The 115,343-nt window shown below is 42.7% G+C and carries 121 protein-coding genes, 4 tRNA genes, 1 other RNA gene and 5 pseudogenes (2 of these 131 cut by a window edge); 87 read left to right on the top strand and 44 right to left on the bottom strand.

Going from position 1 to position 115,343, the window contains the following annotated elements; translation table 11 throughout:
- The 35 genes and pseudogenes from mfd to E4N66_RS01610 all read left to right on the top strand — a co-directional run.
- Positions 1 to 2,218 carry the 3' portion of a transcription-repair coupling factor gene (mfd, locus tag E4N66_RS01455; RefSeq protein WP_253728686.1) on the top strand. Its footprint begins 1,274 nt before the window's first position, so the window shows 2,218 of its 3,492 coding nt (coding positions 1,275-3,492); its start codon lies off the left edge, out of view; its stop codon occupies positions 2,216 to 2,218.
- A gap of 135 nt (positions 2,219 to 2,353) precedes the next feature.
- The gene (locus tag E4N66_RS01460) at positions 2,354 to 3,118 is read left to right on the top strand and encodes a hypothetical protein (RefSeq protein ID WP_253728687.1); all 765 of its coding nucleotides are present in this window, start codon (positions 2,354 to 2,356) and stop codon (positions 3,116 to 3,118) included.
- Between the two features lie 16 nt (positions 3,119 to 3,134).
- Complete coding sequence (locus E4N66_RS01465; RefSeq protein ID WP_253728688.1) at positions 3,135 to 4,133, top strand: hypothetical protein; 999 nt, start codon at positions 3,135 to 3,137, stop codon at positions 4,131 to 4,133.
- Between the two features lie 339 nt (positions 4,134 to 4,472).
- On the top strand, positions 4,473 to 4,595 hold the full coding sequence (locus E4N66_RS12975; RefSeq protein ID WP_256478203.1) for a hypothetical protein: 123 nt from the start codon (positions 4,473 to 4,475) through the stop codon (positions 4,593 to 4,595).
- Positions 4,596 to 4,656: 61 nt separating this feature from the next.
- Positions 4,657 to 4,947, top strand: coding sequence for a DUF4474 domain-containing protein (locus E4N66_RS01470; RefSeq protein WP_253728689.1), 291 nt, complete (start codon positions 4,657 to 4,659; stop codon positions 4,945 to 4,947).
- 9 nt (positions 4,948 to 4,956) lie between these two features.
- Entirely contained in the window at positions 4,957 to 5,469 is a 513-nt protein-coding gene (locus E4N66_RS01475) for a DUF5104 domain-containing protein (protein ID WP_253728690.1), read from the top strand.
- A 208-nt stretch (positions 5,470 to 5,677) separates the two neighbouring features.
- A complete protein-coding gene (locus E4N66_RS01480) occupies positions 5,678 to 6,262 on the top strand; it encodes a hypothetical protein (protein ID WP_253728691.1) in 585 nt (194 codons plus the stop codon).
- A gap of 2 nt (positions 6,263 to 6,264) precedes the next feature.
- Positions 6,265 to 6,552: a hypothetical protein gene (locus tag E4N66_RS01485; RefSeq protein ID WP_253728692.1), complete on the top strand. Its 288-nt coding sequence runs from the start codon at positions 6,265 to 6,267 to the stop codon at positions 6,550 to 6,552.
- Positions 6,553 to 6,554: 2 nt separating this feature from the next.
- The gene (locus E4N66_RS01490; RefSeq protein WP_253728693.1) at positions 6,555 to 6,956 is read left to right on the top strand and encodes a hypothetical protein; all 402 of its coding nucleotides are present in this window, start codon (positions 6,555 to 6,557) and stop codon (positions 6,954 to 6,956) included.
- 80 nt (positions 6,957 to 7,036) lie between these two features.
- Positions 7,037 to 7,603, top strand: coding sequence for a hypothetical protein (locus E4N66_RS01495; protein WP_253728694.1), 567 nt, complete (start codon positions 7,037 to 7,039; stop codon positions 7,601 to 7,603).
- An 88-nt stretch (positions 7,604 to 7,691) separates the two neighbouring features.
- Positions 7,692 to 8,876 (top strand): SEL1-like repeat protein, encoded by a 1,185-nt coding sequence (locus E4N66_RS01500; RefSeq protein WP_253728695.1) that lies wholly within the window; start codon positions 7,692 to 7,694, stop codon positions 8,874 to 8,876.
- Positions 8,877 to 10,019: 1,143 nt separating this feature from the next.
- A pseudogene (locus E4N66_RS13035) lies at positions 10,020 to 10,286 on the top strand (hypothetical protein); the annotation flags it as partial.
- 39 nt (positions 10,287 to 10,325) lie between these two features.
- Entirely contained in the window at positions 10,326 to 10,850 is a 525-nt protein-coding gene (locus tag E4N66_RS13040; protein ID WP_371922453.1) for a toxin C-terminal domain-containing protein, read from the top strand.
- A gap of 6 nt (positions 10,851 to 10,856) precedes the next feature.
- The gene (locus E4N66_RS01510; protein WP_253728697.1) at positions 10,857 to 11,417 is read left to right on the top strand and encodes a hypothetical protein; all 561 of its coding nucleotides are present in this window, start codon (positions 10,857 to 10,859) and stop codon (positions 11,415 to 11,417) included.
- A gap of 169 nt (positions 11,418 to 11,586) precedes the next feature.
- Positions 11,587 to 12,045, top strand: a complete 459-nt coding sequence (locus E4N66_RS01515) for a hypothetical protein (RefSeq protein WP_253728698.1) — start codon at positions 11,587 to 11,589, stop codon at positions 12,043 to 12,045.
- Positions 12,046 to 12,292: 247 nt separating this feature from the next.
- Positions 12,293 to 12,625 (top strand): hypothetical protein, encoded by a 333-nt coding sequence (locus tag E4N66_RS01520; protein ID WP_253728699.1) that lies wholly within the window; start codon positions 12,293 to 12,295, stop codon positions 12,623 to 12,625.
- Positions 12,626 to 12,864: 239 nt separating this feature from the next.
- Positions 12,865 to 13,095: pseudogene (locus tag E4N66_RS13045) on the top strand (RHS repeat-associated core domain-containing protein); the annotation flags it as partial.
- A 493-nt stretch (positions 13,096 to 13,588) separates the two neighbouring features.
- A complete protein-coding gene (locus tag E4N66_RS01530; RefSeq protein ID WP_253728701.1) occupies positions 13,589 to 14,038 on the top strand; it encodes a hypothetical protein in 450 nt (149 codons plus the stop codon).
- A 117-nt stretch (positions 14,039 to 14,155) separates the two neighbouring features.
- The gene (locus tag E4N66_RS01535) at positions 14,156 to 14,551 is read left to right on the top strand and encodes a hypothetical protein (RefSeq protein WP_253728702.1); all 396 of its coding nucleotides are present in this window, start codon (positions 14,156 to 14,158) and stop codon (positions 14,549 to 14,551) included.
- The gene (locus tag E4N66_RS01540) at positions 14,529 to 14,783 is read left to right on the top strand and encodes a hypothetical protein (protein ID WP_253728703.1); all 255 of its coding nucleotides are present in this window, start codon (positions 14,529 to 14,531) and stop codon (positions 14,781 to 14,783) included. The genes E4N66_RS01535 and E4N66_RS01540 overlap by 23 nt, the downstream gene beginning before the upstream one ends.
- A 207-nt stretch (positions 14,784 to 14,990) precedes the next feature.
- Positions 14,991 to 15,293, top strand: coding sequence for a hypothetical protein (locus E4N66_RS01545; RefSeq protein ID WP_253728704.1), 303 nt, complete (start codon positions 14,991 to 14,993; stop codon positions 15,291 to 15,293).
- Positions 15,294 to 15,728: 435 nt separating this feature from the next.
- Entirely contained in the window at positions 15,729 to 16,175 is a 447-nt protein-coding gene (locus tag E4N66_RS01550) for a hypothetical protein (protein WP_253728705.1), read from the top strand.
- Positions 16,172 to 16,519: an NADase-type glycan-binding domain-containing protein gene (locus E4N66_RS01555; RefSeq protein WP_253728706.1), complete on the top strand. Its 348-nt coding sequence runs from the start codon at positions 16,172 to 16,174 to the stop codon at positions 16,517 to 16,519. The genes E4N66_RS01550 and E4N66_RS01555 overlap by 4 nt, the downstream gene beginning before the upstream one ends.
- Positions 16,520 to 16,754: 235 nt before the next feature.
- The gene (locus E4N66_RS01560; protein WP_253728707.1) at positions 16,755 to 17,264 is read left to right on the top strand and encodes a hypothetical protein; all 510 of its coding nucleotides are present in this window, start codon (positions 16,755 to 16,757) and stop codon (positions 17,262 to 17,264) included.
- Between the two features lie 146 nt (positions 17,265 to 17,410).
- Positions 17,411 to 17,878 carry a hypothetical protein gene (locus tag E4N66_RS01565; RefSeq protein ID WP_253728708.1) on the top strand — a complete coding sequence of 156 codons (468 nt, stop codon included), beginning with the start codon at positions 17,411 to 17,413 and terminating at the stop codon, positions 17,876 to 17,878.
- 290 nt (positions 17,879 to 18,168) lie between these two features.
- Positions 18,169 to 18,546: a hypothetical protein gene (locus E4N66_RS01570; RefSeq protein WP_253728709.1), complete on the top strand. Its 378-nt coding sequence runs from the start codon at positions 18,169 to 18,171 to the stop codon at positions 18,544 to 18,546.
- 106 nt (positions 18,547 to 18,652) lie between these two features.
- Positions 18,653 to 19,099, top strand: a complete 447-nt coding sequence (locus tag E4N66_RS01575) for a hypothetical protein (protein WP_253728710.1) — start codon at positions 18,653 to 18,655, stop codon at positions 19,097 to 19,099.
- Entirely contained in the window at positions 19,038 to 19,244 is a 207-nt protein-coding gene (locus E4N66_RS13050; protein WP_371922442.1) for an HNH endonuclease, read from the top strand. The genes E4N66_RS01575 and E4N66_RS13050 overlap by 62 nt, the downstream gene beginning before the upstream one ends.
- 8 nt (positions 19,245 to 19,252) lie before the next feature.
- Positions 19,253 to 19,531, top strand: a complete 279-nt coding sequence (locus E4N66_RS01580; RefSeq protein ID WP_253728711.1) for a hypothetical protein — start codon at positions 19,253 to 19,255, stop codon at positions 19,529 to 19,531.
- 158 nt (positions 19,532 to 19,689) lie between these two features.
- The gene (locus tag E4N66_RS01585) at positions 19,690 to 19,998 is read left to right on the top strand and encodes a hypothetical protein (RefSeq protein ID WP_253673175.1); all 309 of its coding nucleotides are present in this window, start codon (positions 19,690 to 19,692) and stop codon (positions 19,996 to 19,998) included.
- A 241-nt stretch (positions 19,999 to 20,239) separates the two neighbouring features.
- Positions 20,240 to 20,641, top strand: a complete 402-nt coding sequence (locus E4N66_RS01590; protein ID WP_253673174.1) for a hypothetical protein — start codon at positions 20,240 to 20,242, stop codon at positions 20,639 to 20,641.
- 497 nt (positions 20,642 to 21,138) lie between these two features.
- Positions 21,139 to 21,432: pseudogene (locus tag E4N66_RS13055) on the top strand (hypothetical protein); the annotation flags it as partial.
- Positions 21,433 to 22,786: 1,354 nt separating this feature from the next.
- On the top strand, positions 22,787 to 23,104 hold the full coding sequence (locus E4N66_RS01600; RefSeq protein WP_044014864.1) for a hypothetical protein: 318 nt from the start codon (positions 22,787 to 22,789) through the stop codon (positions 23,102 to 23,104).
- Between the two features lie 350 nt (positions 23,105 to 23,454).
- Positions 23,455 to 23,742: a hypothetical protein gene (locus tag E4N66_RS01605; RefSeq protein WP_253728713.1), complete on the top strand. Its 288-nt coding sequence runs from the start codon at positions 23,455 to 23,457 to the stop codon at positions 23,740 to 23,742.
- Positions 23,743 to 24,283: 541 nt separating this feature from the next.
- On the top strand, positions 24,284 to 24,982 hold the full coding sequence (locus E4N66_RS01610) for a hypothetical protein (RefSeq protein WP_253728714.1): 699 nt from the start codon (positions 24,284 to 24,286) through the stop codon (positions 24,980 to 24,982).
- A gap of 116 nt (positions 24,983 to 25,098) precedes the next feature.
- Here the strand turns inward: E4N66_RS01610 and E4N66_RS01615 are convergent, their stop codons facing one another.
- The 5 genes from E4N66_RS01615 to fabV form a co-directional block, all read right to left on the bottom strand.
- Positions 25,099 to 26,031, bottom strand: coding sequence for an acetyl-CoA carboxylase carboxyltransferase subunit alpha (locus E4N66_RS01615; RefSeq protein WP_253673164.1), 933 nt, complete (start codon positions 26,029 to 26,031; stop codon positions 25,099 to 25,101).
- 1 nt (position 26,032) lies between these two features.
- Positions 26,033 to 26,815, bottom strand: coding sequence for an acetyl-CoA carboxylase, carboxyltransferase subunit beta (gene accD, locus E4N66_RS01620; RefSeq protein WP_253728715.1), 783 nt, complete (start codon positions 26,813 to 26,815; stop codon positions 26,033 to 26,035).
- Complete coding sequence (locus E4N66_RS01625; RefSeq protein WP_253728716.1) at positions 26,815 to 28,137, bottom strand: acetyl-CoA carboxylase biotin carboxylase subunit; 1,323 nt, start codon at positions 28,135 to 28,137, stop codon at positions 26,815 to 26,817. Before E4N66_RS01625 ends, accD begins: the two co-directional genes overlap by 1 nt.
- 2 nt (positions 28,138 to 28,139) lie before the next feature.
- Positions 28,140 to 28,718 (bottom strand): acetyl-CoA carboxylase biotin carboxyl carrier protein, encoded by a 579-nt coding sequence (gene accB, locus E4N66_RS01630; RefSeq protein WP_253728717.1) that lies wholly within the window; start codon positions 28,716 to 28,718, stop codon positions 28,140 to 28,142.
- A gap of 102 nt (positions 28,719 to 28,820) precedes the next feature.
- The gene (gene fabV / locus E4N66_RS01635) at positions 28,821 to 30,017 is read right to left on the bottom strand and encodes an enoyl-ACP reductase FabV (RefSeq protein WP_253728718.1); all 1,197 of its coding nucleotides are present in this window, start codon (positions 30,015 to 30,017) and stop codon (positions 28,821 to 28,823) included.
- A 234-nt stretch (positions 30,018 to 30,251) separates the two neighbouring features.
- On the opposite strand from fabV, the gene rsxC reads away from it, so the two are divergent.
- The 7 genes and pseudogenes from rsxC (at position 30,252) to era (ending at position 36,443) form a co-directional block, all read left to right on the top strand.
- Positions 30,252 to 31,628 (top strand): electron transport complex subunit RsxC, encoded by a 1,377-nt coding sequence (gene rsxC, locus E4N66_RS01640; RefSeq protein ID WP_253728719.1) that lies wholly within the window; start codon positions 30,252 to 30,254, stop codon positions 31,626 to 31,628.
- Positions 31,629 to 31,631: 3 nt separating this feature from the next.
- Positions 31,632 to 32,645 carry an RnfABCDGE type electron transport complex subunit D gene (locus tag E4N66_RS01645; RefSeq protein WP_253673156.1) on the top strand — a complete coding sequence of 338 codons (1,014 nt, stop codon included), beginning with the start codon at positions 31,632 to 31,634 and terminating at the stop codon, positions 32,643 to 32,645.
- Positions 32,642 to 33,220, top strand: coding sequence for an RnfABCDGE type electron transport complex subunit G (locus tag E4N66_RS01650; protein WP_253728720.1), 579 nt, complete (start codon positions 32,642 to 32,644; stop codon positions 33,218 to 33,220). The genes E4N66_RS01645 and E4N66_RS01650 overlap by 4 nt, the downstream gene beginning before the upstream one ends.
- Positions 33,221 to 33,231: 11 nt before the next feature.
- Positions 33,232 to 33,849: pseudogene (gene rsxE / locus E4N66_RS01655) on the top strand (electron transport complex subunit RsxE); the annotation flags it as partial.
- A gap of 182 nt (positions 33,850 to 34,031) precedes the next feature.
- The gene (locus E4N66_RS01660) at positions 34,032 to 34,604 is read left to right on the top strand and encodes an electron transport complex protein RnfA (protein WP_016522455.1); all 573 of its coding nucleotides are present in this window, start codon (positions 34,032 to 34,034) and stop codon (positions 34,602 to 34,604) included.
- Positions 34,605 to 34,619: 15 nt separating this feature from the next.
- The gene (locus E4N66_RS01665) at positions 34,620 to 35,462 is read left to right on the top strand and encodes an RnfABCDGE type electron transport complex subunit B (protein ID WP_253673150.1); all 843 of its coding nucleotides are present in this window, start codon (positions 34,620 to 34,622) and stop codon (positions 35,460 to 35,462) included.
- A gap of 93 nt (positions 35,463 to 35,555) precedes the next feature.
- Positions 35,556 to 36,443 (top strand): GTPase Era, encoded by an 888-nt coding sequence (gene era, locus E4N66_RS01670; RefSeq protein WP_253674835.1) that lies wholly within the window; start codon positions 35,556 to 35,558, stop codon positions 36,441 to 36,443.
- Positions 36,444 to 36,599: 156 nt separating this feature from the next.
- On the opposite strand, the gene E4N66_RS01675 is transcribed toward era, so the two are convergent.
- The 10 genes from E4N66_RS01675 to E4N66_RS01720 all read right to left on the bottom strand — a co-directional run bounded on the left by E4N66_RS01675 (position 36,600) and on the right by E4N66_RS01720 (position 43,303).
- Positions 36,600 to 37,397 (bottom strand): metal ABC transporter permease, encoded by a 798-nt coding sequence (locus E4N66_RS01675; protein WP_044014888.1) that lies wholly within the window; start codon positions 37,395 to 37,397, stop codon positions 36,600 to 36,602.
- A gap of 110 nt (positions 37,398 to 37,507) precedes the next feature.
- Entirely contained in the window at positions 37,508 to 38,707 is a 1,200-nt protein-coding gene (gene ygeW / locus E4N66_RS01680) for a knotted carbamoyltransferase YgeW (RefSeq protein ID WP_044014890.1), read from the bottom strand.
- 50 nt (positions 38,708 to 38,757) lie between these two features.
- Complete coding sequence (locus E4N66_RS01685) at positions 38,758 to 40,104, bottom strand: YgeY family selenium metabolism-linked hydrolase (protein WP_253673146.1); 1,347 nt, start codon at positions 40,102 to 40,104, stop codon at positions 38,758 to 38,760.
- A 391-nt stretch (positions 40,105 to 40,495) separates the two neighbouring features.
- A tRNA-Val gene (locus E4N66_RS01690) sits at positions 40,496 to 40,569 on the bottom strand.
- A 76-nt stretch (positions 40,570 to 40,645) separates the two neighbouring features.
- On the bottom strand, positions 40,646 to 41,404 hold the full coding sequence (locus E4N66_RS01695) for a TPM domain-containing protein (RefSeq protein ID WP_253728722.1): 759 nt from the start codon (positions 41,402 to 41,404) through the stop codon (positions 40,646 to 40,648).
- A gap of 16 nt (positions 41,405 to 41,420) precedes the next feature.
- Complete coding sequence (locus E4N66_RS01700) at positions 41,421 to 42,083, bottom strand: regulatory protein RecX (RefSeq protein ID WP_253728723.1); 663 nt, start codon at positions 42,081 to 42,083, stop codon at positions 41,421 to 41,423.
- On the bottom strand, positions 42,037 to 42,426 hold the full coding sequence (gene rpsI / locus E4N66_RS01705) for a 30S ribosomal protein S9 (protein WP_044017141.1): 390 nt from the start codon (positions 42,424 to 42,426) through the stop codon (positions 42,037 to 42,039). Before rpsI ends, E4N66_RS01700 begins: the two co-directional genes overlap by 47 nt.
- A 17-nt stretch (positions 42,427 to 42,443) precedes the next feature.
- Positions 42,444 to 42,872 carry a 50S ribosomal protein L13 gene (rplM, locus tag E4N66_RS01710; RefSeq protein WP_044014908.1) on the bottom strand — a complete coding sequence of 143 codons (429 nt, stop codon included), beginning with the start codon at positions 42,870 to 42,872 and terminating at the stop codon, positions 42,444 to 42,446.
- Positions 42,873 to 42,960: 88 nt separating this feature from the next.
- Complete coding sequence (locus E4N66_RS01715) at positions 42,961 to 43,209, bottom strand: hypothetical protein (protein WP_044014910.1); 249 nt, start codon at positions 43,207 to 43,209, stop codon at positions 42,961 to 42,963.
- Between the two features lie 20 nt (positions 43,210 to 43,229).
- Positions 43,230 to 43,303: transfer RNA gene (locus tag E4N66_RS01720), tRNA-Arg, on the bottom strand.
- A 220-nt stretch (positions 43,304 to 43,523) separates the two neighbouring features.
- Between E4N66_RS01720 and secA the strand changes: the two genes are divergently transcribed.
- The 13 genes from secA (at position 43,524) to rpiB (ending at position 54,614) form a co-directional block, all read left to right on the top strand.
- On the top strand, positions 43,524 to 46,268 hold the full coding sequence (secA, locus tag E4N66_RS01725) for a preprotein translocase subunit SecA (RefSeq protein ID WP_371922454.1): 2,745 nt from the start codon (positions 43,524 to 43,526) through the stop codon (positions 46,266 to 46,268).
- Between the two features lie 443 nt (positions 46,269 to 46,711).
- Positions 46,712 to 47,509, top strand: coding sequence for a hypothetical protein (locus tag E4N66_RS01730; RefSeq protein WP_253728725.1), 798 nt, complete (start codon positions 46,712 to 46,714; stop codon positions 47,507 to 47,509).
- Between the two features lie 62 nt (positions 47,510 to 47,571).
- Entirely contained in the window at positions 47,572 to 48,405 is an 834-nt protein-coding gene (locus E4N66_RS01735) for a hypothetical protein (protein WP_253728726.1), read from the top strand.
- Positions 48,406 to 48,499: 94 nt separating this feature from the next.
- Positions 48,500 to 49,348: a cytochrome c oxidase assembly factor Coa1 family protein gene (locus E4N66_RS01740; RefSeq protein WP_253728727.1), complete on the top strand. Its 849-nt coding sequence runs from the start codon at positions 48,500 to 48,502 to the stop codon at positions 49,346 to 49,348.
- Positions 49,349 to 49,865: 517 nt separating this feature from the next.
- A complete protein-coding gene (locus E4N66_RS01745) occupies positions 49,866 to 50,114 on the top strand; it encodes an AbrB/MazE/SpoVT family DNA-binding domain-containing protein (RefSeq protein ID WP_253673130.1) in 249 nt (82 codons plus the stop codon).
- Positions 50,111 to 50,521, top strand: coding sequence for a putative toxin-antitoxin system toxin component, PIN family (locus E4N66_RS01750; RefSeq protein ID WP_253728728.1), 411 nt, complete (start codon positions 50,111 to 50,113; stop codon positions 50,519 to 50,521). Before E4N66_RS01745 ends, E4N66_RS01750 begins: the two co-directional genes overlap by 4 nt.
- A 429-nt stretch (positions 50,522 to 50,950) precedes the next feature.
- Positions 50,951 to 51,406: a hypothetical protein gene (locus tag E4N66_RS01755; RefSeq protein WP_253728729.1), complete on the top strand. Its 456-nt coding sequence runs from the start codon at positions 50,951 to 50,953 to the stop codon at positions 51,404 to 51,406.
- On the top strand, positions 51,396 to 51,620 hold the full coding sequence (locus tag E4N66_RS01760; RefSeq protein WP_371922443.1) for a hypothetical protein: 225 nt from the start codon (positions 51,396 to 51,398) through the stop codon (positions 51,618 to 51,620). The genes E4N66_RS01755 and E4N66_RS01760 overlap by 11 nt, the downstream gene beginning before the upstream one ends.
- A gap of 186 nt (positions 51,621 to 51,806) precedes the next feature.
- Entirely contained in the window at positions 51,807 to 52,511 is a 705-nt protein-coding gene (locus E4N66_RS01765) for a hypothetical protein (RefSeq protein WP_253728731.1), read from the top strand.
- Positions 52,512 to 53,179: 668 nt separating this feature from the next.
- Positions 53,180 to 53,425, top strand: a complete 246-nt coding sequence (locus tag E4N66_RS01770; RefSeq protein ID WP_253728732.1) for a type II toxin-antitoxin system prevent-host-death family antitoxin — start codon at positions 53,180 to 53,182, stop codon at positions 53,423 to 53,425.
- On the top strand, positions 53,425 to 53,745 hold the full coding sequence (locus tag E4N66_RS01775) for a type II toxin-antitoxin system RelE/ParE family toxin (protein WP_253728733.1): 321 nt from the start codon (positions 53,425 to 53,427) through the stop codon (positions 53,743 to 53,745). The genes E4N66_RS01770 and E4N66_RS01775 overlap by 1 nt, the downstream gene beginning before the upstream one ends.
- Before the next feature lie 154 nt (positions 53,746 to 53,899).
- Positions 53,900 to 54,031, top strand: coding sequence for a hypothetical protein (locus E4N66_RS12980; RefSeq protein ID WP_256478211.1), 132 nt, complete (start codon positions 53,900 to 53,902; stop codon positions 54,029 to 54,031).
- A gap of 130 nt (positions 54,032 to 54,161) precedes the next feature.
- Positions 54,162 to 54,614: a ribose 5-phosphate isomerase B gene (rpiB, locus tag E4N66_RS01780; protein ID WP_253728734.1), complete on the top strand. Its 453-nt coding sequence runs from the start codon at positions 54,162 to 54,164 to the stop codon at positions 54,612 to 54,614.
- A gap of 32 nt (positions 54,615 to 54,646) precedes the next feature.
- Here the strand turns inward: rpiB and E4N66_RS13060 are convergent, their stop codons facing one another.
- From E4N66_RS13060 to E4N66_RS01790, 3 genes and pseudogenes are all read right to left on the bottom strand, one after another.
- Complete coding sequence (locus tag E4N66_RS13060) at positions 54,647 to 55,345, bottom strand: SGNH/GDSL hydrolase family protein (RefSeq protein WP_371922455.1); 699 nt, start codon at positions 55,343 to 55,345, stop codon at positions 54,647 to 54,649.
- A gap of 15 nt (positions 55,346 to 55,360) precedes the next feature.
- Positions 55,361 to 56,242 (bottom strand): annotated as a pseudogene (locus tag E4N66_RS13065) (ketopantoate reductase family protein); the annotation flags it as partial.
- Between the two features lie 81 nt (positions 56,243 to 56,323).
- On the bottom strand, positions 56,324 to 56,665 hold the full coding sequence (locus E4N66_RS01790; RefSeq protein WP_253728736.1) for a winged helix-turn-helix transcriptional regulator: 342 nt from the start codon (positions 56,663 to 56,665) through the stop codon (positions 56,324 to 56,326).
- Between the two features lie 131 nt (positions 56,666 to 56,796).
- Here E4N66_RS01790 and E4N66_RS01795 point away from each other — a divergent pair, with 131 nt between their 5' ends.
- From E4N66_RS01795 to mutL, 9 genes are all read left to right on the top strand, one after another.
- The gene (locus E4N66_RS01795; protein WP_253728737.1) at positions 56,797 to 57,192 is read left to right on the top strand and encodes a nuclear transport factor 2 family protein; all 396 of its coding nucleotides are present in this window, start codon (positions 56,797 to 56,799) and stop codon (positions 57,190 to 57,192) included.
- A 142-nt stretch (positions 57,193 to 57,334) separates the two neighbouring features.
- On the top strand, positions 57,335 to 58,270 hold the full coding sequence (locus E4N66_RS01800) for a DUF1444 domain-containing protein (RefSeq protein WP_253728738.1): 936 nt from the start codon (positions 57,335 to 57,337) through the stop codon (positions 58,268 to 58,270).
- 99 nt (positions 58,271 to 58,369) lie between these two features.
- Positions 58,370 to 59,161 (top strand): hypothetical protein, encoded by a 792-nt coding sequence (locus E4N66_RS01805; RefSeq protein ID WP_253728739.1) that lies wholly within the window; start codon positions 58,370 to 58,372, stop codon positions 59,159 to 59,161.
- A gap of 6 nt (positions 59,162 to 59,167) precedes the next feature.
- A complete protein-coding gene (locus E4N66_RS01810; RefSeq protein ID WP_253728740.1) occupies positions 59,168 to 59,380 on the top strand; it encodes a hypothetical protein in 213 nt (70 codons plus the stop codon).
- A gap of 254 nt (positions 59,381 to 59,634) precedes the next feature.
- Entirely contained in the window at positions 59,635 to 60,666 is a 1,032-nt protein-coding gene (locus tag E4N66_RS01815) for a hypothetical protein (RefSeq protein ID WP_253728741.1), read from the top strand.
- A gap of 286 nt (positions 60,667 to 60,952) precedes the next feature.
- The gene (locus tag E4N66_RS01820) at positions 60,953 to 61,636 is read left to right on the top strand and encodes a hypothetical protein (protein WP_253728742.1); all 684 of its coding nucleotides are present in this window, start codon (positions 60,953 to 60,955) and stop codon (positions 61,634 to 61,636) included.
- A 301-nt stretch (positions 61,637 to 61,937) separates the two neighbouring features.
- On the top strand, positions 61,938 to 62,492 hold the full coding sequence (locus tag E4N66_RS01825; RefSeq protein ID WP_253728743.1) for a hypothetical protein: 555 nt from the start codon (positions 61,938 to 61,940) through the stop codon (positions 62,490 to 62,492).
- 508 nt (positions 62,493 to 63,000) lie between these two features.
- Positions 63,001 to 63,234, top strand: a complete 234-nt coding sequence (xseB, locus tag E4N66_RS01830) for an exodeoxyribonuclease VII small subunit (protein ID WP_162664362.1) — start codon at positions 63,001 to 63,003, stop codon at positions 63,232 to 63,234.
- Positions 63,235 to 63,236: 2 nt separating this feature from the next.
- Complete coding sequence (mutL, locus tag E4N66_RS01835) at positions 63,237 to 65,240, top strand: DNA mismatch repair endonuclease MutL (RefSeq protein ID WP_253728744.1); 2,004 nt, start codon at positions 63,237 to 63,239, stop codon at positions 65,238 to 65,240.
- Between the two features lie 68 nt (positions 65,241 to 65,308).
- Here the strand turns inward: mutL and E4N66_RS01840 are convergent, their stop codons facing one another.
- Positions 65,309 to 65,728 (bottom strand): hypothetical protein, encoded by a 420-nt coding sequence (locus tag E4N66_RS01840; RefSeq protein ID WP_253673105.1) that lies wholly within the window; start codon positions 65,726 to 65,728, stop codon positions 65,309 to 65,311.
- 270 nt (positions 65,729 to 65,998) lie between these two features.
- Between E4N66_RS01840 and E4N66_RS01845 the strand changes: the two genes are divergently transcribed.
- Complete coding sequence (locus tag E4N66_RS01845; RefSeq protein WP_253728745.1) at positions 65,999 to 67,549, top strand: helicase HerA-like domain-containing protein; 1,551 nt, start codon at positions 65,999 to 66,001, stop codon at positions 67,547 to 67,549.
- 35 nt (positions 67,550 to 67,584) lie between these two features.
- On the opposite strand, the gene E4N66_RS01850 is transcribed toward E4N66_RS01845, so the two are convergent.
- Positions 67,585 to 68,433 carry a hypothetical protein gene (locus tag E4N66_RS01850; RefSeq protein WP_253728746.1) on the bottom strand — a complete coding sequence of 283 codons (849 nt, stop codon included), beginning with the start codon at positions 68,431 to 68,433 and terminating at the stop codon, positions 67,585 to 67,587.
- 79 nt (positions 68,434 to 68,512) lie between these two features.
- Here E4N66_RS01850 and E4N66_RS01855 point away from each other — a divergent pair, with 79 nt between their 5' ends.
- A complete protein-coding gene (locus E4N66_RS01855) occupies positions 68,513 to 69,685 on the top strand; it encodes an HD-GYP domain-containing protein (protein WP_253728747.1) in 1,173 nt (390 codons plus the stop codon).
- Positions 69,686 to 69,756: 71 nt separating this feature from the next.
- Here the strand turns inward: E4N66_RS01855 and E4N66_RS01860 are convergent, their stop codons facing one another.
- Positions 69,757 to 72,189: an endonuclease MutS2 gene (locus tag E4N66_RS01860; RefSeq protein WP_253728748.1), complete on the bottom strand. Its 2,433-nt coding sequence runs from the start codon at positions 72,187 to 72,189 to the stop codon at positions 69,757 to 69,759.
- A gap of 344 nt (positions 72,190 to 72,533) precedes the next feature.
- Between E4N66_RS01860 and E4N66_RS01865 the strand changes: the two genes are divergently transcribed.
- The 5 genes from E4N66_RS01865 to E4N66_RS01885 all read left to right on the top strand — a co-directional run bounded on the left by E4N66_RS01865 (position 72,534) and on the right by E4N66_RS01885 (position 77,942).
- Positions 72,534 to 73,394, top strand: a complete 861-nt coding sequence (locus tag E4N66_RS01865) for a flagellin N-terminal helical domain-containing protein (protein WP_044014958.1) — start codon at positions 72,534 to 72,536, stop codon at positions 73,392 to 73,394.
- An 80-nt stretch (positions 73,395 to 73,474) separates the two neighbouring features.
- Positions 73,475 to 75,112: a hypothetical protein gene (locus E4N66_RS01870; RefSeq protein ID WP_253728749.1), complete on the top strand. Its 1,638-nt coding sequence runs from the start codon at positions 73,475 to 73,477 to the stop codon at positions 75,110 to 75,112.
- Between the two features lie 526 nt (positions 75,113 to 75,638).
- Entirely contained in the window at positions 75,639 to 76,433 is a 795-nt protein-coding gene (locus E4N66_RS01875) for a PHP domain-containing protein (protein WP_253728750.1), read from the top strand.
- Between the two features lie 49 nt (positions 76,434 to 76,482).
- Complete coding sequence (locus tag E4N66_RS01880; RefSeq protein ID WP_253728751.1) at positions 76,483 to 76,782, top strand: acylphosphatase; 300 nt, start codon at positions 76,483 to 76,485, stop codon at positions 76,780 to 76,782.
- Positions 76,783 to 77,066: 284 nt separating this feature from the next.
- Positions 77,067 to 77,942 carry an AEC family transporter gene (locus E4N66_RS01885; protein WP_253728752.1) on the top strand — a complete coding sequence of 292 codons (876 nt, stop codon included), beginning with the start codon at positions 77,067 to 77,069 and terminating at the stop codon, positions 77,940 to 77,942.
- 48 nt (positions 77,943 to 77,990) lie between these two features.
- Here the strand turns inward: E4N66_RS01885 and E4N66_RS01890 are convergent, their stop codons facing one another.
- From E4N66_RS01890 to E4N66_RS01900, 3 genes are read right to left on the bottom strand one after another with little or no spacing between them, the layout of a single operon-like run.
- Entirely contained in the window at positions 77,991 to 78,314 is a 324-nt protein-coding gene (locus E4N66_RS01890) for an HMA2 domain-containing protein (protein ID WP_253728753.1), read from the bottom strand.
- Entirely contained in the window at positions 78,311 to 80,407 is a 2,097-nt protein-coding gene (locus E4N66_RS01895) for a heavy metal translocating P-type ATPase (RefSeq protein ID WP_253728754.1), read from the bottom strand. Before E4N66_RS01895 ends, E4N66_RS01890 begins: the two co-directional genes overlap by 4 nt.
- Before the next feature lie 21 nt (positions 80,408 to 80,428).
- Positions 80,429 to 80,647 (bottom strand): hypothetical protein, encoded by a 219-nt coding sequence (locus E4N66_RS01900; RefSeq protein ID WP_044014971.1) that lies wholly within the window; start codon positions 80,645 to 80,647, stop codon positions 80,429 to 80,431.
- A 187-nt stretch (positions 80,648 to 80,834) separates the two neighbouring features.
- On the opposite strand from E4N66_RS01900, the gene E4N66_RS01905 reads away from it, so the two are divergent.
- From E4N66_RS01905 to ptsP, 3 genes are all read left to right on the top strand, one after another.
- A tRNA-Gln gene (locus E4N66_RS01905) sits at positions 80,835 to 80,905 on the top strand.
- 70 nt (positions 80,906 to 80,975) lie between these two features.
- Positions 80,976 to 81,047, top strand: a tRNA-Glu gene (locus E4N66_RS01910).
- Positions 81,048 to 81,113: 66 nt separating this feature from the next.
- Entirely contained in the window at positions 81,114 to 82,871 is a 1,758-nt protein-coding gene (gene ptsP / locus E4N66_RS01915; RefSeq protein WP_253728755.1) for a phosphoenolpyruvate--protein phosphotransferase, read from the top strand.
- A gap of 11 nt (positions 82,872 to 82,882) precedes the next feature.
- Here ptsP and E4N66_RS01920 read toward each other — a convergent pair whose 3' ends face one another.
- From E4N66_RS01920 to citD, 6 genes are all read right to left on the bottom strand, one after another.
- Positions 82,883 to 83,587 (bottom strand): citrate lyase holo-[acyl-carrier protein] synthase, encoded by a 705-nt coding sequence (locus E4N66_RS01920; RefSeq protein ID WP_253728756.1) that lies wholly within the window; start codon positions 83,585 to 83,587, stop codon positions 82,883 to 82,885.
- A 10-nt stretch (positions 83,588 to 83,597) separates the two neighbouring features.
- Complete coding sequence (locus E4N66_RS01925) at positions 83,598 to 84,893, bottom strand: 2-hydroxycarboxylate transporter family protein (protein ID WP_253728757.1); 1,296 nt, start codon at positions 84,891 to 84,893, stop codon at positions 83,598 to 83,600.
- A gap of 129 nt (positions 84,894 to 85,022) precedes the next feature.
- Positions 85,023 to 86,009 (bottom strand): triphosphoribosyl-dephospho-CoA synthase, encoded by a 987-nt coding sequence (locus E4N66_RS01930; RefSeq protein ID WP_253728758.1) that lies wholly within the window; start codon positions 86,007 to 86,009, stop codon positions 85,023 to 85,025.
- Entirely contained in the window at positions 85,993 to 87,555 is a 1,563-nt protein-coding gene (gene citF / locus E4N66_RS01935; RefSeq protein WP_044014981.1) for a citrate lyase subunit alpha, read from the bottom strand. The genes E4N66_RS01930 and citF overlap by 17 nt, the downstream gene beginning before the upstream one ends.
- Positions 87,556 to 87,557: 2 nt before the next feature.
- A complete protein-coding gene (locus tag E4N66_RS01940; RefSeq protein ID WP_253728759.1) occupies positions 87,558 to 88,466 on the bottom strand; it encodes an aldolase/citrate lyase family protein in 909 nt (302 codons plus the stop codon).
- A 27-nt stretch (positions 88,467 to 88,493) separates the two neighbouring features.
- Entirely contained in the window at positions 88,494 to 88,781 is a 288-nt protein-coding gene (citD, locus tag E4N66_RS01945; protein WP_253673082.1) for a citrate lyase acyl carrier protein, read from the bottom strand.
- Positions 88,782 to 89,063: 282 nt separating this feature from the next.
- Here citD and citC point away from each other — a divergent pair, with 282 nt between their 5' ends.
- A complete protein-coding gene (gene citC, locus E4N66_RS01950; RefSeq protein WP_253728760.1) occupies positions 89,064 to 90,107 on the top strand; it encodes a [citrate (pro-3S)-lyase] ligase in 1,044 nt (347 codons plus the stop codon).
- 306 nt (positions 90,108 to 90,413) lie between these two features.
- Here the strand turns inward: citC and E4N66_RS01955 are convergent, their stop codons facing one another.
- The 4 genes from E4N66_RS01955 to E4N66_RS01970 all read right to left on the bottom strand — a co-directional run bounded on the left by E4N66_RS01955 (position 90,414) and on the right by E4N66_RS01970 (position 91,685).
- Positions 90,414 to 90,683, bottom strand: a complete 270-nt coding sequence (locus tag E4N66_RS01955) for a type II toxin-antitoxin system RelE family toxin (protein WP_371922444.1) — start codon at positions 90,681 to 90,683, stop codon at positions 90,414 to 90,416.
- Positions 90,680 to 90,901, bottom strand: coding sequence for a type II toxin-antitoxin system RelB family antitoxin (gene relB, locus E4N66_RS01960; RefSeq protein ID WP_253728761.1), 222 nt, complete (start codon positions 90,899 to 90,901; stop codon positions 90,680 to 90,682). Before relB ends, E4N66_RS01955 begins: the two co-directional genes overlap by 4 nt.
- A gap of 132 nt (positions 90,902 to 91,033) precedes the next feature.
- Positions 91,034 to 91,453: a PIN domain-containing protein gene (locus E4N66_RS01965; RefSeq protein WP_253728762.1), complete on the bottom strand. Its 420-nt coding sequence runs from the start codon at positions 91,451 to 91,453 to the stop codon at positions 91,034 to 91,036.
- Complete coding sequence (locus tag E4N66_RS01970; RefSeq protein ID WP_253728763.1) at positions 91,446 to 91,685, bottom strand: DUF6364 family protein; 240 nt, start codon at positions 91,683 to 91,685, stop codon at positions 91,446 to 91,448. Before E4N66_RS01970 ends, E4N66_RS01965 begins: the two co-directional genes overlap by 8 nt.
- Positions 91,686 to 91,962: 277 nt before the next feature.
- Here E4N66_RS01970 and der point away from each other — a divergent pair, with 277 nt between their 5' ends.
- The 8 genes from der to E4N66_RS02010 all read left to right on the top strand — a co-directional run bounded on the left by der (position 91,963) and on the right by E4N66_RS02010 (position 99,536).
- The gene (gene der / locus E4N66_RS01975; protein WP_253729420.1) at positions 91,963 to 93,357 is read left to right on the top strand and encodes a ribosome biogenesis GTPase Der; all 1,395 of its coding nucleotides are present in this window, start codon (positions 91,963 to 91,965) and stop codon (positions 93,355 to 93,357) included.
- Complete coding sequence (locus E4N66_RS01980; protein WP_253728764.1) at positions 93,333 to 93,713, top strand: MerR family transcriptional regulator; 381 nt, start codon at positions 93,333 to 93,335, stop codon at positions 93,711 to 93,713. Before der ends, E4N66_RS01980 begins: the two co-directional genes overlap by 25 nt.
- A gap of 99 nt (positions 93,714 to 93,812) precedes the next feature.
- On the top strand, positions 93,813 to 94,415 hold the full coding sequence (locus E4N66_RS01985) for a hypothetical protein (protein ID WP_253728765.1): 603 nt from the start codon (positions 93,813 to 93,815) through the stop codon (positions 94,413 to 94,415).
- 20 nt (positions 94,416 to 94,435) lie between these two features.
- The gene (gene whiG, locus E4N66_RS01990; protein ID WP_044014995.1) at positions 94,436 to 95,224 is read left to right on the top strand and encodes an RNA polymerase sigma factor WhiG; all 789 of its coding nucleotides are present in this window, start codon (positions 94,436 to 94,438) and stop codon (positions 95,222 to 95,224) included.
- 10 nt (positions 95,225 to 95,234) lie between these two features.
- Positions 95,235 to 97,208: a FapA family protein gene (locus tag E4N66_RS01995; protein ID WP_253728766.1), complete on the top strand. Its 1,974-nt coding sequence runs from the start codon at positions 95,235 to 95,237 to the stop codon at positions 97,206 to 97,208.
- The gene (locus E4N66_RS02000) at positions 97,189 to 97,524 is read left to right on the top strand and encodes a hypothetical protein (RefSeq protein ID WP_044015000.1); all 336 of its coding nucleotides are present in this window, start codon (positions 97,189 to 97,191) and stop codon (positions 97,522 to 97,524) included. Before E4N66_RS01995 ends, E4N66_RS02000 begins: the two co-directional genes overlap by 20 nt.
- Positions 97,525 to 97,529: 5 nt before the next feature.
- On the top strand, positions 97,530 to 98,051 hold the full coding sequence (locus E4N66_RS02005) for a hypothetical protein (RefSeq protein ID WP_253728767.1): 522 nt from the start codon (positions 97,530 to 97,532) through the stop codon (positions 98,049 to 98,051).
- A gap of 57 nt (positions 98,052 to 98,108) precedes the next feature.
- Positions 98,109 to 99,536: a nicotinate phosphoribosyltransferase gene (locus E4N66_RS02010; RefSeq protein WP_253729421.1), complete on the top strand. Its 1,428-nt coding sequence runs from the start codon at positions 98,109 to 98,111 to the stop codon at positions 99,534 to 99,536.
- 197 nt (positions 99,537 to 99,733) lie between these two features.
- Here E4N66_RS02010 and E4N66_RS02015 read toward each other — a convergent pair whose 3' ends face one another.
- From E4N66_RS02015 to E4N66_RS02025, 3 genes are all read right to left on the bottom strand, one after another.
- Positions 99,734 to 101,050 (bottom strand): PQQ-binding-like beta-propeller repeat protein, encoded by a 1,317-nt coding sequence (locus tag E4N66_RS02015; RefSeq protein ID WP_253728768.1) that lies wholly within the window; start codon positions 101,048 to 101,050, stop codon positions 99,734 to 99,736.
- Positions 101,051 to 101,352: 302 nt separating this feature from the next.
- Positions 101,353 to 102,189 carry a helix-turn-helix transcriptional regulator gene (locus E4N66_RS02020; RefSeq protein ID WP_253728769.1) on the bottom strand — a complete coding sequence of 279 codons (837 nt, stop codon included), beginning with the start codon at positions 102,187 to 102,189 and terminating at the stop codon, positions 101,353 to 101,355.
- A 76-nt stretch (positions 102,190 to 102,265) separates the two neighbouring features.
- Positions 102,266 to 103,315: an endonuclease/exonuclease/phosphatase family protein gene (locus tag E4N66_RS02025; RefSeq protein WP_253728770.1), complete on the bottom strand. Its 1,050-nt coding sequence runs from the start codon at positions 103,313 to 103,315 to the stop codon at positions 102,266 to 102,268.
- A 214-nt stretch (positions 103,316 to 103,529) separates the two neighbouring features.
- On the opposite strand from E4N66_RS02025, the gene E4N66_RS02030 reads away from it, so the two are divergent.
- On the top strand, positions 103,530 to 105,611 hold the full coding sequence (locus tag E4N66_RS02030) for a sodium-translocating pyrophosphatase (RefSeq protein ID WP_044017155.1): 2,082 nt from the start codon (positions 103,530 to 103,532) through the stop codon (positions 105,609 to 105,611).
- A gap of 125 nt (positions 105,612 to 105,736) precedes the next feature.
- On the opposite strand, the gene trpS is transcribed toward E4N66_RS02030, so the two are convergent.
- The 3 genes from trpS to E4N66_RS02045 all read right to left on the bottom strand — a co-directional run bounded on the left by trpS (position 105,737) and on the right by E4N66_RS02045 (position 108,753).
- The gene (gene trpS / locus E4N66_RS02035) at positions 105,737 to 106,786 is read right to left on the bottom strand and encodes a tryptophan--tRNA ligase (protein WP_253728771.1); all 1,050 of its coding nucleotides are present in this window, start codon (positions 106,784 to 106,786) and stop codon (positions 105,737 to 105,739) included.
- 62 nt (positions 106,787 to 106,848) lie between these two features.
- A complete protein-coding gene (locus E4N66_RS02040) occupies positions 106,849 to 107,763 on the bottom strand; it encodes a hypothetical protein (RefSeq protein ID WP_253673050.1) in 915 nt (304 codons plus the stop codon).
- Between the two features lie 288 nt (positions 107,764 to 108,051).
- A complete protein-coding gene (locus E4N66_RS02045; RefSeq protein ID WP_253728772.1) occupies positions 108,052 to 108,753 on the bottom strand; it encodes a Bax inhibitor-1/YccA family protein in 702 nt (233 codons plus the stop codon).
- Between the two features lie 91 nt (positions 108,754 to 108,844).
- On the opposite strand from E4N66_RS02045, the gene ssrA reads away from it, so the two are divergent.
- Positions 108,845 to 109,193: a transfer-messenger RNA gene (gene ssrA / locus E4N66_RS02050) on the top strand.
- A gap of 66 nt (positions 109,194 to 109,259) precedes the next feature.
- Here ssrA and E4N66_RS02055 read toward each other — a convergent pair.
- Positions 109,260 to 110,303, bottom strand: a complete 1,044-nt coding sequence (locus E4N66_RS02055) for a hypothetical protein (protein WP_253728773.1) — start codon at positions 110,301 to 110,303, stop codon at positions 109,260 to 109,262.
- A 31-nt stretch (positions 110,304 to 110,334) separates the two neighbouring features.
- On the opposite strand from E4N66_RS02055, the gene E4N66_RS02060 reads away from it, so the two are divergent.
- Entirely contained in the window at positions 110,335 to 110,475 is a 141-nt protein-coding gene (locus E4N66_RS02060) for a hypothetical protein (protein WP_253728774.1), read from the top strand.
- A 307-nt stretch (positions 110,476 to 110,782) separates the two neighbouring features.
- Here E4N66_RS02060 and E4N66_RS02065 read toward each other — a convergent pair whose 3' ends face one another.
- Genes E4N66_RS02065 through lepB form a run of 3 tightly spaced genes read right to left on the bottom strand, consistent with a single transcriptional unit; the run spans position 110,783 to position 115,195 of the window.
- Positions 110,783 to 112,819, bottom strand: a complete 2,037-nt coding sequence (locus tag E4N66_RS02065) for a motility associated factor glycosyltransferase family protein (protein ID WP_253728775.1) — start codon at positions 112,817 to 112,819, stop codon at positions 110,783 to 110,785.
- Positions 112,800 to 114,677, bottom strand: a complete 1,878-nt coding sequence (locus E4N66_RS02070; RefSeq protein WP_253728776.1) for a penicillin-binding protein — start codon at positions 114,675 to 114,677, stop codon at positions 112,800 to 112,802. Before E4N66_RS02070 ends, E4N66_RS02065 begins: the two co-directional genes overlap by 20 nt.
- A complete protein-coding gene (gene lepB / locus E4N66_RS02075; RefSeq protein WP_253728777.1) occupies positions 114,668 to 115,195 on the bottom strand; it encodes a signal peptidase I in 528 nt (175 codons plus the stop codon). The genes E4N66_RS02070 and lepB overlap by 10 nt, the downstream gene beginning before the upstream one ends.
- A 132-nt stretch (positions 115,196 to 115,327) precedes the next feature.
- On the opposite strand from lepB, the gene E4N66_RS02080 reads away from it, so the two are divergent.
- On the top strand, positions 115,328 to 115,343 hold the beginning of the coding sequence (locus E4N66_RS02080; RefSeq protein WP_253673044.1) for a tetratricopeptide repeat protein. Its footprint extends 581 nt past the window's final position; 16 of the gene's 597 nt are visible here — the first part of the coding sequence; the start codon lies at positions 115,328 to 115,330; the stop codon falls past the right edge of the window.

Here is a 115,343-nt window from a genome sequence, read left to right on the forward strand (position 1 = left end):
GCGTATTTTTGTATTTGCGGAAAGCGATGCGCAGGCGCTCCGTATCGGCGAATTGCTCAAGGATATTAAAGCCACCGTGCTGCCGCTCACGCTTTCTTCCGGCTTCGGCATCCCCGAGCTGAAAATACTCGTTATTCAGGAAAACGAAATTTTCGGCAGGCGGCGGCGTATCCCGAAATCGGTTAAACAGGTTAAAAGCTCGGTTATCGATACCTTTGTGGAACTTAATCCCGGCGACTATGTTGTCCACGTCAACTACGGTATCGGGCAGTTTAAGGGGATTGAGCGGGTCAAAACACTGGGGCATGAACGCGACTATATCAACCTGCTATACGCGCAGGACGAAACGGTGTTTATCCCGATCGAGCAGGCGAACCTCGTGCAGCGATATATCGGCAATGAAGGCGAAGCGCCGCGGCTGGATATCATCGGGTCTAAGGCGTGGGAAAACCGGAAAAACAAGGTTAAAAAGTCGGTTGAAGATATCGCCGATAAACTCATCGACCTTTATTCCCGCCGCAAAGCCGCCGCCGGTTTTGCCTTTGCGAAAGACAACGAATGGCAAACCGCTTTTGAAGCCGCTTTCCCGTATGAGGAAACGGAAGATCAGCTGACCTGTATTGCCGATGTAAAGGCCGATATGGAAAAACCGATACCGATGGATCGGCTCATCTGCGGCGACGTCGGCTACGGTAAGACGGAAATTGCGATGCGGGCGGCATTTAAGGCGGTGATGAGCGGAAAGCAGGCAGCCTTTTTAGCCCCGACTACCATCCTTGCGGAGCAGCACTTTGATACCTTCCAAGAACGCTTTCAAAAATTTCCGGTAAAACTTGCACGGCTGTCTCGTTTCGTTTCAAAGGCTGAACAGAAAAAAGTTTTAACCCAGCTGAAAAACGGCGAGCTTGATATCGTTATCGGTACGCACCGCGTGATTCAGAAAGACGTGCAGTTTAAAGATTTAGGCCTGATGATTGTTGACGAGGAACAGCGGTTCGGGGTTAAAGACAAGGAACGGCTCAAGCAGATGAAGACGAATATCGACTGCCTCTCTTTGAGTGCGACCCCCATCCCGCGTACCCTGCATATCAGTCTGTTAAAAATCCGCGACATGAGCCTTTTAACCACGCCGCCGCAAAACCGCCGTCCGGTAGAAACCGTTATTTCTCCGTTTGACCCTGAAAAAATTGCGCAGGCGATCCGTTTTGAAGTTGACCGCGGCGGGCAGGTGTTCTATCTGCATAACCGCGTGGAGAGCCTCGAAGAAACACGGTATAAGATCCAGCAGCTCATCCCCGAAGTGCTTATCGACATTGCCCACGGGCAGATGAGCGCAACCGAACTTGAAGATATTTTCCGCCGCTTCAACATGGGCGGTTTTCATGTCCTCATTGCTACTACTATCATCGAAAACGGTATCGACATCCCCAATGCGAATACCATCATCATCGACCGTGCCGATATGTACGGCGTTTCACAACTGTACCAACTGCGCGGCCGCGTCGGACGTTCCGACAGAAAGGCCTATGCGTACCTCCTCTATCCCGAAAACAAGGCGTTGTCGGAGGTTGCGATGAAGCGGCTGCAGGTTATCTCCGATTTTACGGAACTCGGCTCCGGCTTTAAAATTGCGATGAAGGATATGGAAATCCGCGGCGCAGGGAATCTGTTGGGAAAAGAACAGTCAGGCGATATTTATTCCGTCGGCTTTGACCTTTATCTTCGCCTGCTGGAAGAGGCGGTGGAACGGCTGCAAAACGCCGGTTACGAGCCTGAAACGGAGCCGGTCATAGAGCTTGAGTACACGGGCTTTATCCCCGACAGCTATATCCGCGTGCCGGAAACAAAGATGGAAATATACAAAAAAATCGCCGCCGTCCGTACCGCGGAAGAACTGGATAGGCTCTACGCGGAACTGTCCGACCGGTTCGGCCCCGTTCCGGAAGAAGCGGAAAGCCTGCTTGCCCTTGCCGAAATCAAAATTATCTGTGCAAAACTCGCAATCGCCTCGCTTAAAGAGCGGAACGGAACCGTGCGCATTACCTTTGCGAAGGTCTCAAAGATTTCCATCGATAAATTGCTCCGCATGATAAAAGAGTCGGCAGGGCGGGTTAAACTCGATGCAAAGCAGCCGAATGTCATCATGCTCGAAACCGGCTCCATCGGCTTAAAAGAAAAGAGCGAATTTATCAGCGAAAAACTCAATCAGCTAAGCTGAGATGTGAATAAGCTAAACTACGCTATACCGTATCGGTAGTGCCGGTGGTATACAATTTGTTATGAAGGTATATTTAACTCGTTTGCGGAAGGTGTGTTGTCGTATTAAATAATCATTGAGAATGGGTAATTTATTTTGACAGCGGTATTATGGTGTGGTATGCTTTTAGAGTATATGATGCTGAATCGAAATAAATGGCTTTTAGTTTTGACGGCTGCCGTAGTTGCAGCTGCGGTACTGCCCTGCACGAGCGTGTGCCTCTACGCAGGCATTGGGCAGCGAAGCGATAGCGAACTTCAAGCCAATAATCCGGTGAAGTATATGAATCCGGATGGGAAAGTTTCAACTGAGACTGAGGTTACCCTAAGGATTGATGGTACTTTAGGCAAGACCAATGCACGTGATATGGCGGTAGCTATATATCAATATTCTAAAAATCCTAATGAAGGAGCTCTTTCAAATATTGCAACATCAGCGGTAGGTCTTTTGGATAGTAAACCGGGAATTGCATCCGCTCTTGTCAGTTTAGTACTCGCATCGTCTAATGATGAGAAAAATAAAATAAATGATTTTGCTTTTAGTATTATGAATGCACTTTCTGGCTATGGGGTGCTTTTTGATTCTGGAGACTGTAGTATTCATGTAATCGGGGATATAACAACAAATAATACTATAGAATTTTTTAGAAGAAAAGATGAAGTGCTTTCAAAAAGTACTATCCTTTCTAGCAATTTGAATTTTGCATTGGTGGATAAAAATGGAAAAGAGATAAAACATTTGGGTAAGTATACTGCTGATCCAAGTGTAATTCAGAAACTATTAGATAATTATAGTGAAAAGCCTATAAAAGTGATAGAATTTTATAATGGCGCACCAATAAAAATAAAGCGTTTTGAATAATATGATTGAGGAAAATATGAGAAATTTAAAGGGGAAAAAATATACCGCTTTCTTTATTGTAATTTATATTTTACTTAATATTGCTATTATATTTATTGTGTATTTACGTATTTTACCCGGACATTCAGATAAGTTATATATTCCTGTAAATGATAGTGATATATCCATATCACAAATACATTCTGTTCTTCAAATGCTTGGAAAATATGATGAAAATTATACTTTAAATATTAATGGTTCAGAATTTGAATTCGGTTTAAATATGAAGAAAGTAAGACAAATTCTTGTGCTAAGTTTAATAGTGTTTTTTATCCCGAATTTTATTTTTTTTATTTTTTTACTCTATGGTTATATAAATAGAATAAAAGATTTTACTCAAAAGCATAAATTAAAAATAATTATTTTTATAAGTATTGAGATTGTCATGAATGTTTTACTGTTTTTGTGGATAGATCCATATTTTAACAAGTCTAAAAATACGACGAGTTTTGTACCACTAAAGAGAGAAGCTGTCGTTATAGATTCAGCACATACTGAGATTACTGAAAAAGGTTGGTACAATTCACAATCGGCACAAACAATTTCAGGAGCTGAATATGATATTGCAGTGGATTTAATGCGTGTAAAAGAAGTGGTTTTAATATTTTTAAAACGCTTTTATATATATAATTACATATATATGATTTTTTTGATTGTATATATGAGATATGCTATTAACTTAGAAAACGAGAAGAAATACAGGAATATGAGAATAACCGATATTCTTTTTTATATTGGATGTATTGCCGTAAGTGCCTCTCCTATAATTATAAAAATAGGGAAAGAAGATGTTTTTTTATATACTCTTTTTATGGGCGTTTTTGGTATAGGCTGTATGCTTCCAAAACTTTACTTAGATTGGATATATGGTGACTATTCAAGGAAAAGGCCGTTTTTGAGTTTTGTAAGATTATTTATTTTATCTTTTATATTTATTATAGCTTTAAAAATGTTTGTTGAACTTCTATCAGGTTGATTATACATGACTCTAAAAACTCTTAAAAAGATAGAGAAAAAGGATACTGTAAGACGGTGTTTGATAGATTTTGAAAAGAATTAGGAACAAGGAAGCATACAATGAAATGTCTAAAAAACACTCGCTTTCTCACAGAACGAGTTACGGCCGTATGTGAGGAATAAATAGAAATAGGGAAGGGAGTATCCCGGACAGCGATTGAAGCAGAAATCCACTTTCAAGCGTTGTACATCCGTGTACAACGCTTGAACACAAGTTTGGCGAAATGTCAAACTTGTCTACTGACAGGATGTCAATGGCATAACTTATGATCCCAATGATTTCAAGGAGTTAAAATAAATGAAAAAGATTGCATTGATAATGATATTTATTTATATATTTATAGGAGATGTGGTTGCTTTGAAAATTAGGGATATTACAAATATTACACCTACAATTGCTGCATGGATAGGTAAAAAATAATAACAAGAGTTTGCCGCAGAAAATTATGACTCCAAACGCTTAAACTTTTTCAAAAGCAGGCTTGGCAGGACTAGCAGGACATTTTAAGGTTGATAAATCTTTAGCAATGGAGATGCAAGCAAGTTTAACCTTAAATGGAAAAGAAGTTGGCAGTTTTAAGGGGATACATTGGTGGACGACCAGCTTTAATCCGAGGGTACAAGGGGTAAAGGCAAGCGACTTAAAAGCCCAGTTTACCGTTAATTTTGGTAACAATAAACAAATGTATCAAGATTTCAAAGCAGAATGGGATAAAAAAGATTCAAGGTGGACATTTAATGATAATAATTGTTCTGCAAAACTTAATTTCTAAGGAGTTGATATGAAAAAACTATTTTATGTTGTTGTATATGGAATGATATTATTTACTGAGGGGTGGGGATGGCCTCTGATTTTTCAAGATATGAAGCACATAGAGAAGAAAAGAACAGAAGCGCTTTTACTGGCAATAAAAAACAAAGATAAAATTAGTTTTAAAAAGCACTTTATTCCTCACATAGAACACTTTTCCTCTCACTATGATGAAGATGTTGATCATTTATTTGAGAGATTTCAAATTCAAACGTATGAGGTTATTGATGTAATGGTGTATGAATCGGCTTTATACAAGGATGGAGAAGGTATCGTTCAGTGGAATGTTTCTATGTTAATTGCTACGGATATTGGAGAATTACGATTAATGTTTGTTGATGTCCGAAAAGACTATAGACATAAGGAAAATGTGGGAATACGCGGTTTATTTTTATTAGAAGAGAGGAAGGCCGATGAAATTGATTTTGATGATTTTAATCTTAGAACGCTTCCATATGGAGTCTATGTTGAATCTATTAAGTGAAATAAAAACAATATAAACCTATTGCTAAAATTATGAAAACAAAATTTTGTTTTTATTCGCAGCTTAATTATTCTCGGACAGCGATTGAAGCAGAAATCCTTTTTGCCGCGCGTGTAATACAAGTGCGGTTTTTGAAGCGATTAATTGGAGAGGCAACATTTATTAAATACAATCCAGCAAACCCTTCGTATGGGATGAGAGTTTTGCCATGAAAAAATATGCTATTATTATATTAGTCTTCCATATCTTTGTAAAACTATCATCTCAAGAACTTCTTCCTGATACAAAATATTATTCTGATGATGGAAGTTCATATTTTAAATTTACAGAGCATGGCGGTGTAACTAAAGGATTTATATGGAATAAGAAAACTCAAAATGAGCTTATGATTTTTTCACTTAAATTGCGTTATAAACTTAGAAAAGATGCTATTAAATGGTTTAAGAATAAAATTTTCGAAATTAAAATTCATACGGGCAGTCCGGGAGTTTATTCTATTTTTGTGTCAGTGAATGACGGAATAATATCTAATCCGGTTAATTTTGTGATGGCAGTAGATATTACCGGAAGCTATGCACTTGTAGGAGAAGAGGATGTTTATGTGTTAGATATATTCAAAGGAAAAAAGATATTTTATATAAATCGTAATTATGATAACACTGCAATTAAGTATTTAATTTTTGATTTAAAAGAAACTAAGTTTCTTGATAATGGAGATCTAATGATTACATATTATAATTTGTCTATGGAAAAAGTATATGAATTAATAAATAAGAATGATTTTATGAGATGAAAATGACTATAGGAGGAGAAGTTGGCTATAATCCAACAGCTAAGAGTTTTTCTGAAAAAATTAGAAGTATAACAGTAGCAAGTTCTTACTCTTTTGTCTCTCTTGGCACTGAAGCTGAGGGGCACTCATGGATGGCTTATACAGAAAAAACTTCTGAACTAAATATTAGTAAAACATGCAGAGAAATAAAACAGATTTACAAAGATGTTCAAAAATTTTTAGAAAATGAGAATATTGATGGATTATTAAATTATCTTAAAGATAAAAGCTTATTACCTCTGGAGATGTAAAAGTGGAAGAAATAAAAATTATCGAAGCAATTGTAATTATGATGTTTATATTTCCGGGACTCGCCTTTATGGTGATGATGTTTCTTGCCGTTTTTATTCATATATCTTTTAATCGCACAGGGCTTACTTCTTTATTCTATGAAGATGCTACAAGAGAAGATGTGTTTTTTCCCAAAAATGCAGTCTCCAATGGCGGACTCATATCATCTTCATGGGATAGAACCAGATTTATGATAAGATGGTGCTTAAAAGAAGAATATGCAAAAGAGGATTCAATACAAACGAAAGCGATAAAGCGAAAATTTTTTATTTTAAATATGATACAGCTGTTATGTTTTCCATTATCCTTATTATGGATTTTATTATGTTTAGTTACAATAGTTTTAACTTTTTTTCTTGTTTAGAAAGATATATAAGTATTGTGAAGTCTATAGTTACAGTTAAAACATAGAAGTATGTGGATCCGGATGGGAGAACTACCAAAGTGACCATAACTAATAAGAGGGTAGCTAGTCTTTCTGAAAAATTTATAGCTGATCATAATTTAATTGGTTTTGGTACTATGTATATAATTTACACAAACAGTAAGTCCGCACAAGCTTCTACGTATTTGGTTACCGTTACAGATGATAAAACTAATACTACTTCCTACTATGAAGTTACGCGGAATGCGCCAAAAGCTAGTGATTTGAGCAATTTGGCTTTTAATCCTAAAGAAGCTGTTGGAAAATACTATGGCTTTTTACGTGATGGCGGAAAGGGTGTAGGCGAAGTGTTGGAGCTTTGGAATGATAAATCTGGAACAGACAGAAACATAGGTGCAGATATTACCGGAGATGGGGAGCCTGATTATATACAGATTCATGTCGGTGGTGAATATATAAATACCAAGAACAATGAACCACATATCGGCGGTTCGCTAGGGTGCTTTGGATTAAATGGTAGAGATAGCGGTAATGCCGGACGCGATAAATTTATGAAAGATATTCGCCAACGGCTGAATAATAGCGGAGGTAGAATTGAAATATATGTTCAGAGATTGGATAACTAAAACGATAAAGTTTGTAATACCATTATTAATTTTAACTTGTTGTACAAAGACCGTCAACTACGAAAACATATTGCAAAAGCAGACTAAAATGTTATCTACTGATGTTATAGCGCAATTGGAAAAAGAAAAAGTAATAATAAACGATTCTGATTTTATTTTTGTTGATACGACAGTGATTGAGGGCGTGCATGTTTCTAATGTTATTATTTCTGATTCAATTGTTAGTAATGCAGAAAAAAGATTTATTATTGCACACTTAATAAGAAATCTTCTGATAGATGGCGCTATAATTTATAATTACGATGAAAGTGGGAATAATTTTACTATGAAACCCTATATTGAAGTAAGTTCTGATTTTATATATGAAAATAGAAATGCTATTTGTGATGTTATTTATTATCTTGTTCATAAAGATTATTTTAATCTTTATGGAAAGACGAACGGAGAGTGTGATAAATTCTTTTTATCGCCTTTATTAGAAGTGATTTCAGATGATTTAAAACATCTGAAATTAACTCTAAAAAAAGAGGATGCCTTTAGTGCACTTCCTTTTGCTAAAATAGACATTAAACAAGTTATAGCTAGCCTAAATAGTAAAGATAAAGAAATGTATCTGAGATATTTTAATTTAAATAAAGAGAATATATCAGTATCTAAATTGGAAGCTTTAAATGGTAGTGGTGTATATGCTTATAAGATTTCAGCATATTATGCATTCGCGCAAATTGATACTATTAATGAATGCATCTGGGATGAAATAGCTGCCGAAAACAATGATGATATTGCGCAGAATGATTATGCCCGTATACTCGAAGCTACAACAACGAAGCAAGGAAAGATTCGTAGTTTATACTGGCTTTTTAAAGCTTTAAAGAATGGAAATTATGATGCATGGGAAAAGATAGAAAACCAACATCTCAATCTTGAAAGTTCTTATCCTGCATTACAAGAAGATATTTACAAAAAAAAAGATACTGAGATTTCTGAATATGAGATAGAAGTTTTAATCGATTATGCCTTGCGAGGTGGAAAAAAAGAAGCCTGTAAACTTTATGAGTATTATCGGGATTATGAACATGATGAGCAAGAAGCGCTATATTGGTTAAGGATAGGTGCCCAAAATGAAAATAGTGAATGTCAATATGAATACGGTAAGTTACTTTTTAACAAAAATGAAGACGAGAGCAAGATTCGAGGAAAATTTTGGATAAGAAAAGCTGCAAAGAATGAAAATGATGCAGCAAAAAAATTAGAAAAAGAATTGGAAAACTGATATGTGTGAATATGATATCACTCCATATTGGTTTGCGTAAGGTTTTTATTAAAAGAGGAAGAAGTGTGCTTGAAATAGGTTTCCCAAATGTTTCAACTAGTATGGTTTGTCATAATATTTTTTTAATATATGATAGGCAAGCAGAGATATTGATAATGTGTAAAATTGATACGCATACATCGATAATAATTGATGACGCTCGAATGGGAGAAGACTATTTATTTATAAAATACGAGAATGCTTGGAAGAGAATTTATTAGTATTATGCTAAAAGAGCCGCTGTCTAAGGAGAACGATAATGATCCCATAGGTCATTGGCATTATTATCGTATTATAGATTGATATCCTAAAGGTTTGAAAATTATAAAAGAGGATTTCTGAAAGGATGATTTAGATTTTTAGATGGAGCAAGCATTAAACTAAAACCTTAAGAATAGTGAGATTATAAAGGGCTTGTTATAAGAGTTTATTTTCTCTTCCCACAGAGCGAGTTACGGCCGTATGTGGGAAGCAAACAGAACTAGGGACGGTAATCCTTCGGACAGCGATTGAAGTGGTATGGTGCAGCGGAGCCGACAGGCATAGCTTCGAAGCAAGCGCAGTGCCGATACTTATGTACCTTTGCATTGTATTGATAGTACACAAGTATCGGCAGTCCGCCAAAGAAAGTTGCTTATTAAAAAGAAGCGCTATATCGGAGGTTTTTCCGCTTACGGCAGGGATTGCCGGAAGCGGAAAAACGAAGCCTTTTGAAAAGAGCCTGTTCCCCAGTGTACATCCTTGTACACTGGGGAACGACGAGATTTGTGGTATCCACAAATCTCGCTTCTGTTTAGTTTCACGGACATCCGTGTCCGTTGTGAAACTACAAGGAGACAGCCGAAAATAAAGCGGAGGCACGGTAAAATGTACATCCTTGTACATTTTTACCTACGTGTTTGCAGAGCAAACACGCTACTGACGTGAACCACCGCCGTCCGTGGCGGTTCTGATACGGTGAGGATTTTCAGAAGCGGCATGGATGCCGCTGGTTTAAACAGAAGTGATGTTTCGTGCGTACACGAAACTCGTCGTCAAAAGCGTACACGGAAGTACGCTTTTGACAGTGCGACGCCGTAGATGCCCGCATATTTTCAAAAGCTGGAAGAGACGGGCGTTAATTACTACGGGGCACGCTACCTTGACCCGAAGTATTCACGGTGGTTGAGTGGAGACCCGGCATTAAGTGAGTACATCCCCAAAACCCCGATAGATGATGAGACAAAGAAGCACAACGAAAACCTTCCCGGCATGGGTGGGGTGTATAATGTGGTGAATTTGCACCTATACTACTACGCGGGCATCGGGCAGCGAAGCGATAGCGAGCTTCAAGCCAATAATCCGGTTAAATATACTGATCCGGATGGGAAGAGTGAAGAACTGGGTAGTGATGCAAGTGATCATCTATTGGTGAGAAAAACTGATGATGGCAAGCATGTTATTATAGATGGAGGCAATCGATATAACTATGTTGAACAAGCCCTTATAAACTATATAAATACAGGAGACGAGATATATCTCAATCAAGTACCTAAAACTTCTGATCCGTTGGCGGTTGCTGGAATATCGGCTTTTATAGCAGATTATCTTGATAATAATGATACTAACAGTAACTCTATAGGAAGCAAAAGCGAAACGATTTTTGCAATTGCAATAGCTGTTGCCGGTTCATCAGGTGGAAATAGAGATGCGCACAACCGTCCATTTGCATCAACAAAAGAAGCAACAGCTGTAGCCGCAAAATTAGGCTTTTCAAAGACAAACTATTTTTCTGAAAGAGAGCCTGTATATAAAAAAGGACATTTATATATAACCCCTGATAGAACATCACATAATGGAGGTGTATGGAAGATGGCTGATTCTGTAGCGAGTTTAAAACAACGAAGTACGCGTATGGGTACTTATGATGCGAATTTAAATAGGATAGGAGACTAGTGATCAATGAATTATCGAGTAACAAAATATAATCCTGCATATCGAAACGAGAAAGGTTGGTATATGAGGGATGAGTGGACAGATTATAGTGTAGCTGTAAAAACGGGAATGAAGAGTGAATATGATGAATATAAAAGGGTGGAGGATCTCTATATCCGTTATTTGCATATAGGTTTACAAAGCGCCGCGGATAAAACTTTTACTATTAATTGGCTGGAACGTTATAAAAATGGAATAAAAAAACATATCAACCATTTGCAAGATTGTAATAAAGAGCTTTTATTTAAAATAAGGGATAATTATAAATGCTCTATTGCTGAAGTAGAGGATATTGCAAGGTTTATATTAAGAATGCTGGTATGGTGTACATTTGATAGCATGTCATCATATGTTGATTTTGGCTATGACTATTATATGTTTGTTGGAGGAGTGTATTATGATGATAAAACTATTAAAGATGCAGCGTTAGAAGGGATATATATTGAACAAATGGATTCACCCATGTTATATCGATGTGATATCGAATATCGGAATGAATTGATGCAAGCGTCGAAAAAACGGTGTTAGATTCTTCTTGTTTGGATAGGTTTAAATGATAACGATTTTTTTTTCTATATTGTTGTACCAACAAATGGACACCTACTGAAACAAAAAGTTTTAATGGTTGGGGTCTGTGGGGAAAGCAAATATATACTCTAAGAAGGTATATGAGAAAAACATTATGAGGGGTGAGTAAATGAAAAAGAAGTGTTTACAGGCTCTTTATGCCTTTTCTTTTATGCTTTGCATTGGTTCGTTGTATATACTCATAAATGTTATAAATAATAGGTCGCCTAAAATGGATAAGCAATTAAAATTTACTGGAGTATTAAAAATGCATTTAATACTGAATAATCACTTATCCAGCGATATTATTTTTTATGATGGAGATGCAGAACAATTTTCCGATCTATTAAATGAAATAAAGAATGGAAAAGAGATAGCAGTAGGAAATGTGCCTAAGTGCGCGATGTTTGAAGGAATTTATTACATTGAATTAACTACAACAGACGGTGAACAATATTCTTATGAGATGCAGACAGAGAATATTGTTTACGATATCACGAATAATGTATTTATAAGAGTCAGTATGGTAGATAGATTAAGAGAATTAACATTACTCTATTTATTACAAAATCATTATTCATTGAAATAACAATTAATGGAATATTATTTCAAGGACTGAAAAGTAATAAAGCAGCTCCACTCTCTTCCCACAGAACGAGTTACGGCCGTATGTGGGAAGCTATATCAAATCTGTACGTTCTTGTACAGATTTGATATCATGTTTTGCTGATGACAAAACATGATACTGTTTAGAACCACCTCCATCCATGGCGGTATTGAAAGGAAAACTATTTTTTAAAACAAAATTTTGCTTTTATTTACAGCCTAACTATCTCATGCCCCGGACAGCGATTGAAGCAGAAATCCTTTTTGCCGCACATATAATGCAAACGCGGTTTTTGGAGCAATTAAGCGGAAAAACACCGCGGGAACAAAACAGCAGCGGCAAAAAGATTGAAGCGGAAAGCGCGGTGCCGATACTTGTGCACCTTTATATTGTAATAATGGTACACAAGTATCGGCAGTCCGCCAAAGAAAACTACTTATTAAAAAGAAACACTGCGCCGGAGGTTTTTCCGCTTACGATAGGAAGCGGAAAAACGATACCTTTTGAAAAGAGGCGGAGCAGATACAAGGAGACAGCCGAAAATAAAGCGGAGGCACGGTAAAAATGTACATCCTTGTACATTTTTACCTACGTGTTTGCAGAGCAAACACGCTACTGACGTGAACCACCGCCGTCCGTGGCGGTTCTGATACGGTGAGGATTTTCAGAAGCGGCATGGATGCCGCTGGTTTAAACAGAAGTGATGTTTCGGCTCCGACCGAAACTCGTCATCAAAAGCGTACACGGAAGTACGCTTTTGACAGTGCGACGCCGTAGATGCCCGCATATTTTCAAAAGGTGGAGGAGACGGGCGTTAATTACTACGGCGCGCGCTACCTTGACCCGAAGTATAGTAGGTGGTTGAGTGGTGACCCGGCGCTGGGAGAGTATATACCATCTGCAGGAGCAGATACGTCAAAGCTTGCAGGAATGGGCGGGGTATATAATACGGTCAATTTACATCTCTATCATTATGCTGGGAACAATCCGGTGAAGTATGTGGATCCAGATGGGCGGGAATTAATGCCTATTAAAAATAACCGTGTAAAGTATGCTGTGCTAAAGTTATTTTTCAATAGCCCAACATTTAAAAAACATATGAACAATCTTTTAGCCTCGACAAATGCTCACGGGGATAAGTTACTAACAGTAATTACAGCGATGCAAGGTAAGTACGCCGGCAATACAGAAACACAAACGACTTCCCTTGATGCAGATGTTGCTACAATAAAACTTGATAGGAATGGTTCTATGATTAATGGAAAGATGAATAAAGGAGATACCGCTCAAGCTATTGTAATAAATATTGACCTTGATAGAATAGATAAGAATGGGCTAAATCTTCTTGAAGTTATAGCAGAAGAAGTAGTTCATGGCTCTGATGCTTCGAAAGCAGGAGCAGAAAAATGGGAGAAACGCGCAATTGAGGAAAACAAACTACCTTATAAAGAGCGGCCGCGTGAAATTAGTGCAAAAAATGTCGTTAAAGAAATTCTCAAAGAAATGAATTTTGCAGGTGAATGATATGAAAAAAGTTCTTTTAATTAGCGTATTCATTTTAGTGAATTTGTTATACATTTTTGCTGATTTTGTTGCTATGGAAAAAATAACAGAAAAGGAATTTAATGAGAAGTATCATATTTTAGATAGAGTTAAGACTATGCTGTTAGAAGAAATTTGTATTGATGACTTTATGAAACAAGAGGAAATAAAACTTGAAATAGAATTTTATGAATGTAATCTGTTTGGTGATTTTGATAATATTATTCATATCTATGCAAAAGAAGAATCGTTATTTGGGAATAGTTATTATTATATGATACTTTTTTTTGAAAAAGGAGAAAGCAGGAAACTTTTAACTTATTCTTTTTATGTGTTAAATGAAACCATCCCCGAAACGTTGCCGTTTAAACTAATAGAAAAGCCTGATATTGAGTTCATAGAAAAGGATAGCAAAGAGAGTGGTTTAAGATGATCCGATAATGCGGATGATAGGAGATATGAATATGAAGATAGACCTCCGGCAACACCAGAAAATCCCTATCCTAATTGGGAGGATATTCCAATAGATTAGACAATAAGGGAGGCGTCTATGTTTTTTATCAAATATGAAACTGAAGAAAATATAAATGGTGAACTGCCACCGATAATATACATAAAAGGAAATCGTAATAAATTCCACAATGCTTTATTGACATTATTGAAAAAATTACGGATGAAGGTGTTTACGATTAATATGCGTGAATTAGGAATAGTCATAGATGAGAGAGTAACCTATGTCGATATTATTCTTAAAATTCAAGATAAAACCGAATTGTTTTATAATACTGAGACACTTATCATTGGAATTGAATATGATAATTTCATTGATATATTATTTGAATTAGAGCAATTAGCATTTACTAATGCTACAGTATTTTTTGAATACGAATGGGTACAAAGTTTATATAATGGAGCAATAATTGTTGAGTCATGTGATAGTTGTTAAATTGCTTGGAAAAGTTGAATATAATCATAAGCGGAGAGGAAGTGGCTATAAAGTTACTGATATAGAGACAGGTAAATCACTTGTAGATTTGTACTATCGCATAGCATTAAAAGACAATAAAGAGGAAGTAGCATGGAATATGGGTAAATATGTTGTAAGTCTTGGGGGAGATGCATTTACGGTAGTAAGTGCTTTTGAAAAGCTGCTGAAAAAGGTGCACTATCAGTTTTAAAACAAATTGCAACACCGAGTAAAACAAGTATAGGTGCATGGGGTCTTACTGCAAAAGAACAATCATCTTTTTGGGAAGGGGTACAAGATTTTGCTAAAGGACTTATACCTTTTAAGGGAACATACGATGCGGCGAGAGAGACAATAGATTCATCTAGTCGAATTTATAATATAAAGAATGAAAAATTATTAAAGGAGATAAATTAATATGTATTTAGTTTTGCTTAAAATAGTATGTGTTTTTTTTCTCGTACTATCAGCTGTATTTTTTATAGCGATGTGGATTTTATATCTTAAAATGAGTCGAGGAGTGACAGATGCATTGGTAGAAAAAAGAATAAAATGGAAATGGTGGTGGACTATGCCGATGGTATATTGGCACGCATATCCTGAAGATAGAAAAATATATATTATGTATACTGCTTGTTTTTGGCTATTTATAATTTTTCTTTTTATAGGTGTGTTTATAAGCGGTAAGATCCGCGCCTTGGATTGGACATGGTGGTTATGAATATAATAAGAGCGTCTAAGTTGTTATAATATGCCGTATGTGGGAAGCCATATCAAATCTGTATGTCCTTGTATAGATTTGATATCATGTTTTGCTGACAGCAAAATATGATATTATTTAGAACCACCGCCATCCGTGGCGGTACTGAGAGAGGAAAAACTGTGCCTTTTGAAAAAAAGGGGCAACAACAGAATATGCAAATGGGACAAGACTCTATAGTGCCGGCTGTCAAATTTCTCATCTAGCTGATTTCAATGAGGTTACCAGTATATTAAAAGATATTGGTTTTAAGTATGGAGAAGGTGAAAAAGTTTGGGTGAAAGGAGACAATATTAAAATAGTAATTAAGGCTCCACCAATAGTTGAAAATTAATCAACACCCCGACACAGAGCGTCGGGGTATTACTCCCTCCATACAAATAAAAAGGAGACTATATGGAAAAAACAATTCTCAAGATAATTTTTTTGTTATGTATATGTTTTAGGACTTATACATTACCAATGAATGGGGTGAAAATAGCTGAACCGACTTACTATAAGGATATGAATAGTTTTAAAATGATAACTTTTTACGAAAACAATAAAATTAGATTTTCTGATGATGAAAATAACAATTCAGATGATTTTTTATGGAATCATGTATTTGAGTATTCAATCAATACTGATGGTAAATTTTATCAGCTTAAGATAAAAAATGAAAATTATTCAAAATCATTATTGATGTTATTATCTGAAAGGTTCTTAGTTTTGTATGGAGAATCTAATGAACCTATCTTTTTTGGTGCTTCAAAAATTAATACAGAACTCTTATATTTCCATCTTATTTTGAAGCTTCTTCGGAACTACATGAAAAAGATATTATATACTCTGGATCAAATTTGAAAACTCTTGATTTAAATAAACCATGGGTTGAAGGTGTGAAAGGATACGGAGAGGGTGAGTCTGTTCGATTTAGCATAAATGCTGAGGAATTAATTATTTTTAATGGATTTGTATCAAAAAATAGATCCTACCTATTTTCTCAGAATAGCAGGCTGAAAACAATAGACTTATATTTTACTTCTTCAGATTTGCATCAACGATATGAATTAAAAGACACACCGAATCCTCAGTCAATAATTTTTGAAAAAATCTTTAATGAAGATATTATATTAACAATTATTGATGTGTATAAGGGTGAAAAATATACCGATACGTGTTTAAATGCAATTATACTAAAATATTAATGTATACAGTTATGCTAAGTAAATTTTTTAAAGAAATGTATCACCACTTTTGAATGGGGACTTTGACAGTTAACGCAAATGGCGCAACTCAAAGAATTTTGGAATTAGCAATATCATCAGGATCTACACCGGGACGGATGGAAGCGATGCAATGAGCTTCAGATGGAAATTATAATCTCTGTGAACCAGGCGGTGAGTTTAATCAACTTAAAAAATATAGAGATAGAGGTTTTGAATGAAATATAATACAGAAATTGAATATTGTTTGGTAGAATTTAAGATGTCTAATCAAACATATTATTGTTTATGGTTTTCTGATAACCGTGATGCGTTTTTGATTGATGAAAATGGCAAATTAATTATATTTTATTGTGAAGCTGAAATGAGAGGTTTTTGTAAAATTCATAATTTAGATATTCAAGTAGATGCCGCTGTATTGTATGATATTGATACATTTATAGAAAAAATATGTCTGAACGACATAGATTGCAATCTTATTTTACGTTTTTGGAACATTGCATCTGATATGGCAGATACATTGAAAGAACCGTTTATAGGTGATGATAATGGTGTGGATTGTATAATCTTAGACGTATATAATAAACTGTTTTACGGAACGAATCCTCCTGCTTTGAAAAAAGACTCTCCTGAGGTATATAGTCCTGTATGGGGAGAAAGCGAAATAAATATTATACGGAATATTATGAACGATAGTATTAGAATATTTCGTAAGTTTCTAAAATAAATATGTCATTATTAGGACAAGCATCAGGATACAACAAAATGAGAAAAGAAGTCAAAGATAAAACTATAAATACCTTAGATAAAGAAAATAATACAAGTTGCTGATATGAATAAAGATATTTGGAAGTAAAGCGGGAGAAGAAGGAAATGGTTTATAAAAATAATATCATAGATGCATATACAAAATTAAAAAATGGAGCTAATCATTATGTGTCTATTCCAGAATTTTTATATTTAATGAGTAAATTAAAGTCTAATGGTCCGATACAAAAAAGTATTTCATTTAATCCATTTTATGAACATAAAGATTTTCTGTTGGAAATAGATGAAAGGATGCTTTATATAAAAAGCCGAGATAGTCTGAATGAAATTGATACAAAGAAATTTTATGAGAGTCAAAAGTGTGAAGAAGATTTTTATAATGTTGATATTGAAAAAAGATATTTCCTAATACAAAGAGATGATGTGACCGAGTATAAAAAAATTCTTGATAGGATAATTTCATATCTTGATGAGTTAATTCCTTATATACTGCAACGTTTAAAATCTGAATATAATATCAAAGAAGTTGACTTATTGTTTGGGAATGTATGTTTTGAGATTTATTATGAATAGAAAATAGTCTTCTGGAGATAGGGTTATGTGGATTTTTGATGATTATAAAGAAAGCTACAATCCGCATTTAATATCCTGATAAGAATTTCTACTCTCTTCCCATAGAACGAGTTACGGGCGTATGTGAGGAATAAACAGAAATAGGGAAGGTTGTATCCCGGACAGCGATTGAAGCAGAAATCCTCTATCAAGCGTTGTACGTCCATGTACAACGCTTGAACACGAGTTTGACGAAATGTCAAACTCGTTACTGTATGGAACCACGTCCATCCGTGGACGATTGTAAAGTCATGCGGTTTTTGGGAGCGGTTATCAAACCTGTACATCCTTGTACAGGTTTGATAGCACGTTTTGCTCAGCAAAACGCGCTTCTGCTCAGAACCACCGACATCCGTGTCGGTACTGAGAAAAAAAACACCGCGGGAACAAAGAAGTATACTAACCCGGATGGGAAGATCGTTATTGCGCCTACTATTGTATGGGGAATCAATGCTGCTTTATTCGGATACGGTGTAGTTGCTTCAAGAAACGATGAGATAGGGTTTGCTGCAAGACATCCGATAATTGCTGTACAATTGGGAATCTTACAGGATGGTGGAAGACATGGAATAAATAGTGCTGTGACAAATTTTGCTATAAATTCAGAATTATACTTCTGTATTTTCTGAAGGACAAGGATGGAAGCTATAGTGTAGGAATAACAAAAATAAATGATAGTGAATATAATACTGCATATTCAGAGATTTTAAAAAGAAATAATCAAGGATTATTAAAATGAGTGGAAAAAACAAATTATTTATGATATCTACAATTATTCTTATTTTATTTTCATTGATTTCGTGTTCATCGAAAGAAGAGAGGAGAATTATATTGCAAATACAAAAGAATGGTTTTGTTGATTTATCAATGTATTACAGTGAGTGTGATGAAATTATAATTTATAATGAAGGATATTATTGTGAGCATGATGATAATCAATGGCCTGGAACAAAAATCTATTATTTTAATAAAGGAAATATAAAGAAAATAATAAATCTACATTATTGCGCTGATATTCCAATTGGTACTGTAATTCACTTTTCTAATTATAATAATGGAAAAATTAAACGAAATAGAGAAAATGCTGTATTTTATCTTTCGCATATAGTTGAATATAAAAGTGGAAAAATATTGCAGCTTAATTCTCAAAAAACAAATATACAAACATGGTCATTTAAATGAGAATGAAGCACAAACAGATCGGACTCCTCGTCAAGATGAATGGCAAATAGATCATATTATTCCTAAAAGCAAAGGCAGAACAAATAGTTATTCGAATGCTCAAGTCCTATTAAGGCAAGAAAATAGGTTGAAATGGGATAGTTAGGAGGAAAGATGAACTGGCTTTTTGATGACAAAAAAACAACGATGGTCATTACAACAAAACGTATTATCAATAAACTTGCTCCGATATCTATCGTTACTCATGATCGTGATGATGGTATGTGGCAATTTCTTGATAAAGGAGAATTAACCGAAGAAATTGCTGCTATAGTTAGTTTAGAAGAAATAATTTTACTGGATGAATCGTTAATGACATTATACGATTTGCCTTTAGGATGGATTGCTGAAAAGCATTCTGATGGATCATGGGTTAGAATGGAACTTTTGTAGTTGCTTTGAATATCAAAATTCAGGGATACAATTTCAGTATAAAGGGAGACGTGCATATTGGAGGTGCTACTGCAGGCGGTTTATTGGGATTGACGACTGGAGTAAAGCTGGGGGCCGGCGTGTGGCTTGAAGTTAGGAAACTAGAGGAGTGATAGTATATGAAAAAAATCGGAATAATTATTATAATTTTAAGTATAGTATTTGTTGGTATTGTTAAATTTGATGTATATTTTTCAGGGGGTGAATTAAGTCTAAATTATATTGAAAAAAATAGATATTATGTGCGTGATAAAGCTGGAAATTTGACGGAAATATCTAAAGTGCATTGGTATTGCAGTTTTATCATTTCTATTACTGCATTTATATTATTGTGTTTAGATAGCTTACTTTATCTATATGTTATGTGTAAATATGTACTGCCTTACATTTGGTTTAAAAAATATGAGGATATTTTTAATGGAACTTGATTCTAAAAGTTACGGCCGTATGTGAGAATCCATATCAAATCTGTACAAGGACGTACAGATTTGATATCATGTTTTGCTGATGGTAAAACATGATACTGTTTAGAACCACCACCATCCATGTCGGTATTGAGAAAAAAACGCCGCGGGAACAAAGCCGCAGCGACAAAAAGATTGGAGCGGTATGGTGCAGCGGAGCCGATAGGCGTAGCTTCGAAGCAAGCGCGGTGCCGCTTATGCATTTGTGGCTAGTGGACTTACACAAGCTGCTATTGGAAGTTGTTCAACAAGTACGAGTAGGGTTCCCAATTTATTAACAGGGACTGTTGAAGATTTTAAAATTCACCAACCGAAATGGGCTGGAGTTGCTGGTGTGATTGGAGAATCTATAATTCCTACTGCTATAGATATGCATCGTTCGCTTACCCAAAAGTCAGAGTTGAGGTGGAGTATGCGTCCTGTTCGTAAATTTTTTATCACATTGCTGATTTACTTTGGTTCTGTATTTTTGACTGTTGCAGTAGGTCTTTTTATTAATAGTTATTTTCCATGGCTTGATAAATATGAGATTGTTTTAGGACTCGAATTTACTATTATTTGGAGTATTTTTGTTTCTATATTTATGATACTTGTTAAGATGGATTGATTATTTTGCGTGAAATAGATCGTAAAAAATGAAGCATACAATGCGATGTCTAAAAAACGCTCTCTTCCTCACAAAACGAGTTACGGCCGTATGTGGGAAAACGGTGCCTTTTGAAAAGAGCCTGTTCCCCAGTGTACATCCTTGTACACTGGGGAACGACGAGATTTGTGGTATCCACAAATCTCGCTTCTGTTTAGTTTCACGGACATCCGTGTCCGTCTTGAAACTACAAGGAGACAGGAGAAAAAATTAACCGCAGGCACGGTAAAAAATGTACCTCCTTGTACATTTTTTACCTACGTGTTTGCAGAACAAACACGCTACTGACGTGAACCACCGCCATCCGTGGCGGTTCTGATACGGTGAGGATTTTAGGAGCGGCATGGATGCCGCTGGTTTAAACAGAAGCGATGTTTCGGCTTCGACCGAAACTTGCCGTCAAAAGCGTACACGGAAGTACGCTTTTGACAGTGCGACGAAGTAGACGGCGTGTATATTTTCAAAAGGTGGAGATGGATGAAGAAACCGGGCCGTATTATTACGGCGCGCGCTACCTTGACCCGAAGTATTCAAGGTGGCTGAGTGGCGACCCGGTACTGAGAGATTACATACCCAAAGCTCCGATAGATGACGAGGCGAAGAAGCATAACGAAAACCTGCCGGGTATGGGTGGTATATACAACACAGTCAATTTGCACCTGTACCACTACGCGGGCATCGGGCAGCGAAGTGATAGCGAGCTTCAAGCCAATAATCCGGTGAAGTATACGGATCCGGATGGGAGAGAGACAACCGTAATGATTATTCATGCAAATACTGGATGGGAAAAGTTTGTCAGTGGTTCTCATGTTGCTGTCCATTTTAGCAACCCAGGTGTTGATAAATATAATTATCAAATTGGTCAAACATTATATGATCCCTCTGGTTCTTATCAAGCAAAAGATGAATTTGGATGTTTATATAGATCTTCCAGTGGTGTTTTCTCAGGAGAATCATCAGGAGATCTAAAAGCCTATATAGATTCTGTTTTAGATAGACAAAATGGTGAGTATATAGTTGCTTATACGATTAATACAACTCCTGAACAAGAAAAAGCGATGGTTGAATCTGCAATGGAGTTAGGTGATGGGGATGGCTTTTCTTGTGCAAGTCATACATCTGAGGTATTAGAAAAATTGGATTTTAAGGAAGTTATGACTCCAGGCGGTTTAGAGAAACAATTAAAGAACTCAAAGGTGGTTGAAAATATTAAAGTATTTTCTAAAGATGGTACTTCGATAATTTACTCAAAACCAAAAAAAATATTGTAGAGTAAATATAGAATAGGTATTGGATTTCAATCATTAGTATTTTTTTAAGGAGGAATGATAAAATAGGTCAACAAACAAACGGTACTGTGATAAGTTGAAGTAATTCAGCAGAGAGCAGGTAGAAGTTCGTCGTGTCTAGTAGAGGCAAAGACCTCTGGTAAGGAGGATATTATGATAAAAAGATCGATAAAAGTAAAAATTCTCTCTGGGTTTCTCATAATTTTGTATGTTGTATTATTTATGCTTTTAGTTTCATTGCTGCAATATACATATAATAATCGGTTTTGGAATATTATAGTTATTTCATTTGTGTTTAATGTCTTACTTATACTAAGCTTCTATAAAATGCGACATCATTTTATCTTATTGACTTTATTATTAAATATTCTATTCGGTTCTTTGTTCTTTGTTAGTGGAAATATTAATTTACTAAAAATTTCAACATTTATTGAACAATGTAACCTAGTTTTATTTTATATAGTACAATATTTGATTATACCTAATTGGATATTGCCTATTTTATTCTTTATAAATAAAAAAGGTAAAGAGGAATATGATTCTGTCTAAAAAATATAATGCACATGATAGTATGCTTTAAAAGAGGATAGAGTAAGATGTTAATATATACTGAAGCTTGTACTGTTTTTTTTATCAGATAAGAAAAATATGCTTTCCTATATTGCAAATTAAAGAGAAGATATTCTTTTAAACATGAATTGGAGGTCTAAAAGCTGATGCTTCTGTTGGACCAAAAATAGAGTTTAAGTTTGCTGCTGGAGTTGGTGGATCTATCGGGTTTGAATTTAGAAAAATTGAGGAGTAATAAAAGAAATATATGAAGAAAGTAGGAATATGTATTATTATACTAACTATAATATTTGTAATTATTGCTAATATGGATAAATATTATGCTAGTGAAAACTTGATTTTTGATACTACAGATATTATTAATGGTAATTATTATTTAACTGCTAAAGAAAATATGGAAAATATTCAGGTATCTGCTTTACAGTGGTATTATACTAATATTGTAGTTACTATTTTATTGGTGTTATGGATTCTGACAGGACTGCTATTTTTATATGTAATGGCACGCTATGTATTGCCTTATTTGTGGTATAAAAAGTATGATCATATTTTTGATGGATCTTAATTTTGTATGTATGCGTTATACTAAGAAAATAATTTCAGGCTATGAAAACAAAATTTTGTTTTTATTCACAGCTTAATTATTCTCACCCCCGGACAGCGATTGAAGCAAAAATCCTTTTTGCTGCGCGTGTAACGCAAACGCGGTTTTTGGAGCGAGAGCGGAAAAACACCGCTTAAATAAAACAGTAGCGGCAAAAAGATTGGAGCGGTATGGTGCAGCGGAGCCGCCAGGCGTAGCTTCGAAGCAAGCGCGGTGCCGATACTTGTGTATCTTTATATTGTAATAATAGTACACAAGTATCGGCAGTCCGCCAAAGAAAGATGCATATTAAAAGGTTTTTGGGTAAATCCATGAAAGTAGATAGCAAATTAAAAGAACAAATTAATGATATACTTTCAGAATGGAATCCTTTAGATGTACCTGCTTTTATAGCTAGTGAGGAATATATGAATTATGTTGACTCAATCATTGATATAGGTCGAAATATAAATGCGTTACGGAGATATTTCCTTAGCCTTATTATTGATCGATTAGGGTTAGAATATGACCCATCAAATTTAAAACAAATAAATAGCATAGAGAATGTAATAGAAAAGGTTATGAATGCTTTACCGGAACGAGGAGAAAAAACTTTATGATGAGACAGGTGAAGAGTTGTGAATTCATAAACCAGATAAGTATCATCCAAAAATGCATTAGTATAAGGCCTTTATATTTTTTTTCATATGAATGGCATGCATCTGAAGAACTCCCTTCTATTTTTTTACGAGGTTTTTGTTATTTTTATGTGATAAAGCTTATACCGTATAGGTAATGCTGATGGATTCTGTTTTTCCAAAGAGGTTTTATACAAAAAAGTTCACCGAATATAAAGGGGGTAAAGTTTCCTGAATTTAGAGTATACCATCAAGACAAGGTAAAATATGTAAAAATAAATGCAAATATTTATAGGAACTGTTGGGATATAATAGGCAAGCAATAATGATGACGTTAACGATGCGTGTATATCTGAAGTAAAAAGTGTTTTCAAGGTGATAGCTTATCATTTTTTTGTACTTTACTTTTAAAAGAAAATTCATTATGCTGTGCTTCGGTATCCTAAAGTTGCACAAAGCAAACAATTGTGCACGGCTAGAATATCCGAAATTTTCTTTTATTTTTTTTTAGGAGGATGGGATTATGAAAAAATCCGTTTTCGTATTATCGCTTCTTTTTTTGACAAGTGTTCTTTCGTTTGCCTCCGGTGCTGCCGATACTACGGCTACCAGTGTTGCAACTGATGTCAAAATTGACTTTAGAATGAACATTGCCAAGCAGGATTATGACTCCAATTATTTTAATTGGACGTTGGGAAAGCAAGAGACGGTGCAGGATAAATTCGATGCCGTTTCAGGAGCCAGTTTGAAGGGCTCTACAAAAGGATTTAATGTTGTCCGCTATGCAGGCAATGCCGCAGATAAGAAAGCTGCGATTCCGGCAGCGCTGCGCAGTTTGTTTTTGTTCCCGCTTTCCGATTGGAAATTCGTCGAAGGATACGGACTCCAAGTAACAAACACCGACGGTGCGTTTACAATACGTTTTGCCCGTAAAACAACCGCCTATGAATTGAAAACCGATAACAAAGGAAATTTTAACATCCTGACCGGTGCAAAAATTGCAAAAGATATTACGGAAAAGACCGATACCGGTTATGTCATCAAGTCCGAATACCTTAAAGCCGGCGGTGAGTCTACAAAGATGTCCGATTTGGATTGGGATAAACTGCCGTTGAAAGCCGACACTTTTGCTTCCGATGCGGCCTATCATTATGAAGGATCACTGAAATTTGCGTTAAAGGATAACGTGTTAACAGTTAACGGCACATTAAACCGTAAATAAGTGATGGATGCCTGAATAATCGAACAAAATCGAACAAAAAAGCCTCTTCAAGCAATCGCTTGAGAGGCTTTTGGGTATATTTAAAAATTCGCTTGATTTATAGAGTGTTCTCTTTTTTACTCCGAATAAAGACCAATGCCGTGTATCTTTTTGCGGCGGTACCGTACTAAGACTTTGGGATCACGTTTGCAGAGATCGGCTAGGTCGTGCAGGATTTGTGCGCGTATTTTGTCCGCCGCTTTTTGCGGATCGGTATGGGCGCCGTCTACCGGCTCTTCAATAACGCCGTTAATCAGTTTAAGTCCGAGTACCTCGCGGCTGGTAATTTTCAGCATCGCGGCGGCATCCTTCGCCTTGCTTGAATCCCGCAAAAGGATAGACGCACAGCCTTCCGGCGAGATAACCGAGAAAATCGCATTCTCCAGCATATACACCTTATCTCCGACGCCGATGCCGAGCGCACCGCCTGAGCCGCCTTCTCCAATGACAAAGCAGATAACCGGGGTTTTCACGCGGCTGAGTTCACGTAAGTTTACCGCAATGGCTTCGGCGATACCGCGTTCCTCCGAACCGAGTCCCGGATAGGCTCCCTGTGTGTCAACAAAAGTGATAATCGGACGGTGGAATTTTTCCGCCTGCTTAATCAGTCTGAGCGCCTTTCGGTAGCCTTCGGGGTTTGCCATACCGCCGTTCCGGTCGATGGTTTCCCGCAAGTTCCGCCCCTTCTGGTTACCGATAACCGTTACCGGTATTCCGTTGATAAAGGCGATGCCGCCTATCAATGCAGGGTCGTCGCCGAAGCAGCGGTCGCCGTGCAGCTCGATGAAGTTATCAAAGATCATATCGATATAATCGAGGGCGCGCGGGCGGTCGTTGTGCCGGGCGAGTTCAATCTTCCGCCATACTTGCGAAATTGCAGAACTTGCTTGCAGCTTTTCGGTTATCGTTTTTAACTCGGTGGTAATGTCGAGTCCGTATTTATCCGCAATATCGCGCAAGCCGATTAAAAGCTCGGTCTGATCGGTTCTTGTTTCGTTTTCTTTACTCATGTTACTTCCTTTCCTTGCCGAACGGGGGATTCATGTGCGCGTCGATCATCACGGCAAAAAAATGCTTTTGCTCGATGCGCGGCACAATGCAGTCAACAAAGCCTTTTTTAAGCTGGAATTCTGCCCGCTGAAAACCTTCCGGCAGCTGCTGGTGGATAGTGCCTTCGATAACGCGCGGCCCTGCAAATCCGATAAGCGCATTGGGTTCCGCTGCAATCACATCGCCCAGCATCGCAAAACTTGCCGTAACGCCTCCCGTTGTCGGGTCGCAGAGCATCAAAAAGAGGGGAATGCCCTTGTCGTCAAGCTCCGCCGCCGCGCTTGAGGTTTTCGCCATCTGCATCAGCGAGAAAAGCCCTTCCTGCATACGCGCGCCGCCCGACGTTGCGTAGATAATCACCGGTATCCGTTCCGCTGCGCCTTTTACCATAAGCCGGGAAATTTTCTCCCCGACAACCGAACCCATAGAACCGCCGAGAAAGTCGAAGGACATAACGCCCAACAGCGCATCCCTGCCTTCGATTTTGCATTTGCCGGTAACAACGGCTTCGTTTATGGCAGTCTTTGCTTCCGCAGCGGATATTTTTTCTTCATACCCTGCCATCTGAATAGGATTCATCGTTCGCAAGGTTGGATTAAGTTCTTCAAATGTGTCTTTGTCGGCAAGATAGGCAATCCGCTCTGATACATCCATTCGGAGATGATATCCGCAGTCGGGGCACACCATCAAACGCTTTAAAAGCACTTCCCGTTCATATTGTGTTTTACAATGAGGACATTCCATTATTTTTCTCCCTCAAATAATTGTGCATAGAGACTGGTGCCGAAGGTGCCCGATTGGAATTGAGCTGACCGTAAAATCGTCTTTTGCTCTTCGATATTGGTTTGAATACCTTCGATGTGCAGCTCATCCAGCGCACACAGCAGCTTTTTAATGGTCTGTACCCGATCCGCTCCGTGTACAATCAGCTTGGCGGTCATCGAATCGTAGAAAGGCACCACCTTGTAGCCCTGATATAAAAATCCGTCGAACCGGACGCCATTTCCACCGGGTACCCGCAAGTTTGTAATCAAACCGGGGGTGCGTGCATTGATACGGGCTTCGATTGCCCAACCCTTTACCGGCACCACGCCGTCAGGGAGTGTCATCTTGCCGCCCGTACATACGGTAATCTGCTCACGGATAATGTCGGTGCCGGTTACCATCTCGGAGACGGGGTGTTCAACCTGCACACGCGCGTTGACTTCCATAAAATAAAACTGTTCGCCGGAAACGAGAAACTCGATGGTACCCGCTCCGCAATAGTTGAGCGAAGAAAAAAGCTTTTTGGCGCCGGAGCACATCGCATCGTACATCGCGTCGCTCACCGCCTGCGAAGGGCTTTCTTCTATCAGTTTTTGATGATTCCGCTGTACCGAGCAGTCCCGCTCGCCGAGAATTGCAACACCGCCTGCGCCGTCGCCGATAACCTGCAGCTCAACGTGCCGCGGGTCGCTCAAGTATTTTTCGATGTACACCGTACCGTCGGCGAAATTCGCTTCCGCCTCCGAAGATGCGATGGCGAGGTTTTCAGCTAAATCGGCTTCTTTCCAGACAATGCGCATTCCCTTGCCGCCGCCGCCTGAGGCTGCCTTGATGATAACGGGATAACCGCATTCCTTCGCGGTTTCCGCCGCTTGTTCTTTGGTTGTAATCGCGCCCTTAGAGCCGGGTGTAATCGGCAGTCCGCTTTTTTGAGCAGTCTCCCGCGCTCTTACCTTATCACCGAGCATTTCGATAGTGTCGGGTTTCGGCCCAATCCAGAACATACCGGATTTTTCTACCTCACGTGCAAAATCCGCGTTTTCCGAAAGGAAGCCGACACCGGGGTGTACGGCATCACAGCCGGTGCAGAGTGCGGCGGTAATCAGCGCATCCTTGTTCAAATAACTTTTGGCGGATGGAGCCGGTCCGATACACACTGCATGATCGGCGAGTAGCACATGCAGGCATTCTTTATCGGCAGTTGAATACACGGCGACCGTTTCAATGCCCATTTCGCGGCAGGCGCGGATAACGCGGACGGCAATTTCACCGCGGTTTGCAATCAGCATTTTCCGTATCATACTTAGATCCTGATTGTAAAGAGCGGCTGGTCAAACTCAACCAAATCACCGTTTGCTGCAAGAATTTCTTCGATTATTCCGTCGTATTCGCATTCAAGGGTGTTCATCATCTTCATTGCTTCGAGGATGCACAGCGGCTGTCCCTTTGAAACCTTGGAACCTTTTTCCACATACGCAGGCGCGTCAGGGGAGGGTGAGCGGTAGAATGAACCGACGATGGGACTTTTTACCGTTACGAGGTTCGCATCAGTGCCAGCCGCTGTGCCTACGGAATTGGCGCCTGCCGGATTGCTTCCTGCCCCAGCCGGCATTCCCGTTGCAGCTGCGGGTGGAATCAGCGCTGCTCCATTAGGAACAGTTCCGGCACTCATGGTTCCTGCCGCTGCATATCCGCCTGCGTCCGCTCCGGTAACAGGCTGCATCGGCACATTGTGCAGTGCAAACGGTACGGCAGTCTGCGTATTTTGATACGCAGCTTCTTTTTTGAGCGTCAGCTCCGCTTCGCCTTCCTTTATATGGAGCAGCACTGCCGAGCTCTTTTCAAATTTGTCAAAGACATTCAAAATAAATTTTTCGTTCATGTTCTTACTCTGTGTTTATGCCGATACTTCTTTGCTTCAATGCGTCGGAAGCAGATATATAACTGATACAACCGATGCGGTTTCGCAAAGAAGTAACAGGTCTTATATCCGGTCGAACCGGTCAATCTCGGCATCATAATCGATGCCGGCAATATCAAATCCGTTAATCGCCAAAAAGTCGTGCCGGTATTCGTCTACATCGGTACGCTCGCGGCTGGTCTCGTCGGTAACGGTTGCCATAATCGCGGCAACGGCGGACTGCACCGCTTCGTCCAATTCCCAGTCGTCAATGCGGATACGGTGTTCGCTATCCGTCGGGATAACCCCGTCCGCCGTATATAGGCGGCTGTCAAAAAGGCGGTTGATCTGTTCGATGCAGCCTTCGTGGGTGCCTTTCTCCTTCATCACCTTAAAAAGGCTTGCCAAATAGAGCGGAATAACGGGGATAACGGCGCTTGCACGGGTTACCAATCCTTTGTTAACCGACACAAACGCCTGCCCTTTTAAGGCCGCGAGCTTGGTGTTCAGCGCATGGGCGGTTGCTTCCAAGTGTTCCTTAGCCTTGCCGATGGTGCCCTTACGGTACAGCGCTTGCGTGGCTTCCGGCCCGATATAGGAATACGCAACGGTGATGCATCCTTGTGCAAGCAGATTCGCGGCGCCGAGCTTTTCTATCCACCGCTGCCAATCCTCACCGCCCATGACCTTTACGGTAGCAAAAGCTTCTTCGTCGGTAGCCGGTTCCGCCGTGATTTCCGTCAAAGCGCCGGTGAACGGATCGAGGGTTTTGCCGGTAAAGGGTTTTCCGAAGGGCTTGAGTGCCGAGCGGTAGGTAACGCCGGTCTCGGGGTCGGTACGCACGGAACTTGCCACGCTGTAGACAATCAAATCAAACTTCATGCCGCGCTTTTTGGCTTCATCGATAACCTGTTCTTTGATGGTATCGGAGAATGCATCGCCGTCGATGGTAACGGATACAAGCCCCGCTTCTTTTGCAGCGGTATCAACCGTTAAGTTGTTGTACCAACCGGGCGTTCCCCATTTTTTTTCGGAACCGGCTTTTTCATACGATACGCCGATGGTTGCAGCTCCGTATCCGAATGCTGCCGTAATGCGGCTTGCCAGTCCGTACCCGCCGGAACAGCCGACTACTAAAACGTTTTTCGGTACAACCGTACCCGCCGGATGGGTAGCAGCCCGCTTTTTTGTATACGCGATTTGATCTTCAACCGCTTTTTTACACCCTTGAGGATGCGCATTCAAACAGATATTGCTCCTCAACATTGGTTTCATACTCATTCTTTCTACTCCTTACCATATTAGTCATTTATAATGCATCATTACGCCATGATTGGCAATGCACGGTATACAAATTATTGATTGCCGGGCATCTCTAAAAATCTAACTGGGATTTTAGAGAACTCGATTGCTTAGTTTATCAGTTTTTACCGTTTGCCGATAGTACCTTTCCCCATGCTTTTCAATCGTGGTTTTTTTCTTGACTGATAATACGATGTTTTATATAATAAAAGAATGAGTACTAAGTCATTTAAGGGGGGCTGTCACCCTCCAGAGCGGAAAGCGATTTCCGCCGAATCCGAAGTCTTGGCCGTCATGCCATCTACAAAAATGGTATGGATTCCGGTTACCCAAGGCGGTGCTCCGAATACTCCGTTAGTAAAAGTTGGAGATACGGTTGTACGAGGTCAAAAAATAGCGGAAACAGACAAGTTTATGTCTGCGCCGGTACATGCTTCGATCTCCGGTACCGTAAAGAAAATAGAACCCCATCTCGTTACCGGTAATACGGACACACTTTGTATCGCAATTCAAGCGGGCGAGGACACTTCCGAGTCTTTTATGGAACCGCTTGATCCCTTCACCTGCACAAAAGAGGACGCCCTTAAACGTATCCGCGAGGCCGGTATAACCGGTATGGGCGGCGCTTCATTCCCTGTACATGTTAAATTGAGTCCTCCTAAGGATGCAAAGATAGACTACATTTTAGGTAATGCCGCAGAATGTGAGCCGTATCTGTGCACCGACGCTGCTACGATGTACCATTCCGCTGAAACGATTATAGACGGAATGGCGATTATTATGCACATCACCGGTGCCGATAAAGGTATTATTGCACTTGAGGATAATAAAACGCATTTAGTTCCGGTGTTCGAAAAAGCTATCGCAAAGATAAAACAAAATCCTGTCGGGCCGGGCGCTTACGACATTTCCGTTGAATTATGTAAAACAAAATATCCGCAAGGCGGTGAAAAAAATCTAATCTCCGCTGTCGTCGGCAGAGAAATCCCCTCCGGCGGGCTTCCGTTCCAGGTCGGCTGTATCGTCCAGAATGTCGGAACAATGAAGGCAATTTCCGATGCGTTCCGTAAGGGGATGCCGTTAATCGACCGTCCGCTTACGATTGGTGGGGGCGCTTGCGAAAATCCGATAAATGCGATAGCGCCTATCGGTACCTGTATCGGCGACCTTATTCCCGAAGTAGTCCGCTTAAAACCGGGCGTTACAAAGATTATTTCCGGCGGCCCGATGATGGGCTTCGCGATGAAGAGCGCGGATTTCCCCGTACAAAAGAATACGTCGGGTGTTCTTTTCTTAACGCGCGAAGAAGTCAATCTTGATGAAGAAAGTCCCTGTATCGGATGTGGAAAATGTGTCACTCATTGTAGTTGCCAACTGTCTCCCGTTCTTATGATCCGCGCATTAAAAGCCAATAAGCTCGACGAAGCAGTCCGCTGCGGTCTTATGGACTGCGTTGAATGCGGCATTTGTTCTTATGTGTGTCCGGCGCGTATAAAGCTCGTTCAACGGTTCAAGGTAGGAAAGCAGTTGTTGCGTGAAGCAAAGCAGAAAGAAGCGGCAAAAGCAGCCGCTGCGCAAGGAGGAAAATAGATTATGGCCGAATCAGATAAGAACGAAATTTATCTTTCCCCCGCGCCTCATATCGCGAGCCCCGTTACTACCCAAAAACTGATGATGCACGTACTGATTGCGCTTGCACCGCTTGCGCTGTACGGTATTTATCTGTATGGAGTACCGGCACTCATCCGCATTATTGTTTCCGTAGGCGTTGCGGTCGGTTCCGAAGCGGCGTTCCGGAAAATTATGGGCAAGGATATCCGCGTAAAGGATTGTTCCGCGGCAGTAACCGGTTTACTGTTGGCGCTTGTTTTACCGCCGCTTATTCCTATTTGGATTGTGGTTGTTTCCGCAATTTTTGCTATTGTCGTAGCAAAAGAGTTTTTCGGCGGACTTGGCGCAAACCCGTTTAACCCTGCGTTGGTAGGTCGCGCGTTTGCCTTTGTCAGTTTTTCACGTTTGATGACTTCATGGGTTGCTCCTCATCACGGTTTTGATGCTGTGAGTACGGCAACACCGCTTTCGTACCTTAAAATGTCGGAAGGCGGAGTCTCCACCGCAGCTGCAATCGCAGAGAAAATGGGGTTGTCTTCTTCAAGCGATGTATATCTTAAACTCTTTTTAGGCGATCACGGCGGCTGTATCGGTGAATCGAGCGCTGTGCTCATCCTCATCGGTTTTGTCTACTTGCTGGTAACCCGCGTTATTGAATGGCAAATTCCCGTTTCCATGATAGTAACGGCTGTAGCGGTAACTGCACTTGCCGGTATCGATCCGCTACTCACGCTGTTAAGCGGAGGCTTGCTGTTCGGCGCCGTCTTTATGGCTACCGATTATGCAACCTCTCCTGTAACCTTTAAAGGGCAGATTATCTTCGGTGCGGGCTGCGGCTTGCTTACCGCCTTGATGCGGCTCTTTGCCGGAATGCCGGAAGGCGTTATGTACAGTATTCTGATTATGAATTCTGTCGTTACATTCTTAAATAAACTGATTCAGAAAAAATACGGATATGTGAAGCCCGTGAAGGCAGTCAAGGAGGGTGCAAAATGAAACAGATGATGAAATTATCCGTTACGTTGGCCCTCTATACTGTTGTGGCCTGTCTTGCGCTTGCGGCGGTTAATATGCTGACATCTCCCCGTATCCTCGCAGCGAAAGAGGCAAAAACAAAACTGGCGCTTCAAGCGATTTTCCCCGATGCGGACTCGTTCCGTCCTATCACCGAAGGAATGCCGAAATCGGTTGATAAGGTAGCGTTCGGCGATGCTTTCCTTGCTCTGAACGGAGATAAACCTGCCGGAATTATCATAACGGTAAGCGGGCATACCTATGATCAGGCGACTATTCTTACCGGTATCGATATGGAAGGAAAACTGAGAATGATTCAGTTTTTGGTATTAACCGATTCACCCGGTATCGGAACAAAAGCGAAGGATGAACCGTTTATCGGACAGTTCCGTAATAAGCCCATCTCCGACGGCTTTGTTCTTGGAAGCGATGTTCAGGCGATTGCCGGTGCTACGATTACCTCTACGGCTGTTACCCGCATGGTGAAAATTGCCGTCGATGCCGCTTCTTCATACATGAGCAGCCAAAGTCTCGGCAGCTCAGGCAGCGGAAACTAAGGAGAACGGTTATGAAAGAGTATGTACGCATTTTTACGAACGGGTTGGTAAAAGAAAATCCCCTTATTATGCTGATGATCGGACTTTGTTCCGCACTTGCCATTACAACCTCGGTTGCGAACGGTATCGGAATGGGGCTTGCAATGACCTTCGTTATTGTATTGAGCGAAATGATTATCAGTATGTTCCGGAAGTTTATTCCGAATGATATCCGTATTCCTATTTTTATTATTGTTATCGCATCGTTTACTACTATCGTAGACCTTTTGATGCAGGCGTTTTTACCGGAGCTTTCCGAATCGATGGGTATTTTTATTAAACTCATCGTTGTAAACTGTATCATCATGGGACGCGTCGAATCCTTTGCCTCGAAAGAGTCTCCATTAAAAGCGATGGCTGATGCCCTAGGTATGGGTTTGGGCTTTACATGGGTTCTGGTGGTTATGTCTGCCATCCGCGAACTGTTGGGAAGCGGTACCGTACTCGATGTGCACCTTCTGCCGGACGATTACCTTATTAAGTTCTTTGCTAACTCTCCCGGAGGATTCTTTGTATTCGGGTTACTGATCGCTTTAACGTATTTGATACAAGATCAACGGAAGCAACGGAAAATACGGAAGGCAGCTGCGGTAAAAGAAGCAGCGTTGAAAGAAGCCGCCGCACTGAGGGAAGCTGAGCTGGCGAAAGAAGCTGCGCTCAAGGCGGAGACAGCACAAAAAGAAGCCGCATTGAAAGCGGATGCGGAAAAACAAGCTGCTCCCACAACCGAATCTCCTGCGGTTGCTGCACCTGCAAAGGAGGGGAACTGAGAATGGAACTGTTTAAGATTTTTCTTGCTGCGGTATTCGTTAAGAATATCGTTTTTATCCGCTTCCTTGCGTTGTGTTCGTTTATCGGTATGACATCCGATGTTAAGAAATCTACCGGTATGGGATGGGCGGTTCTTTTTGTTACGGTTATTGCAACAGCGGCAACCTATCCTCTTTATAAATTGGTCCTTGCTCCTTATGATCTCGGTTTCTTGCAGACATTGCTCTTTATCTTGGTTATTGCGAGCTTGGTTCAATTGGTAGAGTTCTACTTAAAGAAGTCGGCGCCTGCCTTGTATTCGGCGATGGGTGTGTATTTGCCGCTCATCACGACAAACTGCGCTATCCTTGCGGTTACGCTCGATGTTATCGCTGCCGACTATACTTTTATTCAGTCGATGGTGTACTCGATTGGCGTTGCAATCAGCTACATGCTTGCGATGGTGTTGTTTGCCGGTTTACGTGAACGTATCGATATTGCGCCGATACCTAAGTACCTCAAGGGTACTCCCATCCTGTTTATCGCTGCAGCGCTGTTGTCGTTGGCATTCGGCGGTTTTGCCGGCATGATTTAAAGGAGTGGAAAGAGTATGCAAATAATCATTTTAACGCTTATTGTTTCGCTGGTATTGTCCGTAGCAATAGGCTTTTTACTAGGATTTTTTAAAAAGCTGTTTTATGTTGCCCCTGATGAAACGGTGGCAAAAATCCGTGAAGTGCTTCCGGGCGCTAACTGCGGCGCCTGCGGTTTCCCGGGCTGCGACGGTTTTGCGGCAGCGGTTGCAAGCGGTAATGCGCCGGTAAACGGCTGTTCCGTCGGTGCGGGTCCCGTTGCGGCGAAAGTCGGTGCGATTATGGGTGTTTCCGCATCTGCCGATGCAAAAGTAGCGGTTCTGCTTTGCCAAGGCTCCCATGATGTCTGTAAGGAAAAAGCGGATTATGTCGGTGTTAAGACCTGCCGTGCCGCAAAGATTTCCGTAAACGGCTTGCGGGAATGCGATTGGGGCTGTATCGGCCTCGGCGACTGTGAAATGGCCTGTCCTTTTGACGCTATCCATGTCGGAGAGGACGGTATCCCGCACGTCGATTATGAAAAATGTACCGGCTGTGCAGTCTGTGTTGCGGCTTGTCCTCAGCACATATTGACGACCGTATCTACTTCCCGGAAAGGTTCCATTGCGCTTTGTTCTTGCAGAAACCCAAGAAAAGCCGTTATTATGAAAAACTGTAAACGCGGCTGTATCAAGTGTATGAAGTGCGAAAAGAACTGCCCGACAGGTGCGATAAAGGTTATCAACGGAATCCCCGAAGTTAATTATGACCTGTGCGATTCCTGCGGTATCTGTATCAAAGGCTGTCCGACAAAGGTTCTTGCCTTAGTGGAAGATAAGATTGCAGTGCTGTCGCCCTGCAGCGCGTGCGAAGCGTGTTAATTTGTGCGAAATATATTAAATTACGGCTTACCGGCATGTTTAGCGAATGCTCGGTAATATCGAGCAGGATTAGCAAATATGCCGGATAAAAAAATGCGGAGCGGGGTCGTCTGTATTATCGGACGCCCCTCCGCCGGAAAGTCAACATTTCTAAATAGTGTTTGCGGCGAAACGGTATCGATTGTTTCCGCACTGCCGCAGACCACGCGCAGCTCCGTCCGCGGTATCCTTACGGCGGAGCAGGGGCAGATTATTTTCCTTGATACGCCCGGTTACCATATCAGTGAAAAAAAAATAAACCGCCGGATGCAGCTCATTGCGGAAAACCGTCTACAGGAAGCTGATGCCGTGCTGTATCTTATCGATGCAGCGCGTCCGTTCGGCGAAGAAGAATTGGCTATCTGCGCATTGCTGAAAAATAAACAAGATCGCTTGATTGCCGGTATTAATAAAACCGACAGTCCTGCAGCGCGTCCGGGGCAAACCCGCTTGAGTGTGATGCAGGCTTTACCCGATCTGCCGCAAGAGCGGATTTTCGAGTTGTCCGCGCAGGAAAAAACGGGACTAGAGCCCGTGCTTGCCGCACTGTTTTCCCTTCTGCCGGAAGGCGAACTTTTGTATCCAGAAGACTTTTACACCGACCAGCCGGTGGATTTCCGCATTGCCGAAATTATCCGCGGGCAGGCAATCAGCCGCCTCTACGAAGAAATTCCCCATGCATTGTATGTTGATATTCAGGATATGGAGATGAAAAAGAACGGCAAGGAGCTTTTTGTTCGTGCTTTTCTGTGCGTAGAGCGGGAAAGCCAAAAGGCTATGGTTATCGGTAAAGGCGCAGCGATGATTAAAGCAATCAGGGTAGAATCCCAAAAAGAATTACGCAAAATTTTCCCGTACCGAGTACAGCTTGATTTACAGGTGCGCGTTGATAAAAATTGGCGCCAAAAAGACAGGGTGCTGCAGTCTGTCTTTCTCGACTAGGGAAAGCATGACAAACGCATTAGGTGCTCTTTCCGTAAGCTTTTTGAAAATAGACGATGCAGATACGAGGCGCGAGCACAAATTAATCGCAGGCGTATCTTTGATACGTTGAGAATTAATTTGTGCGCAGCAACGAAGTAGATGCACCGTATATTTTCAAAAAGGACTTCGCAGCTTTTTTAGTATCAGCACCAGCAACAGCATAAAAACCGAAATAAGCGCGGTAAAACCGCCGGGGGCGACGTTTAAATAGTACGAACAGACAAGACCGAGCATAATGTCCGCGATACCGAAACAGATTGAAAAAAACACCGTCCGCTTAAAGCCTACGTGTAGCTGGAGCGCTGCTGCAACCGGCAGGGCAATCATCGAGCTGAGTACGAGAATGCCCACTATCTTGATGGAAACGGCAATTGTTGCCGCTACTAAAATCGAAAAAATATAATTGATTGTCTTTACACGGATGCCGATGACATACGCGATGTCTTCATCGAGCGTTATATACAGCAGCTTATGATACAGCACAGCCAATACGGCAACGGCAAAAAAGCTCAATACAATCACGGTGATAACATCGGAGGTTGAAACCGTTAAGATACTTCCGAACAAATAGGCTTCGGCATTGGTGCGTATCAACCCCGAACTCATCAAAGTTATGGCAATACCGACACTGAGCGAAAGGACGATGGAAAGGATGAGATCGCTGTATTCTTTAAAATAGTTTCGCAGCGCTTCGATGAGTGCACCTGCCGCAGAGGTAAAGGTAAAGGCTCCGATGATGGGATTGACACCGGTAACCAGTCCGAGCGTAATTCCCGTTAGAGAAGCATGTGCAAGGGTGTCTCCGATAAGTGAGTACCGCCGTAAAACAAGGAAAATACCGATTAACGGGCAGAGAATGCCGATAAAGAACGACACAATAAAGGCGTTCTGCATAAAAGCATATTTCAACATAGCGGTTATACTATCAGATTTTATGGATAAGGGCTATCAGGGGGATTAAGGAGTCGGATACACAACCGAAGCTGCGTATTCTCAGCTCCTTAACGGTTAATTTTTAACTGCTACAGTCCGGTATGGCGGAGTGTTCCCCGCTTTTCCAGTTCTTCCAGCGTAAGTTGCGGATAGCGTACTTTTGCAAGGAAGATCATTGCAGCGATGATGTACGGCTTAAAGCTTGCCTGCTTGTAGAGCGGCACGCGGTAGCGGTCGAATACCGAACCGGCAACTTCACCTTCTTTGCAGCTGACGCCGGTAATATCTGCCGGTAAGCAGTGCAGATAGAGTGCTTTACCGTCTTTGGTCAGCTTCATCATATCTTCGGTACATTCCCAATCCTTGTGGTGGCCGTTCTGAGCGAGCAGCTCTTTTTCGAGCGCTTTGATACCGTCAAAGTCGCCTGCACCGTAGAGGTTCGTCCGTTTTTCCATTGCGGTAAAGGGCGCCCAGCTCTTGGGATACACGATGTCTGCATCCTTAAAGGCTTCCTTCATGCTGTTGGTCTTGGTAAAGGAACCGCCCGATGCCTTTGCCTGTTTTCTCGCGACTTCTTCAACCTCAGGCATTACTTCATATCCTTCCGGATGTGCAAGTACAACGTCCATGCCCAAGCGGGAGAACAGACCGATTGCGCCCTGCGGAACGGAAAGCGGCTTACCGTAAGAGGGTGAATATGCCCATGTCATCGCAATTTTTTTACCCTTGAGGTTTTCCAATCCGCCGAACTCGTGGATGATATGGAGGGTATCCGCCATAATCTGGGTGGGATGGTCGATATCGCACTGCAAGTTAACGAGGGTCGGGCGCTGTTCGAGCACGCCGTCCTTATTACCTTCGGCAACCGCATCCATAAAGGTGTGCATGTAGGTATTACCCTTGCCGATGTACATATCGTCGCGGATACCGATAACGTCTGCCATGAACGAAACCATATTAGCGGTTTCGCGGACGGTTTCTCCGTGGGCAATTTGAGACTTGCCTTCGTCCAAATCCTGTACTTCCAAACCGAGAAGGTTACAGGCTGATGCAAAGCTGAACCGTGTGCGGGTTGAGTTGTCGCGGAACAGCGAAATGCCGAGACCGCTTTCAAAAATCTTTGTAGAAATGTTTGATTCCCGCAAGGTGCGCAGCGCATCCGCTACCGTCCATGTTGCAAGAATTTCATCGAAGGTCTTTTCCCATGTAAGGAAAAAGTCATTGTTGTACATCTTCTTAAAGCTCAAGCTATTGAGCTTTGTAATGTACGGATCCATAATCAAGGCCATAATTACTCCTATCTAGGCATCTCTAAAACTCGAAGTTCCGGAGGCTCTTTTTATAACTTCTCAACGTATATGGACGGCAATGCGGCATATACGGCAGCGCAGGTTACCAAGTCCTGTTTCCATGTAATTTCGTTCGGGGCATGAGCCTGTGCTTCCGCGCCCGGGCCGAAACCGATACAGGGAACTTTATTCCGTCCCATGATGGAAACGCCGTTTGTAGAGAATGTCCACTTGTCAACGAGCGGGCGTGCTTCGCGCATAGCAATCTGATCTTTCGGGCCGATACGCTTATCGCCGTATAAATTGTTATACGATTCGATCATCGAACGTGCAACGACGTGCTCTTTCGGCAATACCCACGTGGGGAAGAAGCATTCGATCGGGTATTGTTCTCCCGTCCATGACGGCCGGTCGTAGTTGTACATCGAGACCGTTACATCTTTTCCGTATTTTTTGACGGCGGGGAGCTGGCGGATTTCTTCCAAGCATGATTCCCATGTTTCTCCGGCCGTCATACGGCGGTCGAGCGAAACGGAACAGGAGTCCGCAACGGCACAGCGGCTCGGGCTGGTATAGAAAATTTCGGAAACGGTAACGGTTCCGCGTCCAAGGAAGTTTGCTTCTTCCCATTCCTTGTTGTATTTTTTATCCAGCATTTTGACGAGCCCTTTAATTTCAGTGCCGTCAGCGGCGTCGTTTTCATTCAACTTGCGTACTTCTTGCAGAATATCGGACATCTTGTAGATTGCGTTATCGCCGCGTTCCGGTGCGGAGCCGTGGCAGGAAATACCTTTAACATCGATACGGATTTCCATACGTCCGCGGTGTCCGCGGTAGATACCGCCGTCAGTCGGTTCGGTAGAAACAACAAAGTCGGGCTTGCAGAGTTTTTCGTAACCGGGAACTTTGACGTCTTTTTTCAGGATATACTCCCAGCACATACCGTCGCAGTCTTCTTCCTGTACGGAGCCGACTACCATAGCGGTGTATTTATCGTTGAGAAGACCTAAGTCCTTCATCATCTTACAGGCATACATAGCAGAAACAACGCCGCCGGTTTGGTCGGAAACCCCGCGGCCGCCGATGAATATGTCATCTTCAAATCCTTCATAGGGGTCAAACTTCCAGTTGCTGCGGTTACCGATACCAACCGTATCGATATGGCCGTCAAAACAAACAATGTGCGGGCCGGTGCCCATCCATCCCATTACGTTGCCGAGCGGATCAATCCATGTTTTGTTGAATCCGAGCTCATCCATTTTCTTTTGGATGCGTTTTGCTTTTTCACCCTCTTGGCTGCTTTCGCTGGGAAGGCGGATGATTTCACGAAGGAAGGCGGTCATGTCGGCCTTGTATCCTTCTGCAGCAGTTTTAATCTTGTTAAAATCCAAACTCATGCTTCCTCCTCTATCGTTTTTTCAAGCGTACTGCTTGATACGATATTGATATGAAACCCGGCTCCCGTAACAATGTATTTATAGAAGGAACCTTAGGCTAATTTAATTATAGAAGTGAAAAATTCTTCTGTCAAGCATAATCTTCTAAAAAATTTTTAGCTATACTAATTCTTTTTTAGCTTTGTAAAAAAGTCAACTGTTAGGTGATTTTGGACAATCTGATGGAGGAACGATGAACATTGAATGAGCAAAAGAGAGTGGGAGAGAGCGGAATTAAATGGAATGCTGTATTTTGTATGAAACAGGCAAACACATAAAGGGAATTGATGGAATAAAAGTATGAATTTCGGTATTTTTTGTTTAAGGCTATATACAGCAAGGAAGGGAACTATGGGCGCTGACGGGATCGAACCGCCGACATTTTGGGTGTAAACCAAACGCTCGTACCAGCTGAGCTAAGCGCCCTAATAACAGAGAAGACTATATATAAACCGGATGAAAATGTCAACCCCCGGTGTGATAACGTGCGACATCGGAAATATTACCACGAGCCGGAAGAACCGCCGCCGCCAAAGCGTCCACCGCCTCCGCTGAAACCGCCGCCAAGGCCCCCACTGCCGAACCCTCCGCCGCGTCCTGAATAACCGCCTCTCCGTCCTGACGAAAGGAATAGCAACGGCCAGAATAAACCGCCGGGCATAAAACGGGAGCCGAGCAGAAAGATAATAATCAGGAAAATGACGAGCGGCAGCGGAATAGAATCGTCATCTTGGCGGTCGGCTTCTTTTACAGCCTCGCTGATGAGGCTTTCATCTTGAAGCGCAAGCCCTGCAAGGTTTTTTACCCCTAAAAGAACACCTTTTCCGTACTCCTGCTGTTTAAAGTGAGGTGCGATGATTGAACGGATAATCCTGCTGCTTTGTGCATCGGTGATGCGATCTTCGAGGCCATATCCCACTTCGATACGCAGCTTGCGGTCTTGAGCGGCAATTACTAAGATAACGCCGCTGTCCTTGCCTTTTTGTCCGATCTGCCATTTTTCCGCAACGCGGATGGAATAATCTTCAAGACTTTCGCCTTCCAACGAAGGAATGGTCAATACCGCTATCTGTAAATCGCTTTGGCGGTCAATACTATATAAATACGCATTTAATTCCTGCGTTTCGCTTGCTGTGAATATATGTGCATAATCGTTGACCGGGCCGTTCAGGGGCGGAACGTCAAGCGCAAACAGAAAGGCTCTTTGCACACAAAGATAGGCAATAATGATAAACCGGAAAGGATGTTTTGAAAATTTCATAGCTTCCCCTTTAGTTTTATGATGCGGCGGAGGAAAGGCGTGTAAGACATCGTTTGATCATAGAGAACGGGAAGCCTTTTCGTTGAAGGGCGCTGTAGAGTTTTTGTTCGGTATAGCCCTTACGGATAAGGCTGCGTGCTGCTCCTTCGCACACTTCTGCTTCGTCAATCTCTGTAAAAAAATCATTGAGCGCTTGCTTTGCCGTGTCTGCGGCAACTCCACGTTTACGTAGTTCCGAAAAGAGACGCGCATGCCCTTCTTTTTTTGAAAGGCTCCTCGTATGTAAATATGCACCGGCAAAGCGGGAATCGTCAAGCGTACCTTCAGCACGTAAATAATCCAACGCAGGCTGATATTCGTTTTTTATATAGCCTTTTTTTTGCAATTTGACTGTTAGTTGATAAGAAGAATGTTCGGCACGGTTAAGATAGGCAGCAGCTTGTTTTTCAGCTAAGAAACGCCGGCCTGCTTGATAGAGATATTCTGTTTGGGATTCTGTAAGGGTGAGTGGAAGCTCCTCTATCGCAAGCGGTTCATCAAAGTAGCAAAACCGGCTTACGATAGAAACATCCCCGGAGAGTACCAGTTTGATCGTTTCCGAGGATGTATGCTCCACCGCAATAAGGGTAGGATTAACGCTTGCTGAACTGGAAGCGTCGGCGAGCACCGCGTTGGCCATACTTTTTGCGTTCAACCATTCTGGAATCGCGAGTTAATAAGCCATTCGCTTTAAGTGAGCTGTGGTTAGAGGCATCTACCTGTGCAAGCGCACGGGCAATACCGTGTGAACAAGCACCTGCCTGTCCGTTTAAACCGCCGCCATATACGGTAATGATGATATCATAGCGGGTATCGCTGCCGGTAACAAACAAAGGCCGTTTTGCCATTTGAACCTGCTCGGGAGTGGCAAAGTAGTCGTCCATATTCTTATTGTTGACGGTTACCGAACCTTTCCCTTCGCGGATATAAACCCGTGCTACCGAGGTCTTTCTTCGTCCTGTTCCTATTCCGATATTTTTCACAACCATTTCTCCTAAAATTATAACGCTACCGCAACAGGATTTTGTGCCGCATGCGGATGTTCGCTACCTGCATAAATTTTCACATTTTTAAGCAGTTTACGCCCGAGCGGGCCTTTGGGCAGCATACCTTTTACCGCGATATACAGCGGTTCGGTCGGCTTTTTCCCGATAAGGGTATTAAAATTGACGGACTTAAGTCCTCCGGGAAAACCTGTGTGATGGTGATACATCTTATCCTTGTCTTTATTCCCCGTAACGGCAACCTTATCGGCGTTAATAACGATAATATAATCGCCCGATTCCTGATGGGGTGCATAGAGAGCCTTGTGCTTTCCTCGAGCCATTGCAGCAACTTTTGCAGCAACCCGCCCAAGCGGCTTTCCTGCAGCGTCGATAACATACCAGCTCCGCGGTATTTCACGCTCTTTATAAAAAATTGTCTTCATCTTTTGTGTACCTTATATATTTTTATTGCAGATAATGTGGGTAAAACACTATATCAAAAAAGAGGCTATGCAGTCAACCCGCAGAACTTTATTCGTTTTTATTTTCTCCTACTTTCATCGCCGCTTCTTCTTTTCTCGCATCCTGTTTGTCTTTAATGTCCGCAATACCGATGAACACAGCAATTAATCCGACAAAGGCTGTGAAAATCGGTAAGCCGCCGCGCAAAAAGAGTAGAATATCTTTTCCCCAACCGAGTCCGAAACCGGCAGTCTCCGGCGGAAGCGCTGCAAAAACCGTAAAGAGAATCATGGCTGCCCCAATAATAAGCGCAATCATACCAACCTCCTATTAAAGAATGACCCGTACACGATTCGAACGTGCGACCTGTTGCTTAGGAGGCAACCGCTCTATCCACCTGAGCTAACGGATCAAAAGATTATGCTGCCTATATCGGCATATCAGCTATGCTTCTTAAACAGCCTGTATCTTAGTGAGTATAAAAAAAAAAACGGCCTTTTACAAGCCCTCGTGTTGTTCCTTTTTAAAGTATAAGGAACCTCTCAAAATCTAAGCGTTTTTTTAGAGATGCTTTATCGGCCTTTTCTCCGAAAATTGACATTTCAGGCGAATCGCTGTACATTGATACAATGATTGCAGATAAAATAATTAAAGCCGTTTTCGGTTCACAGCACGAACGGGATATTAAAGCATTGCTGCCCGTTCTTCATCAAATAAATGAAAAAGAAGCATGGGCGCTCGCTCTTGCTCCCGAAGATTTTACGAAAAAGACCGCCGAGTTTAAGGAGCGGTTTGCAAAAGGCGAATCCCTCGATGCCTTTATCCCCGAAGCCTTTGCGCTTGCACGGGAGGCGGCTCGGCGTATTTTGCACGAGCGTATGTACGATGTGCAGCTCTTAGGTTCGCTGGTACTCCATTCGGGACGCATCGTCGAAATGAAGACCGGTGAAGGTAAAACCTTGATGAGTATCGCCGCTTCATACCTCAACAGCCTTTCCGGGAAGGGTGTACACATTGTAACCGTCAACGACTACCTCGCAGAGCGCGACGCCGATTGGATGCGTCCCGTCTACGCATATCTCGGAGTCAGTGTCGGCGCAATCCTTTCCAACATGGACAACGCCGCGCGGAAAGCTGCCTACAATGCGGACATTACCTACGGTACCAACAACGAATTCGGCTTTGACTATCTGCGCGACAATATGCAGCTTACAATAGAAGAAAAAGTGCAGCGCGGCTTTTCATTCGCGGTTGTGGACGAAATAGACTCCATCCTCATCGACGAGGCGCGCACACCGCTCATCATCTCCGGTTCCGCTGAGGACGACACTAGGCGGTATTTTGATGTCGATAAGCTCGTCGATCAGCTTGAAGAGGTTAAGAAAAATCCCGAAACCGGTGAATACCCCAACGAGCTGGAAGGGGAAGAGATTATCGGCGACTACACGCTCGACGAAAAGAGCCGTCGCGTGTCCTTTACCGATTCCGGTATGCTGCACATTCAGGATATCCTGCAAAAACAGGGCTTGATCAACGGCAGTCTCTTTGAAGAAGAAAATTTTGAATATATCCACTACTTTACGCAGGCGGTACGCGCCCACATCCTCTATCACATTGATGTTGATTATGTTGTAAAAGAAGGGCAGGTGCAGATTGTCGATGAGTTCACCGGGCGTATTCTTGAAGGACGCCGCTATTCGGACGGCTTGCATCAGGCTATTGAAGCGAAAGAGCATATCCGTATTGCTCAGCGCAACCGCACGATGGCGACTATCACTTTTCAGAACTTCTTCCGTATGTACGACAAGCTGTCCGGTATGACCGGTACGGCAGACACCGAAGCGGTTGAATTCAACAAGATTTACTCGCTCGATGTTGTGGTTATTCCGACCAACCTGCCGGTAATCCGCAAGGACGAACACGATGTGGTCTACCTGAACGAAGCGGAAAAATGGGAAGCGCTCTGTAACGAAATTGCCGAAGCGCATAAACGCGGACAGCCGGTACTGGTCGGTACGGTGTCTATCGAAAAGTCCGAAAAGCTTTCGGCGCTGCTCACCCGGAAAGGGGTTCGGCACGAGGTATTGAACGCCAAGAACCACGCACGGGAAGCGCTCATCATCGCGGAAGCGGGTGCAAAAGGTTCGGTTACGATTGCAACCAACATGGCAGGACGCGGTACCGACATCAAGCTCGGCGGCAGCCCCGAATTTAGGGCGCGCAGACGGGTAGGAACCGAAGCCGAGCCGGAAGTGTATCAAAAAATATACGAAGAAGAATACAAGAAGTGGCAAGAAGACTACAAGGAAGTTAAATCGCTCGGCGGATTGTATGTTATCGGTACCGAACGGCACGAAAGCCGCCGTATCGACAATCAGCTGCGCGGCCGTTCGGGACGGCAGGGCGATCCGGGGCGTTCAAAATTCTTCCTTTCCCTCGATGATGATTTGATGCGTCTGTTCGGCGGTGAAAATCTCAAGCGGGTGATGACAAAGGTCGGTATGGAACCCGGCGAGCCGATCGAACATCCGTGGCTCAACAAGAGTATCGAAAAGGCGCAAACCAAGGTTGAAGAGCGCAACTTCGATATCCGTAAGCATCTCCTTGAATATGACGACGTGCTGAACGAACAGCGCGGCTTTATCTATGAACAGCGCGATAAAATTTTGCAGGATGAAAATCTTGTTGAGCGCATTTATGCCACGGTAGAAGAATACCTCGATGATGCATTCGAGCAGTTCAAGCACGGTTCCCGCAAGGAAAAACCGGAAGAACTCAAGGAGCTACAAGCAAATCTCAAGGCAAAATTCGGCTACATTTTCAGCGATGAGGACACGAAGCTAGCCCATGCTGCCGACACCAGCGCCTTGCAGCAGAAAATCTACGCCGCGCTCAAAGCAAATATCGAAGAAAAGATTGCGCTTGCCGGCAATGAAAATCTTAATATGTTTATCCGCTACCAGTATTTACAGGCGATAGACCGTAAATGGCTCGATCACTTGGAAAATCTGGAAGCCCTGCGCGAAGCTGTCTACCTCCGCTCTTACGGTCAAAAAAATCCGCTTACGGAATACAAGCTTGAAGGTTTCGACATCTTCTATGCGATGCTCGATGAAATCCGCTTCTCCATTGCCTCCTTACTGGTATTGGTACGGATTAGCACCGAAGAACCTGCTTCGCGTACTCCCAACCGCCGCATCCCGCAAGGCTCCGCGCACCACAGCTCCATGGCTTCTTTCCGGCAGAGCAGCTCCCCGATGGGGTCAAGCAGCAAGCCGGAAAACGTCCAAGTAGTACGCACCGCGCCTAAAGTCGGCAGAAACGATCCCTGCCCCTGCGGCTCCGGCAAAAAATACAAGCACTGCTGCGGAAGGTAAGCAGCATAACGCCGAATCTGTATGATATGACCGGGACACTCTTTGGGGTGTTCCGGTTCCAATTTTATCCCTCTCCTGATTATTTTGAGGCAGCTTTTCCGGCACACCTGCAAAGCCGCCTTTTTGCTCTTTGTGTTCATAAATTATTCATAAATACATGCGATTCTATTCAGTAACAAGTTTGATGGTTTCTCAACCTTGTTATCAGGTACTGTACAGAGATGTGCAGCGCCCTATAGGAGGCAGTCCGCGGTCTTGGCGTCAGTGCCCTATAGACAGGATGGGATTTTGCTTTAGCTTGTTTAGTGAGGATAGGCCTAATCTGCCTGTTGATGAGTTGTTCCGGTGGGTATTTATAGTAGAAAGATGTCATTGGTTTAATCCGCGATAGTTTAGATTGCAAATGGGGTGTTCGTATGATATTATGAGGAAGGGTCGAAAAGGTGTTAGACCGACGCCTATCGGCGCAAAAGAAAAATATGTTCAACATTAATACGAAATACAATAAAAATTGCAAGACAAACATTAAAAAGGTAATAGATGAAATTAAGCAATATTTATTTGATAACAATGAAATGTATATTTCTTATAACGAAAATTATAATATTTCTGATTTATTAAACGATACAATAGATATAACTACAGTTGCCAATAACTTTTCTGCAGGCATTAACATATGTGAATTAATTTATAAGCAGATTTCTGATACCGAAAACTTCATGAATGAATTTAACGGAGCATTAGATGAGATTATTATAAAATCTATTGAAAATAAACTTGAATTATTGGATTATATTATATTCGACATTAGATCCTATATTACCAAAAACGAAACGATTATTTTTAAAAATCAAATATTAAGATCAAGAGTTCAAAGGACTAAAACTATACATAGTCGACAAATAATTGATACTGCATTAAATCTTCTTCTTGATAAGAATAAAAATGATTTCTTTGAAAGTATTCCTATCAGTCTTTTTTTGATTCGGCAATATATGGATATTAGAATTAAAGAATTACTATTTGGAAGGGACCATAATACTAGTAACAAAATCGATATTAAGCCAGGGTTAAAAAGACTGGAAATAGAAGGGAGAATATCAAATTTAGAATGCCAAAATTTAAGTAAAATTTTGAAAATAACTAATGATTATGCACATCATGGAATACTTCCTTACTATTGGATTGCATATGAATCTGGAAAATATACAAAAGAAGTTATGAGTAAAATAAATGCCTAACACCCACTTCAACCTGACATTGCGGACAAGCCGCAAATGCAGGTTAAGCGAATGTTAGATGGATGCCTACGGCACAAAAAGGGCTTAAAATGAGAAACTTGGTTTTTACTATTTTGGGATTAATTACTATGCTATTTACTTCATGCAATTATAAACAAATTGCAGACAGGTATATACCTAAAGAAGAGTCTGAGTATGGAAAAAATGTTTTAGAGGCTGTTAGGAGTAATGATTTTATTAGTGTTTCAAAAACATTAAATAAAAGCATAGCATCACAGGTAACCAAAGAAAAGCTTGAAGAAATAGCAAGATATTTTCCTTCTGAGAAATTAATAAATATAGAAATAATTGGATCACATGTTCATAAAATTAACAATGATTGGAATGGTTCATTCACTTTTGAATATGAATTTGAAAATTCGAAATGGGCTGTAGCAAATATTGTAGTTAATAAAAGCAATGATACGCTTTCAGTTACTGGATTTCATGTTTATTTAACAGAACGATCACAAAAGGAAATCAATCAATTCACGCTTCGCAATAAAAGTATTAAACATTACATAATTTTACTGTTTACTATTTTTTTTCTCATCTTTTCACTATATACTTTTATTGTTTGCATTCGTACTCCAATTGAAAAGAAAAAAGTGTTATGGGCTATTTTTACGCTATTAGGATTAACCTCAATAGGTATAAATTGGACTACGGGGCAGTTAAGTTTTCAATTATTGACTGTTCAATTACTATCAGCCTCTGCAACAGCAGCTAGTCCATATTCTCCATGGTTTGTATCATTTTCAATTCCAATTGGAGCATTAATATTTTGGATAAAAAGGAGTAGAATCAAGAGATTGAAAATTGATAGTATTGCAATAAACAATAATGAAGACATCTAACACCCGCTTCAACGCTGACATTGCGGACAAGCCGCAAATGCAGGTTAAGCGAATGTTAGACGGACACGCATTGGCGTGCAAGAAAGGAAAAAAAATGGAAAAAATAATTGATTTTTATGAAAAAAGAATAAAAATTATTCTAGGTATAATTCTTGGGGTTTGCATACTAAATTGTATTATTTGCATCTGTAAAGATATAAAAGTTTCAGAAACTTTATTAGGTTTTGGAATAAGTATTGTTTTTTTCTTTATAGCATGGGCAATGGTTTTTATCGTATTAGGTCTCCAGAAAATAAACCCGTTTTGTCCAAAATCTATTTTTAAGTTTTTTTGTTACTTCTTTATAATAGTAAGCACAATTGGTATTATTTTTGGAATAATAAATGATACAATTATTTGTTTACTAAAAAATAAAAACGATATGTTTCCTTTTGCATATTCTACATGCCCATTAGGTTTTGTTTACGGAAATATTTTTCTATATAGAAAAACTTTTGGTAAAGATAAAGAAATTGAAGTAAAAACAAATATCGAAATTACAGATGAAACTAAAAAGAAAAAAATTATAAAATATGTTGTAATATTTGGAATTGGTTTTATCGGTGCTATAGGTGCTATAATTGTATGCACCTCTATTTTTTCATTATTTAAAAACTCTGAGCCATATAAGTATTCAGTAGAACTTATTGAAAATAATCAGGATGCTATGGAATATCTTGGGGAAGAATATAAACTTCCAATTATAATTAGCGGTTCTATGAGTATGAATGGAAATGGAACGGGAAAAGCATCTCTTTCGTACAAAATAAAAGGGAAAAATGGTATTTCAAGAGTGTATATCGATGCTGAAAAGGAAAATGGAATTTGGAAATATAACAAAGTAATTTTTTATAAAGACAAAGGAAAAGCGGATTCAATAGATTTACTTTTAAATAAAGAATAACGCTTAACACCGTTTTCAAAGCCGACAACAAGGACAAGCCTTGTTGCAGGTTAAGCGAATGTTAGATTGACCTGCCTGAAGGCAGGCTCAAAAAAGTAGTTGTTTGAAAACACAAGTAAGAAATCAAAGCTACTTTTTTATGGAGGCATGGAGAATAACAGTCTGTACATTTACTTCGATCTAAAATAAATTTATAGGAGTAATGAATTACATTTTAGATTTAAAAATCTTGATACTGCATGGAAAGCCAGAGAAGAGATAAACAAAATAAGTAGTGGCTTGCCTGCAAGTGGAGGTTACGCCTCAGATTCAGTTACGCCTAATTTGAGTAGGATGGGGAAAGATTCTTCAGAGGCGGCAAGAAATGTACAGACAATTATAGATCGTTATGGCGGTGAATCCTGGTAAAGTACAAGAGTTAATGCGATAAAAATTAGATAGAATATTTAATAAAAGTTATTGACAGCAAGTTCTTAGTTTGTATATAGTATAAGTAAGGAAAGTAAGGAGCTGTTTTATGGAACTTGCAAAAGTAACCTCAAAAGGTCAGATTACCATTCCTCTTACAATAAGAAATTTGCTTGGATTAAAAACTGGGGATAAAGTCTATTTTGAAGAAAGTAGAGGAAAAATTTATATTACAAACGCCTCTCAAATAACTTTGTCAAATGCTCAAGATCAAATGCAAGGAGAAGCAGGAAAAGTAGGCTTTCAAACAGAAGATGATATTATTGCTTATATTAAAGAATTAAGGAAAGTACGTTGAGAGTTTTCGTAGATACAAATATCATTATTTCTGCGATACTTTTCCCTAGTGGTAAAACTGCTCGAGTTTTTTCCTATTTACTTGAAAAACATACAGTGATAATTTCTTCATACACCAAGGAAGAATGCGAAGAAGTTTTTAAAAGAAAATTTCCATTAAAAAGAGAACTGTTGGATATTTTTTTTGATGGAATTAGTTTTGAGGAATTTAATGGTCCGAATAAAATTGATGGAAAGCAATATCCGAAAATTCGTGACATAAAAGATTTACCGGTTCTTGCATCTGCAATTTTATCTGATTCGGATATTTTGATTACTGGAGACAAGGATTTTGAAGATGTAAAAATTGATAAACCATTAATTTTTACACCGACAAAATACTTTGACTTGATTGAAGAAATAATCTAACACCCGCTTCAACGCTGACAGTGCCTTTGCGGCAATGCAGGTTAAGCAGATGTTAGATGGATGCTTTCGGCGCACAAGATAAAAGGAGAATTTAATCTTGTTTGAGAAAATCAACGAATAAAAGTCCTTCGGACAATCTATTTATATATAAAACACTTACCTGTTAAGCGCACCCTTGAGTGTCGGATTCAAGGTTTAAAAAACGAAATCTGTTCTAGCGAGCCAGGCTTCTAATCACGGAAATCAGTTTTTGCCGTTTCATAGGTTTTGAGGCCGAAATCAGCAGAAAAATACTAAAAAAGTGCTTTGTTTTTTCTAAAAACATCATAGAAATGGTTAGATTGCAATATTATTTTTCAAAAATTAAGTTCCGTGGCTTTTAATTTTACCACAGTGCAAAAATATTCAAAATATGATATAATTCTGAGTATGAAGATTTATCTTGATAACTGTTGTTATAATCGACCATATGATGACCAAAATTATCTATCGATTTCACTTGAAACACAGGCAAAGTTGCTTATTCAATTACTTATAAAGGAAAAATGTCTAGAGCTTGCTTCTTCGTTTATTTTGGATTATGAAAATTTTTGCAACCCATATAGTGATAGAAAAATTGCTGTAAAGAATTTTCTGGATACCAATGTTTCTGATTATATAGGTAGTGAAAAATCGGAAGAAGTCATTACAAAGGCAAAAATAGTGATGGCAGCAGGTGTAAAAATGAAGGATTCTTGCCATATAGTTTGTGCTGAAATGATGAAATGCGACTATCTTTTGAGTACTGATAAACGTATGTTAAAATATAAGAGTGATACTGTAAGATTACTTAATCCGATAGAATTCATAGATTTGTTAAATGGAGGTAATGAAAGTGATGACTAAAATGATTGAACCACCGGCGACAATAGAGCTTCTTTCTCGTGGTATGGAATGTTTGGTGGAATCTTTGGGTATCGTTGATGCAGAATACTTTATTGCTGCTGTAAGAAGAGAACGTTTTGATTATACAAAATGGCAGCGCGATTATTTTGACAAGATAGATTTAAAAACTTTTGTTAATAATGCGAAAATCTATGCTCAAACTATGGGAAAGTAAAATCGTCTAACACCCGCTTTAACGCTGACATTTGTTGTGTCACGAAAGTTGCTTGGGCGGTAATTGCTAGCGCCGTTCAATACGCGAATTAAGCTGACTGCGAAGCTCAAAAGCCTAAAGGCTTTCTCCCTTCTTGCAGCCTATCCGCCGCCCCGTTAGGATGACGCTTTCGGCACAGGAGATAAAATGAAAAAAAATTTTATTTTAATTACATTAATGTTACTGTTGATTTCAAATATCTTTGCAGAAAAAAATATTATTTCTGTATTCAAAGATTCAAAAAATACAATTGATTTAAAAAAATATCTGGAAGACGGATTAAAAGAATTAAATATAGATATTACAAAAGAAATTCCAAAAGAAAATATATCTATAATAAATTATATTTTAAAATTTGCTTATGAAAATAATATTCATAAAATGAGAAATGAAAATGACAATGTAGTTTATACAAAAGAAACTGGTGAAGAAGCAGTTTTCAATAAAAATGGTGATTTAGTTACTAATGATTGGAATCAGGGTTCTTTCAATTATGGAAAATATGAGCAACCAATTAATAAGTTTTTACTTGATATATGGCCATGGTTAGTTTGGGGAAATACGAAAAATGATCCTACAACATTTGATGAAAGATTTTATTATTATTGTATGGATTTAGATCCTGGAATTCAGGAATATATTTTTTTAGAAGATAAATCACTATTAGAAAAAATAGAATATTCGAAACTAAAAGAAGAAGAAAAACTTGTATATCATTTTTTCAACTATTTATTCTTTAATGAAAATTTTAAATATAAATTAGATGAGAGAAATATTAAAAAGTATAAAAAGAGTGCAGAAAATTATTGGAAATATTTATCCCAGATAATGGAACTCAGTGGATATAAATAATAATGCCTAACACCCGCTTCAACCTGACATTTGTTTTGTCACGAAAGTTGCTTGGGCGGTAATTGCTAGCGCAATTCCCTTTTTATGCAACTTTCGCGCCAGCTTTGCTGTCGCTACACGCGACAGCAAAGGCACAAATGCAGGTTAAGCGGATGTTAGACCGATGCCTTACGGCACGATAAACTGTAACTTTGAAAAATGGTGTATATTTTTGTAAATTAAAGCTTAAAACCCAAATTAATAGCTTAGGCTCTTTGAGTAGAGCGATGTTTTATCATACTGACTAATTAAGTAAGAAAAACAAACTTTTATCTAAGAATCTTAAAACTTATTAAGGAAATTAACGAAATATAAGTCCTTCGGACGGTCATGGAGAGCCTTTTATTCACAATTAGTAAAATATATGAGAGTCAGGGATTCCACATTATAAATAAAAACCTATGAAATTTATGTTCTAAATCATCGAAACAGCTCTACGCTTGAAGATATAAAGCCATTTTACGATTAAAAGCTTTGTTTTTTTGTTACGTATAGCAATGGGGTCACTGCATTTTATCTGCAAAAGCTTATAATACGAAATTCCTGATATGAATGTTTAATCCACTTGACAGTTTATAAGTATTTTAAGATAATTATTTCGTAAAATATTACGAATATTAGAGGTATGTATGATTACTATAAAACCTGTTTCCGATTTGCGTAATTATAATGAAGTTTTGCAGGATGTTGCTGATGAATCGCCGGTTTTTCTTACTAGAAATGGCAGGGGATGTTATGCGGTGATTTCTATAAGAGATTACGAAAAATTGACGGCTACGAAAACTCTTTTTTCTGAATTGCAGAAAGGTGAAGAATCTGCTTTGCAAAACGGGTGGCTGGACACAACACAGGTCAGAAAAATGGCAGGACTTTAATGTTTGAGATAAAAATTGCTCCGCAAGCGGCAGCAGACTTACTTGAAATTAAAAATTATATCGAGAATGAACTTCAAAATCCCATAGCAGCACATAATACCATTTCAAAAATTATAGAAAGTTATGAAAATTTGACGTTCTCTCCAAATGGAGGGATTCCTGTGGAAAAATATGTTTCATTTCCTACCGATTATAAGTTTGTGCTTGCAAATAATTATTCAATATTTTATAGAATTGAAGACGAAGTTATAAGAATTGTAAGGATTTTGTATTCAAAAAGAGATTTTGTTCGTGTTTTGTTCGGTGATAAGACCAAATAGCGTCTAACATCCGCTTCAACGCTGACAACGCAGACAAGCTGCGTTGCAGTTTAAAACAATGTTAGGTGTACAGACCACCAAGCACGCAAGTATAATCATAAACAAATTTTACTTTGCAATATTCGTGCCAATTAATTTAAAACACGCGGTAAAGATGTCAAATAAGGAAGAGATGAATTATGTAATGAAAGCGCTGCGGTTTACCGCGTTTACTGCGAACGGCTGCAAAATTAAATTACAGTCGCTTATTGCAACATTAAACGTAAAGAAACTTTCCTCTCAATAATTCGAATTCCGTAAAACCGATTGCCGAACATTCCGGAGCGGCGACCTGTTTTTTTAATTATCAATGTGTTATTATAGTATCGTACTTCGATATGAAGTTTTAATAATTTTTTATACAACAAGGGGTATATATGAAAATCGGATTTGGAAGCGATCATTCGGGAGTTGCATTAAAACATATTTTAATGGAGCACGTTCGCAATAAAGGATATGAATGCGTCGATTATGGTGCGGCGGATTCAAAGGTTTCGGTAAACTATGCCGAATTCGGCTTAAAGGTTGCAGAAGCGATTAAATCGCACGAAGTTGAAAAGGGTATTATGGTGTGCGGATCGGGTGTCGGCATTTCTCTCGCCGCAAACAAAGTGCCCGGAGTGAGGGCTGCGGCGTGCAGCGAACCGTGTACGGCAAAGCTCGCCGTTGAACACAGCGACATAAACGCAATCGCCATGGGCGTATGTATCGTCGGGCCCGAAGAAGCAAAAATGATTGTCGATGCCTTCCTTGATGCCCGCTTTGAAGGCGGCGTCTACACGGAACGGGTCGACACTCTTTCCGCGATAGAAAGAAAATACGGCAAATAAACGCGGCGGCGAATCGGCGGCTTTTGCGGGCTCTATCGCAATGCGGCTTTTTCTATTTCCGCAGCCAGAATCTTTGCCGATGCCGAATTAAAATGAACGCCGTCTACGCTTGTGTTCAAACCTCGTGCTTTTGCGAACATGTCTTTACAAAACGGCAACAGCGTCATTATGACGGCATCTATAAGCCTGAACGCAAAACCGTGTTTCCACGTATAGGTGCGCTTGTCGGGTGGAAGCATTTCTTTTTGCAGTTCGTATATATCGATGAAAGAATAATTATATTTTTGCACCAATCGTTTGATAATGGCGTTTCTTTGTACCGTCTTTTCGTGCAGAAAATTTTTTAAGTTAATAAACGGCATTCCGAAAACGATTACGCGTTTATTTTTTTCGGAGCATAAGTGCAAAAGTCTGTCGTATTCGCGTTCAAAGATATCGTCGTTTTCTATGCACCGTTTTATTTTGCAGCGCAGATTCATTGTCAAAAACCAAAATAAAGAAAGGGGTTTTAAATACGGCAGCAGAATATCGTTTGTACCGATTCCGAGGATGAATGTATCGCCCCCGTGTCGGGGCTTATCGATTATTTTTTTGAGCCGGCCGTAAGCGCCTCTAAGCGTGTCGCCGTTTTTTCCTTTGTTTACGGCATGAATTTTTTTGTTTAAAAAATGAATATACGAATAGCCGACATTACCGAATGTTAAGCTGTCGCCGATACAGATGAGTCTCATCCCACGCTGATTATTGTTCGTCGGGATTCCGGCAAGGTATTGATACAACTGTGTGTGCAGAGATCGCATTTCGTCGGGCGCTTTCATCGAGTGCCGGTACATAAATAAATTTCCGAAGCGGCTTTTAAAAACTTGAGTAAAAATGGCTTGCAGGACCGGAGCCGGCAGCAGTCTCAAAAGGTGCATTTTCGGCGGCGAAAGTTTTACTCCCGAACGGTACAATTTTTGAAAATTGTTTTTTATTTGCCGTGCCGTATCATTCATAATGCCCGCTTCTTTCCAAACCGCTTCCGGATTTTCGGCTTTATAATACGCATCGGCAATCGGGACAACCAGCGCCAAGTGACACAGTTGCCAGACGTGCATGTCTTTTACGATTCGGTACGGCACGCCCGCCGTCTTAAAAACGGCTGCGAGTTTTTTCAACCGCTCCGACATCTTCCCGCCGATTTCGGCAAATGTCGTAGCCTGAATAAGAGGCGGTGTAAAGTCCGCTTTCAGCACGCCGTCTTCATAGCTGCCGCCCGCCCCCGGGAACGCAGGGATAATGCGCCCTTTGCCACACAGACTCTCCCAATCGGCATAAGGTTCAAGCGTATTGACCATCGTAACGATATTCGGGCTGCCATTCGGCCGGAGTTCTTCGAGCGCCGTATGCACTTGATTTTCTTTTACCGTTAAAAAGATAAAATCATAGATATCATCGTTTTGCAATGCACCGATAACTTTAACCTTTGCTTTATACTGTTTGCCGTTTTTTTCATACAGCAAGCCGCGCGTTTTCAATGTTTCGAGTTTTTTTCCTCTTGCGTACACTGTCGTGTCACAGCCTGCTTCGGCGAACGCGTTGGCATACAAACCGCCGATTACGCCTGCACCGTAAATTAAAAGTCTCATTTGTCGGTTGCGGTCTCCTCTGAATTGAAAATTATTCCACAAATAGATTTCAGTATAAAAAAGTAAAATATTGATGGAAACTCAACTGCTTTTTCCTTTTTGCATTTTATTTAATTCGGCGATATAATTTAAACCAAAGAGCTCAATCTCGTCTAACACTTTTCGAAACTGAGTTCCCAATTTACTCAAAGAGTATTCAACATGAGGCGGGACTTCGGCAAAGACTTTGCGGTCGATTAGTTTATCTTTTTCAAGCTGACGGAGCTGTCTTGTTAAAACAGTTCGAGTTGTTGTAGGCATTAATCTTTCGAGTTGATTAAACCTTTTTGTGCCCGTACTCAGATGATACAAAATTATAATCGCCCATTTTCCTTGCAATACTCTTTGAGTAGTAGCGAAGGGACACTTATCATACATCAACATTATAAAAACCCTCTAAAGTATTATATTTGATACTATGTATTATAAATGTTCGTACTTACAAAATCAAGACTAAAGACTATAATGATACTTAGAGAAGTGAGAAACTTCTAAATATTTACTGGAGGAATGTTATGAAACATGAAGTAATGAAGGTCTTTGATGCTTATCGAGATGCACTGGAAAAGGGCGATTTTGCGGGAGCTTTTGCAACAATGTCCGATACTGTTGTATGGCACATGGGAGGCGAAAGTTCGCTTTCAGGTACGATTATAGGGAAACAGGAGTTGGGTGAGCGTCTAGGAGAATTCGAAAAAAGGAGCGGCGGCACATTTAAAGTTATTACCAATTGGGCTGCAAGTAACGAGTGTTTTGTTGCTGCAAGTGTTGTTTCCGTAGCGGAGAGAGGAGCTGATAAGCTCAATGATCTGGGTATTGATCTATTCAAAATAGAAAATGGCAAGATACAAGAAGTATGGACTTTTGCCGAACAACAATCGGCAGAAGATAAATTTTGGGACAAAGGATAGAACTTTTATGTGTTATAGATTATCATAGGAAAATAAATAAAAGACATCTAACACCCGCTTTAACGCCGACAAATGGGGCAAGCCCGTTTGCGGGTTAAGCGGATGTTAGATGGATGTCCCCACTGGGGCGAAGGGAGAAAGGATGAAAAAAAGATTATTGGTAGTGATAATGTATTCATTTGTTTTGTTTTCAATAGCTGCTCAATCTACTAAAGATTATACTATTTTTTTAAATATTGTAAAAAAAGAATTAAAAGAAATCCATATACAAAATTATGAAGAACACTTCAATGAACAGTATTTTATTATCAAAGAAAAGAATGATTATTTTGATGTTGATACAGAAGTCGGATTGACAAATTTATATAATATCTGTGTACAAAATGATAAATCACAATGGGAAAGTATCATTAAAGACCATTTTTCTCAAGTCAAAAACGGAAGAGCAGAAGAAAAAGAAATTCTTCCTAAATTAGAAAAAATAGAAACGGGTAAAGAATATCTGAAAATTCGCCTATATCCGATTGATTATAAAAAACAGATTTCAAAATCTTCAATAACAGATTGCTCGATGGATGACTATATCGGTGTTGTTGTTATAGATTTTCCCAGTGCAGTAAAAGCCTTGTCAAATGAATATGTAGAAAAATGGTCAATCAGTGAAAAAGAAATCTTAAAAATTGCAAAAGAAAATACACTTAAAAATAATACTGAAAAATTTGAAGTATATAAAATATCAGATACTTTTTCGGTTTCTATAATGCTTTCCAATACAAATATTTTTATTACTTCTTCTATTTATGATTTAAATAAAAAATATAAGGCTCTTTCCGAATATGGTGCCTTTGTAGCTATTCCAAACAGATATGGAATAATTCTAAAAAATATAAATAAAGAAACTTTGAATAATGATATTGTACAACTGATTGGATTAGTAAATTATATGTATCAACAATGTCCGGGAAGCATTACAGATACAATATATTGGTTTGATGGTAAACAATTCTACAAAGTTATCCATAATGTTTCAAAAGGAATGATAAAACTTCCTGATAAATTAGTGCAAAAATTGAAATAAAACCACATAACACCGTTTTCAAAGCCGACAACGGGACAAGCCTATTGCGGTTTAAAACAATGTTGTGGCGACAGGTCGCTGGTTTGCCGTGGAGGAAAAATGAAAAGTTTAAGTAGAATTATATTATTTTCTGTTCTATTATTTTTGTTTATCTCATGTAAAAAAAATGAAAATAAAGATTCTACTGCTGTAGCAACAGATATAGAAAATTCTGCAAGAGAAGAATTGCTAACCTTTGAAGAAGCAAGAGAAAGATTAGATTTAAAAAATCCTGAAGTGAAAGAATATTTTAAACCATTTTATGAATCTCTAAAAATATTAGATGTGGAAAATCCTACTGTTGAAGATCAGATAAAATTATTTTATGAAACAATAAAAGTATTGGAAGAGGAATACTATTTTAATATATTTGATTTTGATTATAAACCAAGCGATGAATTAACAGAAATATTTCATAAAATATTTTTAGAAGATGAAATTTGGCAGAATATCATTTTGAATTTATATACAAAAGCATCTCAGCAACCGGATAGATTCCTTAATACAAGTAAAAGTATAAAGATAAAAGATACCTCAATAGTTTCAATCACTGATAAGGAATGCACTTGTATCGTAAAAGCAGGGGCTACGCATTGGTTTTATGCAGACCATGGTATGGAGCTTACAAAAAAGGTGTATTTCAAATATTATGATGATATTTGTATAAGTGAAGAAGAATTGAAAAAATTCGGCCAAAAAGCTTTACAGGAATATAAGAAGATTGGAGAAGGAAAATTTGCGGGAAACACTATAAAGACAGAAGAAAATCATATATTCCATTTAGTAAAAAAAGAAGGAGTATATAAAATAAAGGATTTTGTTTTTAATATTACCTCATTTACAGAAGGTTAAAATATTATGTATAAGAAGAATATCTTAGCTATACCTCAAGGTGATATGATAAATTATATTCATGGTGGGTATCTTTCAGAATTTGAAGAATACATCTTAATAAAGGTAAATAATGGGAAGATAATTGAACAAGGGAAATATAATTTAGAAAATTATAAAAATAAAAAATACCAAGCATTGAAAGATTTTATGGTTCTGCTAAGTGTAACGAATCTTTGAAGAAAAATGGAATACAAGATGTATTTAGACCGAGCCTTTTTGATATAACTCAAAAATATATAAAAGAATTACGGGATAATAATTACGAGGGCTACAATACTGATACGTACGAACTATTTGTAAAAAATCATATTAAAGATTAAAGAAATTGACAAAATCAAACACTTGCTTTAATCTGATATTGCAGATAGATCGCGAATGCAAGTTAAGCGAACGTTATGCGTACACCTCACTGGGGCATTTGGGGAAAATAAATGAGAATAAAATTTCTAAAAAAAATAATTTACTCTTTACTTTTATTAAATTTATTTATAGATATTGCATGTGCTGAACCAAGGAAAGAAACTGAAAATATTTTACTGGTTTATTTGTTTCAAAAGGGGTATGGAGAAAAAGCGACATATTCAATTTATAATGGAGAGCAGTTGTTAATTGACTTAGACTGTTTAAAGAAACGCAATATTTTAGGAATAAGATTTGACAGAGAAAATAAGGATACAGTTTTATTTGCTGAAAAAAATGATAATTTATATCGTGTAATAAGGCTTAATTATATTAACAATGAAGAAGCTATTTTATTTGATTTTGAATGGGAAATATATCACTTATGTACTTTTACTGAAAATACTATATTCTGGTGTGAACGGTGTGAGAAAAACAGGGAACCTCATATTCTATATGAATATGATTCTCGAACAAAACGAATAAAAAAACTGTATGAAATTGAAGATATTCTCAAAAAATCCGAAGAACGATATGAGTCCCGATTTATTACAAGCGTTCAAGCTGATGATGATACTGTTTATTTTTATATGGACGGAGGATTTGTCGGTGATTCGGGAAATTTTGTAATTGACCGCTCAACAGGAAATATCCGAAAAAATGAAATTGATATCGGCTGGTCTTATCCTAATAGTCGTCATAAAAATAAAATAATACGGCAGGGTGCATCTGCTACACAAACAGAGAATATGAAATCTTTTAGAAGCGATAGTAAAAGCTGTGTTATAACGGATTTAAATACATTTGAAGATATTCAATGTACATTTAAGCAAAGATACGAGCGAGCGGCCGGACCTTTAGTGCTGCTATCTGATGATTATTTTCTGGCACCGTTTTGTATCAGTCCTTTTAGGGATTCCTTGCGTAACGGACTGTTTGGTCATAATTGGACTGTTTGTTATACAGTATTTGATATTAAGAAAAACAAACCTGTATTTAACGGAATCAGAACAGAAACCGATATAATGCACCTTGTTGATGCAAAAATCATTGATGAGAACTAGAAGATGATAAATACATTAAATATTTTTAGCCGAGTCAGGAATTGATTAAAAAAGAACCAGAGCTTTATGATGAGGTAAGGCTATAGCAGGTCTTGACGTTCATCAGTTAAAATATTAACCTAGAAAAGGTACTTCTAGAAATATAAAACGCCCTTTTTAAGAAAAAAAGAAAGTGAATATAATATTTCACGAAAAGATATTTTTCGCCTAAGACAGTTTTTAAAATCAACGGGCAGACAGGCTGCCTATAGTTTAAAATAGTGTTCTACATAACAGCACACTGTGCTTGATTGAGAAAAAACGGCTTTTCCGCTTGAGTAAAGGAAATTTTGGTAATTTTAAAATGTTGAAAAAAAGAAATGCACTATTCTTGCTTTGTATATTTGCATTTATATCATGGGGAATATGGTTGTTAGAAGTAAATCCATTTTTAACTAATACATGGGATTGGATTAGGTTTAAAAAAATAACATTTATTCTTACACCTTTATTGTTTATTGTATGGGGTTATATGTCTCAAGTAATTACAAAAATATTTTCTATGATTTTTAATTTACTTATATTTTTTATATTCTTTTTAATTATGTTATTTTTAATTATGGCTGCACATATAGCAGGTCCTGCCGGTATTGTATTTTTAATTTCCCCTTTTTATTTTTTGCTTTATAAACCAATTGTATTAATTTTAATATCGTTTTTTGCTTTTGTATTTAATTTAATAATTATAGAATTAAATCATCTTAAAATTAAAAAGAAAGAATTTTTAATAATAATTTATACTTCTTTCTTTATTATTCCGATTGTGATGTTTTTTATAAGTTATTTATTTAAAATATTCAATGCAAATGAATATATAATTGGTTTTTTTGGATATAACAATATGGATACTATTTTATGGTTTAAAACGGGTATAGTTATTCCATTATCATTTATCTATGAAGGATGTCTGTTGTTGGTTTTTAAGAAATGAAAATACAATTATAAATATACCAAAGTTAGTTGATAAAAAAGAAGTAGTGAAATCAAAATTTGAGGAATGTGCTTTCGCTGATGAATTTTTCATGCATTAATAAAAATATTAGAAAATGACATTGAACTTTCTGGTTTAGGTAGAAGAAGCTGTTTGATAAAAGAAAACTGAATATAATATTTCAATAAGAAATATTTTTTTCAACACCGTTTTCAAAGCCGGAAAAACGGTTCAGCTGCGTTGCGGTTTAAAACGTTAGTTATATGGACTGCCTTCTGGAGGCAGTAATTCTGAGGGGAATATGAAAAATAAAAGAATATGTATTTTGTATATCTTACTATTTTTATTGCAAAATATCTTTGCTCATGATGAACGAGAGATGGATATTTTCATTTTACTAGAAAATAATTCTAATAGTATTCTACTGTATAAAGGATGGATTCCGAAATCGCATGATGAGTCAGCAATTTTAAATAAAGATCTCTATAATGCTTTAATATCGATGGATAGAAAAATTAAAAAGTCAAAACCTATTTCTATAAATAATGTTGAAAAAGCTTGTATTATAGATGGTGAATATAAAGTTGAGTATCTACTGACAGGAAAGAAATATGAAATTCAAAATAATTATTGGATGTATGAGTCTCAGTCTGGAAAGTTCTATAGATGTGATATTTTAAATGAATTGAGAATCATATATGATTGTTATAATTATTCTGATTTTTATAGTAAATATTATTTACAGGACACATTAAATATTGCTGATTGTAAAAATATAAATTTTATAAAATGGCTTTTTACTCATGAAACGGATATTCAAATTAAAGATAAACCTATTGAGGTTATTGAAAAATAATATTCAAATGGAATTCCAATTAGGATTCAACAATTACCTTTTTACTATACAATAAAAATTTCAAATGAAGAATATAATCAATATAAAAAAGCTTGTAAGAAAAGATCTGATTGGAAAATATTTAAAAATGGTGAAATATCATTTCGGCTTATAACAAAGTTTGATTTATGTTGTGTTATAAAAGAAAATGAGCTGATTTTTGGATTTGGAAATATGGATATTATCCATCCATAAAATGAAATAATACATAACATCGTTTTCAAAGTAAAAGGTGAGGGAGTGATAAAAATATTGATTCATGATACACTTTAAAAAAATAAGAAGATTTGATAATGTTGATATATAGAGGGTTATATAGTATATTGTAATAAACATATACTATATAAACACACTTCATGTTCAAGAACTATTACTGTTAGCGCTAACTATATATGCCATCATCACCGCCGTTTATTCGTGGGGGTGTTTAAAAGCAGTCCGGTTGTCTCGAATAGAGAAGGAGAAGACGTTGAAAAAATTTGAAGAACGGTTAACGCGTCTTGAAGAAATCAGCGAAAAAATCAAGAGTGCCGATCTTCCGTTGGAAGAAGCTCTTGCGGCTTTTGAAGAAGGAATCAAGCTTGCTAAAACCTTGGAAAAAGACATTGATAAAATAGAAAGTAAGGTGCAGATATTGATGAATCAGCCGGTGCAATCGCAGGATAAACCTGAGCTGGAGCTATTTTCAGCTGATGATATATAGCAATGGATACCTCGTCTCAATCACCTGAAATATCTCAAGTTTCTTTTTATACTGATACGGCTGTCGATTCCGCCGCGGTGTACAAGCCGATAAAAGCGCTTGATGCGGAAACGGCACGGAAAATTGCGGCCGGCGAGGTTATTGATCGCCCTGCAGCCGTTATCCGCGAGCTTTTAGATAATGCAATCGATGCAGGCGCTTCAAAGGTGCAAGTGGAAATTGCAGGCGGCGGTATCGACCGCATTCGGGTGACGGATAACGGTTGCGGAATGAGCCGCGAAGACCTTGCAATCTGTACGGATACCCATACGACGAGCAAGATATCCACCGCGGAAGATTTGCTCTCCCTGCACAGCCTCGGTTTCCGCGGCGAAGCGCTTTCTTCTATTAAAGCGGTCAGTGATCTGGAGATTATCTCGACGCGAAACGGCCCCGCCGCATGGAAATTGCAGCTAGGGAGGATACTTCCGGCGCGTCTAAATGCCGGTACTGTGGTGCAGGTAGAAAACCTCTTTGAAAACTTTCCTGCCCGCAAGCAGTTTTTAAAGCGGGCGGCTGCCGAGACTGCGCTGTGTAGAATAATCTTTCTCGACAAAGCTCTGCCGCATTACCGTACCGAAATGCGCTTTATCACGGATGGCGAGCTTCGCTTTCTGCTTCCTCCTACAGAGTCGCTGCGGGAACGTTGCCTCGCCGCTTTTTCGTTTAAAGAACCCGAAGCGCTCTTTTTTGAAATTGAAGGAAGCGGTGAGCATTTCTCGTTCCGTATTGTGCTCGGCAGCCCGGATGTTGTCCGAAGCGATAAACGCGCTATCATGGTATTTGTCAACGGTAGAAGGATTACCGAGTTTGGACTTACGCAGGCAATCGAGTACGGCAGCGAAGGCTATTTCCCCAACGGCGGACATCCCGTTGCGTTTTTATTTTTAACGGTAGAGCCTTCCCGTGTGGACTTTAACATTCACCCCGCAAAAAAAGAAGCACGCTTTCAGGATTACGGCGCTATCCACCACGCCGTCAGCAGCGCCGTCGGCTCCTTTTACCGGCAGCATACCGTTGCAAGTCTCTTAAAAGAAAAGTATGACCCCAGCCTTACCCGCCCTCTGGATTTTCAGCACGGTTCCCCGGCAGGAGCATACCCACAGTCATCGCACTCCGGCACGGCAGCCGGTCAGCATGGAGACGGTAAAAGCGGTAACTCAGCCGTCGGTACAGCAGCCGATGAGTATGACCGATATGGAAAGGAGTACGGAAACGATACCGGTGTACTGCCTGACGGATACAACTACGAGGTGTCCGGCACTCAAGCGGAGTACGGTTCTGCACAAAGCGGATATGGCAGCGCATTCCGCCAAATAGCGGCGACAGCAGCAGTTCCTTATTCAGTAGGGGAACGCATTATTCCACCGCCTGCGGCTACGGGTACGGCAGCGTATCTACAGCCGCCGCCGGATCTTCCTCCGGCTGATTTTAAGCTGCTCGGACAGGTCGCCGGTACCTTTATCGCAGTAGAAAAAAACGAGGCGCTGTATTTAATTGACCAACATGCTGCCCACGAGCGGATTATCTTTGAGCAGCTGCGGCATAATATCGGCGGCGTACAGGAGCTGTTAATCCCCTACCGCATTATCACTTCATCGGAAGAAGACGATGCGTTTATCAAAAAACATCAGGAGCTGCTGTGTAAGGCGGGCTTTGCCCTCTCCGATGAAGGTGCGGGCGTATGGCAGGTAACCGCCGTACCGGCACGGTGGACAGGCACGGAGCGCGATCTTATCCGCGACATCACGGGCGTCCGTAAAAATGCCGATGATATCCTCTATCAGATTTTAGCCTCAGCCGCCTGCCGTGCTGCCTGCAAGGATCATGCCATCCTCGACCCCGTAACCCAGCAGCACATTGCGGCGCAAGCCTTTGAACTTCCGGAACCCATCTGTCCGCACGGCCGCCCAATCTGGATTGTGCTTACCCGCGAAGAACTCTTTAAACGAGTTAAGCGAACGTAGACAAAATATTTTTGTACGGCTATGCAACCAATATCTCAGTACAATAGGCTAGGGAGCTTATGAAAGCGTTATAGGAACCAAAAACTATACTCATCTATAACTGTAATTGTGCAATCTTTTTTATCTATTTTAACAAACACCGTAATTCTATCAAATCTACGATTTTGAAAGCCTATAAAAATATTAAATGAACCTTGAAATTTATCAGAATACTTAGACACAGTTACTAGTATTTTATTTTTATTCTGTGGACTTATACTATATTTTAAAATTTCAAATGGTATTTCTACTCGCTGCATATCATTTATTGACTCTGTCTGTAAACGAGTGATTTTATTGCCTATTTTTTTTACATTATATTCAATGATAATATCATTACCCTCTATTGAAATAAAATTTATTAATGGCGGTTTAGGTAATATACATGCAGATAAATGTATACAAAAAGAAATAAGTAATATTAATCTTGTAAATTTTCTGAAACCCATTTTATAGCCTTTGACTTATGATAATATAAGGAAATAAGCATTTCAATACCGGTGGATTAAACTTCTTGTAGTAAAAATCCTTATACTTTTCTTCTTTGAACTGCATCAAGATTCTTGTTTATAGACTTGAACAAACCCGCCGGCATTGACCTTTCTTGTATTTTTCGCTAAAAAATTTTACAGGCTGATTAAATTTTAAGGAAATCTCTAAAACTAAGGTTATGAAGAAGTCCCGATTCTTTTTCTATATTACGATTATAAGGAAGCATTATGAACGAAGCAATTTTTTTAGGCCGCGGCGAAACTGCGGTTGAACTTTTACCGATGAGGGCGAATAGACACGGACTTATTACGGGGGCTACCGGTACCGGAAAGACCGTTACGCTCAAAGTAATTGCGGAAGCATTCAGCGATTTAGGCGTGCCGGTGTTTTTACCGGATGTGAAAGGCGACCTGTGCGGTTTTGCCGAAAAAGGCGAATCGAGCGTTAAACTGCAAGAACGGCTCAGTCTCTTACATATTTCAAACTTTGAATTTAAAAATTATCCCGTGCGGATGTGGAGTATCTTACAAGAAACGGGACATCCCATACGCACTACGATTTCCGAAATGGGGCCGCTGTTGCTTTCGCGCCTTTTAGACCTTAACGAAGTGCAAACCGGCGTATTGAATATCGCGTTTCGTGTCGCGGATGAGGACGGGCTATTGCTTTTGGATTTAAAGGATCTTAAAGCGATGCTCCATTATGTCAGTGAAAATAAGCAGGATTTAAAATTAAAATACGGTAATATCTCCGACACCTCGGTAGGGGCAATTCAGCGGAATCTTTTAACGCTCGAAAATGAAGGAGCCGATAATTTTTTCGGAGAACCGGCTTTAGACCTCAATGATTTTTTTAAGCAAACATCGGACGGACGAGGTTATATCAATATATTAAATGCCGTCAAACTGTACCAAAAGCCCATGCTGTATTCAACCTTTTTGCTATGGTTCTTATCCGAACTTTACGAAAACCTCCCGGAAATCGGCGATGCGGAAAAACCGAAAATCGTTTTTTTCTTTGATGAAGCTCACTTGTTGTTTGATAACGGCTCAAAGATATTGCTTCAAAAGATTGAACAAATCATGCGTTTAATCCGGTCGAAGGGCGTTGCGGTTTTTTTCGTTACTCAAAATCCCGCCGATATTCCCGAAGACATCCTCGGTCAGCTGGGAAATAAGATTCAACATGCGTTGAGGGCGTTTACCCCTAAGGATGCAAAAGCCATACGCCTTGCAGCCGAGACCTTCCGCGTCAATCCTGCATTCGACACCGCTCAAGTTATCACGCAGCTTAAAACCGGCGAAGCCCTCGTTTCCGTTTTGCAGCAGGACGGCAGCCCTTCCATAACGCAGCGGACAATGATTGTTCCTCCTCACAGTAAAATGGGCGTAATCGACAGTGCTAAAATCACAGCGTTGGTAGAAGAGTCTCCTCTTTTATACAAATACAAGGATCCGGTCGATCGGGAATCCGCTTATGAGATTCTTACCAAACAGTTTAGCGAACAAGCCGAAGCCGCAACGCGCCAAGCCGAAGAAAAACAGCTTGCAAAAGAAAACGCAGCAAAGGCAAAAGAAGAAGCGGCGCTTATACGAGCCGAAAACGCCAAAGCAAGGGCAGAAGCGGCAAAGTTAAGGCTGGAAGAAGCTGCGAAACGGAAAAATCAAAGCACCACTGATAGATTGGGAAGAATTTTGGTTGACAGTATCACCCGCTCAGTCGGACGGGAAATTACCCGCGGTGTTTTCGGCTCCGTTAAAAAAATGCTCCGCGGTTGAGCAGTTATACAGGGACGGGCAAATATATCAAGCTGTTAAGAAACCGTCTGAGATGTTTGCCCCGATAGTTCATCTTCTTTAAAAAGCCATATCAGTGCATCATCGATTGCTTTTGTGAGGACGAGTACATGAATATTTTGTTTTTCTTTTTGCGCATGTTTTTTCCAGTACTGCAATGAATGTTTTTTTAATTTTCGTTTTTCTTCTTCGATCCTTTTATCTGCCTCGTCTTTGTGCACATCAATGTAATGATATAATCCGCATGCCATAAAATAAACGCCGAGTAATCGAACAAACGGTTCTTGTTCGGTTTCCAGCAGGTGTGAGAATTTCTCTGCTGCCTCGCGGTAGCGTTTTAGCATCTGTGCCGAGAATGCCTCATAAAACGATATCCACGGGGAGGTTTTATGAGGCTGTTCGGCAATACGAGTCATAAAATCGGCAAGTCCTTGATAATCGTTTGAAAGCAGTTTGGCTGCCGCAAAACGGGAAGCAAAAGTTCTAATATATTCAGGTTTATATTCTTCGAGTACACGTTCAAGCCGTTTTAATATTTCAAAATCGCCCAATAAAATACTGATTTCACACAGTATCCGTACTTTTTTAGCAGTAAGATGATGTTTTTCAAAAATTTCCGTCTCTAAATAGAGTGAAAGTGCGGGCCAATCTTCAGCTTCAAGAGTTGTTATGAGTTTCCAGTTGCTGATAAAGAATATATTCATTCCCAGAAAGAGAATCATAAAAAAAAGGACGAATATCCAGTAGTTTTTGAAAAAGCTGCCGATAAATTCAGTACCGGCGGTAAAGAATGAAAAAGAAAGCACTGTAAAGAAGATAGTTAACAGAACGGCATTAAAGATAATAATAAGCACTTTTAATTTCATTCAAAATCTCCTATAATCTATAAATAGATAGTGTAAATCTTTTGATTACACTTTCAGTGTACTACAGGAGCGTATTTAAGTGAATACATTGAAACTTTTAGAGCTGAAAACCCCCGTATATTTTACGGAGGATGTGTACATTGATAAAAAGTTTTTGTTATTTACAAGAGAAAGTTGTTTTACGGATGAATTAAAAAGACTTCTTTCCGAATGGCAGTTTACGCTTCTCTATACAAAAGGAACCGTCACCGAAGCGAATCCTCAAAAAAAAGAAAATGAGGGCGAAGAAAAAAATGATGTGGCCGGCACAGGTCAAGTCCTAACCGAACCAAAACTTTCGGGCGAGTTAGTAGAAAAGACCTATCAAAGATTCTATGCCTTTGCTGACGAAGTGTATGGAGCCTATCGTAATAGGCAGGCGCTCAATACCGAAAGTGTCATTGCCAAAATGAAGGAATTCTGTACTTTTGTACAAGAAAACCGGCAGGCAGTACTTATTTTGCAATCGATTATGCCGTATAACGTAGATAATTTTCTTGTTACCCATTCGATTCGGTCGACAGTTTTTGCTATCGTAGTCGGTATGGAACTTAAAATGCAAAATCATCAGCTGGTAGAATTGGCAACCACTGCTTTGCTGCATGAGATAGGCCTTATTCATATTTCCGAAGATATTTATTCCAGAGCAGCCGAACTGTCAGATGAGGAAAAAAAGTATCTCCATGTGCATCCGGTGCTTTCCTGTAAAATATTAAAGAAAGCCAAATTTCCGCTGCCGGTTTGCCTCGGTACGCTTGATCATCACGAGCGGGAAAACGGTACGGGATACCCTCAAAAGCTGACCGGTGAAAAAATTTCTCTTTACGGAAAGATTCTGGCGGTTGTCTGTTCTTATGAAGCGATGACCGGGGAGCGCAAGTATAAGAAAGCTGATGATCCTGCAACGGGGTTATTGAATGTTTTGCGCCGGGAACCTTCGCAATATGATGAAGAGGTACTCAAAGCGCTCTTGAATGCGCTGTCGTTTTTCCCGATCGGCAGCTTTGTGTATCTTTCAAATAATACCGTTGCACAAGTAATCGACAATAATTCGGAGGATCCTCGTTTTCCCGTTGTACGTGTTATTGACAGATCTGCAAAAACTGCTTTTTCGGAAGCCATCCGTACTGCGATGGACGGCATCCGTATCATGCGTCCGGCACGTAAAGAGGAATGGGTGGCCGCCCTCAGCAAAGGAAAAAAGAAGGCGTAGCTTCCGCAGCTATCATGGGCTATACATCTTCCGTATTGTAAATTAACAAAACGCCGCAGATGCGCTGCACACTACCGTAGGCGTACAATAGTCTTGCCGGTACCGCCGTGTTCGGGGCGGGCAAAGAAAAATTCCGCGACATACGGAGCTGCGGCGAGTTTTTCTTGAACCATTGTTTGCAACACGCCGTTTCCTTTCCCATGTACAATTGAAAATTCCTGCATATTATGCATCAAAGCAAGATCGAGTTGATTTTGCAGGTGCTTTTCCGCTTCGTCCAGCCGCATTCCCAGTAAGCGCAGTTCAAGTTCCGGGCGGCTTTCCTTATGCAGCTCCGCTTCTACCACAACCTGCGGCGTGCGTAAGGGTGCGGTGCCGGACAAGTTGACCGGTTCGAGTTTGTCGGCAGGGAATGTCATTTTAACGGTATCGACCGCCACCAGCCAGTTCTTTTTTTCTTTCCGGATAATGACGCCTCGCCGGTGTAGGTGAGGGATAAGCACTTCCATGCCTTCTGCAAGCGCTTCGTTTATTGAGGCGCCGGCTACAGGAACACCGTTTGCAGATTTTCCGTGCCCTTGTTCCTGTTCACGATTTCGAAGTGCCTGCTGTAGGGCGGAAAGCTCCTCCTGTTCATTGCGGATATCTGTTTGCTCTTCCGCAAGCATTTGTCCGAAATCGGCAAAGAACTGCTTGAGTTTACTCGTCTTTTCGTGCGTCAGCTCCCCCTCTTGAATTTCCCGCACGAGGTTTTCTATTTCGTTGCGTTTTTGCTCGAATAAATCGTTCAAGCGTTTATACCCCTGCGAGCGGAGGACTTGCTCCTTTTGACGGAGCTTGAGCGCATTTAAATCGAAGCGGCGCTGTTTTTCCCGCAACGCTTTTTCCGTCTCGTCTTTTTCCCGTTCAAATACCGCAAGCTGCTCATGCTTTTCCATCAACCCCTTGATGAGGGCGGCGGCATCGGCGGAACTGTCCGCCATATACGCACGCGCGGCGCGGATAACGTCAGGGCTTAATCCGTTTTTTTCCGCAATATCGACGGCGCGGCTTTCACCGGGTATGCCCATCAGTATCCGGTATGAAGGGCGCAATGTCGCTTCGTCAAAGGATACGGAGGCATTTACGCAGCCGCTTTTCCGGTACGCGTAGTTTTTTAGCACACCGTGATGGCTCGTTACAAAGACCCGTGAGCAGCGGGCAAACAGCTCATCCAAAATCGCCATGGCGAGTGCGCCGCCCTCTTGAGGGTCGGTACCGCTGCCGAGTTCGTCGAGGAGGATAAGGCTTTCTTCATCCGCCGCCGCCAAAAGCTCTCCGACAGTGCGCATATAGGCGGAAAAGGTGGAAAGCGAGCGGTCGAGCGACTGCTCATCTCCAATAGCACAGCCGACGTAGCGGAACACCGGCAGGCGCGTTTCTTCTCCGGCGAGTACCGGCCAGCCTGTTTGATTTAACAGCACAAAGAGGGCGGCGGTTTTTAAACTGACTGTTTTACCGCCGGTGTTCGGCCCGGTGATAATCAGTATCCGATCTTCCGCCGCCAGTTTTAGGTCGATGGGAACCGCCGCCGCGCCGAGCAGCGGGTGCCGCGCTGCCTGTAAATAAAAGTATTGAGCGTTCCCCGTGTCGGGTACAAAAACACCGTTTTCCGTATATGCCCAGCGGGCGGCGGCGGCGGCACAGTCCAGCTCTAACACGAGCCTGTATGCTTGCTCCAGCGCCTCCGCTTCCTCCGCAAGCTTTGCGCTGATGCTCACCAACAGGCGGTGCAGCTCCCGTTCATACTCCGCCTGCGCCCGCATCAAGTCGTTATTACGCAGCACAATGCTTTCAGGTTCAAGGTAGAAGCTTTGCCCCGACTGGGAGTATTCGTGGATAATGCCCTTAATCCGCCCCTTAAAGTTGGAACGCACAGCGATAACCTGCCTGCCGTTCCGCAGCACGGGTGCAGGCGTTTGCAGCATTCCCTTGGTAGACTCGTCGGTGCAGTAGCTCCGCATTGTTTTTTCGATATCGGCTTCGATACGCTGCATCTTTTTTCGGATTGCCGTCAGCGAGGGGATCTCCCGCAGCGCTCCGTTTTTGTCGATAAACGAAAACACCGCCTGTTCGGTTTGCGGAAGCGGCGGTATCGATTCGATGAGTGTACACGCGGTACTGTCCGTCCGCTTTTGCTTTATAGCCCATGCCTTCAATTCACCGACTTGCAGCGCCAAAAGCCCTGCCGCGTAGAGTTCCTCTACGGTAAGGCAGACGCCTGCGGTATGGAGCTGTTTTAACACGGAATCGAGCGGCGGGAGGTTTTTAATCGGTAGCGGTTTATCAGCCTGTAAAAACGAAAGAATATCCCGTCCCAGCTCCTTCGCCACAGTAATCTCCGCCGCATCTTGCAGCGGACGTTTTTGTAGACATCGTTCTCGTGCTTCCTCAGATTTGCAGTAACCTGCGATAATTTCCGCTATGCGAAAAAATTCTAAAACTTCTAATGTATGTGGGGTCATTACATTCCTTACTTACTTTACTTACTTTACTTACTCACTACCGTTATAAATAACAAATAGTTTATCAGTTTTTACTATTTATCGATAGTGCTTTCCGATATGGTGATTTACAAATAACATCCCGATAACCTGCATATTTTTTATTTTTTCTCCTTAAGTGTTTTTCAATAACTCCGATATATGTAATAAGCACAGTGAAAAGGTTGTGCACCCTTCATTGTGTTACGTTCTTCTGTGTCGGATAGCAGAGGATCTGGAAAATAATTATTGACATATCGGCAGGGATGCCGTGACGGACGCCGTAAGGTAAAAAACTCGTCAAAAATCGCCGAAGGAGTAGCAATATGATCATTAATCACAACATGAGCGCTATGTTTGCACAGAGAACAGTTGGTCAAACCAACGTTTCCACTCAGAAAAACATAGAAAAACTTTCATCCGGTTTACGCATCAATCGTGCAGGGGATGATGCTTCCGGCTTAGCAGTTTCCGAGAAAATGCGAAGCCAAATCCGCGGCTTGAACAGAGCAAGTGCCAACGCTCAAGACGGCATTTCTTTTATTCAAGTTACCGAAGCGTTCTTGCAGGAAACAACTGATGTTATGCAGCGCATCCGTGAATTAAGCGTTCAGTCTTCGAACGGTATTTACAGCGCCGAAGACCGCTTGTACATCCAGGTTGAAGTATCTCAGCTTGTTGCTGAAGTTGACCGGATTGCAAGTCACGCACAGTTCAACGGTATGAATCTGCTTACCGGCCGTTTCGCTCGTGAAACAGGAGAAAACACCGTTACCGCCTCTATGTGGTTCCATATCGGTGCCAACATGGATCAGCGCATACGTGCATATGTCGGTACAATGACCGCTAAAGCACTCGGTGTTCGCGACGTTGGTGACGAATCGATTCTTACAATCGATACGCCTGAAACAGCAAACCGTGCAATCGGTACCATTGATGAAGCCATCAAGAAGATCAACAAACAGCGGGCTGATCTCGGTGCATACCAGAACAGACTCGAGATGAGTGTTGTCGGTATCAATGTTGCAGCGGAAAACCTCCAAGCCTCGGAATCACGCATACGTGATGTCGACATGGCTAAGGAGATGGTAGAATTCACCAGAAACCAGATCCTGACGCAGTCCGGTATGGCAATGCTTGCACAAGCAAACCAGCAGACACAAAGCGTGATGTCTCTGTTGCGCTAAGCATTAGAGAGTGACGGAAAAGGTTGCCTCCTACTAGGGATGCAACCTTTTTTTTATTATAATCGATTCCGTTATATAGTATGCGACAACTTACCGAACTGGATATTTATATATTAAAGCAAGAATTTCCTCAGCTCAGTCTTACAGAAGACCCTGACATTGAACGCTATTTTGAATTTCGTTCTTTGAATAGACAAGCGGAGGCATTGGGGCTCTATAATACAAAGTTGATACATCGATATCCTGATAGTAAGATGCGGGTACAGTTGATGACCTATTACCGAAAGCGAGATTATCGATTCCATATTTTGCTTACCGATTCGCTTGTTCAGCTCGCGGATCGGACTGTTGTTCAAGTCAAAAAGGTTATCATTTTCTTTGCAGAAACCATTGCTCCGTTAAAGCGTGCAAAGGTATATACGATTATTAAAGTATGCGAAAAAGTCATTAATGCTATTTCTCCGAATCGATTTGCCGCTATTAGTTTTACCGAAAAATATACGCGGTATGCCGAAAAGCTTAAATACCATGCCGCCGATATGCGGCAAGCTGCCGATATTATCCGCATGTATATCACCGATACGCTTTCTTCTGTGCGGGAATACCGTGAAGAACAGGATCGGAAAAATGCTCAAGAGAAAACACGGAGAGCACTTCATAAAGAAAAGGCTTCCGTTGTCGATTTTTCAAAAATTGTATTCACAAAAGAACAGGTTGCTTCAATTACCATTCCTTCATCCATAATCCGTATCGAGGATAAAGTACTTGCCTATACTATGAAATATTGGAATCGCTATGCCGACGGTGCTTTTGAAAATATACTGCTTTTGTACAGCAGAAAGTACGGCACTAATCATTATGCGATTTTCCATGCGGTAAAAGTAGGCAGAGTGCGTAATTGGAAAGATGAGGAACTGCTCCATGCGGTACTCGCGAATGTAGCACAGGGATACTATTATAGTATCTCCGGGGATTTGTACTTACAACGAGCCTGGAAGCAGTTAAAGCTTAATCTGGATCCTTCGTCTCCGCCTTCGCAGGTTAAAGGATTGCCCGTACCGGCTGTAAAAAAAGCAAAGGCTGCAAAACGGTCAAAAAAACAGACTGAAAAAGCAGTGGTTCAAAAAACGAACAAAGCGGAAAAGGAGCCTGTTTCCACACGTAAGAAAAAAGAGACGAAAAAAAATGTTCAGGTTAATTCCGTTTCGGTGTCCGGAGCTGCAATGCCGTCTGCAAAAAAAGTATTGCAAAAAAACACAGCGACAGCGCCCGAATCAAGAAAGAGTACGAAACCGGTTTCAACAGCTTCAGTACCGGAATCCGGAAAAACCGCTCAGGAACAAATAGTCGCTGAAAAAGCATCGGCTTCCGTTCAAATATATCCCATCAATGAGCCTAAAGGTCTGCCGGCCTCCATCGCCGAAACGGTAAAAAAAGTAACGGGCAAAAGCTACGGAATCTACCGCGATCTCTTCTTTAAAGAAGTCCGATCGGCAATCCGTACAATTCTCCAACACTCAACAGTACAAAAATTATCGTTCTTCGGCAGCGAACAAAACAACGCCGAAAATATCATTTATCAATTTTTAGAAACCAATTACGACAATCCCTATCAGCAATGGCAGGGTAGCAAAGAACAAGCTGATGTGTTTGAGCAAGGATTCCGCATCGACAGCCTCGAACCGATCATCCGCCTTTGGGCTAAAGAAAACCTCTGACGCACAGGACAATCGTATCAGATGCTTTGGCAATATCCCCACAAAATTAGGAGGCCGTTCAAGCAGAACTGCCAAGGATGGCAGTGGTTTCATACAGCAGCGATGTTTTGTGCACGCACAAAACTCGCCTTCAACTGATGTACACGGATGTACAGCAGTTGAAGACGGTTCAAATGCTTGCCCAACCTCCTGATTTTTCGATTTTTATGTATTTGTCTGATGCGATTGTCCTTCTTCTAAAATCAACAACCCCGACGCGAGCGTCGGGGTATTAAACCCTCCGCACGAATAAACTGTGTGAAATTTTATCTAAAATTTCATACAGTTTTTTAAAGTAGCTGGGTAAACGTATCAGATAAAATAGATCAAATTCCGCAGAATTATAGGCTGGGTGACCATTTGAGCCGCATAGCGGCGAAACTCTGGGCGACCAGCCTATAATTCTGCGGGGAATATAAAGACACTCTCTGATACGTTTACCCTGCGGAAGTTTGACATTTGAGGGGCTTACCGCTATACTTTTTTTATGCTCAGTAATTTTCATACTCATACGTATCTGTGCAAACACGCTGAGGGTACTCCGGTTGATTATGTACGGCAGGCCGCAGCTGTCGGTTGCTCTGCGCTCGGGTTTTCCGACCATTGTCCTTATCCACACGACGACATGTGGCTCTATTGCCGGATGGCAGCGGCTGATATCCCGTTGTATAAGCGCCTCGTTGAAGACGCAAAAAAGGAAGCCGATTTTCCCGTGTACTTCGGGTTTGAATGTGAATGGTCGCCGCAACATCACAACTGGTTTAAGGATGAGTTAATCGGCCGCTATGGAGCAGACTATTTGGTATTCGGTTCACACTGGTTTCCGCTGCACGACGGACTTGAATATATTGCGACCGTTACTGAAAGGCGTTTGCTGCATACCTATATCGATTTTACGATTGAAGGGATGAAGTCGGGGCTGTATGCGTTTTTAGCTCATCCCGATTTGTTTTTGAGCAGCATCCGGTCTATCGATGCGGACTGCCTTACCTGCATTGATGCACTGATCGATGCGGCAAATGATTTGGGTATGCCGCTTGAAATCAACGGCTACGGGCTGATTAAATCGAAGGTGCGGCGGGATTACGGTGAGGACTATCAATATCCCGTTGCGGCGTTTTGGAAACGTGCAGCGCAAAAAAATGCCCGTATTATCTGCAATGCCGATGCGCATCAAATAGAACAGGTTTTGGCAGGAGTGCAGAACGGTATCGAATATGCGGAAGACCTCGGCATACCGATAATCGATGCGGCGGAAGCGCTGGGCTTTGCACATAAGTAGGATTGGTTCACACGTATGTTGAAAGAGGTCATATTTTTGAGGATATACGATGCGTAAGGATACGCCGCATACTGCCGAACGGAAAGCCGCTCGTGCCGTTGTGGAAGGACGGGTGCAGGGCGTGGGCTTCCGTTATTGGACGGTACAGGTTGCACGGGAATTCGGCATTACCGGCTGGGTGCGAAACTGTCCTGACTATTCGGTGGAGATATTTGCGGAAGGAGACGGCGCCGCGCTCTATGAATTTTTCAATGCAGTGCAGCACAGTCATCCCCGCGCGTATATTTCCAACTTTACCGTTACAGCGGCGCAGTATCAGGGGTTGGAATCTTTCGACGTCCTCTTTTGAAAATATATGGCACATCTACTTCGTTGCTACGCACAAATTAATCCTCAACGTATCAAAGATACGCCTGCGGTTAATTTGTGCTCGCGCCTTGTATCTGTACCATCTATTTTCAAAAGGCTAACGGAAAGCTATATCCGTGTGCCGCTACCGCAAATGCTCAACGTATTAGAACGGACAAGGACGTACAACTGTTCAAAAGGCTTTTTAGGAGCGGCATGGATGCCATTGTTCGGGAATGTACATCCGTGTACACTTTTAATGATGCATCTACTGAGGAGAACATAATGGTTGTTAAAATAGTGCTTCCGTTTTTATATCTCGGGTTCGGGTTTCTTGTAGGAAAAACGCCGATCGATATAAAAAATCAGACATCGTATCTTTTAACGAGATTGGCTATTCCAATGGTGATTATTTATAACATTGCAACGTTTCACCGCGATTTGTTTTTTATTATTACCGCTATGATAGTTATGTTGACTGCAATGATGCTTTTGAGCCGGCTCTTTACTTCCGATGCTGTCGAACGTTTATGCTTTTTCTATTTAAATATCGGATGGCTTGCTCTGCCGGTTGTTACTGCTGTGTGGGGTGACAGTGCCGCAATGGCTATCCTTTCGCTGTATATCGGTAACTCCCTTTTCGGAAATTCCATCGGTGCAGGTATGTTGATCAATAATGGTGCTGTAAAGATCGACATAAAACGGACATTACAGTCTCCGCCGGTGGCAGCGCTTATTATCGGTGTTGCCTGTATTCCTTTCGGTGATGTCTTTCGGCAGTATCTCCCACCGGTATATCGAATGGTAAAATGGTTACTGACTTTCTTAGGTATGGGGGTACTCGGAATGTGGCTGGCGCATATAAAACTTTGCCGTAAAGATTTTAAAGCTGCGCTGCGTTGGGCATTACTAAGGGCGGTAATAGTCGGCTTCTTTCTGACTTTATTTATTTATATTGCAGGTATGTTTAAACTGGAACTGGTAACTGCGAATAAATCCGCACTATATATAATCTGTATTATGCCGCCTGCTGCCAACATTATCGTATTGGAAACTCATTACTGCCATACGGGAAAATCCGCAGGACTTACCGCGTGGGGCACGCTGTTAAGTTTACTACTTATCCCGATATATATTGTGGTAACAAGGTTATTGTTTTAAACCATGGCAAACGCATCAGGCTGTTTTGTAGCAACCCCGCAGAAGCGGTTAGGCTATTTCCCAGTTTTTGATGTATCCTTCCAGTTCATCCAGCATTGCGAGAATGGCGGCCTTGTTTTTTTCCGAATATGTTTCTGCTTCTTTTCCCAGCTTTTTAAAAAACGGAAGTAATGGGGTTAGCTTTGCTATAGGAACCTTGGTCGGATGGTACTTTATCAACACACTTCCGGTAACGGGATTGTGTTCAATTTCTTTGACGATTGATGAAAGCGCCGGAGATTTCAGTATGGATAATGCCCGCTCGGTGATTGCGGTGTCCTTAAAGACAGGAGCCCGCAGCCGTATGCGGCCAGGGAAAAAGCCGGTAATCATCTTGCCTCCTTTAACAGCTTTTGCATGGATTCGATACTGACGGCAATGGTCAGCGAATTATGCAGCGTCGCCGCGAGTGCGGGCGGGATAAGGCCGAACATACCGGCAAACAAGAGCAGTGAATTGCCGCCGATAATCAGCTTGTTGTTTTTATCTATCCGTGACAGGGCTTTTTGACCGAGTTTCCGTACCGTAATTAAACCGGAAAGTCCGTCCTCGGCCAGTACAATATCGGCGGTGTCTCCTGCAATTGATGAACAGTTGTCCATCGCAATGCCGACATCCGCGGCGGAAAGTGCGGGCGCATCGTTGATTCCGTCCCCGATCATAATCACCTTATGTCCGGCATCTCTCGCTTCCTGAACATACCGCACCTTATCTTCCGGCAGCGTCTGCGCATGATATTCCGTGATACCGGCCTGAGCTGCAACCTTTGCTGCCGCTTGTTCGGCATCTCCTGTAATCATAACGCAATTACGCACACCCAAGTGTTTCAGCTCAGAGACTGTTTCTGCGGTACCTTCCCGGGCGGGATCTCCAATAGTCAAAATACCGGCGAGCTGTCCGTCAACCGCCAAATAGAGTAAGGAATAGCCTGACTTCTCGGCAGACTTCTGCACGCGGGCTATGGCTTTGGTGGTTGGGATTTTTTCATCTTCAAAAATAAAATGAGCGCTTCCGATACAGAGGCGCTTGCCCTCTAACGAAGAAGCAATACCGTGTGCGACAATGTATTCAACCTTCGCATGGCGTTCGGGATGTATAAGATTTTGTTCCTGAGCTGCTTGTACAACGGCTCTTCCCAGCGGATGCGGAAAATGTTCTTCAAGACATGCCGCGAGCCGCAACACTTCATCCTTTGTGAAGGAGCCGAACGGATGCACTTCGGCTAAGACCGGTTCCGCATAAGTGAGGGTTCCCGTTTTATCGAAAATAACGGTATCGGCAAGCGCCGCCGCTTCCAAATACTTTCCGCCTTTTATCGAAATACCGTGCTCTGCCGCTTCCTTCATCGCAGAAAGAACGGCAATCGGTGCGGCCAGTTTCATCGCGCAGGAATAATCTACCATCAATGTTGAAATCGTTTTGGTGATATCCCGTGTAAATAAGTAGGTTAAACCGGTCAGCAAAAAATTGAAGGGCACTACTTTTTCTGCGATACGTTCCGACCGTTTTTGCGCGGCAGCTTTTAAAGATTGAGAGCGGTCGATCATCGCGATGATATTGTTCACTTTCGTTTCAGATCCCACCGTGCGTACACGGACGTACAGTTCACCTTCCAAAAGGATGGTACCTGCAAAGACGGTAGCACCGCTTTTTTTTTCTACCGGCAGGGATTCTCCGGTAATGCTCGCTTGGTTTACGAGCCCTTCACCTTTTTCAATATTCCCGTCTGCGGGGATTTGGCTGCCGGCACGGACAACGATAAGATCGTCTTTTTTAAGCGCAGAAGGTGGGAGCGTCCGTTCTTGATCACCTTCGATAAGATGTACCGGCTCGTTTGAAATCAAAAGCGTTTGTGCCAGATTATTGTACGATTGCCGGCGGGTCAGTTCTTCAATTTCTTCTCCCATATCGAGCAAGGTCGCAACAAAACGAGCTGTCTGTGCCTTACCGTCCAGAACGGCAACCGTCAGGGCTGTTGCATCCAGTAAATCCGTACTAAAGAATTTTCCTGCAAAAATAGACTGCGCCGCTTTCATGATGCGCGGGACAATCCTTTTGTAGAGCAGCAGATTTCGTACCGGCATCGGGAGAAGCGATCGTACGGTAACGTCAAAGAGGGTGGAGGCGAGTACATCGAAGATGCTTTCGGGTGCAGGAATTTTTGCAACTGAAGCGAGCAGGCTTTCATCGGACAAGTATTTATCGGAGAGGACTCGGAATAAGGCGAGCACCTCAGCTTCCGAAAGTGTCTTTACATCGTAATAAACCAGAAAGGATGCGACTTTGGGGTTAACTTGAATGTCGGTTATGCCGGCTTGTACCGCGATGAGCGTCTGCGCAAGAATAGCTTGCCGCGGCGAAATTTCAACCGCATTGTAGTGCAGTCTTATTCTGCCGGGCAGGGAGTGTTTAATGGTTACGTTCATTGATAAATTGATAAAAAGTTCTTATGCGTTTTGTGATTGGTTGTATGCAGCTTCGGCCGCGATATCCTGTGCGTCCTCTTTCACCGCTTCCATAAAGGCAACCGCTTCCTGCTTGAGCTGCAAGCCCTTTTCCGTAACAGCTACACAGGCCTTGCGGAATGCCGGAGTCCGAATGAGAGCCGCTGCGGCAAATCCTGCTGCAACGCCCACGCCGAATGCAACCCATTTATTTGAAAACATATGGTACCTCGCTTATTGTCATACTTAACATCCGCCGTCAATTTTGCTGGCGAAACATTCGTGTGTGGAACAATAACAGTTTTTGATAAAAAACGCAATAAGATGTGTTTGTTCTAGCATATAGAACGTTATTTTGTTATTCTTGACACGGAATAGCAATATATGATAGTATGCCGCTCGTCAACTTTCCCCGGTTGTGTAATGGTAGCACCGCAGATTCTGGTTCTGCTTGTGGGGGTTCGAATCCTCCCTGGGGAATCTCCGAAAACCTCTAAAAATGATTATTTTTAGAGGTTTTCGCTTAGTAAAGTACCCAATGCTCTGTTTGGGTCCCTTCGTCTATCGGTTAGGACATGAGATTCTCAATCTTAAAAGACGGGTTCGATTCCCGTAGGGACCGTCCCTCATTTTATCTGTACCGTTCCGTTATATATGCAAACCCCATCATTTTTTCTATAATACTTTTATGAAAAAGTTTACCGGTTTATCTGTATGCGACGGTCTCGTTGCATGCCGGCTTGTGTGTATTCCTGAAAATGTTATACAGGCAGCACCCGCCTACGCAATTACCGCTCAAAATATTCAACATGAACAAGAACGGCTGCGAATTGCCGTACAAGCTGCTCAAGAGGGGCTGAGACTGGCGCTTGCCGAATATCGAACGGCAGATACCCACGTGAAATCTCCCGAACAGGCTATTTTAGAAACCCATCAGACAATGCTCGCCGACGAAGAGTTTATGCGCGGCATTTATACGGAAATAGAAACTTCGCTGATGAATGCCGAAGCGGTACTCAAACGAAAATTGGATGAAGTGATCACAATGCTGACTGCTTCAAAGGATGCGTATCTTTGTGAACGAGCAGTTGACATTCAGGATGCTTACGAACCGGTGTTTTCTTATTTAAATCCACAACATAAGCAGTCTCCTTCTCGGTTTGCCGGCGTACAGCCTGACTCTCTGCTTGCGGCACGGGTATTTAAACCGTCCGAAGCGCTCGAAATAAAAAAACTTAGCCCCTGCGGGATTATTATGGAAGAAGGCGGCGCGACCAGTCATATTGCGATTATGGCACGAGCGTGGAATATTCCGACACTGATTGCCGTTCAAGGACTTATGGATTCGGCCAAAAGCGGAATGTATGCCGTGCTGGATGCGACGAGTGGAACGCTGACTTTGGAACCCGATACAGAAACTATCGCTCAAATAAAATCTGCCGGTAGTGAACAGATTGAGGCAGCCGAAGAAGAACGGGACTATACACTGGTGTATACGCAGGACGGTACTCCCGTACATTTGAGTGCAAACATTGTGCTTACGGAAGAATCGGCGTTGCCGGCCGTGCAAAACGCCGCCGGAATCGGACTCTTCCGGTCTGAGTTCTTGTTTTTAGGAGCCCAAGATATTCCTGATGAAGAACATCAGTACACAGCGTACCATACGGTGTTGGAACGGATGGGATCAAAGCCGGTGGTAATCCGTACCTTTGATGCCGGCGCTGATAAAATGCTGAAAGAGCAGGAAAATCGTCTGGAGCGAAATGCACTCCTCGGCTGGCGGGGAATCCGGTATTGCTTGGATCGTCCCGAAATTTTTAAGCATCAGCTGCGGGCACTGTTGCGGGCAGGTTGTATCGGCAATCTGCATATACTCATTCCGATGATCTCCTGTAAAAAAGAAATCACCGCCGTGCGGAATTTAATCAAAGAGATTGAGCAAGAGTGTGAACAAAATCGAATACCGTATAAGAAAGATATTCCGATTGGCATTATGATCGAAGTGCCTTCCGCCGCAATCGCTGCCGACCTCTATGCTCCGGCGGTGGACTTTTTCTCTATCGGCACCAATGATCTTATTCAATACACAATGGCGGCGGATCGAGAAAACCAAACCGTCGCACATTTAGCCGACTGTTTTCAGCCCGCAGTGCTGCGGCTTATCCGGCACGTTATTGAAACGGAGCCGCTCCTGCACCGCACCGGTGATTTGCGCGGCGGATTTGTGTCTATGTGTGGGGAGATGGCTTCCGATACGGAGGCTGTTCCGCTCTTACTTGGGATGGGTTTGCGGCGGTTCAGCATGGCAGCGCAAAAAATCCCTGAGATTGCGCAGCGGATCGAATCTATCCGGATCTCCGATGCAGAGGCTCTCTGTAAAGCCGTCAGTCTGCTGGGCACCGCTGAAGAAATACGCCGCGAAACAATGAAGCGCTTCCCGCTGTAGGCTTTCATGGTTTAACTGCTGTAGCTTTTATCAAGCAATATACGTCGATGTACGGAAATCAGTTTTGAAATTTTTGCTTGCATTTCGGGGACGCTGTGCGTTCTGCTTCGTGCACACAGCTTAGCGGGATTGCCGCAGATAAGGCACGGACGGGAGAAAAGTCCCAGTTCCGATGCGGAAAGCTTTTGTTCAAACGCCGAAAAAACGTCGAAGTCCCACAATATACCGATCGGATGCGTGCGTTCCAATGCTACCGTTTGCCGTTTGACTGTTTCTGCGTGCGCGTTAAGCAGCCAAAATGCAGTGCATCCTGCAGGCGCTCGGTCTTCGTAATGTGCCGCGATGAGCGGTGTCTGCACGGAACCCGCGCCGGACGGTTTATGCTCTTCGTAATATGCAGTAATGAGCTGTTTTCCATCGGTGCCCGGCTCTTTCTGCATCAGCCGGTCTAAAAATACTCGGCAGCCTTCATCGAATACTGCCTCAAGGAAGCGGTTATTCTTTATCGGCCCGGGAATAACAAGCGAGAACATCACCACGGTTTTATGTACAAGCAGCGTTTGATTCGGTGTTCCATCCGGCAGGGAGCTCCCTAATCGATGCCCACTGTCCGTCTCCGCAAGCCGAAATAACCGTGCTTGCTGTTCCCGCCGGGCATCCCGCAAGGCCGCCATATCCTGTACGGTCTGCGGAATACCTTCGGTAAAAATTTCCATGATAAGATGCTTACCACAAAAGCGAAAATAAAATACTACCGATAACCAGCACGATACCGCCGCCGAGACGGGATGAAAGCTGCGCATAGGCCATTAAGCCCATTCGCTTTGCTGCGCCGAGTACCGCCAAGTCGCCCGAACCGCCGCGGTTCGCCATACAAAGCCCGGCGGTAATGGCCGAATCAATCGGATAAAAACCGACCAGATAGCCCGTTACTGCGGAACCGAGAATAGCGCCGACAACAATTAAAAAGGCGATAACGACATTCCCAAAGGTGATTGCATCCAACAATTCTTTCAAGCTAGTATCAGCACCGACCCCTACCATAATAATCAAAATGAGGGTACCGGTAAAAAAGCTTTGCAGTTTTTTTGCACCGGTGCGCAGTCCTTCCGGGATGATGCCTAATGCACTCACCAATGCGACGAACAAGATCATATATGCAAAGGGGTGAATAGCAACACCGAAGATTTTCGGCAATAGTACTTTTCCGAACAACCGTCCAAGCGCATAAAAGCCTCCCGATAAAATAAGACCGCCGCCGACCTGTGCAAGCGTTGCAGAGGTTTTCCCGCTTTCAGACTTAATTTCCTTATATTTGCGCATCAATACGGTACCGTCGCCTGTCCATGACGGCTTTTTCTCTCCGATTTTACCGAGTACTGCGGCGGTTATAATGGCAAATATATTGGCAATCGTCAGTACGGCAATAGCAAAGGCATAGTATTCTGTCTTGGGCTGTCCGGTTACTTGCTCGTAAATCTGGCTTAACGGAACTGCACCGCCGCCGTTACCGCCACCCATAATCGGCAATACATACTTCAATATTGTCAGTGAAGGTGAAACACCAAAAATCAGCCCACCCAGAACACCGAGAGCGGCGGCTCCGACAAGCCCGCCCAATATCGCCGGGATATAGCCCGCAAAAGATTTGAGCAGAATATTCCGTTCCAAACTTAAAATAGAGCCGGTGATCAGCACGGCAATAAAGAATGAGAGGAAATCCTGATCATCCATAACAGTATTCATGGATTTAAGATATGCTTCCGGTATAAGGTTAAAATAGACCAGCACCGCTGTACCGATAAAGGCAAGCACAATGCCACCGCCGATATAGGTATTCCAGAGCGGAATGCGTTCGCCTATTTCATAGAATACCAGCCCGATTGCGAACATTAACGCGAATGAGCCGAGCAAATCTTTCGATAGACCGCCGGTATAGGCAGCGACCAACACGACGGCAACCGTAACAAGAGCGACATACCACGGCATACCGAAAAATTCCAATGATTTTTTTTCACTCATTGTCAAACCTCCTCTTTATAAGAACCTCTCAAATCTGCGTTGAGCCGCGTTTGAAAGAAGCCTTTCTCACAATATCGGCGGATATCTTTCCAAACTCAGGTTAGATTGCGAGAGATGTACCGATATTTTTCATGCGCCGGTAAGACTCCGGCAGAATAGCACTGCGGCAAAAATATCAGCCGAACCTCCCGGACTGATATGTCGTTCGATGCAGTAGACGTCAAGCGCTTCCACAGCAGCGTAGAGCGCCGCTCCGGCAGCGCCTGATTTAACGATGGAAATGCAACGGGTTTGGAGATCGCGCAATGCGGTAGAACCTGCCCGAAACAGCACGTTGGTATCCTTGTTTTCCGCAATGATATGGAGCAGCGTGTAGAGATACGCATCCCGCTGCGTCAGATGGGTAAGTCCGGCAAGGTACGCTACGTTCCGTTGTACCAAGGGCAGCCCCGCTTCCGCCTCACCGCGGATGCCCGTGCAGCCGTATTGTAAAAAAACCTGCTCGCCGTGCGTCAGTGTCCGCTTTGCGCTCACTCCGGCCATATCCTCGCTGCATAAACCGGCTGCAAGAACCCGCACCTGAGCGCACAACGTTTCCGTCAGTTCCACTACGCTGCGGATACCGCCAAGCTGTGTAGCACCCGACAACAAACCTGCCGCCCCTAAAAGATATGCAAAAATAAAGATAGCTCCTTTATGCGTATTGACGCCGTGCGTTTCAGCAAACATTGCTTTTTCAAGCGCGAGCCCTGTTGCCCGCAGCCGTTTCCGTACCGCAGCGGCAATCGGTTGCGCCGCAGCGACGGAAATACCGGAGTCGCTTGTGCACGGCCGCACCCCAGCAGAAAACGGAGCGGCGGACTTATAGCCGATGCGCGCGCATTCGTAAAACCCCTGCTGCAACGCCGCGGCGCTTCTGACAAGGGTGGTAAAGTCCATATCCGAATGCGCACCTTGCGAAACGGGATCGACTAAACCGGGCTTCGGAAACAGCGCCGCTTCATCCAACAGCGCCTTCACCGCAAGGTCGGCAAGTTCTTTGCAAACTCTATCAGCCTTCTCACCCCTATCGGCCGATGCACCTTCCGCAGTATCACCCTTATTTACTAAACTCAAAAGGTTTTGTCTTTCTGATAACGTCGAGCACGGTGCCGTCGCGGTATTCTACCACTGCAACAACCTTTTCATCAAAATGAACCGGTTCCGGCGCACCTGAAATGCGATACGCCTTGTCGCGCAGCGCTTCGATAGTAGTAATCGGTAGCCCGCTGTCTTTCATCGCATCGATTAAGTCGGTACGGCGCGGGTTAATCGCAATGCCTTCCTCCGTAATCAGCACGTCAATCGTTTCACCGGGCGTGGTTACAGTGGTAACCTTATCGATAACCACCGGAATGCGCGAGCGGATAAGCGGCGTAATGATGATGCTGACCTTTGCTCCTGCCGCCGCATCGGGATGACCGCCGGGGGCGCCTCGCACAACGCCGTCCGAGCCGACAATTACGTTGACGTTAAAGTCGGTATCAATTTCCAAGGCGCCGAGTACCGCAAAATCAAGCATATTCACGAATGCACCCTTGTTAAAAGGATTGGCATACTGCGACGTAGAAATTTCAAAATGTCCGGGGCTGTCGATAACAGATTCTGCCGACGGAAGGTCAAAATCCTGCGCATCGACTACGCACTTGATCAATCCGTCATGAAGCAGCTGCACAATCGGTGCAGTAATGCCGCCGATGGCAAAGCTCATCTTGTAGTTCTTTTCCGCCATGTACTGCTTGAGGCAGCGAACAACCGCCAACGCAGCGCCGCCTGCTCCGGCTTGGAACGAAAAGCCGTCTTTGAAATTCGGACAGTGTGCGATAAACCGCGCCGCATAGTCGGCCATCATCAGCTCTTTGGGATTATCCGTGTAGCGGACTTCCTTGCTGGCTATTTTTGCAGGATTTCCAATTTCATCCACAACCGCAACAATATCGACATCGATTGCCTGAATAGCAGGCGGGAAATTCGGAAAGGGTACCAACGTGTCCGTAACGACAACCACCTTATCCGCATATTGCGCATCGACCATCGCATACGAAAGAACACCGCAATCCGACTTACCGCCCTTTCCGCGCGCATTTCCCATGCAGTCCGCACTGGGTGCTCCGATAAACGCAACATCAATATGAATATCACCGGCTTCTATTGCTCTCACCCGTCCACCGTGGCTTCTAATGTACACCACATCGCGGAAAAGCCCGTGCGAAATTGCTTCGCCGATTTTACCGCGTACACCACTGGATGAAAGACCGGTAACGGTACCGTCTTCAATATAAGGGAGCAGCGCATCGTGTGCCTCTCCCAGCGAGCTTGCATAAATCGTAATATCTTTGATGCCCAGTTCACCGATTGCCTGCACAACCTTGTTCACCACATAATCGCCGTTTCTAAAATGATGATGGAATGAAATACTCATCCCGTTTTTCAGACCAGCCCGTTTAACCGCTTCTTTTAGATCGTGTACAACCTTATCTTCGGGAGATGAGGTGAGTTTTGCGTATCCTTTCCGGGCAACTCGCTGAAAATTCGTGCCGTCAAAGTGATAGGCTCCTTGATATGCTTGTTTTCCGTTTGAAAGTATATTGTCGGGAATGTCCCGTCCGGCTTGATTTTTCATAATCACAACGCTCCTTTATACACACCGGAGGCTTTCGCATAGTTGATTGTCCGCTGTGCTCCCTCAAGTAATGCAATATCAACCATCTTCCCGTCAATGGTAAAGACACCAATTCCTTTCTTCTTATTTTCTTCCAGCTGAACGATGATTTTTTCCGCTTGGCTAATCTCTTTTTCAGTCGGTGTATACAGCTCATGCACCGGTGCAATCTGCTTGGGGCTGATCAACGATTTGCCGTCAAAGCCCATCTGCTTAATCAGCGCGACTTCCCGTTTAAAGCCTTCGATATTATCTACATCGAGGTAGGCCGTATCGAAGCATTGAATGCCGGCAGCCCGCGCCGCAATCACCAGTTGAGACCGAGCTCCCAACAGCTCTACCCCGGAATCCGACTTTACCGTGTGCAGATTGCGGATATAGTCCCCTGCACCGAGTGCAATACCCATCATCCGCTCCGAAGCCTCGCAGATCGCAAGCGCATTGATCACTCCGCGCGGGGATTCAACAGCTGCCATCAGCAAGGTTGAACCTTCGGCCCGTCCGTATTCTTTCTCTGCAGCGCTTACTAATTCGGCAACATGCAGCACATCGTCCCGTGTTTCGCATTTCGGAATACGGATCGTGTCCGCCCCCGCTGCAACGCATACCCGTATATCTTCTTTATAATGCGGCGTGTCGAGTCCGTTGATGCGCACCACTTTTTCACAGCCCTGATAATCGATTGACGTCAGCGCATGGTACAGTGAAAAACGGGCGGAATCCTTTTCCCGCTCGGCTACCGCATCCTCAAGGTCGAACATCAAGCTGTCTGATCGGTAAATATACGCATCCTGCAGCAAAGACGGGCGCTGCGCATTCAAAAACATCATCGTCCGCCGTATCCTGTTCTTTTTCGTGTTATTCGGTTCCATATATTCTATCCTCCGCAAGGCGTCTTGCTACTTGCCCCATTTTTCGGGCACCAGCTTATCGGCAGCGCGATGTAACACCGTTTCAAGCCGCGCCTCAAGCGTACAGTCCAGTGCTCCCTTGTCGATGACGCGGATTTCACCGTGTTGCACCCCCATCCGTTGTAAGGCCTCCATTATCAACTGACGTATATGGTTGCCGTACTGATGTATCACATCACTTTCGATGGTGACATCCAATTCTCCGCTTGGTAAAACGGTTATCTGCACATCGCTTGATTCCAACGTGCCTGCCGTCGCCGCATGTAAAATTTCCATATAGGTACCTCTTATGAGTATTATATCACTATAGAGAAAAACAGCTAGAGCGGAAATCCGATTTATCGGGAGAGCAAAAGCGATAGGCAGATAATCAACAACCCCGACGGACGAATAAGATTTATCACCGCAAATACATCAGTAGCGAGGAATGAGCTTGACACTGTAAAAAAACTCCATAATACTTGATCACGCCGGCTTATTCGCCGGGGATGTCCTGAAAGTAACCAACTTTTGGGACATCCCCGACCGGTTCAGTACAAAATAACACGGAGAATCAGAATGACGTATCAGGTAAGAAAAATTTTTTTAAACGATCCCCAACAGCGGCAACAAGTGATTGATCTTTTGGAATCGGATGACCTGCATATTGATTCCTGCCTTGACACCACATACGGGTTATTCGATGAAGCGGACACGCTTGCCGCTACCGCTTCCGCCTTTAAAAATACGCTGCGCTGCATTGCCGTCCGAAAAGCCCTGCAAGGAGAAGGGTTACTGCCGCCTTTAATGTCAGAACTGATTGCAGACAGGAATGAGCGCGGATTTTTCAACCTTTTTATCTATACAAAGCGGGAAGCCGCTCCGTTTTTTGAAAGACTCGGGTTTTATCCTATCGTTACGGTTGCGGACACACTCGTCTTTTTGGAAAACAAAAAGAACGGTTTTGAAAAATACCTTGTCTCATTGCAGAAAACCGGAATGTATTCAGGCACTGTAGGCGCTATTGTGATGAATGCCAATCCTTTTACCATAGGACATTATTACCTTGTCGAACAGGCAGCGGCAGCTGTCGACCACCTGTACCTCTTTATGGTCTCGGACGATGCTTCCGCTATCCCTTTCGCAGTACGAGAGCGGCTGATTAAAGAGAATACCGCTCATTTTAAAAATATTTCGTACCATAGAACCCAAGACTACCTCATATCGTCTGCAACGTTTCCCGCCTATTTCCTCAGAGATTCCGATGAAGCCATCGCTCTGCAAGCCGCCTTGGACGCCGATATTTTTATCGCTATTGCCCATGCGCTCAACATTACGCATCGCTTTGTCGGCGATGAGCCGTTTAGCCATGTAACCGGTCTTTACAACCGCATCTTGCAGGATTCGTTACCTGCGCACGGCGTACAACTGCATGTTATTCCACGCAAAACCGAAAACGGCGTTCCGATCAGCGCCTCCGCCGCCCGGCGACTGCTGCAGCAAGAAGATTGGACAAAACTGGCGGCTATAGTGCCTCCGTCGACACTCCGCTTTTTTCAATCGCCGGAAGGTGGTCGTATTGTGCAAAGCTTAAAACAGGTGAAGGATATTACCCACTATTAAGGGAATCGCGTAAGGGAACCGCAGCTTTATTCAGTGCGCTGCGGATATTCTTGATCACAAGCACCCGTAAGATTGTTCTACAGAACGGACATGGATGTACTTAAACTTGACGTTGCGTTAGGGATTGGAGCGGTAGCCTTTTTGCCGTTGGCTTTATGCAGCTGCAACTTTTGTAGTGAATACGGAAAAACGTTGCTCCTGTATGCAGTAATGGCAAAAAGCTACAAGCATAAAGCCCGCCCCTTCATTTTTGCCGTGCGAAAATGAAGGGGAATGCCCTGATGGGTGCAGCGTATTTACAAGAGACTACTGATCGTAAACCGCCCTTCGATGGCCGATAGTTAGAGCAAGAATAACAAGTTCATTGTCCTGTATTGCACATATCAGCCGATAATCTCCTATTCTGTATCGCCACTGTCCGCTTCTATTTGCTGTAAGACCTTTTCCATGTACGCGCGGATTTTCCGAGCCTTCAAGGTTCTTATCAATCCATGCAGCTATCATGCGTTGCGTATATTTATCCAGTTTTTTAAATTCTTTATCAAATCGAGCAGTCGTTTCAACCCTGTACATCACAAACCTAATTCTTTCTTGAGTTCAGAAAATGGACGGCTTTTTTTTCCGGCGCTCACATATTCTTGATATGCCTCCGCAGCGACAGTAATATCATATTCATCTTCAATTTTTTCAAACAATGCATTCTTAAAAGCTTCTCCCAATGATACCGAATGCAGTTTTGCATAGCTATTCGCAATAGCTTTTTCTGCTTCTGTCAACCGTATTGAAAACGCCATACTATCACCTCCTCAACGTAGGATATTGTACTATATTGATTCAATTTGTCAATATTTTTGACAGCAGGTATCGGCAAGGAGGTCAATTCTTGAAAGCAAGGAGTTTTTGGACAGCCTCGAACATCCTGAGCATTATCGGCATAGTGTTTTTATAAACTGCTCTGGTGTTTGTATGATTAAAGCTTTTTCTTTGTAATCTTTGATATTCCGTGTGAGTAACATATCCATGTTATGCCGTATCGCAGTATAATACTGGAGCGCATCTTCAAAGTCGGAGAACGGCGAGTTTAAAGCTAAGTCGATTTCCTGTTCTTCTATAGCAATAATATGCATCAAAAGCCGTAATTTTCTCAAAGCTTCTTTGGATTTTTCTATTCCTATAGCCTTGCGCAAAATATAGTATACATTTGCAACGACCAAAGGAGTGGTATATAACCTGAGCTGCCGCGTGTCAGCTAATGAAAAAACTTGTGCGGCATATTCATAATGAGGCTCTCTTTTACAGAGGATATCTAAAATAACATCGGAGTCGGTAAAAACTTTTTTAGTCATATTTTTTTTCCAAATAATCGATGTAATTGCTCTTTTCTATATCCGCTTCACTGATAATACCTGTTAATTCTTTTACGAGCGGAGATAATGCGATGGTTTGTTGTGTTTCTCCGATAGAGGTTTTGAAAAAATCTTCAACCAGCCGTGAAAGACTTTTGTTGTTATTTGCCGCATAGCGTTTCATTGAATCGATAACATCTTTGTCCATTTTTAATGTTAATTTTGCTTGCATCTGCATCACCTCTTGTACGTATAGATATAACATGATGAATACGTATTGTCAAGAATTATTGTTCTTTAAAGCCCGACCCTTCATTTTTGCCGTGCGAAAATGAAGGGGAACACCCTGATAGGTGCTTGAGAGAGCTGCGGTAATTTTCTATAATTGCAATCCAGTAAGTATGTAAGGAAAGATAATGAGTAAAAATCACAGGATGAATACAGAAAGAAACGATAAAAATGAGGCAGTCGGTACAGATGCGGCCGTGTACAGCGATACGGATGCGAACATGGACACTGCGGGTGCGGAATTCGACTACCGCAAAAAATATGAGAACACGCCGCTTGTAGTGATAGCAGGACGGCCGAATGTCGGGAAGTCTACCCTGTTCAACCGCTTTTTGCGGAAGCGCCGCGCTATTACCGACCCAACGCCCGGCGTAACTCGCGACCCCATCGAGGCGCAGGCAATTATCAACGGGAAACCGGTACGGCTGATGGACACGGGCGGTTTTAAGCTGACCCGCAGCGGCGACAAAAAAGAAGACCTGATGGATGAGCTGGTTATAGAAAAAACGCAGGAAGCGCTCCGCCGTGCCGATAAAATTCTTCTATTATTAGAAGCTTCTGCGCCCACTGCGGAAGACGAAGAGTTTATCCGCTTTCTGCGTCCCTATTGGGATAAGCTCATCACTGCGGTGAATAAAACCGAAGGCGGACGCGGCGAAGCGGAAGCCTGCAACTACTTCAGCTTCGGCTTCCCGACACTTCTGTGTATCAGTGCCGAACACGGGGACAATATTACGCCGCTTGCCGAAGAGATAACCAAGGGCTTGGACTTTTCGCGTGTATGCGAAGCGCCCGCTGACACCGCGATCCGCATCGCACTCATCGGTAAGCCAAATACCGGCAAGTCCACACTCAGCAACTACCTGACTAAGAGTTCCGCATCGATTGTGTCGGAGATTGCCGGTACAACGCGCGATGTGGTGGAAGGCGAATTTTTCTATAAAGACAGACAGTTTATCATTCAGGATACTGCCGGGATTAGGCGTAAAACAAAGGTAAAAGAGGATATCGAGTATTACTCGGTTGTCCGCGCAATGAAGAGCTTGGAACATGCCGACATTGTGTTTCACCTGATCGATGCGGAAGAAGGACTGACCGAACAAGATAAAAAGATCATCGTGCAGGCGACCAAGCGGGGCCTGGGTGTTATCTTTGTGCTGAATAAATGGGATTTGGTGAAAGGCGAAAAAAAATTCCGCGATGCGGAGCAGTATATCAAGATTATGTTCGGCAAGATGGAATATGCACCGATTGTCCCCGTTTCCGCACAGAAAGGGAGCGGCATTCCCGACCTGCTCAACACTGCGCTTGAGCTGTTCGACCAACTGACAAAAAAGGTAGAAACCTCTGCGCTCAACCTCGCGCTCAAAGATTGGCTTGAGGCGGTGCCCCCTCCGCACGGGCAGCGCAATTCGTTTACGCTCAAGTATATGGTGCAAACCTCCGCACGGCCGGTTGAGTTTTTAATCTTTGCAAATAAGCCCGACCTTGTCTCGGAATCCTACCTCCGGTACATTACAAACCGGATACGGAAAGACCTCGGCTTTAGCGCAATCCCCTTTTTGGTACGGGTAAAGGGCAGCCGAGTAAAATGGGAAGACCGGGTAAAACCGTGACAGGCTTTTCCATCGGCGAAGTTGAAAAGATAACCGGTATCAAGGCGCATGTTCTCCGCTACTGGGAACAAACGCTGCCCTTTTTGCGCCCGCAAAAGGATGAGCAGGGCAGGCGGCTCTATACCGATCATCACCTCGATTTAATCTTCCGTATGAAGTATCTGATTGAGGTGCGGAAGTTTACGCTTGAAGGTGCAGGCCGGCAGCTGCTCGCCGATCTTTCCGGCAAGGGAGGGAGCAGCCGGATTACGGAGCTTTCCGGTATCCGCAGCGAGTTACTCGATATGTATCGACTTTTGCAAGGAAGTAAAAATGTGTTTAAGCCGACGACTGAAGAATTTCTGGCAATACCTTGACGAGAGATAGAAATTCGCATAAGCTATTGAAGTGGAGGTCTGTCCGTGTTGAAGCTAAAAGCTCCCCTAATCATTGCCGGTACAACATGCGTTTTATCTATGCTTATCGGACTGATAAGCGGGGTACGGTTCTTACATATTTTGGGGAGGGGGCTTATTGCCGGCGTAGGAGCCGGAAGCTTTGTGTTCTGCACGCGGATTCTTTTAGAGCGATTCATCCCCGATCTTTTTACCCCTTCTCCGGCGGTATCGGATACCGCTGAAACAGCCGATAGCTCTTCCGGATCAAATATCAATATTACTCTTGATGACGACTTGGGTGTTGCTGCGCCGATAATGGCTGGCGGTAATGCGGAAACGGCTGCAACAGCGAAGCCTTCAGGAACGCAGGCAGAGTCTGAAGGTACGGAAACCTTCCCTGTTGATGCTGCTTCGGACTCTTCAGATAACGATACTGTACATGAAGCCTCCGGAGCTTCGGATGCCTCTTCTTTTTCTTTTGGCGGCAGTTCTCAAGACGATAGCGGCTTATCGGATTTACCTAATATGGGTTCATTTATAGATGATGATTTTGATGAAAGTGTCGATGACAGTGTACAAACGGATAGCAGCGGTTTTTCGATGACCGGTATTCAAACCGGCGGTACCGATAGTAAGGTAATGGCTCAGGCAATCAGAACCGTTTTAGCAACTGAGGATTAGAGGGTGGGTGTTGATAGAGTATGGGAAATATCAGTTTAGATACGAAACCGGAAGACGAGCTTTGGCTTGAATATAAACATACGCAAGACCCGCAGCTTCGTGAGTTTTTTATTATAAAATATGCACCTCTTGTAAAATACGTTGCCGGTAAGGTTGCCGTCGGTATGCCGAATAATGTTGAGTTTGATGATTTGGTCGGGTATGGTGTATTCGGACTTCTGGATGCTATCGATAAATATGATCCCGAAAAAAATGTAAAATTCAATACTTATGCAGTAACACGCATCCGCGGTGCTATTTTTGATGAATTACGTTCAATTGATTGGGTTCCCCGTTCGGTACGTCAGCAATCTCGTGAAATTGAAGAAGTAATAGCGGATTTGGAAGCTCGGTTGGGGCACGCTGCAACCGATCCGGAAATTGCCGAAGCACTCGGTATGAGTGTGGAAGAATTTCATCAAGTTTTATTAAAGATTTCCGGTACCAGTATTATTTCTCTTACGGATTTACGGTTTGGATCCGACGATTCCGAGCAGACACCGGTCGTTGATAGTATTGAAGCCCCTGCTTCGCTTAATCCTGATGTCATTGTAGAACGGGAAGAAATGCAGCGAATTATCGTGGATGCAATTAATGAACTTCCCGATAGAGAAAAAAAAGTATTAATCATGTATTACTATGAGGATATGACATTACGGGAAATTGGAAAAGTATTAGAGGTAACCGAATCGCGAGTATCTCAGATTCACACCAGCGCAAATCTAAAACTTAAAGCAAAACTAAGCAATATTCGTAAGGGTATCCGTTAGGAGCGTTGCTATGATACATTTTGAACAAATTCGGGAGCAGATGAAGGAACAGTACGAAAAGGATTCCTCCCGTTTTTTTGTTGAAGTTACCGGGCAAACCCTCGAAGAAGCAATTGATAATGCGGCTGTCGAGCTCGGTTTACGCCGCTCTCTTATCGATTATGAAATTTTACAAAAAGGGGCGTCGGGCTTTTTTGTCTTAAACCCTAAAGAATGGAAAATCCGCGCTTACGAAGCACATAGAATACATAAGTCTAGTATTCATGCAGAAGCCGCAGCGGGTCTCAGTGCGGAAGAAGTGCCGGAAGAAAATATGAATAGAGACGGAGCTGCGTATGTATTCTGTGCTCCCGACGGTGTATTCCTGAAAGTTACACCGCCCATCGGTAACGGCAGAAAAGTTGCACTTGCCGATGTCGTAGAACGAATACGCGATAGAAATGTGGCTGTTCCGCCGGATGAAGTTTTAAAACCGATTGTTAAAGCCTGTGCAGATGAATATGTCAGAATAGGACATTATGAATACCTACCCGGTAACGATGCGCTGATGTCTGTCGAAATCAGTGATGATGAGATGAGGGCATATCTTTTTGTGTCTCCCCCGATGCCCGGCGGCGCCGATGTGTCGGCAGATATGATTATCACCTTCTTATCAAATAATCGTGTTATTTCGGGTGTTAATGAAAAAAGAGTTAAACAATTCCAAGACAGCCCCGTATATCGCGAAAATTATCTGATTGCGGAAGGCACTCCGCCTCAAAAGGGTGCTGATGCTAAGATCCTTTTCAATTTTGAAACCGATAATTCACAGTTACGCCTCAAAGAAAACAAGAGCGGGCAGATTAACTTTAAAGAACTCAATCTTATTCAGAATGTCATTGAAGGGCAGCCCCTCGCGCAAAAGGTTCCCGCTGAGGAAGGAAAGAGCGGAAGAACCGTTACCGGAAAATACTTACCTGCTGCAGCCGGTAAGGATATCGCTATCCCATTGGGAAAAAACACCCGATTGGCCGAGGATAATCTGACCGTTGTTGCCGAAACGAAGGGACAAGTATTGCTGATAAAGAACAAGATCAATGTCGAACCGATTATGACAATCGAAGGCAATGTTTCGATTAAGACCGGTAATATCATGTTCCTCGGTACAGTGTATGTTAAGGGTAATGTTGACGACGGATTCTCTATTAAGGCTGCGGGTAACATCGAAGTAAAAGGTACTGTCGGGAAGGCATCGTTGGATGCGGAAGGCGATATCGTCGTCAGTCAAGGTATCGCCGGAAAAGAAGGCGGACATATCCGTGCCGGTAAGTCAATATGGTCGAAATTCATCCAAAATATCGAATTGGTAGAAGCAGGCGACATGGTTATCGTATCAGACGGTATTTTAAATTCAAAAATTGTCGCTAACCATAAAGTTATTTGCCGCGGGAAACGTGCGGATATTATCGGCAGTCAAGTAATCGCATGCGAAGGAGTCTATGCCCGAAACCTCGGCAGTCCGGCAGGCGGTTCCGATACGGTTATCAGTGTCGGGTTTGATCCGCGCAGTAAAGAACGGTTGATTATATTAGAGAAGAACTTACTTGCTTCCGAAAAAGCGCTTGCTGCGTTGAAGCTGGATTTAAAATCGCTTGAAGGCCAAAAAAAGATCCTCAAAGAGCTTTCCGAAGAAAAAGAAGCATTACTGAAAAAGAAAAAAGAACTGCGCTATATTAACGAGACGGAAATTAAGGAGTTGCGGAACGAGATAGAACGGATACGGGATTATCTTGCGGCGCTTAAAACTGAAGGACGTGTTTCCGTTTCCGGAAATATTTATACGGGTGTACGAATCGTTATTAAAGATATTATCGAAGATGTGCGGGTTGATTGCAAAGCAACAACATTCTTTTTGCAAAACGGTCTCGTGCGGTATGGGCCTTATGAAGACTATACCAATGATGACGACGTAAAGAGGACGCCCAGTGGGTATTCAACCGATTGATTTGCAGACACTTTATACTCAACTTGATAAGGTCGGAAAGCTCCAAGGAGACGCGCGGCAGACGTTTGCTGCAGAATTCGAAAACAGTCAGCAAGCCAATAAGGAAGATGCTGCGCGCCGCCAGCAAACGGTACAAAAGACCGAAGCCACAGGGGCTGAAAAAACGGCGATAAATAAAGACGGTTCAAACGGTTCTTCAGGAGGAGCATTTAATAATACTCCTCAACAGCAAAAAAATGAAACACCCCTTACAGACGAAAAATCATATTATATTCAAGATCCCTTGCTTGGAAAAAAAATCGATATTTCAGGATAATTCCTATGCTTATTGCTGCCCTTATACTGCTCTGTATTAATATTATTTTAATGATTTTTTTTTATTGGAAGACATCGCATAACTTTTCGCAAAATGCATACCGCGACCGTATTCGGGAAGAAGTAAACCGGCTTATTATCGATATTGAACATGAATCGGATCATGCGGTAACGGTACTTGAAAATAAGATTCAACAGATAGAAAAGCTGATTGCTGACACGGATAAACATATCGCGCTTGTTGAGCAGGAGCATGAAAAATGGCGAATGCAAAAAGAATTTCTCGGAGCCTACCGAACTTCACCGCAAGGAGATGGTGAACCGGCAGCCGATACTAAAAAAAATACCGTGATGATCTATAAAAAACCTATCGGCATCCCCGAAACTGCGGCAAAAGTCTCTCCTCTTTTGAATCCCCGGGAACAAGTTGTCGAACTGGCACGGCAAGGATTCTCGATCGACTTTATCGCCGAAAAAGTCGATCTCCCTCTTGGTGAGATTGCTCTTATCCTCTCCATCGGAGGGTAGTGAGGTATGGAAATAGATTTCAAAGCTATGGAGCAAAACAGTTAGAAAGGAGTAATGATGATTACCAATGCGCTTTTTTCGGATCTTTATGAGCTGACAATGGCTCAAGGTTATTTTAAACGCCAAAACAATCGGCCGTGTGTCTTTGATATGTTTTTTAGGCGTAATCCGTTTAGAGGAGGGTACGCGGTTCTTGCAGGCCTTGAGCCGTTACTCGAAGCGATTCAAGCCTTTCATTTTGATGAATCCGATATCGCTTACCTTGCGACCTTACACCTTTTTGACGATGACTTTCTCAGCTATCTCAAGGATTTCCGTTTTTCAGGTTCGGTATGGGCGATGGATGAAGGAAGCCTCATATTTCCCAGCGAGCCGATACTGCGCATTGAAGCGCCGATTATCGAAGCATTGCTTCTCGAAGGACTTATCCTTAACACTATCAACTTTCAAAGTTTGATTGCAACAAAAACCGCCCGCATCTGGCTTGCGTCGGGGAAGTCTTCCATTATGGAATTCGGCTTGCGGCGTGCACAAGGACCGGACGGCGCGATGAGTGCTACCCGTGCCGCTATTATCGGCGGGGCGGCCGGTACCAGTAATACGCTCGGCGGAAAGCTTTACGGTGTGCCGGTGATGGGTACTATGGCTCACGCATGGGTGATGTCTTTTCCCAGCGAAGAAGAGGCGTTTGAACAATATGCCGCCATCTATCCCGATAAATCGGTATTCCTTATTGACACCTACAATACGCTCGGTTCCGGTATCGAGGCGGCAATAAAAGTCGGAAAAAAACTGCAAGCGCAAGGGAAAAACTTCGGCGTCAGACTCGATTCGGGTGATATGCAGTATTTAAGTACCGAAGTACGGAAACGGCTCGACGCTGCCGGTTTACCCGAAGCAAAAATCTCTATTTCAAACGAACTAACCGAAGAAATTATCGAATCGCTCATTTTGAACAAAGCGCCGATTGACTCGTGGGGCGTCGGCACTCACATGGTAACCGGCGGGCAAGAGTCTTCGTTTACCGGTGTATACAAACTTGCCGCGCGTCAATCCGACGACGGAACGTGGCTGCCGGTGATGAAGCTGTCGGATAATCCTGCAAAGATTACCAATCCGGGCATTAAACAAGTGTGGCGGCTCTACGACAGTGACGGATTTTTTAAGGCTGACATTATCGGTTTATATGATGAAACGCTCGACGCCGAAGCAATGAACACCTACTATCACCCGTTGAATGATTACCAAAGCTTTTCGTTTAAAGCGGCAAAGGCGGAACAATTACTCCACCTAAAAATTACCGATGGCGTATACACCGGCAAAAAGGAAACGCTCCAAGAGCTGCATCAGCGGGCAAGCCGGCAGCTGGAATGTTTACATCCGACTTCCCGCCGTCTGCTCAACCCGCACATCTACAAGGTGTCGCTTACAAAGACGCTCTTTGCAATGAAGCAGAAACTGCTGCATTCCCTGCGCCGCGGATAAAACCGTATCGTCCGCAGCAGCTGTATAATCCGGCTGCTGTCCGGGCGCATTCCATCAATAATTGATACTCAACGCTAAGCCGAATTGGTTGGGGGCGATGATAGGCATCGCTTGCCGGTACAGAAAAATAGAGATTTCTTCATAAGTGCCGTCCTTATTAAAGACTATGGCAGTAGTAAAATCTGCCGTAGCCAGTCTTATACCCGCATAGAAGAAATAGTTGCGTATTTGTCGTTAAAGTTCCTATTAAAAAAGATATAGTGATTTTTATACAAGACGTTTATACCGTTAGACCAACCTGAAACCGTTTTATCGGCGCCGTGCAGTTTTCCCGTTTTTGCATCAAACACCAATAAGCCGTCGCTGTATTTTATGATATATATTTTTCCGTTTGCCACAGTGAGCGGTGTGCTGTATGAAGCATTTTCTAACGGTACACTCCATAAACGTTGTAATGTTACGGCATCAATACATATCAACCAATAGTCGTCTTTCCGCCACTTATATGGCGGAAAATCCCGCACGGCGATGTAATACAGCCGCTCATTACTACATCGAACGCGGCAGAGCGAAATGGTTGATTCGGCAACCGGATCTGTTGAAGGAGGCATTATTTCGCCGTCATACCGATTAAGTATTGAGCCGTCTCTTTTATCTATCCGTATAAAGGAATTGGTTAACACATATAATACATCGTCTTTGATGTATAATTCGTTATCGTAGTATCTGTTCATATTGATATTATCCAGCTGTCGTTGCCAGTTTACGGTTTTGGTTTGTAAATCGACAGCGACAACGATACCGGAACCGTTTGGACTATATGCCAGTAGATACAGTATACCTTCGATAAGTTGTTGATCTGCCAATCTATTTCCGTTCCAATGAGCATTAAGCTGCAGCGGAACTGGAGGACAAATTTGTATTACCCATCCTTTCGTACAGTCTATTGCTGTTGCATCAAGTTTTACAATGTCCTCTTTGTCCGCTGCCCAATAAAGTGCCGTACCATCTGTCATAATCGTATTGGATACACTACGGTTATGGAGTATTTCTTCTTTTGTGGAGCCAATTTGTACCCGCGCCAACAATGCTCCATTCGTATCCGAGTAACAATATAGCAGTCCTCTTTCAAAACGCATAACGTAAAGGACATCTCCGATTTTTACGATGTTTGAAGGACGACCTTCATCGGCTTCATACATCCTATCTCCATACCATTGATAGGCGCCTGTTTCCATGTCGAGTTTTATGAGGCGGATTCCTCCTCTATTTTCATATTCAATAAGATACAGATATTTCCCTTCAGTGTATGGCCGACTTTCGTCCCGTACATCTTCTAACAAGAGTTGATATGCATAACTAGGTGTGTAGCGAGGATATACAGGACGCGTACCCCAGAATTGATCGGTAAACAATGCTTCACAAGAAGTGCATAACATAAAGAATGTTATTGTTGCCAACAAAATACCTATTCTGATACTACCTTTAATCTCAACAGAAGCGTTTCGTTTCACGTTAACCCCTCTTTCATTTACAGCGTTCTCTCTGTAAAAACTGTAGCAGCAAAGACTGCCACAATTCCCCCTATACCCGTGAGAGAGATACTTACTCAGCATAGAACGCGCTGCAATGCCGTGCAGTTTATCCGCCGAAAAGTCGAGCCGTATAAATGTCCACGATACCTGCCGTTCAAAAGATAAGTTGACCGGCCTTTCCGTTACTCTACACCTCAAGCGTAATGGAGTCTGTTTTTGTCGTCAAGCGAAAATTCTACAAAGAACCTAAGTTCTAAAAAAAAGAACTTTCGGTTCTCTGCTTACTGAATTAATTCATGCTGCTGTATAAAAATGAGGAAAGCGTGATAATTCGCAACGTTCAACTCTTTGTAAATTTCGGTCATTTCTTTTTTTATTACCGATTCCGAAATACAAAGTTTGTCGCCGATTTGTTTGAATGTCAAACCTTTCGCCGCTAAGCAGAGGCATTGGTGCTGCCGATCGGTTAACCGGAGCGAAGACACGCGGATGGGAGTTTTTCGGGTATAATAGTGTTTTAAATCATCTGCAAACAGGACAAACAGAGCAGCTGCCATAAAAAAGCCAAGTCCAATATGCAGCAACGAAAGCATAAAAGCGGTACGTCCATGCCGAAACCACTGGGTAATTAAAACGGCTGCAAAGCTGCCGCCTAACACACTAACTTTATACCGAATATATGCTTTAAAGAAATTCGTTTTTAATAGAATCAGAAATCCCGCCAGATATAAAGAAAGTCCGAGCAAATTGCCGCCATGATAAATATTGACCAACCCTGCAATCAAACACGGAAACGTATACAGGATGATGAAGCGGGGTTTTATTACGATATAACCGAGAATTACAGCACATAAAACATTGGATAATCTGATCAGCCTATCTGACGGAAGAACGGAAAGATACTGTAATACAGTGATGGCGGTTGTAACAATGAACATGATAATAGCTACAAGCCGGGACTTTTTTATGAGATTTCCGGTATAAACAAAATGACGTATTTCTTCTATAGGTTGTTTGGTGCGCATAGAAGCATTCCTCTTGCCGATCGGTATTTCATATAGCATACCGGTTACAACCGGAACCGTAAAGCCCTTACCGATGGCTTTTATCAATACCAATATCGCGGGATGAATTGCTTGCGGACAACCCGGAAATAACCGGTACCCGGACAATCCGCAAGCTTATTTCTCTTTTCTAATCGTGTATTTCAAAACGGAAGCCGAGCGGTAAATGGTCGGAATATCCTTCGCCGGTCAGTACATTGTACCTGACCGGTTTGCCGTTCTCAATGAGCGGCGGTTCATACAGCACAAAAAACAACAGCGGTTTGATAGAAGCCGCTCCGGCATCCGGGGCTTCCTCTAAATCCTCATAACTGTCCGCGCCGCTCTCGTAGAAAATATGGTCGATTTTCTCCCACGAATTCTTAAAATAATAGCTGCCGTCCGGTTGCGTACCTTCTTCGCACTCGGCTCTATAACCCTCTATATCCCAACACACGGGAAAATCATTCAGCTGATTAAATTCTTCAAGGGTCTGATTAAAATCTCCGCATACAATAAATGGAATGTGCGGATTCTTTTCTCTATGTTCTTGAATTTTCTTTATCAACTGAGCTTCTTGTTGAGCGCGGACTGCCGCACTGTCGGAACTGCCGGTTTTTGACTTCCAATGTGCTGCAAAGACGGTTAATAACTGCGGCTTATCTTTGCTTCCTGTATTTAATACCGCTTCCGTCAGAGGGCGCAGTGATCCCTTTTGCTCGGTATAAAGCCGGTGTACAAAATAGCGCTCAACGGGATACTTACTCAAGATTACGGTAGTAAAAGCGCCTTTCTCCGAACGCGGCGGACACACTGCATAAGGATAATGTTCCCCGCTCGGCAGTTGTTTACAGAAGTCTTCAATTACGCGGTCATTTTCAACCTCTTGCAAGACTGCAATATCGGGCAGCCGGTCTTTTTTTCCGGTCAGCTTTTCTCCTGCCGCAAACATGGTGTCTTTAAGCCGTTCGAGGCGTGCCCGATATTTTTGATCGGTCCATCGGGATTTGCTCCCCTTGTATTCTTTAAACTCGGTACCGTCCTCTACGGCGTCAAAGAATGTCTGCGTGTTATATGTAACAAGCGTAATAGGCTCCTTAAACTGCGTATCCGTAAGCGGAGTACACCGCGTACATTGCAGAAAGATAACACCCGCAGCAATACAGGCAAAGAATGGAAATAACACTCGTTTGAGTTTCATGGTTTAACCTCCGGTTCTTATATAGCGCACGAGATGCAAAATGGCTATAAAATTAGGCTTGAAAAAACATATTTCATGTATTAAAATACAAAAATCAGTTCCAATAAAAAGTACTTTGGACATATCACAGAAGCAATGGTTATGAATTGCAATAGAATCTTCTATAAAAAAATTTTATAAAAGAGGGAAAAGGATTGAGAGGAGTAATAGTATGATGATAACTAATCTTGTGTATTCCGTATTGGCGCTTGTCCTTGCGGGAAGCATTGCAGCATTGCTGTATGCCTTTGCAAAAACGCGCTGGATTAACCGGCAGCCGGTAGAGAACGATGATTTACGGCGCATCAGCGGTTATATCTCGGAAGGAGCAATGGCTTTTTTGAACCGCGAATATAAGGCATTGGTACCTTTTATTGCGGCGGTTGCTTTGTTTTTGGCTGCCGGAAATAAAGGCGAGCTTAAAATGGAAGCGCTTACTTTTGTATTGGGTGCAGCGGTATCCCTGTTGGCAGGCTACATCGGCATGAAGGTTGCAACCGCGGCAAATGCGCGCACGGCGCAGGCGGCAAAAAACGGCGGTCTTACCCCGGCGTTAAAAGTTGCATTCTCCGGCGGCAGCGTCATGGGTATGAGCGTCGTCGGTCTTGCGCTATTCGGATTTTTTATTGTAATGCTTATAGGAACCCTGACTTACGGAACGGATATCAAGACTTTTTATGATATAACGCTGCCGCTCGGAACCGCCTTTTCGCTTGGCGCTTCCTCAGTCGCGCTTTTCTCCCGTGTCGGCGGCGGTATCTTTACCAAAGCGGCGGACGTCGGTGCAGACTTGGTCGGTAAAGTAGAAAAAAACATCCCCGAAGACGACCCGCGCAACCCTGCCACTATTGCGGATAACGTCGGCGATAACGTCGGCGACGTCGCAGGTATGGGCGCAGACCTCTTTGAATCCTTTGTCGGTTCGCTGATTGGAGCAATGATTCTCGGTTTAACCGTTGCCGCTTCCGATTCCCTTAAATTAAAGCTGATGGTATTGCCGCTGTTGATTGCGGTTTTGGGTATTGTTGCATCCTTAGTCGGAACGATATTTGTACGTGCAAAACCGGGAAGTGATCCTCAAAAAGCGTTGAACGCCGGTACTTTCGGCGCGGCAATTCTGGCAACCGTATTCTTATTTATCGTATTGAAGTTCTTTATCGGCGAAGAAACCTTTAACGGAACCGCCGGTATGTACCATATCTTCGGCGCAACGATTACCGGTCTTGCCTCCGGCGTTCTTATCGGACTTTTAACCGAATACTATACCGGTACAGGCAAAAAGCCGGTTGTTTCGATTATGAATTCATGCGAAACAGGCGCCGCAACAACGATTATCACCGGTCTCGGTGTCGGTATGCGCAGTGCATTCCCGACCATCGTATTGATCGGAGCGGCAATCTGGGGCAGTTTCAGCTTGGCAGGCCTCTACGGTGTCGGTATTGCGGCAGTCGGTATGCTGGTTACGCTCGGTATTCAACTTGCTGTTGATGCTTACGGCCCCATCGCGGATAACGCCGGCGGTCTTGCTCAGATGGCTGAGTTCCCGGGCGAAGTACGTGAAATTACCGACAGCCTTGACGCCGTCGGAAACACCACCGCTGCAATCGGAAAGGGTTTTGCTATCGGTTCCGCAGCATTAACCGCTATCATCCTTTTCACCTCATTTAAAGAACATACCGGCGTTGATATTGTCGATATTACGAATATCCCTGTTCTGACCGGTATCCTACTGGGCGTTGCGGTACCGTTCCTCTTCTCCGCTATGGCGATGTCCGCAGTCGGTAAAGCCGCGTACAAGATGATAGAAGAAGTGCGCAGTCAGTTTAAAAACAAGCCCGGCATTTTGAACAACACCGAAAAACCGGACTATAAGCGCTGTGTAGACATCAGTACGCAGGCCGCTATCCGCGAAATGGTTATCCCCGGTCTTGTCGCCATTATCACACCGATTTTAGTCGGCTTTGTCGGCGGCCCGGCGATGCTTATCGGGTTATTAACCGGCGTTACCGGCTCCGGCGTTGTACTCGCCATCTTTATGGCAAACTCCGGCGGCGCATGGGATAACGCAAAGAAGATGATTGAATCGGGCAGCGGGGCAGGCAAAGGCTCGGAAGCGCACAAGGCCGCCGTTGTCGGCGATACGGTTGGCGATCCCTTCAAAGATACCGCCGGTCCTTCGATCAATATTTTGATAAAGCTGATGTCGATGGTCTCATTGGTTATCGCACCGATGTTGAAAACGTTCTGGGGCTTATAAAAGAAGTCCTTTGTATAGCGCTTGCGGTACTACGCTCCGATGGGTGTAAACCGCAGGGCAAAAAAAAGCCGGTTTATGGTTGTCCATAGACCGGCTTTTTTATAATTTGTTGAACCTTCTTCTCGTTACCGGTTTTTTTTCTGTACTTCTTCCGCTTTTCGGGAAATTTTATTCCAAACACCGGAAACACCCATCGCTTTTTTTACAATTTTAAGGGTTTGTGCGGCTTCCGCCCGCATCTTCATCGTACCGTTGTAGATAATTTCGTCGATGAAGCCTCGTTTGGATGCATACATCGCACGCCGTTCTCTAATAGGTTCAAGGAAAGTATTGATGGCGGCTGCAAGTTTATCCTTTACTTCGACATCGCCGACTTTTCCCTTCCGGTAGCATTCTTTTAAATCTTCAATTTCCGCTTTGTTCGGATTAAAGGCGTCATGGTAGATGAACACCGGATTCCCCTCTACAGTTCCCGGAATGTCGGCGCTGGTTCGGTTGGGATCGGTATACATACTGCGCACCTTTTTTATCACTGTTTTTTCATCATCGCAGAGGAAGATGGCATTATTCAAACTCTTCGACATTTTAGCCTGCCCGTCCGTACCGACAAGCGAGCCGCAGTCGCTCACCATAACCTCCGGCAACGGAAATACATCACCGTACATATAGTTAAAGCGCTTTGCGATTTCCCGCGTCAATTCGACATGGCTTTCGTTGTCCTTGCCGACCGGTACCAGATTTGCACGGGGCAGCAAAATATCGGCAGCTTGCAGCACCGGATAGCCGAGAAGCCCAAGTGGTAATTCGGAAAGATGCGCCGCCTTTGCCATATCCTTTATGGAAGGAATACGCTGCAGCCGCGGTACGGTAACAAGGTCGGAAAAGAACAGGTTCAATTCGCATACTTCCGGTACCGCTGATTGCAGATAAATAACCGATTTTTCAGGATCGATTCCGCAAGCCAAATAATCCAGCGCCATTTGCCGTACATTATCGGCAAGTTCATCGATATAGTGTTTTTCGGGCTTGGTTGTCAGTGTATGCAAGTCTGCAATAATAAAAAAGCAGTCAAATTCTTCTTGAAGCCGCACACGGTTCCTAATCGAGCCGACATAATGCCCCAGATGAAGGTTCCCTGTAGGGCGATCACCCGTTAAAATTCGTTTTCTTTCCATAAAAGCGATAGTACCATGTTTATATTTAGCAGTGCAAGGGTAACCGCAAAAGAAGCAACGCGTTAGTACATAATCGACTTAACCAAAATGAACAGCATTACATTTCGTTCAGGCGCATCGTTATCGTCGGCAATCCGCGCACATTCGGTCCGTACCGGCGCATGCCGATTTAAATTACCGGCGAGCGACCAAAAGGCTGAATACTTTATGGATGCTCGGTATAATTCTTCACCTGTTATATCGAGTATATTAATTAATTGTTTAAAACTCTCCGGATGTTCCCGGTACTTATCCAACACGGAAATATCGCAATCCTCCATAAGTGCATCCGGCTTTCCATTGTTATATTTAATATCAAAATCTGAAAGAAGTTTTATAAGCTCATCTTTTTGTTCTTTAGTGCCCTTAAACGCCGTAATTTTATCTTTAAAAATATCCTCCCATGCCAACACAGAGGCAATTTTCTGAATAGGTGCGGAATCGCCTGTTGCAAAAAAGATACTCCAGAGTATATCAAGTTCCGTTGCATTGCGTATATCGGCTGTCAGCGGATCATATTCGGTTTTATCATCGATAACACCTTTGATAAAACCTTTTAAATAAGCATCATTTTCTTTTTCATACAGTTTGTTTAAAAGCTGCTTATCTTTGAGGCCGACAACCAGAATAAGAAACCGCCGTTCTTCGCTATCGCTTTTGCTATATATGGTCATAAGCTGATTGAAGGATTGTTCCGTAGGAAAGATTTTTGAAAAAAAGAATACCGTCGGATAATACCACGAGGCTTCTCTGTCCGGGTGGTGTTCGTTAAAAAAAGATTTCAATAATTCCGGCGCTTTTTGATATTCTTTCGTTTTATAAAAATCCATTATTTGATCATCGATTGTTTGATACCCTTGCGCCGCAGCATGTGCTCCGCAGATTACAGCAAATACAAGTGTACAAAAGAAACGGATAACGGCTTTCTGTTTTAGCATATAATATATCCCCTTTCGATAGTGATGGAGATATTTTAACCGATCTGAGGTAAACCGTCTATTCATAATGAGTTCTGGCAAATTGACGTTGGAAAATATATAGTTAAATCGAAAAAGGAAAGGATTATGATATATTGACGGTTGGTTGGATGTATAATATATGGAAGGGAAATAGCACTCCGCTATCGAGATGCAGCAACCGGCAAAGTGTATATTTTGTTCAGTTGCCGCATTTCGAACAATTGTTATGGGAACCCCTAAAAGCTAACCCTATTTTTAGAGATGCCTTTATCTTCTTTTGCCGAATAAGCGGAGGAGGGCTAAGAAGATATTAATAAAGTCAAGATACAGCTCTAATGCGCCGATAATCGCAACCTTCTTAAAATCTTCATTATCCTGTGCATAGCGGGCAGCTTGTGTAATCTTTTGCGTGTCATAAGCGGTTAGTCCGGTAAACACACCGACAGCCACAAAAGAAATCAGCCAACTGAGCGAAGAAGAATTCATAAACCAGTTAACGATTGATGCAATGATCAGTCCGGTAAGCGCCATCATCAAATACTTACCAGCCGAGTTTAGATTGCTCTTTGTTGTTGCCCCATAAATACTCATTGCACCGAACATCAGCGCTGTTATGACAAAAATACTTGCAACAGAAGTGCTCGTGTAGACAAAGAGTACCACCGAAAGCGTCAATCCGTTAACAATCGAGTAGATCACAAAAGAAGCGGCTGCAACCGGAAAGCTCATTTTTCTAATACCTGCCGACAGAATAATGACCAGTGCAAATTCTGCGAGGATTAATCCCATGAAGGTAAAGTTGCTTCCAAAGATAAACCGTGCAAGTGTTCTGCTGTTGAAGACCGCAAAGGCTGCAATCCCGCTGATTGCTAAAGCTGCAACCATCCATCCGTATACGGCGGTGATAAACCGCTGAGAGATTTTTTCATTTGCTTGCTGCAATGAAATGTTGTCAGGTGATGTGTTCATGTTCTTAATATACAAATGAATATCTAATATGTCAATCAATCGGGTGTTGACAGGAGGCGGGTAAATCCGTATATTCGATGCGATTAAGCCTGGGGATGTTCCGGTTTCGACTAGGAAGCAGAGGCTTGAGTTGCAGGTGGAGAGCCGTACTCCTAAAAAGCGGCAAACTTTATAACTGCCAACAATGACAGTTCCGACTACGCATTAGCTGCGTAATCGCGGAACCTACCGAGTGTTGCTTCCGAGCGAGGTAGAGTTCCGACGCTACTCGGAGCTTGCTTTTTACCGGATGCGGACGGTAAAAAGGACACTTCCCGCAATACGGATTCGACGCTTTCGGCGCTGACACCGGATCCCGACAATCACCTCGCGCCGATAAACCTGTAGACGCTCCTGTGTCTCTTTTTAGGACGGGGGTTCAATTCCCCCCATCTCCAACACTCCTTATCCGCAGCCATCCGGTTGCGGATATACAGCGAAACTTTCTCTTTTTCTTTCCAACCAATTTATTGATACATAATCAAATACGGGCGCGGGTCAAGTAAAAATACTTCTTCCGGCTTCATAATCGGAACGTCATAACCGGCGCCCTCAACCATCGGTTTTAAGAAGAGCTTAAACGACTTTAACGGAATATTTTTTGCCGCTGCGTTATATGCATACGTTTCTTTTTTTAACTTCGGTGATCCGAAACCGTCGGAACAGTGGATGAGCTGCACCCGCTCGTAATTGCTTTTTACTAAGTGCCGCTGTTGAATCATTTTTGCATTAAACTGGTGAATAACCAACATACGCCTGCCGCCGATACCGTGCTCAATCATATAATTCTGGATAATTTGCTGCGCTTCGTTGATCTCCTCCGCTGTAACGGAGCCGATTTCCTTCATCGGTTTTGTGGTTCTCCATTCGGGATCAAGTGCGAGATGAACATTCGGATATTTTAAGAACGGAAGTAATTTTTTTGTTGCCTCGGCTACAGAGTACTTGCCGATTTGATGGTCGAGGAACACATACCAGCCCCGCTCCGCCGCAAACGCAATATACTGCTCTACAATAGCGGTAGAAAGTATACCGATTTCGCCGGCAGGCCAGCAGGTACCGTAAATGATATAAAATGCAGGGATAATATTCCGATTGCCGTTTGCGGAATCGTAGAGTTTAACGAATTCGTTCATAATCGGCTCAATCTCTTCAAGCGAATACTGACCGAGTATCCCCATCGTGCGGGCATTCGGTTTTCCATACAGCGCAAAAACATCGCTATTGAGCAATACCGATTGCAAGCCGTGCTCCGCCCGCTCTTTGTTCTTTATGATATCCTGATACTCAATAGGACCAGCAAGACCCCCTGTTTCCATCACGGTGATCTCCGGTTTATTGAGGAAAAGGGCACAGGGAAAGACCGGCTTCCATTCAATCTGTCCCTGCGGAACGGCGGTGTTCCTTTCAGGATTGACGGAATCATAGGCAAAGGCGCCGGTTGTATAAAACACGGCGGCACAAAGAAGTAGGGCGATTTTTTTCGGCAAAGATACTACCATAGCTTTCATAGTATCGGCAGTAAATCAAAAAGCTATAGGTATGAAACACCCGCAGATTCTGCATGGAATCCCCGCCATCCTTGGCGGTTCCGATACGTTGAGGATATTCAGAAGCGGCACGGATGCCATTGTTCGGGAATGTATATCCTTGCACATTCCCGAACAGCGCTTTTGCAAATAGACGGTACAGCTGCTAGGAGCCTAGCCGAAATAAAGCGGAGGCGTACTTGGTGTACGTCGAGCATTTATTTCGGCGTAGCGACAACGCAGATGCCCCGTATATTTTCAAAAGAAAAGGACGGCCTGATCAACAGCATCAAACCGTCCTCATTTCGGGTGTATAAGAAACGGCGTCTGGATGTTGGTACCGCCGTTTAATGTCCCCTTCTGTTTTTATTATCGGCGGCGGCTGTAAAATGTTTAGAAGTTTTTTGTTCTTTAAGATATTAAACCTGTTCGGAAACGCAGTTATCGAATAGGTCTATTATCTACTTGTTTTTAAATATCTCGTACACCTGCATCGCCATTCGGCGAATCCTTTTGTATATCGTTTCTGCTGCAGCGATGGGAGGGAGTCCGCTATCTTTGCCGGTTTCGTCGTGAAAAAAGAGCACGGCAACCAAATCTTTCGCAAAACCGTTCTTTATGTTCTCGTCTATTTTGTTGAGCTGTGCAATTAAGGCAGCCTGCTCACGGGCGCAACTCCCGTTACCGGAATGTGCGTTTTCACGTATGCTTGCTTCGTTGTACTCCGCTAAGCGGCGGCACAATGCCTCGGCTTTTTCCGCTTGGGCTGCGAGACCGGCGGCACTCTCGGTCATTGCCTTGACCGAAGCGGCTAGCTGCCGCTTCCGCGCACCGCAGCCGTCTAGGAATGCTTGGGAATACACGCTTTTTACAAGGGTTTCCAACCGTTCATCGATGGCGGTGCGCGGGAGTCCGCCGGTCATGCCCGCAAAATATTCCGCAGTACAGGCAGGCATTCCGGGAATAAACACTCCGTGCGGCATAAGATTGAAGGTTTTAACCTCCGGATATTTGGCAAGCGTGCTTTCAAACCACCACGCATAGAGCAGCATCCGGCGGTCGGTCAGCACCGTACCTCCGGCATAATCCTTATGCAGCGAAGGAAATGCCGAATATAAGCTGTTAAAATTCGCTTCCTCTGCGGAAGCAACACGGGTAGAGCGGGTATGGACGGCTTCTTCAAAGGTGCTGCCTGCAAAGTGGGTTTGCTTACCGGGATAGGCTAAATCCAACCCCGCCATGATAACGGGCTTGGCGCCGATATACCGCGCAAAATCCCACGCAGTCGTTGCAACCGAACCTCCGGCGGCGAGTACACAGTCCTCATCGCCGCTTTGCTTTTTGCCTTTTCTTTCAAGATAACGGGCAAAGGGTACCGAAGATTCGGAGAGGAATACTGCGCGGTAACGCTGCCGGAGTACCGCCGGAAAAACCGCCGCTTCGCTGATTAAAATGGACTTGCTTGTGTCCAATCCGGCGGTATGCAGGTAGTTCCAATACTGCGGATCAAAGCTGAGGATAAAATCCGGTGTAATGCCCGCCCGCAGACATGCCCGCAGCGCCGTATCCACTGCAATAATCAAAAAATCTTTGCCGCTTTTTTTTATCTGCTCAAGATGAGCGGTTAAACTCGGCCCGCCGGCAAGGACAACGGCTGCCGTATCGGGGAAAGCATTTTTAAAACAGCCGATCTTTGCCGCCGTACAAAGCATATCGAGGTTCTTTACCGTATTTTTTAACCACAGTGTACCGAAGCGTTCCAGTGTTTTGGCATTGATGCTGTTTTTCATTTTATTCCGCTCAAGCAGCGTAAAAAAAGTCCCGTACCACGGTTTATACGTTTCGGAGGAAACGGGCGCTTTAAACAGTATCTTGTTATTCCATCCTGTTGAGGCGAGAAACGAGGCAGCTTCTTCCGGTTGTGTGCCGATCAGAAGGCTTAAACGCCGGTGCCGAAAAAAGGAAGCAAGCGGGCGGGCAGCCAAGCAGCACAGAAAAATATCCCGATCTGCTTCGATGATCACCGCTTCGGCGGCGGGAAACCGTTCGATATACTGCAAAGCAAGATAGCCTAAGCCAAGCCCTGTAAAGATACAGCGGCTCTGCGCCTCTGCGGTTTGAAAAAATTCGGAATCGAGGATACGGCGGGCTTCTTCTTGAGGGTTATATTTGGAATGCACAAAGCTGCCGTTTACCGCCAGCGTCGGCGTATGTTCCATACCCTTTGCTTTTGCTTGTACTAATCGGTATGCGGGCGGTACGGCTTGTAAACACTGGAGCGCTGTTTCCTGCCGGTTGAGTCCGATCCTTGCCGCCTGTTCGGGAAAGCGGGCGGTAAAGTCATTACAATTTTGGAGGAATACCTCGGTATCGATGGTAAAGGGTACGCCGGCAGAAGCTGTTCCGGCACCGATGGAAGTAACGTTGTTTCCGGTGGAAGCCGAGCCGACAGAAGCGGCGCCGATAAAAGCTGCGCCGTTATTCGAGGGTGAGTTCAATGATCATTCCTTTTACAACCGGCGTTCCCGCTGCCGGACTCTGGGCAGTTACGTAGCCGTCTCCGGTCAGCTTAACCGTAATATCGGTTCTGCCTAATAAATCGAGCAGCAGCCGCTTGGGGGTGCCGATCAAATCGGGCATCGTGTCGCCGACGGTTACCGGTGTTTGGCGGTGCGATTGAATAATGCCGGTATGGGTTACATTCGGAGCATTTGCCCGCCCCATACCGCGATAATCAATAATTACATTTGCAGCTTCCGAAATAGCCGGCGCGGCGACCAATGAACCGTAGGTTTCCCCGACAGGACGGATAACCGCCATATACAGGATAATCTGCGGGTCATCGACGGGAAAAATACCGATACAGCTGCTGAGGTAATCGGTAGAACTATAGCCGCGCCCATCCGCTTGCGCCATCTGTGCCGTACCGGTCTTAACGGAAATCGGTACGCCTTTAATCGAAGCGCGGAAGCCGGTGCCGTCATCAGCGGCGGTCTGCATATAACCGAGTACCATCTTTGCCGTTTGTGCCGAAATAACCTGTTCAAGCGGTTTCGGTTTATGCCGGTAGACAGGCTTACCTGCCGAATCCAGAATTTCGGATAAAAGACTGAGTTTTAAGGTTTTACCTTTATTGGTAAAGGCTGTTGCGGCTTGTACGATTTGCAGGGATGTAACACCGATTTCCTGCCCTATCGCAATGGTATGCTTGGTACGGGCTGACCATGACGATACCGGCGCAAAAATGCCCGCCGCTTCTCCGGGCAGCTCAAGACCGGTCTTTTTCCCGAACCCGAATGCCCGCAGCTTTTCGGCAAAAGCCGCGGCATCTGTTTTATCGGCAATCTGCGCCATCCCGTCGTTACAAGAAAATCTGATAATGTCGCGCGGTGTTACTTGGCCGTGTACCCGCAAACAACGGATCACGTTTTGATCTTTTTTTTCACTTAGTTGCCGCGGTTTAAACGCAAATTGTGCATCGCAGGTGTAGACATCGGAATCCTTCGTCGTGCCGAGTTCTAAGAAAGATGCTATCGAAAAAATCTTAAAAACGGATCCCGGCTCATAAATAAAATATGCGGGACGGTCAAACCGGTCTTCTTTTTTGCTGGATGTAAAATGAGCTAAATCGACCGACGGTTCGTTTATATACGCAAGGATTTCGCCTGTCTTTGCATCTGCTGCCAAAAAAATGACTGCCTCCGCCTTTGAGCTCTTCATTGTCCGCTCGGCTATCTGTTGCAGCATATATTGAATGGAAGCATCGATTGTTAAGGCAACCGTATAACCATTTTTGTCCGCACCGGCAGTACCTTCAGGCGGGGAAAGGATATTTTGCATAGAATATTCAATACCTGCCAATCCCTTACCGTCATCACCAAGATAGCCGATCAGCGTCGATGCAAGTGCATTCTCAGGATAGATGCGGTTTGCTACCGCTTCAAGTCTGATCCCTTTTAAATTATATTCCCGTATTGCATCTTTTAAAATATCTTTTTCATTTTCACTCAATTTCTTTTTTAAATACAAAAAATTCGACTTGGAAGCCTGAATTTTATCAAGCAGCTCGGATTCCGATATTTCGAGAATCGGGGAAAGAATATTGACAAGACGGTTAACATCCCCAATCAATGTTTTATTTACCGATAGGTTATAGAGCGTTGTGGCTGCCGCTAAGATTTTTCCGTTCCGATCTAAAATTGAACCCCGTTCGCGGGTCTTCTTAACGGTACGTACTTCCGGTTCCGCCCCAAGCATTGCCCGCGCATATTTTGCGGCGATTAAGCCGGTAAAGATGAGCAACAAGCCGATAAAAAAGATAATGCGTTTTTTAGAAATAAAATGATTTAGTTCCATAGTAACCGACCGCAGATACTATCAACCGAGACAAATCCGTAATCACGGGAGTCGCGGGATTGGATTGCATTATCGCCGAGTGCTAAAATAAAACCGGCAGGAACATATTGTTCGGCTTGCGGTAAAAATCCTCCCAGATTTCTAAATTGGACGCGGTTAAGCGCAACAGTTCTATTATCGTCTAATATAAGCGAACCATAACTTTCCGCCGATTTTTGCGGAGCCGAAATAAAACGCAGTTCCGTATTTTCTATTTTTACGCAGCGTTTTACCACAAACCGCCCGTCTATATGATAGAGGACGGTATCCCCTGTTTTCGGCATTCCCCAGCGGCAAAGATACCGGTTCGCAGCAGGAAGCTGAATTCCATACGCCAATTTCCATATAACAACAAACTGCCCATCGGAAAGGGTAGGTTCCATCGAATGTCCCGAAATTCGCCGTATATCTAAAACATAGCTTTTTAAAAAGAGCAGGCCGCCTATTAACACAAGGAAGCCCAGGAGTTTTCTTTTCACCGGTTAAAGATAGCAAAAAAGCAAGATTTTTTCCAGCGTGAAGCAACCGCGATGCCCCATTCCTCCTTCAGGCTAAAACGAACTATTTTTGTTTTGACAGCGGTATTATGGTGTGGTATATTCTTAGAGTATATGATGCTGAATCGAA

It is taken from the genome of Treponema sp. OMZ 857, assembly GCF_024181085.1.
In the GTDB taxonomy this organism is placed as follows: domain Bacteria; phylum Spirochaetota; class Spirochaetia; order Treponematales; family Treponemataceae; genus Treponema.

Bases quoted from the DNA above. Each gene is read 5' to 3' on its own strand.
- E4N66_RS01465 (WP_253728688.1), top strand. From the start codon at position 3,135: ATGAGAAATTTAAAGGGGAAAAAATATACCGCTTTCTTTATTGTAATT.
- E4N66_RS12975 (WP_256478203.1), top strand. From the start codon at position 4,473: ATGAAAAAGATTGCATTGATAATGATATTTATTTATATATTTATAGGA.
- E4N66_RS01475 (WP_253728690.1), top strand. From the start codon at position 4,957: ATGAAAAAACTATTTTATGTTGTTGTATATGGAATGATATTATTTACT.
- E4N66_RS01480 (WP_253728691.1), top strand. From the start codon at position 5,678: ATGAAAAAATATGCTATTATTATATTAGTCTTCCATATCTTTGTAAAA.
- E4N66_RS01485 (WP_253728692.1), top strand. From the start codon at position 6,265: ATGACTATAGGAGGAGAAGTTGGCTATAATCCAACAGCTAAGAGTTTT.
- E4N66_RS01500 (WP_253728695.1), top strand. From the start codon at position 7,692: ATGTTATCTACTGATGTTATAGCGCAATTGGAAAAAGAAAAAGTAATA.
- E4N66_RS01510 (WP_253728697.1), top strand. From the start codon at position 10,857: ATGAATTATCGAGTAACAAAATATAATCCTGCATATCGAAACGAGAAA.
- E4N66_RS01515 (WP_253728698.1), top strand. From the start codon at position 11,587: ATGAAAAAGAAGTGTTTACAGGCTCTTTATGCCTTTTCTTTTATGCTT.
- E4N66_RS01520 (WP_253728699.1), top strand. From the start codon at position 12,293: ATGCCCCGGACAGCGATTGAAGCAGAAATCCTTTTTGCCGCACATATA.
- E4N66_RS01530 (WP_253728701.1), top strand. From the start codon at position 13,589: ATGAAAAAAGTTCTTTTAATTAGCGTATTCATTTTAGTGAATTTGTTA.
- E4N66_RS01535 (WP_253728702.1), top strand. From the start codon at position 14,156: ATGTTTTTTATCAAATATGAAACTGAAGAAAATATAAATGGTGAACTG.
- E4N66_RS01545 (WP_253728704.1), top strand. From the start codon at position 14,991: ATGTATTTAGTTTTGCTTAAAATAGTATGTGTTTTTTTTCTCGTACTA.
- E4N66_RS01550 (WP_253728705.1), top strand. From the start codon at position 15,729: ATGGAAAAAACAATTCTCAAGATAATTTTTTTGTTATGTATATGTTTT.
- E4N66_RS01560 (WP_253728707.1), top strand. From the start codon at position 16,755: ATGAAATATAATACAGAAATTGAATATTGTTTGGTAGAATTTAAGATG.
- E4N66_RS01565 (WP_253728708.1), top strand. From the start codon at position 17,411: ATGGTTTATAAAAATAATATCATAGATGCATATACAAAATTAAAAAAT.
- E4N66_RS01570 (WP_253728709.1), top strand. From the start codon at position 18,169: ATGCGGTTTTTGGGAGCGGTTATCAAACCTGTACATCCTTGTACAGGT.
- E4N66_RS01575 (WP_253728710.1), top strand. From the start codon at position 18,653: ATGAGTGGAAAAAACAAATTATTTATGATATCTACAATTATTCTTATT.
- E4N66_RS01580 (WP_253728711.1), top strand. From the start codon at position 19,253: ATGAACTGGCTTTTTGATGACAAAAAAACAACGATGGTCATTACAACA.
- E4N66_RS01585 (WP_253673175.1), top strand. From the start codon at position 19,690: ATGAAAAAAATCGGAATAATTATTATAATTTTAAGTATAGTATTTGTT.
- E4N66_RS01600 (WP_044014864.1), top strand. From the start codon at position 22,787: ATGAAGAAAGTAGGAATATGTATTATTATACTAACTATAATATTTGTA.
- E4N66_RS01605 (WP_253728713.1), top strand. From the start codon at position 23,455: ATGAAAGTAGATAGCAAATTAAAAGAACAAATTAATGATATACTTTCA.
- E4N66_RS01610 (WP_253728714.1), top strand. From the start codon at position 24,284: ATGAAAAAATCCGTTTTCGTATTATCGCTTCTTTTTTTGACAAGTGTT.
- E4N66_RS01615 (WP_253673164.1), bottom strand. From the start codon at position 26,031: ATGAGTAAAGAAAACGAAACAAGAACCGATCAGACCGAGCTTTTAATC.
- accD (WP_253728715.1), bottom strand. From the start codon at position 26,815: ATGGAATGTCCTCATTGTAAAACACAATATGAACGGGAAGTGCTTTTA.
- E4N66_RS01625 (WP_253728716.1), bottom strand. From the start codon at position 28,137: ATGATACGGAAAATGCTGATTGCAAACCGCGGTGAAATTGCCGTCCGC.
- accB (WP_253728717.1), bottom strand. From the start codon at position 28,718: ATGAACGAAAAATTTATTTTGAATGTCTTTGACAAATTTGAAAAGAGC.
- fabV (WP_253728718.1), bottom strand. From the start codon at position 30,017: ATGAGTATGAAACCAATGTTGAGGAGCAATATCTGTTTGAATGCGCAT.
- rsxC (WP_253728719.1), top strand. From the start codon at position 30,252: ATGAGTACTAAGTCATTTAAGGGGGGCTGTCACCCTCCAGAGCGGAAA.
- E4N66_RS01645 (WP_253673156.1), top strand. From the start codon at position 31,632: ATGGCCGAATCAGATAAGAACGAAATTTATCTTTCCCCCGCGCCTCAT.
- E4N66_RS01650 (WP_253728720.1), top strand. From the start codon at position 32,642: ATGAAACAGATGATGAAATTATCCGTTACGTTGGCCCTCTATACTGTT.
- E4N66_RS01660 (WP_016522455.1), top strand. From the start codon at position 34,032: ATGGAACTGTTTAAGATTTTTCTTGCTGCGGTATTCGTTAAGAATATC.
- E4N66_RS01665 (WP_253673150.1), top strand. From the start codon at position 34,620: ATGCAAATAATCATTTTAACGCTTATTGTTTCGCTGGTATTGTCCGTA.
- era (WP_253674835.1), top strand. From the start codon at position 35,556: ATGCGGAGCGGGGTCGTCTGTATTATCGGACGCCCCTCCGCCGGAAAG.
- E4N66_RS01675 (WP_044014888.1), bottom strand. From the start codon at position 37,397: ATGTTGAAATATGCTTTTATGCAGAACGCCTTTATTGTGTCGTTCTTT.
- ygeW (WP_044014890.1), bottom strand. From the start codon at position 38,707: ATGGCCTTGATTATGGATCCGTACATTACAAAGCTCAATAGCTTGAGC.
- E4N66_RS01685 (WP_253673146.1), bottom strand. From the start codon at position 40,104: ATGAGTTTGGATTTTAACAAGATTAAAACTGCTGCAGAAGGATACAAG.
- E4N66_RS01695 (WP_253728722.1), bottom strand. From the start codon at position 41,404: ATGAAATTTTCAAAACATCCTTTCCGGTTTATCATTATTGCCTATCTT.
- E4N66_RS01700 (WP_253728723.1), bottom strand. From the start codon at position 42,083: ATGGCCAACGCGGTGCTCGCCGACGCTTCCAGTTCAGCAAGCGTTAAT.
- rplM (WP_044014908.1), bottom strand. From the start codon at position 42,872: ATGAAGACAATTTTTTATAAAGAGCGTGAAATACCGCGGAGCTGGTAT.
- E4N66_RS01715 (WP_044014910.1), bottom strand. From the start codon at position 43,209: ATGATTGCGCTTATTATTGGGGCAGCCATGATTCTCTTTACGGTTTTT.
- E4N66_RS01735 (WP_253728726.1), top strand. From the start codon at position 47,572: ATGCCTACGGCACAAAAAGGGCTTAAAATGAGAAACTTGGTTTTTACT.
- E4N66_RS01740 (WP_253728727.1), top strand. From the start codon at position 48,500: ATGGAAAAAATAATTGATTTTTATGAAAAAAGAATAAAAATTATTCTA.
- E4N66_RS01745 (WP_253673130.1), top strand. From the start codon at position 49,866: ATGGAACTTGCAAAAGTAACCTCAAAAGGTCAGATTACCATTCCTCTT.
- E4N66_RS01755 (WP_253728729.1), top strand. From the start codon at position 50,951: ATGAAGATTTATCTTGATAACTGTTGTTATAATCGACCATATGATGAC.
- E4N66_RS01765 (WP_253728731.1), top strand. From the start codon at position 51,807: ATGAAAAAAAATTTTATTTTAATTACATTAATGTTACTGTTGATTTCA.
- E4N66_RS01770 (WP_253728732.1), top strand. From the start codon at position 53,180: ATGATTACTATAAAACCTGTTTCCGATTTGCGTAATTATAATGAAGTT.
- E4N66_RS01775 (WP_253728733.1), top strand. From the start codon at position 53,425: ATGTTTGAGATAAAAATTGCTCCGCAAGCGGCAGCAGACTTACTTGAA.
- E4N66_RS12980 (WP_256478211.1), top strand. From the start codon at position 53,900: ATGTCAAATAAGGAAGAGATGAATTATGTAATGAAAGCGCTGCGGTTT.
- rpiB (WP_253728734.1), top strand. From the start codon at position 54,162: ATGAAAATCGGATTTGGAAGCGATCATTCGGGAGTTGCATTAAAACAT.
- E4N66_RS13060 (WP_371922455.1), bottom strand. From the start codon at position 55,345: ATGAGACTCATCTGTATCGGCGACAGCTTAACATTCGGTAATGTCGGC.
- E4N66_RS01790 (WP_253728736.1), bottom strand. From the start codon at position 56,665: ATGTTGATGTATGATAAGTGTCCCTTCGCTACTACTCAAAGAGTATTG.
- E4N66_RS01795 (WP_253728737.1), top strand. From the start codon at position 56,797: ATGAAACATGAAGTAATGAAGGTCTTTGATGCTTATCGAGATGCACTG.
- E4N66_RS01800 (WP_253728738.1), top strand. From the start codon at position 57,335: ATGAAAAAAAGATTATTGGTAGTGATAATGTATTCATTTGTTTTGTTT.
- E4N66_RS01805 (WP_253728739.1), top strand. From the start codon at position 58,370: ATGAAAAGTTTAAGTAGAATTATATTATTTTCTGTTCTATTATTTTTG.
- E4N66_RS01810 (WP_253728740.1), top strand. From the start codon at position 59,168: ATGTATAAGAAGAATATCTTAGCTATACCTCAAGGTGATATGATAAAT.
- E4N66_RS01815 (WP_253728741.1), top strand. From the start codon at position 59,635: ATGAGAATAAAATTTCTAAAAAAAATAATTTACTCTTTACTTTTATTA.
- E4N66_RS01825 (WP_253728743.1), top strand. From the start codon at position 61,938: ATGAAAAATAAAAGAATATGTATTTTGTATATCTTACTATTTTTATTG.
- mutL (WP_253728744.1), top strand. From the start codon at position 63,237: ATGGATACCTCGTCTCAATCACCTGAAATATCTCAAGTTTCTTTTTAT.
- E4N66_RS01840 (WP_253673105.1), bottom strand. From the start codon at position 65,728: ATGGGTTTCAGAAAATTTACAAGATTAATATTACTTATTTCTTTTTGT.
- E4N66_RS01845 (WP_253728745.1), top strand. From the start codon at position 65,999: ATGAACGAAGCAATTTTTTTAGGCCGCGGCGAAACTGCGGTTGAACTT.
- E4N66_RS01850 (WP_253728746.1), bottom strand. From the start codon at position 68,433: ATGAAATTAAAAGTGCTTATTATTATCTTTAATGCCGTTCTGTTAACT.
- E4N66_RS01860 (WP_253728748.1), bottom strand. From the start codon at position 72,189: ATGACCCCACATACATTAGAAGTTTTAGAATTTTTTCGCATAGCGGAA.
- E4N66_RS01865 (WP_044014958.1), top strand. From the start codon at position 72,534: ATGATCATTAATCACAACATGAGCGCTATGTTTGCACAGAGAACAGTT.
- E4N66_RS01870 (WP_253728749.1), top strand. From the start codon at position 73,475: ATGCGACAACTTACCGAACTGGATATTTATATATTAAAGCAAGAATTT.
- E4N66_RS01875 (WP_253728750.1), top strand. From the start codon at position 75,639: ATGCTCAGTAATTTTCATACTCATACGTATCTGTGCAAACACGCTGAG.
- E4N66_RS01880 (WP_253728751.1), top strand. From the start codon at position 76,483: ATGCGTAAGGATACGCCGCATACTGCCGAACGGAAAGCCGCTCGTGCC.
- E4N66_RS01885 (WP_253728752.1), top strand. From the start codon at position 77,067: ATGGTTGTTAAAATAGTGCTTCCGTTTTTATATCTCGGGTTCGGGTTT.
- E4N66_RS01890 (WP_253728753.1), bottom strand. From the start codon at position 78,314: ATGATTACCGGCTTTTTCCCTGGCCGCATACGGCTGCGGGCTCCTGTC.
- E4N66_RS01895 (WP_253728754.1), bottom strand. From the start codon at position 80,407: ATGAACGTAACCATTAAACACTCCCTGCCCGGCAGAATAAGACTGCAC.
- E4N66_RS01900 (WP_044014971.1), bottom strand. From the start codon at position 80,647: ATGTTTTCAAATAAATGGGTTGCATTCGGCGTGGGCGTTGCAGCAGGA.
- ptsP (WP_253728755.1), top strand. From the start codon at position 81,114: ATGAAAAAGTTTACCGGTTTATCTGTATGCGACGGTCTCGTTGCATGC.
- E4N66_RS01920 (WP_253728756.1), bottom strand. From the start codon at position 83,587: ATGGAAATTTTTACCGAAGGTATTCCGCAGACCGTACAGGATATGGCG.
- E4N66_RS01925 (WP_253728757.1), bottom strand. From the start codon at position 84,893: ATGAGTGAAAAAAAATCATTGGAATTTTTCGGTATGCCGTGGTATGTC.
- citF (WP_044014981.1), bottom strand. From the start codon at position 87,555: ATGAAAAATCAAGCCGGACGGGACATTCCCGACAATATACTTTCAAAC.
- E4N66_RS01940 (WP_253728759.1), bottom strand. From the start codon at position 88,466: ATGGAACCGAATAACACGAAAAAGAACAGGATACGGCGGACGATGATG.
- citD (WP_253673082.1), bottom strand. From the start codon at position 88,781: ATGGAAATTTTACATGCGGCGACGGCAGGCACGTTGGAATCAAGCGAT.
- citC (WP_253728760.1), top strand. From the start codon at position 89,064: ATGACGTATCAGGTAAGAAAAATTTTTTTAAACGATCCCCAACAGCGG.
- relB (WP_253728761.1), bottom strand. From the start codon at position 90,901: ATGGCGTTTTCAATACGGTTGACAGAAGCAGAAAAAGCTATTGCGAAT.
- E4N66_RS01965 (WP_253728762.1), bottom strand. From the start codon at position 91,453: ATGACTAAAAAAGTTTTTACCGACTCCGATGTTATTTTAGATATCCTC.
- E4N66_RS01970 (WP_253728763.1), bottom strand. From the start codon at position 91,685: ATGCAAGCAAAATTAACATTAAAAATGGACAAAGATGTTATCGATTCA.
- der (WP_253729420.1), top strand. From the start codon at position 91,963: ATGGACACTGCGGGTGCGGAATTCGACTACCGCAAAAAATATGAGAAC.
- E4N66_RS01980 (WP_253728764.1), top strand. From the start codon at position 93,333: ATGGGAAGACCGGGTAAAACCGTGACAGGCTTTTCCATCGGCGAAGTT.
- E4N66_RS01985 (WP_253728765.1), top strand. From the start codon at position 93,813: ATGCTTATCGGACTGATAAGCGGGGTACGGTTCTTACATATTTTGGGG.
- whiG (WP_044014995.1), top strand. From the start codon at position 94,436: ATGGGAAATATCAGTTTAGATACGAAACCGGAAGACGAGCTTTGGCTT.
- E4N66_RS01995 (WP_253728766.1), top strand. From the start codon at position 95,235: ATGATACATTTTGAACAAATTCGGGAGCAGATGAAGGAACAGTACGAA.
- E4N66_RS02005 (WP_253728767.1), top strand. From the start codon at position 97,530: ATGCTTATTGCTGCCCTTATACTGCTCTGTATTAATATTATTTTAATG.
- E4N66_RS02010 (WP_253729421.1), top strand. From the start codon at position 98,109: ATGATTACCAATGCGCTTTTTTCGGATCTTTATGAGCTGACAATGGCT.
- E4N66_RS02025 (WP_253728770.1), bottom strand. From the start codon at position 103,315: ATGAAACTCAAACGAGTGTTATTTCCATTCTTTGCCTGTATTGCTGCG.
- E4N66_RS02030 (WP_044017155.1), top strand. From the start codon at position 103,530: ATGATAACTAATCTTGTGTATTCCGTATTGGCGCTTGTCCTTGCGGGA.
- trpS (WP_253728771.1), bottom strand. From the start codon at position 106,786: ATGGAAAGAAAACGAATTTTAACGGGTGATCGCCCTACAGGGAACCTT.
- E4N66_RS02040 (WP_253673050.1), bottom strand. From the start codon at position 107,763: ATGCTAAAACAGAAAGCCGTTATCCGTTTCTTTTGTACACTTGTATTT.
- E4N66_RS02045 (WP_253728772.1), bottom strand. From the start codon at position 108,753: ATGAACACATCACCTGACAACATTTCATTGCAGCAAGCAAATGAAAAA.
- E4N66_RS02055 (WP_253728773.1), bottom strand. From the start codon at position 110,303: ATGAAAGCTATGGTAGTATCTTTGCCGAAAAAAATCGCCCTACTTCTT.
- E4N66_RS02060 (WP_253728774.1), top strand. From the start codon at position 110,335: ATGAAACACCCGCAGATTCTGCATGGAATCCCCGCCATCCTTGGCGGT.
- E4N66_RS02070 (WP_253728776.1), bottom strand. From the start codon at position 114,677: ATGGAACTAAATCATTTTATTTCTAAAAAACGCATTATCTTTTTTATC.